This is a genomic window from Amycolatopsis lurida (assembly GCF_900105055.1).
GTDB lineage: Bacteria > Actinomycetota > Actinomycetes > Mycobacteriales > Pseudonocardiaceae > Amycolatopsis > Amycolatopsis lurida.
On record NZ_FNTA01000002.1, the window covers coordinates 230,687 to 346,029 of the forward strand.

The 115,343-nt window shown below is 69.1% G+C and carries 75 protein-coding genes, 4 tRNA genes and 4 pseudogenes (2 of these 83 running past the window's edge); 51 read left to right on the forward strand and 32 right to left on the reverse strand.

What is annotated here, in order from left to right:
• The 7 genes from BLW75_RS01325 to BLW75_RS01355 form a co-directional block, all read left to right on the forward strand.
• A protein-coding gene (locus tag BLW75_RS01325; protein ID WP_422108414.1) for a non-ribosomal peptide synthetase crosses the window boundary here: on the forward strand, positions 1–15,585 show its 3' portion. Its footprint begins 2,004 nt before the window's first position; the window shows 15,585 of its 17,589 coding nt (coding positions 2,005–17,589); the start codon falls outside the window, past its left edge; its stop codon occupies positions 15,583–15,585.
• Between the two features lie 10 nt (positions 15,586–15,595).
• Positions 15,596–30,430, forward strand: coding sequence for a non-ribosomal peptide synthetase (locus BLW75_RS01330; protein WP_034307906.1), 14,835 nt, complete (start codon positions 15,596–15,598; stop codon positions 30,428–30,430).
• Positions 30,427–31,662, forward strand: a complete 1,236-nt coding sequence (locus BLW75_RS01335; protein WP_034307904.1) for an MFS transporter — start codon at positions 30,427–30,429, stop codon at positions 31,660–31,662. Before BLW75_RS01330 ends, BLW75_RS01335 begins: the two co-directional genes overlap by 4 nt.
• A gap of 13 nt (positions 31,663–31,675) precedes the next feature.
• A complete protein-coding gene (locus BLW75_RS01340; RefSeq protein ID WP_034307901.1) occupies positions 31,676–31,873 on the forward strand; it encodes an MbtH family protein in 198 nt (65 codons plus the stop codon).
• 97 nt (positions 31,874–31,970) lie between these two features.
• On the forward strand, positions 31,971–32,894 hold the full coding sequence (locus tag BLW75_RS01345; RefSeq protein WP_034307898.1) for a 1-phosphofructokinase family hexose kinase: 924 nt from the start codon (positions 31,971–31,973) through the stop codon (positions 32,892–32,894).
• Positions 32,879–33,634 carry a 5'/3'-nucleotidase SurE gene (gene surE / locus BLW75_RS01350; RefSeq protein WP_241783395.1) on the forward strand — a complete coding sequence of 252 codons (756 nt, stop codon included), beginning with the start codon at positions 32,879–32,881 and terminating at the stop codon, positions 33,632–33,634. Before BLW75_RS01345 ends, surE begins: the two co-directional genes overlap by 16 nt.
• A gap of 81 nt (positions 33,635–33,715) precedes the next feature.
• Positions 33,716–33,961, forward strand: coding sequence for a helix-turn-helix domain-containing protein (locus BLW75_RS01355; RefSeq protein WP_091596483.1), 246 nt, complete (start codon positions 33,716–33,718; stop codon positions 33,959–33,961).
• A gap of 458 nt (positions 33,962–34,419) precedes the next feature.
• On the opposite strand, the gene BLW75_RS01365 is transcribed toward BLW75_RS01355, so the two are convergent.
• The 3 genes from BLW75_RS01365 to BLW75_RS01375 form a co-directional block, all read right to left on the reverse strand.
• On the reverse strand, positions 34,420–35,442 hold the full coding sequence (locus BLW75_RS01365; protein WP_034307896.1) for a glycosyltransferase: 1,023 nt from the start codon (positions 35,440–35,442) through the stop codon (positions 34,420–34,422).
• Entirely contained in the window at positions 35,439–36,020 is a 582-nt protein-coding gene (locus tag BLW75_RS01370) for a hypothetical protein (protein WP_034307894.1), read from the reverse strand. Before BLW75_RS01370 ends, BLW75_RS01365 begins: the two co-directional genes overlap by 4 nt.
• Before the next feature lie 757 nt (positions 36,021–36,777).
• On the reverse strand, positions 36,778–37,032 hold the full coding sequence (locus BLW75_RS01375; RefSeq protein WP_091596489.1) for a hypothetical protein: 255 nt from the start codon (positions 37,030–37,032) through the stop codon (positions 36,778–36,780).
• 243 nt (positions 37,033–37,275) lie between these two features.
• Here BLW75_RS01375 and BLW75_RS01380 point away from each other — a divergent pair, with 243 nt between their 5' ends.
• Positions 37,276–38,529: a hypothetical protein gene (locus tag BLW75_RS01380; protein ID WP_034307892.1), complete on the forward strand. Its 1,254-nt coding sequence runs from the start codon at positions 37,276–37,278 to the stop codon at positions 38,527–38,529.
• Positions 38,530–38,858: 329 nt separating this feature from the next.
• Here BLW75_RS01380 and BLW75_RS01385 read toward each other — a convergent pair whose 3' ends face one another.
• Positions 38,859–39,080 carry a hypothetical protein gene (locus BLW75_RS01385; protein WP_034307889.1) on the reverse strand — a complete coding sequence of 74 codons (222 nt, stop codon included), beginning with the start codon at positions 39,078–39,080 and terminating at the stop codon, positions 38,859–38,861.
• Between the two features lie 103 nt (positions 39,081–39,183).
• Between BLW75_RS01385 and BLW75_RS43325 the strand changes: the two are divergent.
• Positions 39,184–39,333, forward strand: a pseudogene (locus tag BLW75_RS43325) (epoxide hydrolase); the annotation flags it as partial.
• 39 nt (positions 39,334–39,372) lie between these two features.
• On the opposite strand, the gene BLW75_RS01390 reads toward BLW75_RS43325, so the two are convergent.
• Together BLW75_RS01390 and BLW75_RS01395 are read right to left on the reverse strand one after the other, a co-directional pair.
• A complete protein-coding gene (locus tag BLW75_RS01390; RefSeq protein WP_034307886.1) occupies positions 39,373–41,001 on the reverse strand; it encodes an amidohydrolase in 1,629 nt (542 codons plus the stop codon).
• Position 41,002: 1 nt separating this feature from the next.
• Positions 41,003–42,451 carry a purine-cytosine permease family protein gene (locus BLW75_RS01395; RefSeq protein ID WP_241783391.1) on the reverse strand — a complete coding sequence of 483 codons (1,449 nt, stop codon included), beginning with the start codon at positions 42,449–42,451 and terminating at the stop codon, positions 41,003–41,005.
• 194 nt (positions 42,452–42,645) lie between these two features.
• Here BLW75_RS01395 and BLW75_RS01400 point away from each other — a divergent pair, with 194 nt between their 5' ends.
• Both BLW75_RS01400 and BLW75_RS01405 read left to right on the forward strand, forming a co-directional pair.
• On the forward strand, positions 42,646–44,184 hold the full coding sequence (locus BLW75_RS01400; protein WP_091596495.1) for a PucR family transcriptional regulator: 1,539 nt from the start codon (positions 42,646–42,648) through the stop codon (positions 44,182–44,184).
• 86 nt (positions 44,185–44,270) lie between these two features.
• Entirely contained in the window at positions 44,271–45,566 is a 1,296-nt protein-coding gene (locus BLW75_RS01405; protein ID WP_034307884.1) for a flavin monoamine oxidase family protein, read from the forward strand.
• A gap of 25 nt (positions 45,567–45,591) precedes the next feature.
• Here the strand turns inward: BLW75_RS01405 and BLW75_RS42655 are convergent, their stop codons facing one another.
• The gene (locus BLW75_RS42655) at positions 45,592–45,762 is read right to left on the reverse strand and encodes a hypothetical protein (protein WP_158005367.1); all 171 of its coding nucleotides are present in this window, start codon (positions 45,760–45,762) and stop codon (positions 45,592–45,594) included.
• 116 nt (positions 45,763–45,878) lie between these two features.
• Here BLW75_RS42655 and BLW75_RS43330 point away from each other — a divergent pair, with 116 nt between their 5' ends.
• The 3 genes from BLW75_RS43330 (at position 45,879) to BLW75_RS01420 (ending at position 50,642) form a co-directional block, all read left to right on the forward strand.
• On the forward strand, positions 45,879–46,559 hold the full coding sequence (locus tag BLW75_RS43330) for an OB-fold nucleic acid binding domain-containing protein (protein ID WP_091596498.1): 681 nt from the start codon (positions 45,879–45,881) through the stop codon (positions 46,557–46,559).
• Positions 46,560–47,170: 611 nt separating this feature from the next.
• Positions 47,171–47,359: a hypothetical protein gene (locus tag BLW75_RS01415; RefSeq protein ID WP_034307882.1), complete on the forward strand. Its 189-nt coding sequence runs from the start codon at positions 47,171–47,173 to the stop codon at positions 47,357–47,359.
• Between the two features lie 412 nt (positions 47,360–47,771).
• Positions 47,772–50,642: an AfsR/SARP family transcriptional regulator gene (locus BLW75_RS01420; RefSeq protein ID WP_241783389.1), complete on the forward strand. Its 2,871-nt coding sequence runs from the start codon at positions 47,772–47,774 to the stop codon at positions 50,640–50,642.
• Between the two features lie 149 nt (positions 50,643–50,791).
• On the opposite strand, the gene BLW75_RS01425 is transcribed toward BLW75_RS01420, so the two are convergent.
• The 3 genes from BLW75_RS01425 to BLW75_RS01440 form a co-directional block, all read right to left on the reverse strand.
• Complete coding sequence (locus BLW75_RS01425; RefSeq protein WP_034307879.1) at positions 50,792–51,013, reverse strand: hypothetical protein; 222 nt, start codon at positions 51,011–51,013, stop codon at positions 50,792–50,794.
• Positions 51,014–51,558: 545 nt separating this feature from the next.
• A complete protein-coding gene (locus tag BLW75_RS01435) occupies positions 51,559–53,148 on the reverse strand; it encodes a serine/threonine-protein kinase (RefSeq protein WP_091596504.1) in 1,590 nt (529 codons plus the stop codon).
• The gene (locus BLW75_RS01440; protein WP_034307877.1) at positions 53,148–54,317 is read right to left on the reverse strand and encodes an FAD-dependent monooxygenase; all 1,170 of its coding nucleotides are present in this window, start codon (positions 54,315–54,317) and stop codon (positions 53,148–53,150) included. Before BLW75_RS01440 ends, BLW75_RS01435 begins: the two co-directional genes overlap by 1 nt.
• Before the next feature lie 198 nt (positions 54,318–54,515).
• On the opposite strand from BLW75_RS01440, the gene BLW75_RS43335 reads away from it, so the two are divergent.
• On the forward strand, positions 54,516–55,838 hold the full coding sequence (locus BLW75_RS43335; protein ID WP_241783387.1) for a barstar family protein: 1,323 nt from the start codon (positions 54,516–54,518) through the stop codon (positions 55,836–55,838).
• 557 nt (positions 55,839–56,395) lie between these two features.
• A complete protein-coding gene (locus tag BLW75_RS01450; RefSeq protein WP_244175771.1) occupies positions 56,396–56,770 on the forward strand; it encodes a hypothetical protein in 375 nt (124 codons plus the stop codon).
• A gap of 329 nt (positions 56,771–57,099) precedes the next feature.
• Here the strand turns inward: BLW75_RS01450 and BLW75_RS01455 are convergent, their stop codons facing one another.
• Positions 57,100–58,299: a GNAT family N-acetyltransferase gene (locus tag BLW75_RS01455; RefSeq protein ID WP_198935685.1), complete on the reverse strand. Its 1,200-nt coding sequence runs from the start codon at positions 58,297–58,299 to the stop codon at positions 57,100–57,102.
• A 126-nt stretch (positions 58,300–58,425) separates the two neighbouring features.
• Between BLW75_RS01455 and BLW75_RS01460 the strand changes: the two genes are divergently transcribed.
• Positions 58,426–59,091 (forward strand): hypothetical protein, encoded by a 666-nt coding sequence (locus BLW75_RS01460; protein WP_241783385.1) that lies wholly within the window; start codon positions 58,426–58,428, stop codon positions 59,089–59,091.
• Positions 59,092–59,202: 111 nt separating this feature from the next.
• On the opposite strand, the gene BLW75_RS01465 is transcribed toward BLW75_RS01460, so the two are convergent.
• Together BLW75_RS01465 and BLW75_RS01470 are read right to left on the reverse strand one after the other, a co-directional pair.
• Positions 59,203–60,015, reverse strand: coding sequence for a hypothetical protein (locus BLW75_RS01465; RefSeq protein ID WP_034307872.1), 813 nt, complete (start codon positions 60,013–60,015; stop codon positions 59,203–59,205).
• Positions 60,012–60,353: a hypothetical protein gene (locus BLW75_RS01470; protein WP_091596507.1), complete on the reverse strand. Its 342-nt coding sequence runs from the start codon at positions 60,351–60,353 to the stop codon at positions 60,012–60,014. The genes BLW75_RS01465 and BLW75_RS01470 overlap by 4 nt, the downstream gene beginning before the upstream one ends.
• A gap of 111 nt (positions 60,354–60,464) precedes the next feature.
• Here BLW75_RS01470 and BLW75_RS01475 point away from each other — a divergent pair, with 111 nt between their 5' ends.
• The 3 genes and pseudogenes from BLW75_RS01475 (at position 60,465) to BLW75_RS43890 (ending at position 67,130) form a co-directional block, all read left to right on the forward strand.
• A complete protein-coding gene (locus BLW75_RS01475; protein ID WP_034307868.1) occupies positions 60,465–66,125 on the forward strand; it encodes a CHAT domain-containing protein in 5,661 nt (1,886 codons plus the stop codon).
• A 59-nt stretch (positions 66,126–66,184) separates the two neighbouring features.
• A pseudogene (locus BLW75_RS43885) lies at positions 66,185–66,463 on the forward strand (carboxylesterase/lipase family protein); the annotation flags it as partial.
• Positions 66,464–66,593: 130 nt separating this feature from the next.
• Entirely contained in the window at positions 66,594–67,130 is a 537-nt protein-coding gene (locus BLW75_RS43890) for a carboxylesterase/lipase family protein (RefSeq protein ID WP_277814940.1), read from the forward strand.
• A 379-nt stretch (positions 67,131–67,509) separates the two neighbouring features.
• On the opposite strand, the gene BLW75_RS01485 is transcribed toward BLW75_RS43890, so the two are convergent.
• The 4 genes from BLW75_RS01485 to BLW75_RS01500 all read right to left on the reverse strand — a co-directional run bounded on the left by BLW75_RS01485 (position 67,510) and on the right by BLW75_RS01500 (position 71,549).
• A complete protein-coding gene (locus BLW75_RS01485) occupies positions 67,510–68,022 on the reverse strand; it encodes an FBP domain-containing protein (protein WP_034307866.1) in 513 nt (170 codons plus the stop codon).
• 860 nt (positions 68,023–68,882) lie between these two features.
• On the reverse strand, positions 68,883–69,179 hold the full coding sequence (locus tag BLW75_RS01490) for a YkvA family protein (RefSeq protein ID WP_034307862.1): 297 nt from the start codon (positions 69,177–69,179) through the stop codon (positions 68,883–68,885).
• Between the two features lie 19 nt (positions 69,180–69,198).
• Complete coding sequence (locus BLW75_RS01495) at positions 69,199–69,873, reverse strand: maleylpyruvate isomerase family mycothiol-dependent enzyme (protein ID WP_034307860.1); 675 nt, start codon at positions 69,871–69,873, stop codon at positions 69,199–69,201.
• A gap of 167 nt (positions 69,874–70,040) precedes the next feature.
• Complete coding sequence (locus tag BLW75_RS01500; protein ID WP_034308050.1) at positions 70,041–71,549, reverse strand: peptide deformylase; 1,509 nt, start codon at positions 71,547–71,549, stop codon at positions 70,041–70,043.
• Between the two features lie 439 nt (positions 71,550–71,988).
• Here BLW75_RS01500 and BLW75_RS01505 point away from each other — a divergent pair.
• The 3 genes and pseudogenes from BLW75_RS01505 to BLW75_RS01515 form a co-directional block, all read left to right on the forward strand.
• Positions 71,989–72,302, forward strand: a pseudogene (locus BLW75_RS01505) (histone-like nucleoid-structuring protein Lsr2); the annotation flags it as partial.
• 439 nt (positions 72,303–72,741) lie between these two features.
• Complete coding sequence (locus BLW75_RS01510; protein WP_034307857.1) at positions 72,742–73,566, forward strand: SAM-dependent methyltransferase; 825 nt, start codon at positions 72,742–72,744, stop codon at positions 73,564–73,566.
• A gap of 1,205 nt (positions 73,567–74,771) precedes the next feature.
• Positions 74,772–76,145, forward strand: a complete 1,374-nt coding sequence (locus BLW75_RS01515) for a pyridoxal phosphate-dependent decarboxylase family protein (RefSeq protein ID WP_034307855.1) — start codon at positions 74,772–74,774, stop codon at positions 76,143–76,145.
• A gap of 923 nt (positions 76,146–77,068) precedes the next feature.
• Here the strand turns inward: BLW75_RS01515 and BLW75_RS01520 are convergent.
• Positions 77,069–78,133 carry a DUF6348 family protein gene (locus tag BLW75_RS01520; RefSeq protein ID WP_034307853.1) on the reverse strand — a complete coding sequence of 355 codons (1,065 nt, stop codon included), beginning with the start codon at positions 78,131–78,133 and terminating at the stop codon, positions 77,069–77,071.
• A gap of 190 nt (positions 78,134–78,323) precedes the next feature.
• Positions 78,324–78,905, reverse strand: a complete 582-nt coding sequence (locus BLW75_RS01525; RefSeq protein WP_158005366.1) for an RICIN domain-containing protein — start codon at positions 78,903–78,905, stop codon at positions 78,324–78,326.
• 42 nt (positions 78,906–78,947) lie between these two features.
• On the opposite strand from BLW75_RS01525, the gene BLW75_RS01530 reads away from it, so the two are divergent.
• Positions 78,948–79,685, forward strand: coding sequence for an integrase (locus BLW75_RS01530; protein WP_241783383.1), 738 nt, complete (start codon positions 78,948–78,950; stop codon positions 79,683–79,685).
• A 149-nt stretch (positions 79,686–79,834) separates the two neighbouring features.
• On the opposite strand, the gene BLW75_RS01535 is transcribed toward BLW75_RS01530, so the two are convergent.
• From BLW75_RS01535 to BLW75_RS01550, 4 genes are all read right to left on the reverse strand, one after another.
• Positions 79,835–79,909 (reverse strand) — tRNA-Val (locus BLW75_RS01535).
• Position 79,910: 1 nt separating this feature from the next.
• A tRNA-Cys gene (locus tag BLW75_RS01540) sits at positions 79,911–79,981 on the reverse strand.
• Positions 79,982–80,006: 25 nt separating this feature from the next.
• A tRNA-Gly gene (locus tag BLW75_RS01545) sits at positions 80,007–80,079 on the reverse strand.
• Positions 80,080–80,216: 137 nt separating this feature from the next.
• Positions 80,217–80,642, reverse strand: a complete 426-nt coding sequence (locus BLW75_RS01550) for an SsgA family sporulation/cell division regulator (RefSeq protein ID WP_005159130.1) — start codon at positions 80,640–80,642, stop codon at positions 80,217–80,219.
• Between the two features lie 400 nt (positions 80,643–81,042).
• Here BLW75_RS01550 and BLW75_RS01555 point away from each other — a divergent pair.
• The 5 genes from BLW75_RS01555 to BLW75_RS01575 all read left to right on the forward strand — a co-directional run bounded on the left by BLW75_RS01555 (position 81,043) and on the right by BLW75_RS01575 (position 86,988).
• Positions 81,043–81,114, forward strand: a tRNA-Val gene (locus BLW75_RS01555).
• 892 nt (positions 81,115–82,006) lie between these two features.
• Positions 82,007–83,533, forward strand: coding sequence for a sugar transferase (locus BLW75_RS01560; protein ID WP_034307848.1), 1,527 nt, complete (start codon positions 82,007–82,009; stop codon positions 83,531–83,533).
• 108 nt (positions 83,534–83,641) lie between these two features.
• Positions 83,642–84,256: a malonic semialdehyde reductase gene (locus BLW75_RS01565; protein WP_034307845.1), complete on the forward strand. Its 615-nt coding sequence runs from the start codon at positions 83,642–83,644 to the stop codon at positions 84,254–84,256.
• Positions 84,257–84,436: 180 nt separating this feature from the next.
• Positions 84,437–86,455 (forward strand): threonine--tRNA ligase, encoded by a 2,019-nt coding sequence (gene thrS / locus BLW75_RS01570; RefSeq protein ID WP_034307843.1) that lies wholly within the window; start codon positions 84,437–84,439, stop codon positions 86,453–86,455.
• Entirely contained in the window at positions 86,452–86,988 is a 537-nt protein-coding gene (locus BLW75_RS01575) for an HIT family protein (protein WP_034307839.1), read from the forward strand. Before thrS ends, BLW75_RS01575 begins: the two co-directional genes overlap by 4 nt.
• A gap of 87 nt (positions 86,989–87,075) precedes the next feature.
• Here BLW75_RS01575 and BLW75_RS01580 read toward each other — a convergent pair whose 3' ends face one another.
• Positions 87,076–87,618 carry a YceI family protein gene (locus BLW75_RS01580; protein ID WP_034307837.1) on the reverse strand — a complete coding sequence of 181 codons (543 nt, stop codon included), beginning with the start codon at positions 87,616–87,618 and terminating at the stop codon, positions 87,076–87,078.
• A gap of 118 nt (positions 87,619–87,736) precedes the next feature.
• Here BLW75_RS01580 and BLW75_RS01585 point away from each other — a divergent pair, with 118 nt between their 5' ends.
• The 6 genes from BLW75_RS01585 to BLW75_RS01610 all read left to right on the forward strand — a co-directional run bounded on the left by BLW75_RS01585 (position 87,737) and on the right by BLW75_RS01610 (position 92,070).
• Positions 87,737–88,279 (forward strand): MarR family winged helix-turn-helix transcriptional regulator, encoded by a 543-nt coding sequence (locus BLW75_RS01585; protein ID WP_034308048.1) that lies wholly within the window; start codon positions 87,737–87,739, stop codon positions 88,277–88,279.
• Between the two features lie 102 nt (positions 88,280–88,381).
• The gene (pgsA, locus tag BLW75_RS01590) at positions 88,382–89,023 is read left to right on the forward strand and encodes a phosphatidylinositol phosphate synthase (RefSeq protein WP_034307833.1); all 642 of its coding nucleotides are present in this window, start codon (positions 88,382–88,384) and stop codon (positions 89,021–89,023) included.
• Positions 89,020–89,937, forward strand: a complete 918-nt coding sequence (locus BLW75_RS01595; RefSeq protein ID WP_034307832.1) for a phosphatidylinositol mannoside acyltransferase — start codon at positions 89,020–89,022, stop codon at positions 89,935–89,937. Before pgsA ends, BLW75_RS01595 begins: the two co-directional genes overlap by 4 nt.
• A gap of 22 nt (positions 89,938–89,959) precedes the next feature.
• The gene (locus tag BLW75_RS01600; protein ID WP_034308046.1) at positions 89,960–91,105 is read left to right on the forward strand and encodes a glycosyltransferase family 4 protein; all 1,146 of its coding nucleotides are present in this window, start codon (positions 89,960–89,962) and stop codon (positions 91,103–91,105) included.
• Entirely contained in the window at positions 91,102–91,584 is a 483-nt protein-coding gene (locus BLW75_RS01605; protein ID WP_034307830.1) for a hypothetical protein, read from the forward strand. The genes BLW75_RS01600 and BLW75_RS01605 overlap by 4 nt, the downstream gene beginning before the upstream one ends.
• 12 nt (positions 91,585–91,596) lie before the next feature.
• Positions 91,597–92,070: an XdhC family protein gene (locus BLW75_RS01610; protein WP_034307827.1), complete on the forward strand. Its 474-nt coding sequence runs from the start codon at positions 91,597–91,599 to the stop codon at positions 92,068–92,070.
• Here the strand turns inward: BLW75_RS01610 and BLW75_RS01615 are convergent.
• Positions 92,067–94,175, reverse strand: coding sequence for an elongation factor G-like protein EF-G2 (locus BLW75_RS01615; RefSeq protein ID WP_034307825.1), 2,109 nt, complete (start codon positions 94,173–94,175; stop codon positions 92,067–92,069). The genes BLW75_RS01610 and BLW75_RS01615 overlap by 4 nt on opposite strands.
• Positions 94,176–94,338: 163 nt before the next feature.
• Between BLW75_RS01615 and BLW75_RS01620 the strand changes: the two genes are divergently transcribed.
• Together BLW75_RS01620 and BLW75_RS01625 are read left to right on the forward strand one after the other, a co-directional pair.
• Positions 94,339–95,745: an FAD-binding oxidoreductase gene (locus tag BLW75_RS01620; RefSeq protein ID WP_034307823.1), complete on the forward strand. Its 1,407-nt coding sequence runs from the start codon at positions 94,339–94,341 to the stop codon at positions 95,743–95,745.
• Between the two features lie 68 nt (positions 95,746–95,813).
• A pseudogene (locus BLW75_RS01625) lies at positions 95,814–96,383 on the forward strand (transposase).
• 218 nt (positions 96,384–96,601) lie between these two features.
• On the opposite strand, the gene BLW75_RS43895 reads toward BLW75_RS01625, so the two are convergent.
• A complete protein-coding gene (locus BLW75_RS43895) occupies positions 96,602–97,549 on the reverse strand; it encodes a cold-shock protein (RefSeq protein ID WP_034307820.1) in 948 nt (315 codons plus the stop codon).
• Between the two features lie 327 nt (positions 97,550–97,876).
• On the opposite strand from BLW75_RS43895, the gene pdxS reads away from it, so the two are divergent.
• Positions 97,877–98,791, forward strand: coding sequence for a pyridoxal 5'-phosphate synthase lyase subunit PdxS (gene pdxS / locus BLW75_RS01635; protein WP_034307818.1), 915 nt, complete (start codon positions 97,877–97,879; stop codon positions 98,789–98,791).
• A gap of 63 nt (positions 98,792–98,854) precedes the next feature.
• Here the strand turns inward: pdxS and BLW75_RS01640 are convergent, their stop codons facing one another.
• On the reverse strand, positions 98,855–99,280 hold the full coding sequence (locus tag BLW75_RS01640) for a PaaI family thioesterase (protein WP_034307815.1): 426 nt from the start codon (positions 99,278–99,280) through the stop codon (positions 98,855–98,857).
• Positions 99,280–100,488, reverse strand: a complete 1,209-nt coding sequence (locus BLW75_RS01645) for a 3,4-dihydroxy-2-butanone-4-phosphate synthase (RefSeq protein WP_034307813.1) — start codon at positions 100,486–100,488, stop codon at positions 99,280–99,282. Before BLW75_RS01645 ends, BLW75_RS01640 begins: the two co-directional genes overlap by 1 nt.
• Positions 100,489–101,182: 694 nt before the next feature.
• Between BLW75_RS01645 and BLW75_RS01650 the strand changes: the two genes are divergently transcribed.
• Positions 101,183–101,599 (forward strand): DUF6892 domain-containing protein, encoded by a 417-nt coding sequence (locus tag BLW75_RS01650; protein ID WP_034307811.1) that lies wholly within the window; start codon positions 101,183–101,185, stop codon positions 101,597–101,599.
• Positions 101,600–101,728: 129 nt separating this feature from the next.
• On the opposite strand, the gene BLW75_RS01655 is transcribed toward BLW75_RS01650, so the two are convergent.
• Positions 101,729–102,796, reverse strand: a complete 1,068-nt coding sequence (locus BLW75_RS01655) for a DmpA family aminopeptidase (RefSeq protein WP_034307808.1) — start codon at positions 102,794–102,796, stop codon at positions 101,729–101,731.
• The gene (locus BLW75_RS01660; protein WP_034307805.1) at positions 102,793–103,404 is read right to left on the reverse strand and encodes a TetR/AcrR family transcriptional regulator; all 612 of its coding nucleotides are present in this window, start codon (positions 103,402–103,404) and stop codon (positions 102,793–102,795) included. The genes BLW75_RS01655 and BLW75_RS01660 overlap by 4 nt, the downstream gene beginning before the upstream one ends.
• Before the next feature lie 142 nt (positions 103,405–103,546).
• Between BLW75_RS01660 and BLW75_RS01665 the strand changes: the two genes are divergently transcribed.
• Complete coding sequence (locus BLW75_RS01665) at positions 103,547–104,923, forward strand: APC family permease (protein ID WP_034307803.1); 1,377 nt, start codon at positions 103,547–103,549, stop codon at positions 104,921–104,923.
• Here BLW75_RS01665 and BLW75_RS01670 read toward each other — a convergent pair whose 3' ends face one another.
• Positions 104,924–105,490, reverse strand: a complete 567-nt coding sequence (locus tag BLW75_RS01670) for a helix-turn-helix domain-containing protein (protein ID WP_034308044.1) — start codon at positions 105,488–105,490, stop codon at positions 104,924–104,926.
• A gap of 68 nt (positions 105,491–105,558) precedes the next feature.
• Between BLW75_RS01670 and BLW75_RS01675 the strand changes: the two genes are divergently transcribed.
• The 5 genes from BLW75_RS01675 (at position 105,559) to BLW75_RS01695 (ending at position 108,842) form a co-directional block, all read left to right on the forward strand.
• Positions 105,559–106,272: an AzlC family ABC transporter permease gene (locus tag BLW75_RS01675; protein WP_034307801.1), complete on the forward strand. Its 714-nt coding sequence runs from the start codon at positions 105,559–105,561 to the stop codon at positions 106,270–106,272.
• Positions 106,272–106,592, forward strand: a complete 321-nt coding sequence (locus BLW75_RS01680; RefSeq protein ID WP_034307799.1) for an AzlD domain-containing protein — start codon at positions 106,272–106,274, stop codon at positions 106,590–106,592. Before BLW75_RS01675 ends, BLW75_RS01680 begins: the two co-directional genes overlap by 1 nt.
• A gap of 54 nt (positions 106,593–106,646) precedes the next feature.
• Entirely contained in the window at positions 106,647–107,276 is a 630-nt protein-coding gene (pdxT, locus tag BLW75_RS01685; protein WP_034307796.1) for a pyridoxal 5'-phosphate synthase glutaminase subunit PdxT, read from the forward strand.
• Between the two features lie 50 nt (positions 107,277–107,326).
• Positions 107,327–108,076 (forward strand): YebC/PmpR family DNA-binding transcriptional regulator, encoded by a 750-nt coding sequence (locus tag BLW75_RS01690; RefSeq protein WP_016334762.1) that lies wholly within the window; start codon positions 107,327–107,329, stop codon positions 108,074–108,076.
• A gap of 235 nt (positions 108,077–108,311) precedes the next feature.
• Positions 108,312–108,842 carry a DUF4262 domain-containing protein gene (locus BLW75_RS01695; protein WP_034307792.1) on the forward strand — a complete coding sequence of 177 codons (531 nt, stop codon included), beginning with the start codon at positions 108,312–108,314 and terminating at the stop codon, positions 108,840–108,842.
• A gap of 364 nt (positions 108,843–109,206) precedes the next feature.
• Here BLW75_RS01695 and BLW75_RS01700 read toward each other — a convergent pair whose 3' ends face one another.
• Positions 109,207–109,653 carry a cupin domain-containing protein gene (locus BLW75_RS01700; protein WP_034307790.1) on the reverse strand — a complete coding sequence of 149 codons (447 nt, stop codon included), beginning with the start codon at positions 109,651–109,653 and terminating at the stop codon, positions 109,207–109,209.
• A gap of 75 nt (positions 109,654–109,728) precedes the next feature.
• On the opposite strand from BLW75_RS01700, the gene ruvC reads away from it, so the two are divergent.
• The 6 genes from ruvC to secF all read left to right on the forward strand — a co-directional run.
• Positions 109,729–110,313 carry a crossover junction endodeoxyribonuclease RuvC gene (ruvC, locus tag BLW75_RS01705; RefSeq protein ID WP_034307787.1) on the forward strand — a complete coding sequence of 195 codons (585 nt, stop codon included), beginning with the start codon at positions 109,729–109,731 and terminating at the stop codon, positions 110,311–110,313.
• Positions 110,310–110,909: a Holliday junction branch migration protein RuvA gene (gene ruvA, locus BLW75_RS01710; protein ID WP_034307784.1), complete on the forward strand. Its 600-nt coding sequence runs from the start codon at positions 110,310–110,312 to the stop codon at positions 110,907–110,909. The genes ruvC and ruvA overlap by 4 nt, the downstream gene beginning before the upstream one ends.
• An 8-nt stretch (positions 110,910–110,917) precedes the next feature.
• Positions 110,918–112,000 (forward strand): Holliday junction branch migration DNA helicase RuvB, encoded by a 1,083-nt coding sequence (gene ruvB / locus BLW75_RS01715; protein ID WP_034307782.1) that lies wholly within the window; start codon positions 110,918–110,920, stop codon positions 111,998–112,000.
• A 145-nt stretch (positions 112,001–112,145) separates the two neighbouring features.
• Positions 112,146–112,553, forward strand: a complete 408-nt coding sequence (yajC, locus tag BLW75_RS01720; RefSeq protein WP_034307779.1) for a preprotein translocase subunit YajC — start codon at positions 112,146–112,148, stop codon at positions 112,551–112,553.
• A gap of 205 nt (positions 112,554–112,758) precedes the next feature.
• The gene (secD, locus tag BLW75_RS01725) at positions 112,759–114,465 is read left to right on the forward strand and encodes a protein translocase subunit SecD (protein ID WP_034307777.1); all 1,707 of its coding nucleotides are present in this window, start codon (positions 112,759–112,761) and stop codon (positions 114,463–114,465) included.
• A gap of 56 nt (positions 114,466–114,521) precedes the next feature.
• A protein-coding gene (gene secF, locus BLW75_RS01730) for a protein translocase subunit SecF (protein ID WP_241783413.1) crosses the window boundary here: on the forward strand, positions 114,522–115,343 show its 5' portion. The gene runs 321 nt beyond the window's last position; 822 of the gene's 1,143 nt are visible here — the first part of the coding sequence; it begins with the start codon at positions 114,522–114,524; its stop codon lies beyond the right edge, outside the window.

Consider the following 115,343-nt stretch of genomic DNA (forward strand, 5'->3'; position numbering starts at 1 on the left):
GATTCCCAGCGCATCGCCGACACGGCCGAGATACCGCTGCGCGTCGAGGAAACCGTCGCGGACGACGCGACGTTGGCGGCGGAAGTGAGCGTGCCGTTCGACCTGCGCACCGGCCCGCTGACGAGAGCCACGCTCTATCGTCAGGCGCCGGAGGAGCACCTGCTCGTCCTGTGCCAGCACCACATCGTCACCGACGGCCGGTCGATCGGCATCCTGACCGGCGAGCTTCTGGACTTCTACGCCGGTGCGACCCCGCCGCCGCTGGAGTCGGGCTACCGCGATTACACGCACTGGCGTCGTCAGACCGGCGACGACGCCCAGCTCGGCTACTGGCGTGAAGCGCTCGAAGGACTCGAACCGCTCGCTTTCCCGACCGATCGCCCGAGACCGGCCCAGCGCGGTACGGCGGGTGCGGTACACCGTCACGATCTGCCCGCGGACCTGGTCCGCGGCCTCACCGCCGTGGGACGTCCGCACGGGGCGACGTTGTTCATGACCCTCACCGCGGCCGTGCAAGTCCTCCTGTCGGCTTACGGAGGTCAGCGCGACATCGCCGTGGGCACCGCGGTCGCCGGACGGGACCGGCCCGAGTGGGAGCCGCTGACGGGGTTCTTCGTGAACACCCTCGTGCTGCGCTCCCGGATCGATCGCACGCGGCCGTTCCCGGAGTTCCTGGCCGGGTTCCGGGAGACGGTGCTGGAGGCGTTCGCGCACGCCGACGCCCCCTTCGACCGCGTCGTCGAAGCGGTACAGCCGGAGCGGGATCCGTCGCGGACTCCGCTGGTGCAGGCGGTGGTCGTCCTGCAGAGCCCGCTGGTCCGCCCGCGTGAGGTCGCCGGCCTGCGGGTCTCGGAGTTCGACCTGCCCCGGCCGTCGGCCCGGTTCGACCTGGTCGTCGAGTTCTGGCCGACGGAAGACGGCCTGCGGGTCACCGTCGAGTACGCCACCGCGCTCTTCGACGGCGCGACGATCGAGCGGCTGACCGAGAGCCTGGAAGCCCTCCTCGCCGGGATCGCCGCCGAACCCGGCCGCCTGGTCGGCGAGCTTCCGCTGCTCACTGAGGCCGACCGCCGGCTCCTGCCGTCGCCGGATCCCGCGCCGTCGATGACCATCACGCGCCTGTTCGACCATCATGCCGGGCAGCATCCGGATGCCCCCGCGGTGCTCTTCGGTGAGGCGCGCCTCGGCTACGGCCAACTGCGTGACGAGGCCGACCGGCTGGCGGGACGGCTGATCGAGCTCGGCGTGCGCCCGGAGGACCGGGTGGGCGTGCTGATGGACCGCTCAGCCGACCTCGTGGTGGCATTGCTGGCGATCCTCAAGGCCGGCGCCGCCTATTTGCCGCTCGACCTGCGTGCTCCGGCCGATCGCCTGCGCCTGCTGCTCGACGGCACATCGCTGCTGCTCACCGACGAGACTTGGCACGAAACCGCCGCCACCGTCCACAAAGGACGGATACTGACGCTGCCCGCCACCGGGGACGTGGCCACGGTCACGGTCGAACCGGCGAATCTGGCCTATGTCGAATACACCTCCGGCTCCACCGGTGTACCGAAGGGCGTGTCGGTCCGGCACACCGACGTGGTCGCGCTGGCCACCGACCCCCGCTTCACCGGTGGCGCGCACGAGCGCGTGCTGCTGCACTCTCCGCTGGCGTTCGACGCCTCCACCTACGAGCTGTGGGTCCCGCTCCTGAACGGTGGCACCGTGGTCGTCGCGCCGCCGGGGGACGTCGACGCGGAGGTCGTCCGTGAGCTGACCGCGCGGCACGGTGTCACCGCCCTCTGGCTCACCGCTGGTCTCTTCCGGCTTTTCGCCGGTGACGCGCCCGAGTGCTTCCGCGGCCTGCGGGAGATCTGGACCGGTGGCGACGTCGTGCCACCCGAAGCCGTGCGCCGCGTGCTGGAGAGTTGTCCCGGCGTCACGGTCGTCGACGGCTACGGACCGACCGAGACCACCACGTTCGCGACCTCCTTCCGCATGACTTCCGCGGAGACGGTGCCCGAGACCATCCCGATCGGGACCCCGCTGACGGGAATGGGTGTCTACGTGCTCGACGACGGACTGCGGCCGGTCCCGCGCGGCGCGCTCGGCGAGATCTGTGTCGCGGGCCCAGGGCTCGCCCGCGGGTATGCCGACCGCCCGGGTGCGACGGCGGATCGGTTCGTCGCCTGCCCGTACGGCGCCCCTGGCGAACGCATGTACCGCACCGGCGACCGCGGCCGGTGGCGGGCCGACGGGACCCTCGAGTTCGCCGGCCGGGCCGACGACCAGCTCAAGGTCCGGGGCTTCCGGGTCGAACCCGGCGAGGTGGAACGTGCCCTCACCGCCCGGCCCGAGGTCGCGGAAGCGGTGGTGACGGCGCGTACCGGATCCGGTCGCAAGCACCTGGTCGCCTACGTGGTGGCCGCGGACGGCTCCACAGTGGACACTGAGGTGCTGCGCGAATCCCTCGGCCGGAGCCTGCCGGACTATCTCGTGCCGTCGGCGTTCGTCGTCCTCGACGCGCTTCCCCTCAACCCGAACGGGAAGGTCGACCGGCGCGTACTGCCGGAGCCGAGCTTCGAGCCCGCCGCGAGCGGGGGCACGGCGCCGCGGACCGAGCGGGAAGCGGTGCTCGCGGGGATCTGGGCGGACGTACTCGGTCTCGACCGGGTCGGTGTCGAGGACAACTTCTTCGCCCTCGGCGGCGACTCGATCCTCGGCATCCAGGTCAGCGCGCAGGCCAGGAAGGCGGGGCTGGCGATCACGACGGCGGATTTGTTCCGGCATCAGACCGTCGCCGCGCTCGCCCCGGCCTCGACCGAAGTCTCCACGGTCGAGGACCGCGGTCCCGTCTCCGGGGACGTCGTGGCGACCCCGATTCAACGCTGGTTCTTCGACACGATCCCCGAGCCCGCCCGGTTCGATCAGGCCATCGCGGTCGAACTGGCGCACGGCACCGACGAGGCCGCGCTCGCCGCCGCCATCGACGCGGTGATCGAGCACCACGACGCGTTGCGGACGACCTTCACCCGTGACGGAGACCAGTGGCGGCTGCGCATCACCGCGGTCGAGGACGGGCATTCGCTGCTGCGCTGGAGCTTGTCCGGCCCTCCGGGGCGGCGCGTACTGCACCTGTCCGCGCACCATCTCGCCGTCGACGGCGTGTCCTGGCGGATCCTGCTCGACGACCTCGACCAGGCCTATCGGAAGGCTGATTTCGGGCCGAGGACGACCTCGTTCCAGGACTGGGCGGCACGCCTCGCGGATCATGCCGCAGCGGGCGGATTCGACGACGAACTGGAGCACTGGCGTTCGATCCCCGAGGTCACGCCGATCCCGGTCGACGGGATCGGTGCGAACACGGTGGACCGAGCCCGCGCGGTGACGGTCCGGCTGACCGCCGACGAGACGCGGTCATTGCTGCGGCACGTCCCCGAGGCCTACCGGACGCAGGTCAACGACCTCCTGCTCACCGCGCTCGGCCGGACGTTGCGGGACTGGACCGGCCGGGTCCCGGTGATCGATTTGGAGGGCCACGGCCGGGAGGACCTGTTCGACGGCGTGGATCTGTCGCGCACGGTGGGCTGGTTCACCAGCCTGTTCCCGGTGGCGCTGGACGTCCCGGACGAATGGGGCACGGCGATCAAAACCGTGAAGGAGCGGCTGCGGTCGGTCCCGCGACGCGGCATCGGCTATGGCGCGCTGCGGTATCTCTCCGGGACGGCGCCGAGCATCGATCCCCAGATCAGCTTCAACTACCTCGGGCAGTTCGAGCTCACCGGGGAGCTCTACACCGGCTCGCCCGGCGAACTGTCCCTGGTCGCCGACCCCGGCGGCGTCCGTCCTCATCTGCTCGACGTGGTCGGCCAGGTCACCGGCGACACGCTGGAGTTCACCTGGCATTACGCGGAAGGCGTGCACGAAGAGGCGACCGTGACCCGGTTGGCCGACGGCATGCTGGAGAACCTGCGCGGACTCCTCGGGCACTGCGCCGAACCCGGCGCGGGTGGGCGGACGCCGTCGGACTTCCCGCTGGCGGGCCTCGACCAGTCCACTGTGGACGAGCTGGTCGGCGACGGCCGGGACGTGGAGGACGTGTACCCGCTGACGCCGATGCAGGCCGGCATGGTGTTCCACAGCCTGGCCCAGCCGGGCGATCGCAACTACTTCGAACAGATCACCTTCACCGTCGACGACGTTCCCGACCCGCGGGCACTCGTCGCGGCCTGGCGGCGGGTGGTGGCCCGGACCCCGGTCCTGCGCAGCCGGATCGTCTGGGAAGGGGTACCACGTCCGCTGCAGGTCGTGCGGCGTTCGGCGGAGATCCCGGTGAGCTGCCCGGACTGGTCCACAGTGGACGCCGAGGAAGCACTGCGGCTCCGGTTGGCCGAAGACCTCGCCGAAGGGCTCGATCTGGCCCGTGCCCCGCTGACGCGGCTGGTCGTCGCCAAGGAGTCGGCGACCTCGGTGCGGGTGATCTGGACGTTCCATCACGTACTACTGGACGGCTGGAGCGTCTTCGGCGTCCTGTCCGACGTCCTCGCCGTGCTGCGCGGTGAAGAACCGCCGGTGCGGCGTCCGTTCCGCGACTACGCCGAGTGGCTCGCCGCACAGGACGACGAGGCCGCCGAAGCCCACTGGCGGGCCGAACTCGACGGAGTGACGCCGACACCGCTTCCCGGCGTTCACGGCGCCCGGGCACACGCCGCCAGCTCGTCCGCCCGGGTACCGGTGGACTTCGACGACGCCACGACCGCCCGGATCACCTCGTTCGCGCGGCGGCACCACCTGACGCTCAACACGATCGTCCAGGGCGCCTGGGCGGCGTTGCTGTCCCGCTACAGCGGCGAAGCCGAGGTGTGTTTCGGCGCGACGGTGTCGGGCAGGCCGATCGAGTTGCCGGGAGCGGACGACATCCAGGGCCTGTTCATCGACACCCTGCCGGTGCGGGTCAGACTCGACTCCGGGCGCGGCCTCGTCGACTGGCTTCGGGAACTACAGGCGGCGCAGGCGGAATCCCGCCGGTTCGGCCATGTCGGCTTGCCGCGGTTGCAGTCCTGGAGCGACACCGGCGGCAGCCTGTTCGACAGCATCATCGTCTTCGAGAACTATCCGGTGGCGGACGTCGCGGGAGTGCGGGACGTCCGCGCGGCCGAACGCACCAACTACCCGCTCGGCGTCGTCGCGTATCCGGGCCGCCGGATGTCGCTGATGCTGACCCACGACCCCGACCTGATCGGACCGGAGCTCGCCCGGCAGCTCGCCGGGCACCTCGAAACGCTGATCCGTGGCTTCGTGGACACACCGTACGAGCCCGTGAGCCGGGTGCCGATGCTGTCGGGCCCGGAGATCCGGCACCTGCTTCGCGACCGCGACGCCACCGCCCGGCCGATCCCGGAAGGGACGGTGCCCGAGCTGTTCGAGGCCCGCGCACGCCGGAATCCCGGCGCCGTCGCGCTGGTGACCGATGCGGAGACCGTCACCTACGGCGAACTCGACGTCCGGGCGAACCGGCTGGCGAACCGGCTGCGCGAGCTCGGCGTCCGCGCCGAAAACCGGGTCGCGCTCCTGATGGACCGTTCGCCCGCCCTCGTCGTGGCCGAGCTCGCGATCCTCAAGGCAGGCGGGGCCTATCTGCCGTTGGATCTGCGCGCGCCTGCCGAGCGGTTGCGGCTGCTGCTGAGCGAAGCCGAAGCGGACGTCCTCGTCACCGATCAGGCCTGGCTGTCCACCGCCGAAGAGATCCACGACGGCGTGATCGTCACGGACACGGGTGACGCCCCGGAGACACCCCCTGGGGTGACGACCGACCCCGAACAACTCGCCTATGTCATCTACACCTCGGGCTCGACCGGTAAGCCGAAGGGGGTCGCCGCCCGGCATCGCGACGTCCTCGCTCTGGCGGCCGACCGGCGCTTCGCGGCCCACGACCGGGTGCTGCTGCACTCACCACAGGCCTTCGACGCGTCCACGTACGAGTTGTGGGTGCCGTTGCTGAACGGCGGAACGGTCGTCCTGGCGCCGCCGGGGGAGCTCGACGTCCACACGCTCGGCCGCGTCATCACCACGCACGCCGTGACGGGAGTCTTCATGACGACCGGCCTGTTCCGGCTCGTCGCGCAGGAGGCCCCGCAGATGTTCGCCGGCGTGCGGGAAGTCTGGACGGGCGGCGACGCCGTTCCCGCCGTCGCGCTGCGCAGGGTCCGGGCCGCGTGCCCGCGGACACTGGTCGCCGACGTCTACGGTCCCACCGAGACCACGACCTTCGCCACCGTGCATCCGCTGCCGGACGAGGTGCCCGACGTCGTGCCGATCGGGGCACCTCTGGCCAACACCCGCGGCTATGTCCTCGACGACGGCCTGAACCTGGCACCGGCAGGGGCACCCGGCGAGCTGCATATCGCCGGGGCCGGGCTCGCGCGTGGCTACCTCGGACGGCCGGGGCTGACCGCGGACCGCTTCGTCGCGGATCCGTTCGGACCGCCGGGGGAGCGGATGTACCGCACCGGCGACGTCGTGCGCTGGAACGACGAGGAGGCACTGGAATTCGTCGGCCGGGTGGACGAGCAGGTCAAGATCCGCGGCTTCCGCGTCGAACCGAGCGAGATCGAGGCCGCGCTGGGCGAACACCCCGGCGTCGAGCAGGCGGCCGTACTGGCCCGCGCGGACGGCGGGGTGAAACGGCTGGTCGCCTACATCGTCGGCGAGACCGAAGGGCTCGGGGAATTCCTGGGGCGGACCCTGCCGGACTACATGGTCCCGGCCGCGTTCGTCCGGTTGGCCGAATTCCCGGTCAACGTCAACGGGAAGCTCGACCGCACCGCGCTGCCCGCGCCGGATTTCGGGGCCCGTGACCACGTCGTGCCCCGCACCGAGCGCGAGCTCGTGCTCGCCGGGATCTGGGCCGAGGTGCTGGGTGTCGAACGGGTCGGCGCGACGGATGACTTCTTCGAACTGGGCGGCGACTCGATCCTCAGCATCCAGGTGGTGTCCAAGGCCCGGCGCGCCGGGCTGGAACTGCTGCCCGGCGACCTGTTCGCCCATCGGACCCCGGCGGCGCTCGCCGCCGCGGCGCGCACCGCCACCGAGGCCGTCCACCGCGGTCCGGTCAGCGGCGAGGTGCCATTCACCCCGATCCAGCGGTGGTTCTTCGCGACCCAGACCGCCGATCCGGAGCATTTCCACCAGTTCGTCCCTTTAGGACCTGAGCGGATCGATCGCGCCGCGGCGCGCAAGACCGTGGACGCGCTGCTGGAGCACCACGACGCGCTGCGAATGCGATTCACCCACGACGACGGCTGGAAGCAGGAGAACGGTCCTGTCGGGGCCGGGACACCGCTGATCCGCCTCGACATCTCCGAGCGCGGCGTCACCCTCGCCGTGCACCACCTCGTCGTCGACGGCGTTTCGTGGCGGGTGCTCGCCGAGGACTTCGACCGCGGTTACGCCCAGGCGCTGCGAGGCGAGGCGATCGACCTCGGGCCGCGCACCACCTCCTTCCGGGAGTGGGCGATCAGGCTCGCCGAACACACCGCCGACGGCGGATTCGACGACGAACTGCCGTACTGGCGAGGGATTCCCGAGAACACCTCGATCCCGGTCGACGGCGAGGGCGAGGCCACGGTCGCCTCGATGCGTGAGGTCACCGTGCGGCTTCCCGAAGCGGAAACCGAGGCGCTGCTGAGGGAAGTGCCCGCCGTCTATCGCACGCAGGTCAACGACGTGCTGCTGACCGCGCTGGGCCGGGTGCTGCGGGACTGGACGGGTAAGGTGCCGGTCGTCGACCTGGAAGGACACGGCCGCGAGGACCTGTTCGACGACGTCGACCTGTCCCGCACGGTGGGCTGGTTCACCAGCGTCTTCCCGGTCGCGCTGGACGTCCCCGAAGACTGGGGTACGGCCCTGAAATCGGTGAAAGAGCAGCTCCGGGCCGTGCCCCGGCGCGGGATCGGGTACGGCGCCCTGCGTCACCTCGCCGGGACCGCGCCGTCGATCGACCCGGCGGTGAGCTTCAACTACCTCGGCCGCTTCACCTCGGGCAGGCTGGAATCCGACGAGAGCGAGCTTTCGGCACGGGCGCATCTGCTCGACGTGGTCGGCCGCGTCGAGTCCGGCGAGCTCGAACTGACCTGGTACTACACCGAGGGTGTCCATCGTGAGTCCACAGTGGACATGCTCGCCGGTGCGATGCTGGCTGCCCTCCGGAAGATCATCGCGCACTGTGCGGCGCCGGAGGCCGGTGGGCGGACCCCGTCCGACTTCCCGCTGCTCGCGCTCGATCAAGCCACAGTGGACACCCTCGCCGGCGACGGCAGGGCGATCGAGGACCTCTACCCGCTCACGCCGATGCAGGCGGGGATGGTGTTCCACTCGCTGTCGCAGCGGGAAGAACGACTCTATTTCCAGCAGGTCGGGTTCGTCGTCGAAGGTGTCGAGGACGTCGACGCGCTCGCCGAGGCCTGGCAGCGCGTCGTCGACCGCACCCCCGTGCTGCGCACGAAGATCACCTGGGAAGGCGTGCCGGAACCGGTGCAGGTGGTGCGTCGGCACGTGGCCGTCCCGGTCACCCGGCTCGACTGGCGTGCCCACACGCCCGCGGGACAGGAGCGGTTCTGGCAGGAGGTGCTGTCCGCGGACCGTGCCGAAGGGCTGGACCTGGACGGTGAAGCCCTGCTGCGGCTGACCCTGGCGCGGCTTTCGGACACGGAAGTCCGGGTGCTGTGGACGTTCCACCATGTCCTGCTCGACGGCTGGAGCGTCTTCGGAGTGCTGTCCGACGTGTTCACCGCCTATTCCGGGGGCGAACCGCCCGAGCGGCCGCCGTTCCGGGACTACGTCGCGTGGCTGGGCCGTCAGGACGACACCGAGGCGGAACGCCACTGGCGCCGCGAGCTCGGTGACTTCACCGCGTCCGCCCGGCTCACGGCGCGGGACCACACGAGCCGGTCGGCCGAGTGGCTGCGGGTCCGGGTCGAGAGCTCCGCGCGGCTCGGGGAAGCCACGCGCAAGGCGGGCCTCACGATGAACACCGTCCTGCAGGGCGCGTGGGCGCTGGTGCTGTCCCGGCTGACCGGGGAACGCGACGTCTGTTTCGGCACCACCGTGTCCGGTCGCCCGGTCGACCTGACCGGCGCCGACGACATCACCGGGATCTTCATCAACACGCTCCCGGTACGCGTCACCACCGACCGGTCGCCGGTCGCGCGATGGCTGGCGGCGTTGCAGGACCGGCAAGTGGAGTCCCGCAGGTACGGGCATCTGCCACTGACGAAGCTGCAGGCGTGGAGCGGGGCCGGCGGCAGCCTCTTCGACAGCATCGTCGTCTTCGAGAACTACCCGATCGACTCGGCGACGCGTGCCGGACTGCGGTTGCGTGACGTCGACGCCGCCGAAACGACGAACTACCCGATCAGTGTCGTCGCGTCGCCGGGAGAACGGCTGAGCCTCGATGTCGGCTACGACCCCGATCTGTTCGACGCCGCGACGGCCGAGCGGATCACGGACCAGCTCGTCGGCGTACTCGACGCCTTCGCCGAAGACCTGAACCGTCCGCTCGACGGCATCGACCTGCTCACCGACGCCGAACGGCTCCAGATACTCGGTGACTGGAACGACACCGCGTATCCGCTGCCGGAAGGAAGTCTCGCCGAGCTCTTCGGACGGCAGGTCGCGCACGCTCCCGGCGCGGTCGCCCTCGACGGCGACGGCGTCCGCCTGACGTACGCGGAACTGGACGAGCGCGCGGACCGGCTCGCTCGGCGTCTCGTGTCGCTCGGCGCCGGTCCGGAAACCGTGGTCGGCGTGCTCATGGACCGTTCCCCGGAGTTGGTCGTCGCCGAACTCGCCGTGATCAAGGCAGGGGCGGCGTATCTCCCGCTGGACACGAGGGCGCCCGCACCACGGTTGACGACCCTGCTGGACGGCGTGCCGATCCTCGTCACCGATCGGGCCCGTGCCGAGTCGGTGGTCCACAATGGACAGATTGTCGTTCCCGACGGCCGGACGGCGGACGTGGCGCTGCCCGAGGCGGCGCCGGACAACCTCGCGTACGTGATGTACACGTCCGGTTCGACGGGCAGGCCGAAGGGTGTGGCCGTACGCCAGCGTGACGTCGTCGCCCTCGCCGCCGACCGTCGCTTCGCCGCGCACGAGCGGGTGCTGCTGCACGCTTCGCCCGCCTTCGACGCCTCCACTTACGAGCTGTGGGTTCCGCTGCTCAACGGCGGCACCGTCGTCGTGGCGCCCCCGGGCGACCTCGACGTGGACACCCTCCGGCGGATCATCGCCGAGTACGAGGTCCACGGGGCTTTCTTCACCGCCGGGCTGTTCCGGCTGCTCGCGCAGGAGGCTCCGGAGACCTTCCGCGGGATGCGCGAGGTGTGGGCGGGCGGCGACGTCGTCCCGGCCGCCGCGGTCCGGCGGGTGCGGGAGGCGTGCCCGGGCACGGTCGTCGTCGACGGCTACGGTCCGACCGAGACGACGACCTTCGCCACCTCGCATCCGATCCCGGCCGAAGTCCCCGGTGCCGTCCCGATCGGGAAACCGCTCGACAACATGCGGACCTACGTCCTCGACGCCGAGCTGCGGCTCGTACCGCAGGGCGTGCCCGGCGAGCTGTACATCACCGGGGCCGGACTCGCTCGCGGGTACTTCGGTGATCCGGCGCTGACCGCCGACCGGTTCGTGCCCGACCCGTTCGGCCCGCCGGGAGAGCGGATGTACCGCACCGGGGACCTCGTTCGCTGGACCCCGCGCGGGGAACTGGAGTACACCGGGCGCGCCGACGAGCAGGTCAAGGTCCGCGGTTTCCGGATCGAACCGGCGGAGATCGAGGCCGCGCTGACCGCGCATCCGGGCGTCGGCCAGGCCGCGGTGCTGACCAGGGAGGATCACGGCGTCAAACGGCTCGTCGCCTACCACACCGGCGACGCGGACGGCCTCGCCGAATTCCTCGGCCGCTCCCTCCCCGACTACATGGTGCCCGCCGCGTTCGTCCGGCTCGACCGCTTCCCGTTGAACGCCAACGGGAAGATCGACCGTCGCGCCCTGCCCGCGCCGGACTTCGGCGGCAAGACGGCCAGGACCGAGCCCGCGACCGAGGCCGAACGCGCGCTCGCCGCGATCTGGTCCGACGTGCTCGGCGTCGCGGACGTCGGCGCCGAGGCCAACTTCTTCGAACTGGGCGGCGACTCGATCCTCAGCATCCAGGTCGTGTCGCGTGCCCGCCGCGCCGGGCTGAGCCTGCTGCCCCACGACGTCTTCCGGCATCCGACCCTCGCCGCGCTGGCCGCGCACGCCGGTGGCGACGCCGGGCCGCGCGCCGAACAGGGGCCGGTGACCGGGGCGGCGCCCCTCACCCCGATCCAGCACTGGTACTTCGACACCCTGCCGGACCGGTTCGACCAGCGAGTGGTGCTGGAATTCGCCGAGGACGTCGACGAAGCCGCGCTGCGCCGCGCGCTGGAAGCCGTGTGGGCGCACCACGACGGGCTGCGGCTGCGGTTCGGACGCGACGGCGTCCAGCACGGCGAACCGGTGTGGCAGGCGGACCTCCTCACCGACGAGATCGTCTTCGACCTCGGACGCGGTCCCTTGCTGGCGGCGGTGCTCGACGGGCGGCGGCTGACCCTGGCCGCGCACCACTTGGTCGTCGACGGCGTCTCGTGGCGAATCCTGCTGGAGGATCTGGAAACCGCCTACCGCGGGGGCGAACTCGGGCCGAAGACCACGTCGTACCTGGAGTGGGCCAGGCGGTTGGCCGAGCATGCCGGGTCCGGCGGATTCGACGACGAACTGGCGTACTGGCGCGGGATCCCGGCGCCGACGCCGGACGCCGGACCGGCCACGGTCGCCGACACGGGCGAGGTGACGGTCCGGCTCACCGCCGAGGAGACCCGGGCACTTCTCCAGGACGTTCCCGAGGTCTACCGCACGCAGGTCAACGACGTGCTGCTCGCCGCGCTGGGCCGTGTCCTCCGGGACTGGACCGGGCGGATCCCGGTGATCGACCTGGAGGGTCACGGGCGCGAGGACCTGTTCGACGACGTCGACCTCTCTCGCACCGTCGGCTGGTTCACCAGCATGTTCCCCGTGGCACTCGACGTCCCGGACGGCTGGGGCGCCGCCCTCAAAGTGGTGAAGGAACAGCTCCGCGCGGTGCCGCGGCGGGGGATCGGGTACGGCGCCCTGCGCTACCTCACCGGCACCGCGCCGGTCATCGATCCCGAGGTCGGCTTCAACTACCTCGGCCGGTTCGGCGACGCGGAGGCGGGCGCGTTCCGGACCGGCGCCCTCGGCGCCGACGTCGACCCGGCCGCTCCCGCCGGCCACACGCTCGACATCGTCGGCCACGTCTTGGCCGGGACCCTGGAGCTGAGCTGGACGTATGTCACGACCCGGCACGATCGCGGCGTCGTCGAAGAGCTGGCGGAGCGGATGCTGGCCGCCCTGCGCGAGATCATCGCGCACTGCGGGTCACCGGAGGCCGGCGGCCGCACGCCGTCGGACTTCCCGCTCGCCGCCCTCGATCAGTCCACAGTGGACACTTTGGTCGGCGACGGCCGGACGGTCGAGGACGTCTACCCGGTGACGCCCATGCAGGGCGGGATGCTGTTCCACGGCCTTTCCCAGACCGAGCAAGGCATGTACGTCGAGCAGGCGACGTTCGTCCTCGAAGGTGTCACCGACCTCGACCGGCTCGCCGCGGCATGGCAGCGGGTCGTGGACCGGACACCGGTCCTGCGGACGGCGTTCGTCTGGGCCGGGGTCGAGGAGCCACTGCAGGTGGTGCACCGGGAGGTGCGGCTGCCGATCCGAGTGCTCGACGGGACCGGTCACGATCTCCGGCAGCTCCTCGCGGAGGACCGCGAACAAGGGCTCGACCTCGGCGAGGCACCGCTGATGCGTGTGGCCCTCGTGCGGTCGTCGGCGACCGAAGTCCAGGTGCTGTGGACGTTCCACCACGCGCTGCTCGACGGTTGGAGCGTCTTCCACGTCCTCTCCGACGTCTGTGGCGCCTACGCCGGGCAGACCCTGCCCGCCAGGCCACCGTTCCGGGACTACCTCGCCTGGCTGGGCGACCTCGACCGGACCGACGCCGAACGCTTCTGGCGTCGTACCCTCTCGGGGATCGACGGTCCGACGCCCGTTCCCGGCGACTGGGCACTCGCGGCCGGGCACATCGCCTGTTCGTCCGAGTGGCTGCCCGTACGCCTGGACGAGGCGGCGACGAGCGGGCTCGACGAGTTCGTCAAACGCCACGGCCTCACGCACAACGCGGTCCTCCAAGGGGCATGGGCCCTGCTGCTGTCGGCTTACAGCGGCCAGGACGACGTCGTGTTCGGCTCCACCGTCTCCGGCCGCCCGCCCGAGATGACCGGCGTGGACGCGATCACCGGCATCTTCATCAACACGCTGCCGGTCAGGATCGGGATCGACCGTGGTGCCCGCGTCGCCGACTGGCTCGCGGATCTTCAGGCGAGCCAGGCCGAGGCACGCCGCCACGGACATCTTCCGCTCGCAATGGTCCAAGGCTGGGCGGAGCTGCCCGGGGGAGTGAACCTCTGCGAGAGCCTGGTGGTGTTCGAGAACTATCCGATCACCAGTGCCGAAGCCGGCCACGGCCTGACCGTGCGAGACCTGTCGGCCCGCGAGACGACGAACTTCCCGCTGACGGTCGTCGCGTCGCCTGGTCGTGAGCTGAACGTCGACCTGGGTTACGACCCGGCCTTGTTCGACGCCGAAACGGTGAGCCGGCTGGCCGGTCACCTGCTCACGCTGCTCCGGGAACTGACGGTGGACGGCGCTCGGGCGATCACCGACGTGTCGATGCTGACCCCGACGGAGGAACTGCTCCTGGCGGAATGGACGGAAACCGGTACGGCGGCCCCCGCCCGGTCGCTGCCGGAACTCTTCGCCGAGCAGGTCCGCGCCCGGCCCGACGTGGTCGCGGCCGTCCTCGACGGCGAGCCGGTCACCTATGCCGAGCTGAACCGGCGGGCGAACCGGCTGGCCAACCGCCTGATCGGGCTCGGCCTGCGCCCCGAGGAACCGGTCGGCCTCGTCACGAGCAGGGCGGGCACCGTCGTGGCGGAACTGGCCGTGGTCAAGGCGGGCGGCGCGTATCTGCCGGTCGACACGCGCGCCCCGGCGGAACGGCGGCAGACGCTGCTCGACGGTGTGCGGTTCGTCGTGTCCGACATGGAGTATCCGAACGCCATCCGGCTGTCCTCGGTGGACGACGAGCCGGACGGCGACCCCGTCGTGGTCGTCGATCCCGACCAGCTGGCGTACGTCATGTACACCTCCGGGTCCACCGGCACGCCGAAGGGCGTCGCGGTGCGGCACCGCGACGTCGCCGCCTTGGCCGCGGACAGCCGGTTCCGCGGCGGGGCGCACGAACGGGTGCTGCTGCATTCCCCGGCGGCCTTCGACGCGACCACCTACGAACTGTGGGTACCGCTGCTCACCGGCGGCCGCGTCGTCACGGCCCCGGACGGCGACCTCGACGCGCACCGCCTGCGGGCCTTGATCCGCGAGCACGGCCTGACCGGGATGTGGGTCACGGCGGGTCTGTTCCGGGTGCTGGCGCAGGAAAGCCCGGACTGCTTCACCGGACTGCGGGAGGTGTGGACCGGCGGCGACGTCGTGCCCACCGAGGCGGTGCGGCGCGTGCTGGGTGCCTGCCAGGGCCTGCGCGTCGTCGACGGCTACGGCCCGACCGAGACGACCACCTTCGCCACCGCCCATCCGATGGACGAGATGGTTCCGGACCGGGTGCCCATCGGCACACCGCTGGACGGCATGGTCGCCCGCGTACTGGATCCGGACCTGCGCCCGGTACCGCCGGGAGTGCCGGGCGAGCTGTACCTCGCCGGTGCGGGACTCGCCCGTGGCTATCGCGACCAGCCCGGTCTGACCGCCGACCGGTTCCTCGCGGCCCCGGGCGGACAGCGGATGTATCGCACCGGCGACGTGGTCCGCTGGACCGGAGTGGGCACCCTCGAATTCCTCGGGCGGGCGGACGACCAGGTGAAGCTGCGCGGGTTCCGGGTCGAGCCCGGTGAGGCCGAAGCCGTGCTGGCCCGGCATCCCGCCGTGGCGCAGGCCGCGGTCGTCGTCCGCGAAGACCAGCCCGGCCTGAAGCAACTCGTCGCCTACGTCGTGTCGGAAGCCGGGCAGGACACTCTGCGGGACTTCTTGGCCGAACGGCTGCCGGAGTACCTGGTGCCGTCGGCGTTCGTCGCGCTGGACCGGATCCCGGTCAGTGCCAACGGAAAGCTCGATCGCAAGGCATTGCCCGCACCGGCCGAGCGGGAGAGCGGGTACGTCGAGCCGGAAACCGAAACCGAACTGGCGCTGGCCGGGATCTGGGCCGAAGTGCTCGGCGTGGAGCGGATCGGCGTCGAGGACAACTTCTTCGCCCTCGGCGGGGATTCGCTGCGGAGCCTGCACATCGCGGCCAAGGCGGGCGCCTTGTTCGCGGTCCGGCTCACCCCGGCCGACGTCCTGACCGCGCGCACCGTCGCGGGGCTGGCCGGAACGGTCGAAGAACTCATCTTGGGCGAGCTCGAAAGCCTCGCCTCCGAAACGGAAGCGTGAGGACGCCACCATGACCTCGTCCCGACAGGACCGCATCGCGGCACTGCCCGCCCACCTGCGGGAGGTGCTGCGCGCGCGGATGGCGGGAACGGCCGGACCCGCGCCGGAGATCCCGGCCGCCGCCGACCGTTCCCGCCCGATCCCGCTCTCGGCCGCCCAGCGGCGGCTCTGGTTCCTCAGCAGGCTGCGGCCGGACGACCCGGAGTACAACAGCGCGTTCGCCCTGCGCCTGACCGGACCACTAGACCGTGTCGCACTGGCCACCGCGCTGCGGTCGCTGGTCGCTCGCCACGAGCCCTTGCGCACCACCTTCGAGGAGATCGACGGCGAGGGCTTCCAGATCGTCCGGGAGCCCCACGAGGTCGCGTTGCCCGTCGTGGACGTCAGTCCCGGCGAGCTCGACGACGTCCTGCGCGCCGAGTACACCCGGCCGTTCGATCTGAACCGCGGGCCACTGCTGCGCGCCGTGCTGCTGCGGCTCACCGACACCGAGAACGTGCTGCTGGTGTGCGTGCACCACATCGCCACCGACGGCGCGTCGATGGGCGTGCTGACCGAGGAACTCGGCCTGCTCTACCGCGACGGCGAACGCGCCCGGTTGCCCGCGCAGCCGGTGCAGTACGCGGACTTCGCCGTATGGCAACGAAACCGGCCGCTCCGGGGAGCGGGTCTCGACTACTGGAAGTCGCACCTCGACGGCGTCGTCCCGCTGGAGCTGCCCACCGACCGGCCCCGGCCGCCCGTCCGGAGCACCGACGGTGCGACACGGGAGTTCACCGTGCCCGCGGAGGTCGCCGGCCGCCTCGCGGAGCTGGCGCGCTCGTCGGAGACGACGCTGTTCACGGTGCTCGTCGGCGCGTGCCAAGCGCTGTTCGCCCGTTACACCGGTCAGGAGGACATCGCGCTCGGCACGGTCGTGCGGGGCCGTGAGCGGCCGGAACTCGAACGGGTCGTCGGCTTCTTCGTCAACACCGTCGTCCTGCGCTCGGCCGTCGACCGGTCGGTGTCCTTCACCGAGCACCTGGCTCACGCCCGCCAGACCGTGCTGGACGCCTTCGCCCACGACGACGTGCCGTTCGACGCGGTCGTGGACGCCGTGCGGGCGGGCCGCGACCCCGGCCGGAACCCGTTGTTCGACGTCATGGTGCTGCTGCACTCCGCTTCCGGTGACGGTCCCGAGTTCCCCGGCCTGGCCGTGGAACCGGCGGACGTCGCGCGGGACGCGGCGAACTTCGACCTCTCGATCGAGTTCGAGGAATCCGGCGGCAGGCTGGCCGGGCTCGTCGAATACAGCACCGAACTGTTCGACGCCACCACGATCGACGGCCTGATCGGGCACCTGCTGCGGCTGCTGGCCGGAATCGCCGCCGACCCCGGGCGCCGGATCGCCGACCTGCCGCTGATCGGCGACGCCGAAGAACGCCGCCTGCTGTCTTGGGGGAGCAACGGGCTGGAGGTCCCGGCGACGACCATCGTCGACCTTCTGGACCACCAGGCGAAGACCCGGCCGGACGAGACGGCGCTCGTCTGCGGCGACACCAGACTGACCTTCGCCGAACTCGTCGCCCGCGCCGACGGCCTCGCCGCGGAACTGGCCGCGCGCGGCGCCGGCCCGGACCGGGTGGTCGCGGTGGTGCTGCCGCGTTCGGCCGACGCGATCGTCGCGTTGTTCGCCGTGCTCAAAGCGGGTGCCGTGCACCAGTCGGTCGACCCCGGCCTGCCACCCGAGCGGATCCGGACGCTGCTGGCCGACACCCGGCCGGTCGTGGTCCTCGACGACACCTTCGCGATCACCACCGACCGGCCACGACCGGCTCCGCCGCGGCCGTCGGACGCGGCCTACGTCATCCACACCTCGGGTTCGACGGGCACGCCGAAGGGTGTCGTCGTCGGTCACGCGGCCTTGGTCAACCTGCTCGCCAACCATCGCGCCGTGTTCGGCCGCGACCGGATGCGTGTCGCGCTGACCGCGACGCTCTCGTTCGACACGTCGTGGGAAGGCCCCCTCCTGCTGGCGGACGGCCACGAACTGCACGTCATCACCGAAGAGACCCGGCTCGATCCGGACGGGCTGACCCGCTACGTGCGGGACGAGCACGTCGACTTCCTTGACGTCACACCGTCCTACCTACGGCAGCTGCTGCCCGCCGGGCTGCTCGACGGAGAGCGCCGGCCGAAGTTCCTCATGGTCGGCGGTGAGGCTCTCGACGGTGACCTCTGGCGTGAACTCGCCGCTTCCGGAACGGAGGCGCACAACTACTACGGGCCCACCGAGTCCACTGTGGACGCCACGTGCGCGCCGGTGACCGGTGACCGGCCGGTGATCGGCAGGCCGCTCGGCAACGTGACCGCCTACGTCCTGGACGAGGGGTCGCGGCTCGTACCCGCCGGGGTTCCCGGTGAACTCTGCCTCGCCGGCGCCCAGCTCGCCCGTGGCTACCTCGGCCGCCCGGGGCTGACCGCGGACCGCTTCACCGCCGACCCGTTCGGCCCGCCCGGCGCCCGGCTCTACCGCACCGGCGACCGTGCCCGCTGGACCGCCGACGGGCGGCTGGACCATCTCGGCCGCCTCGACGAGCAGCTCAAGGTGCGCGGTTTCCGGATCGAGCCCGGCGAGGTCGAGGCGGTACTGCGCGCCCAGCCGTCGATCACGGACGCCGCCGTGGACGCGCGGGACGGCAAGCTGGTCGCCTACGTCGTCGGAGACGCCGACCTTGCCCAGCTTCGGACCGCGTTGCACCGCGTCCTTCCCGGCCATCTCGTCCCGTCGGCGTTCGTCGGCCTGGACCGGCTGCCTCAGACCAGGCACGGGAAACTGGACCGGCGGGCCCTGCCCGACCCCGGCCACGCCGCCTCGACGCCGTACGTCGCTCCCCGGAACGACCGTGAGCGGCTGGTGACCGCCATCTGGTCCGACGTCCTCGGTGTCGAACGCGTCGGTGTCGACGACGACTTCTTCGAACTCGGCGGCGATTCCCTCCTTGGCATCCGCGTACTCGCGCGGCTTCGGGACACGCTCGGCGCCGAGGTGCCCGCGCGGCTCGTCTTCACCGCGCCCACTCCGGCGCGCCTCGCCCTGCGGTTGCCCGAGAGCACCGCACCGCAGGCGGCGATTCCGGTGCTGCCCAGGGACGGTGGCCGGTTCGAGGCGCCGCTTTCCTTCGCGCAGCAGCGGTTGTGGTTCCTCGACGAATTCGAACCTGGCAGCGCCGAATACGTGTCGCCGACGGCCTTGAGGCTGCGCGGTGAGCTGGACACGGGCGCGCTGAACCGCGCACTGACCACGCTGGTAGCCCGGCACGAATCCCTCCGGACGACCTTCGCGACCGTCGATGGCCGCGGCGTCCAGGTGATCCATCCGCCCTACGCCGTCGACGTGCCCGTCACCGAAGGCGACTTGGACAGCGCCCTCGCCGCCGCGACCGGCGCCGTCGACCTGCACAGCGGGCCGTCGCTGCGGGTCGCGCTGACCCGGCTCGCGCCCGGCGACCACGTGCTCACGGTCGTGCTGCACCACATCGTCACCGACGGCTGGTCCTCCGGCGTGCTGCTGGCCGAGCTGGCCACGTGCTACAGCGCGTTCCGTCGCGATGAGGAACCCGCTCTTCCGCCGCTGCCGGCGCAGTACGCGGACTACGCCGTCTGGCAACGGGAACGGCTGCGAGGCACGGATTTCGACGCCCAGCTCAGCTACTGGCGCAACCGCCTCGACGGCGTGCCCGCGCTCGACCTGCCCACCGACCGGCCCCGTCCGGCCGTGCGCACCAAGAACGGTGCCCTGCACGAATTCAGTGTGCCCGCCGGGACCACGGCGCGGCTCAAGGAGCTGTCCAGGCACCAGGGCGGCACCCTCTTCATGACCCTGCTCGCCGCGAGCAAACTGCTGTTCGCCCGCTGGTCCGGGCAGGACGACATCGCCGTCGGCACCGTCGTCTCCGGTCGTGAGCGGACCGATCTCGAAGGCATGATCGGGTTCTTCGTCAACACCCTCGTCCTGCGGTCCACAGTGGACTTGAAGCTCGGGTTCGACGCCTTCCTCGACGACGTGCGGGACACCGTCCTGGACGCGTTCGCGCATCAGGACGTGCCTTTCGACCGGGTCGTCGACGACCTGCAGCCCGAGCGCGACACCAGCCGCACCCCGCTGTGTCAAGTGCTGGTGGTGCTGCACAACACCCCGGACACCCGGCCGTCGATGGCGGGCTTGGCCGTCGAAGAGCTGGCGCCGCCCGTGGTGACCGCCGGTTTCGACCTCACGATCCACTTCCAGGAGACCGGCGGCCGGCTCGACGCGCTCGTCAACTACAACACCGATCTGTTCGACCCCGCCACGATCGAACGGCTGACCGGCTGGCTTCGCCGCCTGCTCGACGGTATCGCGACGGCCCCGGAACTGCCGCTCGGACGGCAGCCCTGGATCAGCCAGGCCGAACGCGACCGGGTGCTGCTCGAGTGGAACGGCAAGGCGGACGCGGAACCTTCGCCCGTACTGCACGAACTGTTCGCCGAGCGCGCGGCGCGCACTCCGGACGCCGTCGCGGTGACGAGCGGAAGCACGGAGCTGACCTATGCCGAACTGGACCGGCGCGCCAACCGCCTCGCCCATCGGCTGATCGAAGAGGGGGCGGGGCCGGAGCGGCTGGTGGCGCTTCGGCTGCCGCGGTCGGCGGACCTCGTCGTCGCGGTGCTCGCCGTGCTGAAGACGGGCGCCGCGTACGTGCCGATCGACCCGGCGTATCCGGCGGCGCGGATCGAGTCGACGCTGGCCGACGCGCGTCCGGTGACCGTGGTCGACTCCGTCGAGGCCGACGGCCGCCCGGACACCGCTCCGCGGGTGCGGGTCGAGCCGGACAACACCGCCTACGTCATCTACACCTCCGGCTCCACCGGTGTGCCCAAGGGCGTGCTGATCCCGCACGCCAACGTCACCCGCCTGTTCTCCTCGACCGCCGACTGGTTCGGCTTCGACGAGAACGACGTCTGGACGCTCTTCCACTCCTACGCCTTCGATTTCTCGGTCTGGGAACTATGGGGCGCGCTGCTGCACGGCGGCAGGCTCGTGGTCGTCCCGCAGGACGCGGTCCGCGAACCGGAGGACTTCGTGGCGCTGCTCGCCGAACAGCGGGTGACGGTCCTGAACCAGACCCCGTCGGCGTTCTACCGGCTGAGCACGCTGCCGGCTCCGGAGCTCGGCCTGCGATACGTGATCTTCGGTGGCGAAGCGCTGGACCCGGCACGGCTGACGGAGTGGTATCGGCGGCATCCGGACGGGCCGCGGCTGGTGAACATGTACGGCATCACCGAGACCACGGTGCACGTCACGTACCGGGCGCTGGAAGCGGACGGGACGGCCACCGTCGGGACCCCGATCCCGGATCTGCGGACCTACGTGCTCGACGCCGATCTCGCTCCCGTCCCGCCCGGGGTGACCGGTGAGCTCTACGTCGCCGGGGCGGGCCTGGCTCGCGGCTATCTCGATCGTCCCGGCCTCACCGCGTCGAGGTTCGTCGCGGACCCCTTCGGCGGATCCGGCACGCGGATGTACCGCACGGGCGATCTGCTGCGGTGGACCGGCGGCGGTGAGCTGGACTATCGCGGCCGGGCCGATCACCAGGTGAAGATCCGCGGTTTCCGCATCGAACCCGGCGAGATCGAAGCGGCGCTCGTCGCGCATCCCGACGTCGAGGCGGCCGCCGTCGTCGCCCACGGGGCCGGTGACGCGCGGAGGCTCGTCGCGTACCTGACCGGACCCGTGCCGGGGACGACGGCGCTGCGGGAGTTCCTCGGCCGCTCCCTGCCCGCGCACCTGGTACCCGCGGTGTTCGTCCCGCTGGAGCGGTTGCCCCTCAACGCCAACGGGAAGCTCGACACCCGGGCGCTGCCGGAGCCCGGCGCCCGGACCGAGAACCGTTACGTGGCCCCGCGCACCGACGTCGAGACCGTACTGGCCGGGGTGTGGTCAGAAGTGCTCGGCGTCGACCGGGTCGGCGTCGAGGACAACTTCTTCGGTCTCGGGGGAGATTCGATCCTCAGCATCCAGGTCGTGGCGGCGGCCCGGCAGGCGGGGTTGACGCTGTCGTCGAAGGATCTGTTCCGCAACCAGACCATCGCCGAACTCGCGCATGTCGTCCGTACCGAAGCACCGATGGAGCAGGCCGAGGTGGACGACGCCGGACCGGCGCCGCTCGGCCCGATCCAGTCCTGGCTGTTCGAGCGGCTGGACGAGCCGTGGCGGCTGACCATGTCCGTGCACGTCGTGCTGTCCTCTGTGGACATGGCGAAACTGATCTCCGCGCTGAACCGGGTCGGCGAGCACCACGACGCGCTGCGCATGCGTTTCTCCCGCTCGGCCGGGGGGTGGGTGCAGGAATCTGCTCCGTTCGGCGCCGACGACCTGCTGAGGCAGGTGGATCTGTCCGAAGTGGACGATGTATCCGCCGCCATGCACACCGAGGCGGTGCGGGCGCAGACGTCGCTCGACGTGACCGCCGGGCCGCTGTGGCGTGCGGTGCTGTTCACCTTCCGGGACCGGGCTCCGCAGCTGTTCCTGACCGCCCACCATCTCGTCATGGACGGGGTGTCGTGGCGGATCCTGCTGTCCGACCTCGAACGCGCGTATCGGGGAGAAACCCTGGCGCCGGTGCGAACATCGTTCACGTATTGGGCTCGTTCGCTGCGCGAATACGTGAATATGGGACGACTCGACAAGGAAATCGGGTACTGGGAAACTGCGTTTCGCGGAGCTCGGACGGATCTTCCGGTAGACCGTCCGGGGCGCAACACCGTGAAGTCGGAGCGCGGTGTCTCGGTGTCACTTGGCCGGGCCGAGACCACCGCGCTCCTTCGCGACGTACCCGGCGCGTACCGCACGGAGGTCAACGACGTGCTGGTCAGCGCGCTCGGCCGGGCGCTGGCCCCCTGGACGGGCCGGTCCCGGGTCGTGATCGCCATGGAAGGCCACGGTCGCGAAGAGATCGCCGGGCCGCTGGACCTTTCGCGCACGATCGGCTGGTTCACCGCGCAGTACCCGCTCTCGCTCGCCGTGCCCGAAGGAGATTGGGGCGACGTCCTCAAATCCGTGAAGGAGCAACTACGCGCGGTTCCGGCGAAAGGCGCGGGATTCGGGGCTTTGCGCTACTCGAGCGGCGACGAAACGCCGGGTTCCGCTTTACGAGCGGCCCCCGAACCGCGGATTTCCTTCAATTACCACGGCCGCTGGGACATGGGGAGCCCGGCAGGCGGATGGATCCGAGGCAGAGGGGAAACCCTCGGACACGACAGCGATCCGGAAAGCGTCCGTCCGTATCTGCTCGACGTCGTCGGTGTCGTCGAAGCCGGCGAATTGCATCTCACCTGGCAGTATTCCGACGAGGTGCACGACGAAGCCACCGTGCGCGGGGTAGCCGAGGCCATGCTCGGCGCGTTGCGCGGGATCATCGCGCATTGTGCCGAAAGTGGTGGGCGCACGCCGTCAGACTTCCCGCTGGCACGGCTCTCGCAGGCGGACGTCGACCGCTTCGCCGGCGACGGCCGCGATGTCGAGGACATTTACCCGCTCACGCCGTTGCAGACGGGCATGCTGTTCCACAGCCTGGTCGACACCGGATCGACGGCCTATTTCGACCAGTTCCGGCTTCGGTTGGCAGGTGTGAGCCGGCCGGACGCGCTGGCCGAGGCCTGGCAGCGCGTGGTCGACCGCACGCCGATCCTGCGCAGCAGTACCGCTTGGGACGGCATCGAGGAGCCGGTCCAGCGGGTCCATCGCGAGGTCGTGGTCCCGGTGCGGCACCACGACTGGCGCGCACTCACCCCGGACGAGCAGGACCGGGAACTGGAGGAACTGCTCGCCGACGACGTGGCGGCGGGGATGGATCTGGCCGCGCCACCGTTGATGCGGCTGGCGATCGCCCGGCTCGCCGAGGACGAGGTGCAGCTGGTGTGGACCTCGCATCACGTCCTGCTCGACGGCTGGAGTACGGCCCAGGTCTTCGGTGAAGTGTGCGAGCAGTACGCGGCCATCGTGGAAGGCCGCCCCGCACGGCTGGTCCCGCGACGCCCGTTCCGCGACTATCTTGCCTGGCTCGCCGCGCAGGACCGTGCCGAGGCGGAGGCGCACTGGCGCGTCGTCCTGGACGGGTTCACCACCCCGACCCCGCTGCCTTTCGATCGGCGGCCGGCGGAAGCGCACCGGGCGGAGTCCGCGGAGGCGGTCCTGGTCGAGCTTTCCCCGGAGGAGTCGGCGAAACTGCACCAGACGGCGAAATCCGCCGCGCTCACGGTCAACACGATCGTGCAGGGCGCGTGGGCGTTGCTGCTCGCGCGCTACAGCGGGGAAACCGACGTCCTGTTCGGCACGACCGTGTCCGGCCGCCCGGAGGGGATGCCGGGTGTCGAGTCGATGATCGGCATGTTCATCAACACGGTCCCGGCGCGCGTGCGGGTCCGTGGCGGGGACCTCGCGCTCGACTGGCTGCGGGAAACCCAGGCGGCGCAGGCCGATGCGCGCCGCTACGACTTCCTCGCCCTGTCCGAACTGCAGGCGTTCACGGCCGTTCCCGCCGGTACGGCGCTGTTCGACAGCGTGGTGGTGTTCGAGAACTACCCGATCGAGGACAGCGGCCAGGCCGACGTGCGCGTGCTCGACGTCGAATCGCTCGACACGACCACCTTCCCGCTGAATCTCACCGCTTACCTGCACGACAAGCTCGGGCTCGAACTCTCCTACGACCCGCGGCTGTTCGACGCGGACACTGTTCGCCGTCTCGCGGATCAGCTCGCCGGTTTCGTCCGTGCCATCGCCGCGGACCCGCGGTGCCGCCTTGACGCGCTTTCGCCGTTGTCGCCGTCCGAACGGCGCGAGCTGCTGTCAGCGGGCAGAGGTCCGCTGATCGACGTGCCGTCCGGCACGGTGCTGGACGCCTTCGAGGCGACGGTTTCCCGGGTGCCGCACGAGACCGCGCTGGTCTTCCGTGACACCGTGCTGGACTTCGCCGAGGTCGACGCCCGCGCCGCACGGCTGGCGGGACACCTGGCCGCCCGGGGCGCGGGTCCGGAGACGGTGGTGGCCGTCGTGCTTCCCCGTTCGGCCGAAGCCGTCATCGCGATCCTCGCGATCTTCAAGGCGGGCGCGACCTACTTGCCGATCGACGCCGGCCTTCCGGAGGACCGGAAACGGTTCCTGCTTCAGGACGCGCGACCGGTCGTCGTGCTGGACGGGACGGACCCGGGTCCCGCGACCTCGGCCGCGACCAGGGCGAGCGCGGACACCGCGGCGTACGTCATCTACACCTCCGGGTCGACGGGGACGCCGAAGGGTGTCGTCATCGACCACCGCGGCTTGACGAACTTGCTCGCCGCGCACCGCCGCGTCTTCCTCACCGAGGAGCGCCGCAGGGTGGCGCTCACCGCGTCGTCCTCGTTCGACACGTCCTGGGAAGCGCTTCTCGCCATGGTCGACGGGCACGAGCTGCACGTGCTCGACGACGACACCCGGCTCGACCCGCACGCCGCTGTCGGCTACGTCCGCGACCACCGGATCGACCTGATGGACCTGACCCCGACGTATCTCCAGCAGCTGCTGGAGGCCGGATTGCTGAGTGGAGAGCACCGGCCCGGCACGGTCCTCGTCGGCGGTGAGGCGACCGGCGAGCGGCTGTGGCGCGAGCTGGTCGCGTCCGGTGTCACCTCGTACAACTACTACGGCCCCACCGAAGTGACGGTCGACTCCGTCCATACCCCGGTCGGGGGAGACCGGCCACTGATCGGCCGCCCGCTGCCCAACCTGAGGGCTTACGTCCTGGACGCCACCGGGACACCGGTCCCGGCCGGCATACCGGGGGAGTTGTTCCTCGCCGGTGTCCAGCTCGCCCGCGGTTATCTCGGCCGCCCTGGGCTGACCGCGGACCGCTTCGTCGCCGATCCGTTCGGCCCGCCAGGCACCCGGATGTACCGCACGGGCGACCGGGTGCGCTGGACCACCGACGGACGGCTCGACTACCTCGGCCGTGTGGACGACCAGGTCAAGATCCGGGGGTTCCGGGTCGAACCCGGCGAGGTGGAGGCCGTGCTGCGGCAGCATCCGGCGGTCACCGACACCACGGTCGCCGCCCGCGACGGGCGCCTCGTCGCGTACGTCGTCGGCGACACCCGAGGACTGCGGGACTGGCTGCGGGACCGCCTGCCCGATCACCTTGTCCCGTCGGCGTTCGTCGCGCTCGACGCCCTTCCCCTGACCCGTAACGGCAAGGTCGACAAGCGAGCGCTGCCGGCGCCCGATCGCGACGCCGCGGCCGAGTACGTGGCGCCGCGGACCGAGACCGAACGCCGTGTCGCCGCCGTCTGGGCGGAGGTCTTGAAACTCGACCGGATCGGTGTGACGGACAACTTCTTCGAACTCGGCGGGGACTCGATCCTCAGCATGCGGATCACGTCGCGGGTGCGAACGGAACTGGGCGCCGACGTCTCGCCCCGCGCGTTGTTCACCGCACCGACCCTCGGCCGGTTCGCCGGGGCACTGCCGGACCGGCGGGCCGGAACGCGCCCGATCCCGGTCGTGGCCCGCGACGGTGCCTTGCCGTTGTCCTTCGCCCAGCAGCGATTATGGTTCCTCGACGAGTTCGAGCCCGGTGGCGCCGAATACCTGTCGCCCACGGCGTTGCTGCTCCGCGGGGAACTCGACGTCGCGGTCCTCAAGCAGGCCCTGGATCTCCTGGTGGCGCGCCACGAGTCGCTGCGCACGACGTTCGACGCGATCGACGGCCGCGGCGTCCAGGTCGTGCACGAGCCGTCCGGCGTCGACCTCCAGGTCGAGGAGTTCGACGAAGACGTGCTGGCACGGGAAGCGTCGCGCCCGTTCGACCTGCGCACCGGACCGCTCCTGCGGGCACGGCTCTTCCGGCGGACGTCCGAAGAGCACGTCCTGCTGCTGGCGCTGCACCACATCGTCACCGACGGCTGGTCGGCGGGTGTGCTGGCCGCCGAGCTCGACGAGGTCTACACCGCCCTCGTCCGCGGCGAGGACCCTGAGCTGCCCGAGCTTCCCGTGCAGTACGCGGACTTCGCGTCCTGGCAACGGGAACTCCTCGACGGGCCCGAACTCGCCGGCCAGCTGGACCACTGGCGGGAGCGTCTCGCCGGACTGGAACCCCTCGAGCTGCCCACCGACCGGCCCCGCCCTGCGGTGCGCACGACGGAGGGCGAATGGATGGGGTTCGAGCTTCCCGCCGACGTCGTCACGAAGCTCCGGGAGCTGGCCACCGCCCAGGACGGCACTCTGTTCATGACCTTGGTGGCCGCCTGCCAGGTCCTGCTGGCCGGGTGGGCGGGCCAGCGGGACGTCGCCGTCGGCACGGTGACCGCCGGGCGGGAACGCGCCGAACTGCAACGCCTCGTCGGGTTCTTCGTCAACACCCTGACCCTGCGGTCCACTGTGGACGGCAGCCGTTCGTTCCGTGACTTCCTGACCCAGGTGCGGTCCGTGGTGCTCGACGCCTTCGACCACCAGGACATCCCGTTCGAGCGCGTGGTGGACGCCGTGCAACCGGTCCGCGACCCGAGCCGTACCCCACTGTTCCAGGCCATGGTGGTCCTGCAGAACACCGGTGACCGGCCCGGGTCCGGCACGCTCGTCGCGGGGGAGGTCGCACTGCCCGCGGTGTCGGCCCCCTTCGACCTCCTCGTGCAGTTCGAGCAGGACGGCGACACGGTGCACGGGGCGATCAACTACAACATCGGACTGTTCGACGCGGAGACCATCGACCGGCTGATCGCGCGGCTGCGGGCGCTCCTGACCACGCTCGCCGCCGAGCCGGATCGGCCGATGGTGGCTCTGCCGTCATTGCCGCGGAGTGAACTCGACCGATTGCGAACCTGGAACGACACCGCGCGCGAGATTCCGGCCGCCTCCCTCGCCGAACTCGTCGAAGCACAGACCCGCCGGACCCCCTCCGCGTCCGCGCTGGTGTCCGACGCCGGTTCGCTGACCTTCGCCGAGCTGAACGCGCGGGCGAACCGGCTGGCTCGGTCGCTCGCCGAGCGGGGCGCCGGGCCCGAGCGGATCGTGGCCGTCCGGCTGCCGCGATCGGTGGGGCTCGTGGTCACCGAACTGGCCGTCGCCAAGACCGGCGCCGCGTTCCTGCCCGTGGATCCCGGCTATCCGGCCGAACGGATCGAGTTCATGCTGCGGGACGCCGACCCCGTGCTGGTGGTGGACGGCGAACTCGACGCGGCCGGATACGACGACACCGACCTCGGTGTCCGGGTCGACCCGGCACAGCCCGCGTACGTGATCTACACGTCCGGCTCGACCGGGCGGCCCAAGGGGGTCGTCGTCACCCATGCCGGGCTCGCGTCGTTCTCGGCCGCCGAGATCGAGCATTGCGAGGTGCGGCCGGGTGATCGTGTGCTCGCCTTCAGTTCGCCCAGCTTCGACGCCTCGATCCTGGAACTGTGCCTGTCCCTGCCCGCCGGCGCCGCGCTCGTCGTCCCGCCCGAGGGGCCGCTGCTCGGCACCCACCTCGCCGACGTCCTGCGACGGCGCCGGGTCACCCACGCGCTGATCCCGCCGATCGCGCTGGCCACCGTGCCCGAGGTGGAGCTGCCCGATCTCCGCACGGTGATCGTCGGCGGGGACACCTGTCCGGCGGCGCTGGTGGACCGGTGGGCGCCCGGAAGGCGGATGATCAACGCGTACGGGCCCACGGAGTCCACTGTGGTCACTTCGTGGAGCGAACCGCTGGCCCCGGGCGGCCCACCGCCGATCGGTACCCCGATCCCGAACACCGAGGTCCACGTCCTGGACACCGCGCTGCGGCCGGTGCCGATCGGGACCACCGGCGAGCTGTTCGTCTCCGGCGCCGGGCTGGCCCGCGGCTATCTGCACCGTCCTGGACTGACCGCGGACCGGTTCGTGGCGAATCCCTTCGGTGACCGGGGAAGCCGGATGTACCGGACCGGTGATCTGGTCCGCTGGACGGCCCGGGGCGTGCTGGAGTTCGTGGGCCGAGCGGACGAGCAGGTCAAGGTCCGCGGTTTCCGGGTGGAACTCGGCGAGATCGAGACGGCGTTGCGCCGTCATCCCGAGGTGCGGGACGCGGTGGTGGTCGCTCGTGAGATCGGTGGCCACAAACGGCTTGTCGCCTACGTCGTCGGCGAGGTGGCGGAGCCGCGGGTCTTCCTCGGCGAGACGTTGCCCGACTACCTCGTGCCGTCGATCTTCGTACCCGTGGACGCGATCCCGATCACGGCCAACGGCAAGGTCGACCGCGCGGCGCTCCCGGCTCCGGACCCGTCCTCGGTGCGGGGCGCGGGCCATGTGGAGCCACGCACCGAGATGGAAGCGGTGCTCGCGGATCTGTGGGCCGAAGTCCTCGGCCTGGGCCGGGTCGGTGCCACGGACAACTTCTTCGATCTCGGCGGCGACTCGATCCTCAGCATCCAGGTCGTCCACCGGGCCCGGCAGGCCGGGCTGGCGATGCGGTCGAAGGACCTGTTCACCCACCAGACGGTCGGCGAGCTGGCGACGGTGGTGAAACCGGTGGACACCGCCGACGCGGACCGTGAGGCCGTCGTCGGTGACGTTCCGCTGACCCCGATCCAGCGATGGTTCTTCGCCTCCGAACCGGCCAACCCGGCGCATTTCAACCAGTCGGTGCTCGTCGAACTCGCCGGGCCGGTGGACGAGGAGTCGCTGCGGCTCGCGCTCGACGCAGTCATCACCCAGCACGACGCGCTGCGTCTGCGCTTCGAGCGGACCGAGGCGGGATGGACGCAGTACAACGAACCGCCGGAGCCGAGGCCGGTGCTGAAGAAGGTGCCCGCGGCCGACTTGGCGGACGAGGCCGAAGACGCGCAGGCCGGTTTCGACCTGGCACGGCCGCCGCATCTGCGCGCGGTGCTGACGGAACCGGACGGCGCGGAGAATCCCCGGCTGCTGCTCGCCGCGCACCACCTGGTCGTCGACGCGGTGTCGTGGGGCATCCTGCTCGAAGACCTCGAACGCGCGTACCGGCAGATCGAAGCCGGCGAGAAAACCGACCTCGGCACCAAGACGACGTCCTTCCGCGAGTGGGCGCACCGGCTGCGCGAGTTCGTCGAAGCCGGCGGACTGGACGGTGAACACGGGCATTGGTCGCGTGAGCTTCCTGGTCGCACGATTCCGCGCGACCGCACCGGAGTTCCGCCCGCGCCACCGGAGTCGGTGAGCGTGGAGGTCGGCGAGCGGGACACCGACGCCCTGCTGCACTTGGCCCCCGGCGCCTACCGGACCCGGATCAACGACGTCCTGCTGACCGCGCTGGCCAGGGCGCTCACCCGCTGGACGGGCGAATCCGCCGTCGCGGTCGATCTGGAGGGCCACGGCCGCGAGGAGATCCTCGACGGCGTCGACCTGTCCCGCACCGTCGGATGGTTCACCACGTTGTTCCCCGTCGGGCTCATGGTCGACGACTCGGCGGGCTGGCGGCGACTCGTCAAGGCGACCCGGAAGCAGTTGCGTGCCTTGCCCGGCAACGGTTTCGGCTACGGCGCCCTGCGGTATTTCCGGTTCCCGGAACTCGGTGGCACGGCTCCGGAGGTCGCGTTCAACTACCTGGGCCAAGGCGACCACGCGGGCGAGGGGAGCGGTTTCTACCGGCGGGCGCACGCACCACTCGGGCGCGAACAGGACCCCGGGAACCGCCCGCCGCACGTGCTCGAAGTGGTCGGCGGGGTACGGGACGGTCGTCTGGAGTTCTCCTGGTACTACCAGCCACACCTGAACACACGGGCCACGGTGGCGGCCGTCGCCGCGGACTTCGCCGACGTCTTGCGCGCCATCGCGTCCGACTGCCGTGGTGACGAGACGTGAGCGGGCTGCGGAACAATCGCGACTACCGTCTCCTGTGGACCGGGCAGGTCGTCTCCGAGGCCGGGTTCAGCACCACCATGATCGCCTTTCCGCTGGTGGTGCTGGCGATCACCGGCTCCGGTGTCCAATCCGGACTCGTGGTCGGCGCGGTGGCGATCGCCCAGCTGGTCGCCGGGCTGCCCGCCGGCGCGCTCGCGGACCGCTGGTCCCGCAAGCGGATCATGCTCGGTTGCGAGGCCGCGCAGGCGATCGCGGCCGCCGCGCTCGTGCTCACGCTGTGGTGGGACACGGCCGGAGTCGGTCTCCTGGTCGTCGTCGCGGTGGTGATGGGGGTCTGCCGCGCCTTGTTCGAGCCGGCGGAGGAGGCGAGCCTGCCGCTGCTGGTCCCGGCCGACCAGGTCCCGTCGGCGGTCTCGCTGAACGCCGCGCGAACGAGCGCCGGGCAGCTGTCGGGTACCGCGCTCGGCGGGTTCCTGTTCTCCTTCGGCCGGTTCGTGCCGTTCGTTTTCGACGTCGTGACCCACCTCTTCGCCTTCGTTTCGCTGCTTTTCGTCCGCCTCCCGGTCCGCCGGACCACCGCTTCCCGGCCGCCCGCGCATCTGGGCAGGGAGATCGCGGAAGGACTGAAGTGGGTGTGGCGGCAACCTCGGCTGCGCGTCACGACGTTCTGCGTGATCGGTCTCAACCTGTTCTTCTCGGCCTACTACCTGGTGATCATCGTGCTCGCCGACGGCCGGGGCATGCCCTCCGGGGAGATCGGTGTCATGGCCGCGATGCTCGGCGGCGGCGGGGTACTCGGTGCGCTGGCCGCGCCCGTCCTGTACCGCAGATTCAGCCCGTATCTGTTGATCGCCGGCGTGTTCTGGGCCTTGACCGTCCTGACACCGCTCGCGATCTTCGTGCACAGCGGATACCTCATGGGCCTGCTGTTCGCGGGAATCGCCTTCCTGCCGCCCGCCGCCAACACGGCCATCAGCACCTACCAGTTGCTCACCACACCCGACGAGTTGCGTGGCCGTCTCGGCGGCGTGCTGGGTGTGACCGGTGGCCTGGCCGCCGCGCTCGGCCCCGCGCTGGGCGGCTGGCTGGTCGAGCTCCTGCCCGGCTCCACCGCGGTTCTGGCGTGCGCGGGCGCCATCGCGGTCGTCACGCTGCTCACCACCTTCAACCGCACGCTGCGCGGGCTTTCCGTCACGTCCGAACCATCCGAAGTGGAAACCACCGCAAGTTAGGGAGAGAGAACCGATGGACGACGACACCACGTTCCAGGTCCTGATCAACGACGAAGAGCAGTACTCGCTTTGGCCCGCGGACAAGGAGATCCCCGAGGGCTGGCGTCCCGATGGCAAGACGGGCACCCGCCAGGAGTGCATGGACCACGTGGACCAGGTCTGGACGGACATGCGCCCCCGAAGCCTGAGGGAGCGCATGGCGGCCGAATGACCGGTCGCGGTGCCCGGGGCGGTGACCGCACCGGGCACCGCACCGGCACTCCGCGGAGTCACGAGTGGAATCCGGCGAAATGGGTAAATAGACCGGTATGACTGAGGGTCGAGTGGCGGTGTTCGCACCGTCTCCGCAGCTGACGGTGACGGTGGAGGAACTGGACGGGGCGCCGGACGTCCACGTGCACGCGGGCGGACAGGGGGTATGGCAGTCGCGGATGATCGACGCCCTCGGCGGGCAGGCGGTGTTGTGCTGCGCGCTCGGCGGGGAGACGGGACGGGTGTTGCGGCATCTGATAGGCGTGACTGCCGAGGTTCGTGAAGTCGCTGCCCGCAACGGCGCCTACGTGCACGATCGGCGTGACGGCCGTCGCGACGAGGTGGTGAGGATGCCCGCCGACGCGTTGACCCGGCACGAACTCGACGATCTGTACGAGCTGACCCTGGTTCAGGCGTTGCGCGCGGACGTGGCGATCCTCAGCGGGCCGGACGAGGACGACGTGCCCGTGCCACATTCGGTGTACGAGCGACTCGCCCGCGATCTGGGCGGCCACGGCACTCCGGTCGTGGTGGACCTGTCCGGGGAGCGGCTCGCCTGTGCGCTCGCGGGTGAGCCGGCGGTGATCAAGGTCAGCCACGAGGAGATGGTCGAGGACGGGCTGGCCAAATCGGATTCGCTGACCGATCTCGCGGACGGTTGCCGAGAGCTGGCGTCGGGCAACGCGCGGGCCGTCGTCGTGTCCCGCGCGGCCGAGGAGACGCTCGCCTACCTCGAAGGACGGCTGGTCCTGGTCGAGTCACCCGACCTGACCCCGGTCGACACCCGCGGCGGCGGAGACTCGATGACCGCGGGGCTCGCGGTCGGCCTGGCACAAGGCCGGTCTCTGGAGGACGCGGTGAAGCTGGGGGCCGCGGCGGGCGCGATCAATGTGACCCGGCACGGTCTCGGTTCGGGGAGCGATGAGGCCGTGCGTGAACTCACCGGGCGAGTACGGTTGAAGCCGTGGGAGGCGTCCTGATGCGCGCCCTGATCACCAACGACGACGGTATCGACTCGCCGGGCCTGGCGGCGCTGGCCCGCGGCGCGGCGGACCACGGCTGGAACGTGGTGGTAGCCGCGCCCGCGGCGGAGGCCAGCGGAACCAGTGCGGGCCTGACCGGCGCCGGCGGCGAAGGCCGCGTCGCGGTCGAACGGCGGGAATTGCCCGGCCTGCCCGATATCCCGGTGTTCGCCGTCTCCGCGCACCCCGGGCTGATCGCCTTGGCGGCCGCGCAGGGATCGTTCGGCGATCCACCGGAAATCGTCCTGTCCGGAGTGAACCACGGGGCGAACGTCGGACGCGCGATCCTGCATTCGGGCACGGTCGGCGCGGCACTGACCGCCTCGATCAACGGCGCCAGGGCTCTCGCGGTGTCTCTCGACGTGGGATTGGATCCCGGCCCGCGACCCCACTGGGACACCGCCGTCTCGGTCGCCGCGACGTTGTTCGACAAGCTCGCGGGACTGCCCGCCGGCACCGTCTTGAACCTCAACGTGCCCGATCGTGCCGAGACAGGACCGGTGAAGCGCACCGGGCTGGCCGAATTCGGTGCGGTGCGCAGTCACGTTCAGAACGGCGAGGACGGCGCGTTCACCCTCACCGCCGTCACGGGCGAGGGAGAACTGCTGCCGGGCAGCGACGCCCATCTGCTCAGTCAGGGCCATGCGACGGTGACCCCGCTGAATTCGGTCAGCGAAGACAGCACCTTGGACTGGTGATCGCGCACATGCCTTGGGGGTGGTCCAGCGTCCGTCACCCATGTCGATCCCGATGATCGCCGTTTCCGGGCGCCGCGTCGGCTGGCCAAAGCGACCAGGACCCCGCTCGACCAACCCGCGCAGGAGCATCGTTTCGGCCTCACCCCCCGCGAACTGGAAGTGCTCGGCCTGCTCGCTGACGGCCGCACGAACCGGGAGATCGCCGGTGGTCTGTTCATCGCGGTGAAGACCGCGGGCGCACATGTGTCCAGCATTCTCGGCAAGCTCGGCGTCACCGGCCGGGTCCAGGCCGCCACCACCGCGCACCGCCTCGGCCTGCTCAAGTGACCTACGCCTCGATCCATGGTCACCTTCGGGTTGGCACGCCGGCTCGACTCAGGTTTATGTTGTGCGCCAGGTGCACGAACTCCTATCCGCTCGTTGCCAGGCCGTTGGAAGTGTTCACTGAGGCTTTGGGCGAGTCCAGATCTGAGTGACGCGTTCGGCGAGGATGCGTGAACGCTCCTCGATGTCGTCGTCGGTCCAGCCGAGCTGGTGGTCGAGGAGATTCTTGTTGAGCATCAGGATGCTGTGCTGCCTGATGCCATCCCGTTTGCCTGGTGTTGCCCCGTCTCCGGTCCATGGGTTGTTCGACAGAGAGGGGTTCAGTCGGCTTGTTCGATGCTCACTGCCCAGGTGCCGTGACGCTACGGGCTTCTGAGCCGGCCTCGGAATATGTGCCCTTCACCGGTATCCGCATTCGCTAACGGGTCTGGTCGCGCAGTTCGGGTCGTGCCGGTCAAAACTCAACGGTGCGCGTTCGCTAGATCGTCGAGTACCGACGCCGCACGCGCGGCGCCGTCACCGGGTGACCATCGGCTCCACTCGGTGCCGCCGTGGATCTTCGCTCGCTCCAGCACGCGTGGCCATTGTTCCGGCTCGGGCCAGTCTGGCCTGACGACGGCAATGCCGGCTTGGTGAAGCATCGCAGCGGTGGCATGCTGCTCGTTGTGTGGTCGTTCCTGGGGGATCACTACGGCAGGCCGCCGGGCTGCGGCTACCTCGGCAAGCGCGTTCTGACCGGCGTGGGTGACGACAACGTCGGTGGCGCTCAACCTGGACCAGACGTCGTCCACCCAGCCGTGCCAGGTCAAGTTGGGGAGATCCGCCGCGCCGGAGGCGGGGGGCCCGAGAACATCCCAATGCCATTCGGGGGTGGCCGCCGCCGCAGCACCCACGTCCTGTGCTCTGATGTCCAGCCCACCTGAGCCCCACAGGGCGAGGACTCGTCGGCCGGGTTCGGGCGTGGCCGGGGGCCGGCCGTCATATCGCGAGAGGGCGCCTAAATGAACGGTTTTGTCAAGCCATCGCCGAGGCCACGTCGATGCCGCGAAATGGGGCCATGGCGCCAGCAGCCGCTCGGCGAGATCATAAGCGAGCCGGTGCGGCCGGTCGTCGCGGTCACCTGGCTGCGCGATGACGACGACGGGAATCCCGTGCAGGCGCGCAAAAACCGACACTTCGACTGATACGTCGACGACCATGACCCGGATCTCGCCCTTGGCGAGCTCCTTCCCGATGAGTCCCATCCGGTCACGCAGCCCCGTGTGAGCGGATGGGACCCAGTGCAGCGTTCCGCCTGCGGTGATATCGGTAGCCGCGGAGTCGATGGCGTCGGCGTCGTCGGGAAGCTGGATCCATCGGCCGGTCCACCCATTTGGCGCCGGCTTGGTGGAAAAGCCGATGACCGGAGTCTTCGCCTCGGCGGCGATCGCGGCGGCCCGATGGATGTGGCCGGCACCAAGATGATGTGCGTAGTAGCCGATCATTCGCCCGGAACTGCCGTCTTGGTCGACTCCTCGGCCAACAGTTTCCGCGGGGACGATTCGCGCCACAACAGGAACAGGGCGACAGTGCCCAAGCTTATGAGAGTGGAAATCACGCCGGCGATGATCAGGAGGGTGTGTTCTCGGATCAGGGACCAGCCGACGACCAAGGCCACGAGTGAGCTACCCATGAACACTGATCGGACACCCCAGTACCCGAGCATGCCGAACCGGAGCGGATTCCTCCGGACGAACCCTTCCCAGCCCAATGCCCCGCCCCCGCGGTGTGGTTCGAAGTCTTGCGAAAGGTACAGGGCGCACCGGCTGATCGCATGTGCGTGATTGAGCCAAGTAATGCCGAGGATGAGCGCCGGCACCGGGTAGACGAAAGCCAAGCCGGAACTTCGTGTCTGGACGGCCACACCGAGCACGGCGCCTACGGTCACCACGGCAAGCGAAACAAGCTGTGACTGGAGCTCGATGAGTTTGATGATTTCCGAGCGTAGGCCCACATATTCTGCCACGACCAGCGCGTCGTGACGGGGAGCGTCGGCGTCCGGATCCCTGTCTGCATCTGTCACTCGATCACCCTAGCCCAGCTGTTCCGAGCGCCCTTTCCAGGGAAAGCGCATGGGTGGTGAGCCTGGCTGCGTCTAAAGGAACTTCTGTCGAGTGCTCGGTCCGACAGCCGACCAGGACAAGGGCTGGCAATTCTGCGCCGCGGAGTACCAAAACCTTCGTCGATCAGGCAGTCGTGGAGTTCGATCGCAACGGTGCTGGTGATGTTCGCCAGATCGAGCCGACCAGCGATGCGGACTCCGCGCACTCGTAGCCTGTGAGGATCGGGGTCAGGCGCTAACCGTTCCCGGAGAACTTTCCTCACCACCGACGCCCGCACGGTTCGTGACGCGCCCCAGGCGTGCGTCGCAGCCTCATCGATGGCCTGATCACCGGCCAGGTCAAGCACTAGCTCCCGCCCGACGTGATCGACTAGCTCACGTTCGACCGGTTTCAGCACATCGTGTTCGTCATCCAAAGAAGCCACGGCCGTAAGGTCGTTGGTTCAGCATCAGCGTTACTTTGCCCCGGACGTGCTGGTGACGGGCTCGAGTAATCGTTAGGCGTAGGTCCCGCCACGGCTCCGGTGCCGTGAATCTGCGTTCAGCCATGTGCCCAACACGAAGAGTGTCGACCGACGCCAGCGTCGTCGACGGTATCGCGCTCCTGGTGGTTGTGGTCGCTGCTGGTTGCCCATTGCATAGCGGCCCAGGTGCTTCCTCGAGCCGTACCGGTCCCGGCCGATCGCGGGCCGAAGGATCGCGATGGTGTTGCCGAAGATCACGGCATATCCCCGCGGTGGAGCCGGTACCGATCGACCGCCCGTGTCCAGGCCGGCGGCATCGTCGCGGCTGGGCTGGCGAACGCCACGGATTCCCCGCCCACGGTCGTCGAGGTCGGGCCCGCTTGGACGGTGAGCAGGTAGCGCACTTCGCCGATGACCGCCTCCGAAATGTCCTCCGGAATGGCGTCGTACCCGCGGGTGTAGACGACACGGACTGCGTCCAGTTCGTCCGGCCATCCGGGCTCGCGCAATGGTGGTCCAAGAGGACTCGAACGCGGAGCGGCATGGTTTTTCCGGCCGTTCTTCGGCAGTCAAGTGTTCCTTTGAAAGTGACCCGTCCGGGTGGCGTTTGCCCGACAGGGCAGCCGATGGTGCCCATTGTGACGCCCCGGCAGATCGGCGAGCCCCGAACAGTGTGACGGTATTGTGCTGTTCTGCGGGAACGTGCGTGAAGTTCGATCTCCGGCAATTCACGTTGGCGAGGTGTCGCATTCATGAATGAGCGCGAAGTCGACAGGCAACGACTCGGGTCGTCCGGTCCGGCCCGCGACCGGAGCACTCGTCCCCGGGCCACGGAAGACAAGCTCCCGCCCGGTGTGCTGCCGGGCGTGGCGAACTTGGCGAACCTGCAACGCCTCGCCGGGAACAAAGCCGTCACCGCTTATCTCGGGGCGAAGAAGCCCGGGCTCACCGTCCAGCGCGACGTCAACAAGCGAGGTACCTTCGCAGGCTGGGGCGGGACGAACGACAGCAGCGTGATGGTCAACGCCAACGCGTCCGTCGACGTCGCCGACGGGAACCGCTCGGTCAGTCATCCGGCCTGGTTCCTCAGCAACGCCACGGAGACGGTCGAAGTCGATCCCGGAGCGACGGGAACCGTGCTGCTCCGGCTGCCCTGGTATTGGCACCACCACGGCATCGTCCAGGAACCCGGCCGGCTCTACGGCACGAACGAACGGCACATCCACGCCGGTGGTGGTCCCATCGACTATTGGGTTTCGGCGCCCTTCACGGTGACACCGGAAGGCCGAGTGGCCTTCGTCAACACCACTCCCGGCGGCACGATCGGTGCCGCCGGGTACCTCGAAGGGGTTCCGACCATCACTTCACGAGACGGCGAGAATTCCGGCACTCTGACGGTCAGCGTCGTCTTCCGGGCGCTCCAGTCCACCACCACGACGGACACCGGAACGAGGACGACGACCACCACGCTCACCGGATCGGGGACCGGAGCCGCCTCCCCGGGCGGAGTGGGGGGATCAGTGACCACGGGCGGCAGCTACGCGGTGAGCGAGGCCAATTCGCACGCGGTCGGAATGACGGTGAGCGGCACCACCTCGGTCACATGCAGCTTCGCGGTCAACCTCCGGGTGCGGATCCCGCCGAAGATCACGAAGATGAAGACCATCTTCTATTCCGCCGAGGGCAGGTTCAGGTCCGGAAACGACGGCATTCTGGGGGTGAACGAGTGGTGGGCGTCCCTCCCGGCGCCGGTGCGTGAATTGATCGTTTCCGGGCGGAAACCGGTGCGGATCACCGGCCGGGCGAGCCAGACCGGTAGCCCGGAGCGGAACGAGCGGGTAATCGCCGGCCGCATCGACGACGTCACCAGGCGCCTGCACAACGTCGCGGGCCGGATGGAAGTCGTGCCCGACAGCGAGTTCACCGTGCCCAACGAGCGGTCGGTCGTGATCAGGGTCGAGTACACCGCCGCCGAGGCGCGGGCCGGGGGAGCGGGATCCCCGTGATCCTCGCCGTCTGAAGCGTCCGAGAACTCTGGCGGGCCGGGAAGCCGATTCCTTCCCGGTTGCCGAGGTCTCCCTGTCGATGGTGCGGCCCTGCGAAACGGCCGCTCCGAAGGAACCGACCGACAAGGAGAACCGATCGCCGTGATGCCCCTGAAGGCATCGTCCGGCGCAACGGCGTCTGGCACGACTCCGCTTCCTCGAACGCCGCGGTCCTGTCAACTAGCCACGGGATCCGCGCGCACAGGTCCGGCACGTGCTGAATCAACTTATTACGTCCCACACCAAAACCTCGGTGAAGACTGTGGGTTGGAGATCTGGGTGCGGGTCTGTCAAACCCAGGCGGCGTCCGCGGCACCGACGATGACGCCTCCGCCGGTGCCGAGCACCGCCGCGGCCCCGATTCCCAGGCCGCGCATGGTGAGGTGCCGACCGAGCAGGGTGCCGACGATACTGCAGGCAGCGGATCCGGTGACGTTGATGACGCAGACTTGACGGGCGGATTGCCGTGCGCGATCGAACCCGCGGTGGCGGTTCTGTCGAGCGGCTTCCACCAACCGACGTTCCCTTCAGGCGTGACAGTCGAGAAGCTGTGTCTTTGGCGAGTCCGCTCGCTCCGTCGTCAACTCTGCCGCGCCACGTTTCGCCTTGCTCTCGATAACCCGCCCCTCGCGGCGGGAGGCCGAACTGCGGTTAACCGGCCTGCGCTGGTTCGAGGAACTGCCGCGAGGCGGCCACTTCGCCGCCCTGGAACAGCCGGACTCGTTGATCGAGCAAGTGCGCGGATTCTTCCGCCTCTCCCGCTGACCGGCCGTCGCATCTCCCGGAAACAGCCTGGCACGCGGATCAGGACAGCGTTCCGACACGCTCCTCACCCGCGACCACGGTCAACCGGACCTTCGTCCGCAACAACGAGTCTGCGCTTTCGGCGAACGGATCATGGTCCAGCACCACGAAGTCCGCCGCCAGCCCCGGTGTCAGGCGCCCGGTCAATCCCTCCCACCGACACGAGTACGCGGCGTCTCGTGTGCCGTGCGCGAGCGCGTCGGCCAAGGGCAGGGCGTACTCGGGGATGTTGGGCGGCAGCCCGGGGTCGGCCGCCGATCGCCGGGTGGTGGCGATGAACATGTTCGGCAGCGGCGGGTGGGGTGCGGTCGGTGCGTCGGAGCCGAACGCGAGCACCGCGCCGGCGGCGGTCAGCTCCGGCCACGGATACCCGCGCCGGACCCGGTCGTCGCCGAGCATCGCCCGCCAGTTGTCCTGGATCGCCGGGTCTGCGTGCACCGGCTGCATGGACGCGACCACACCGAGCCGGGCGAGTCGCCGTACGTTCTCCTCGGTCACCACCTCGACGTGCTCGAGGCGGTGCCGCCGGTCGCGCGGCCCGTTGACCTCGATCGCGTGCTCCAGTGCGGAAAGTGCGATGTCCGATGCCTCGTCGCCGATCGCGTGCAGCGCCACCTGCAACCCGGCCGCGTCCGCGGCCGCCACGACAGGAGAAAGCGCGGCCAGGTCCCAGATCGGCTCGGGGTGGCTGCCTTCGGCGAACGGGGCCTTCATCGCGGCCGTGCAGCTGTCGATCACGCCGTCCACCAGCAGCTTGATGCCGGTGACCCGCAGCCACGGCCCGGACAGCCGCCCGGCCAGTTCCGCCGCCTGCCGGACCTGCCGCAGGTCGTCCTCGGTGCGGCCGGTCCGTTCGATCAGCCAGTGCCCTGCCACTCTGAGCGGCAACCGGCCGCCGCTGCGGGCCAGTGCCCGCTCCAGCGCGTCCAGATCGTCCTGCCCCAGCCCCATGTCCACCGCGCCGGTCACCCCGTCGGACAGGTACCGCTCGAACGCCGAGGCCAGTGCGGCGTCACGCTCGTCGTCGCTGCGCGCCGCGTCGAGGAAACGCCGCGCCAGTTGCAACGAGGCCGCCTCGTACAGCATGCCGTCCGGCTCGCCCGCCTCGTCGTGGCCGATCCGGCCGCCGATCGGATCGGGGGTGTCCGCGGTGATCCCGAGCTCCCGCAGCGCGGCGCTGTTGACCCACGTCGAGTGCAGGTCGTTGGCGACGAGGTAGACCGGCCGGTCCGGCACGGCGGCGTCGAGCAGGCCCCGTTCCGGGCCGCGTCCGTCCAGCGCGCCGAACAGCCAGCTTCGGCCAAGGACGCGCGGCGCATCGAGGTCGGCGTCCGCTGCCTCCCGGACCTTGGACTGGATCTCGGCGACGTCGGCGGCGTCGAACAGGTCGACCTGCCGCAGTGCCTCGCCCATCCCCAGCAGGTGGGTGTGCGCGTCCACGAAACCGGGCAGCACGAACGCCCCGCCCAGGTCCACCAGCCGCGCGCCGTCTGCCATCCCGTCCGCCGTCGCGGTGTCGCCGACGAACTCGATCGACTCCCCTCTCACGATCATGGACTCCGCCCACGCGGGCTCGTCGGCGGTGAAGATCCGGCCGCCCCGGTAGTGGACGCGTTCCGGCTTGCTCATGTCACTCCTTGGGTGAAGGGTCGAACGACGAACGCATCGCGATGACGTAGATCAGCGCCGGGACGATCAGCCCCACCGGCAGCGACAGGTCGATCCCGCCTGCCAGCTCGGCAAGGAACCCGATGTGCACACCGGGCACGGCCAGGCACTCGACGGCGAGCGCGGCGCCCACCACCAGCGCGGCGAAACCAGCCCAGTTGACCCCGCCCCGGTACCAGAATGGACCGCCCCGGCGAAGGTCGCCGAGCGCGTGGCCGTCGTACCGGTTGCGCCGCAGCAGCACGTCGGCGACGTAGATGGCCATGATCGGAGCCAGCACCGCCACCATCATCTGCAGCATCCGGCTGACCGTGTCCAGGAAGTTCGAGACCAGCAGCGCGTACATGGTCAGCAGGATGCTGACCGTGCCGTAGAACAGCACGCTGCGCGACCGGCGGATCCGCATCCCGATCGCCTGGAGCGCCAGCCCCGAGCTGTAGATGATCAGCGCGTTGTTGGCGATCGCGCCCAGGATCATGGCGATCAGGAAGACCGGGGAGAACCAGCCCGGCAGCACGCCGGTGAGTGCGGTCTGCGGATCGCTCATGTCCAGCGCTGTGGCGGCTATCGCGCCCAGCGCGGTGCACAGCACGCTCGGCAGGTACGCGCCCGCCGCCGTCCAGCCGACGATGGCCGACGGCTTGGTGGTGCGCGGCAGATAGCGGGCGAAGTCGGCGCTGGTGCTGTAGGACAGCGGGGCGGAGGAGACCATGGCCAGCCCGGCGGCCAGCGCCGCCACCAGGTCGAGCCCCTGGAGCTCCTGCGGTGGCCGGTGACTCCAGTCGGCGTCGCCGAGCACGAAGAACGCCAGTACCGCGAACACCGCCGCGAGCACCACGGCCAGCGGCAGGTACAGCTTGATGATCGTGGCGTGCCCGTAGACGCTGATCACCAGTGTCACCGCCGCCACGCCGACGATGACCAGCGCCTTGCCCATCGTGTCGAGTTCCAGGCCGAACCTGGTGCACAGGCTGAACGCCGTCACCGACGCCGCCGAGAGGCTCAGCGCCACGTAGCACACGGAGATCAGCGACCCGTTGAACGTGACCAGCACCCGGTTGCCGCGAACGCCGTAGATGGCACGGGTGATGACCGAACTCGGCGTGCCGGCGGCCGGGCCGCTGACCGAGATCAGCCCGACCAGCAGCCAGAACAGGTTGCCGACCAGGATCATGCCGAGCGCCTGCCACAGGCTCAGGCCCAGCACCACGAGCGCGCCGCCGACCACGAGGCTGAGGTAGCTGACGTTCGGCGCGGCCCACACGCCGAACAGATCGCGCGCCCGGCCGTGCCGCTCCTCGTCGCCGATGACGTCGATACCGTGCGTCTCGATACGGGTGGCCTGGGCGGAGGCGGGTTCGGGTGCGGCGGGCGGTTCGGGCACCGCCCGGCTTTCGGGGTCTTGGATCACGGCGGGGGCCTCCAGCGGTGTCCGCTACGTATTGGTGAACCCGCGTCCGCGATCGACGTCGGCAGGGCGTGCCCTGCCACCGCCCACAGGCTCTGAGATGTGGGTCACGGGGTGTGGGGACGGTAGGGCGGGCCGCCCGGCCGCGTCGATGGACGCGGGGTTGAACTTTTCGCGTGGCTGTGGACACTGCGTCCATGCCGCTGACTGTCGCCGACCTGCTCGCTCTGCGCGATCTCCGCCTGACCCTGATCGCTGGGGAGGGCGGCCGCGACAGGGTGATCGAAGCCGCGCACGTCTCGGAGCTGGCCCGCCCCGGCGAGTGGCTGCACGGCGGGGAACTGCTGATGACGGCCGGTGTGGTGCTGCCGACGGACCGTCGGTCCTGCCGGGGATTCGTGGGGGACGTCGTCGAGGGCGGCGCGGCGGCGCTCGCGTTCGGCGTCGGCCACGGCCAGCCGCACCGGGAGCCGCCCCGTGAGCTGGTGGCCGCCGCCGAGGCCGCCGGGCTGCCGCTGCTCGTGGTGCCGGACGAGGTGCCGTTCATCGCGGTCACCAAGGCGGTGTTCGCCGCGCTGGCCGCCGAGGACCGGCGCGCACTGGAGCACACCGTCGACGTGCAACGCAGACTGACCGTCGCCGCGACCTCGGGCGGTGGCCTGAACGCGATCCTCAAGGTGTGGCTGCACGCGACCGGTCGCGCCGCCGTGGTGACCGACTTGCTCGGCCGCGAACTGGTCGCCGTCGGCGAGTCCGCGCCCGCCCTGCTCGCCGCCGGGCGCACCGTGCTGGACGAGGTCGGCGGCCGCGGGCTGCTGGGCAGCGCGTCGGTCGCGGTGAACGGGCTGACCGTGGCCGTGCGGCCGATCGGCGCCCGGCGGCTGCGCGGGCACGTGCTGCTTGCCCGGCCGCCCCAACCGCAGCCGGGCACGTTGGACGCCGCGCTGGTGTCGCTGCTGACGCTGGAGCTGGAACGCAGGCACCTTGCCGACGAACCGCGACGGCGAGCCGGTGCGGAGGCGCTGGCCCGGCTGCTGGACGGGCTGCCCGACGACAAGGCCGAGTCCCTGCTGGACACGTTCAGGCTGGCCTCGCCCTCGGTGCGGGGCCTGGCGGTGGTGGCCGGGGTGGGGGAAGCGGACGACCTGGCCGCCGATCTCGCGCTCGTGCTGCCAGGTGGTCTCGTGCGATGGTCCGAGGACACCGTGGAAGCGCTGGTCGTGGACGAAGTGGACGTGATCGCGCTGCTCGACCGGTTCGCTCCGCAGCGCCCGGCGGGCGTCGGCGCGGCACTGCGGCCGGGTTCGGCGGCCGTCTCGCTGCGGCAGGCGCGGGCACTGCTGGCCACCAGCGCGCGCCTTGGCCGTCCCGCCGAGGCCGGGGAACACAGCCCCAGCAGACTGCTGCTCACCCTGGGGCCGCCGGAGCTGCTGGCGTCGTTCGCCGACACCGTGCTGGCGCCGGTCGACGCCGCCGATCAGCGGGGGCAGCTGCTGGCCACGTTGCGGGCGTGGCTGGACGCCAACTCCGCCTGGGACGTCACGGCGCAGCGCCTCGGCGTGCACCGGCACACCGTGCGCAACCGCATCGACCGGATCGAGCAGCTCACGGGCCGGACACTGACGACCGCGTCCGCGCGCTACGAGTTGTGGCTCGCGCTGGAGGCCCGGGACGCGCTCGCCTACGTCGAGACCGGTCGTGTGGGTGCACCGGATTCGTCACCGCGTCCACATTGATCGGCCGAATTGGACTTCGCGTCCATCGACCGGTGCGGGGCGTCGCACGTACGTTGCCGTGCACGCTGACAGAAGGCAGGTGTTCGATGGTTTCTCCGGAAGTCGATGTCGTCATCGTGGGCGCGGGATTCGCCGGGCTGACGGCCGCACGCGATCTCGGCGCGGCAGGGCGGACAGTGCGTGTGCTGGAAGCGCGCGACCGGATCGGCGGCCGCACCTGGTACCGGACCGACCTGTTCGACGGGGTCGGACTGGAGATGGGCGGCACGTGGATCGTCCCCGAGCAGACCTTCGTCACCGAGGAGGTCGACCGCTACGGGATCGCGGTCAGCGACAGCGAACTACCCGCCCGGATGACCTGGTCCGACCGGGGCCGCGTGCTGGAGTCGCTGCTGCCGGTGCCGCCCGCCGAACTGGAGGACCTGGAACTCGCGGTCCGCGCCCTGATCGCCGCCGGCGCGCGGCTCGACGTGGACCGCCCGTTGGCCGGACAGGGTCTGGCCGACCTCGACGTGCCGATCCGCCAGTGGGCCGACGAAGCCGGTTTGAAGGGCAACGCTCGGGAACTGCTGATCTCCTGGTTCTGCGGATGCGGCAACGCCTCGGCCGACACCGGCTCCGCACTGGACGTCCTGCGCTGGCTCGCCGCCATGGGCAACTCCGTCTGGGGCATGGTCCGGGCCAGCGTGCTCGGCCGGACCTTCGACGACGGCACCGCCTCGCTCGCCACGGCGCTGGCGGAAGACAGCCGTGCGGACATCCTGCTGAGCACGCCGGTGCGGTGGGTTCGCCAGGAGGCGGACCACGTCGTCGTCGGACACGACGGCGGAGAAGTCACGGCGCGGCGAGTGCTGGTCACCGTTCCCCTCGGCGTGCAGCGGCATATCGAGTTCACGCCCGCGCTGTCCCCGGCGAAGCTGGCCATCTCCACCGAGAACCATGCCGGGCAGGGGCAGAAGATTTGGGCGCTGGCCCGCAACGTGCCGGACGACCTGAGCGGATACGGCTGGGGTACCAGGTTCGACTACGTAGGCGCGATGTACACGGTGCCCGATGGTGTGGTGCTGGTGTGCTTCGCGCCCGAGCACGACCGGGTGGACGGGCACGACGTGGCGGACGTGCAGCGGGCGGTGCGCGAGTTCGCGCCCGAGGCCGAGGTCGTCGCCGCGACCACGTACGAGTGGGTGGACGACGAGTGGTCGCGTGGCACCTGGACGACGTTCCGGGCCGGGCAGATCTCCCGTTACGAACGGGATCTCGCCGTGCCGGAGGGCTTGGTGCACTTCGCCGGGGCCCACACCGCCCAGCGGTGGCCGGGTTTCATCGACGGTGCGATCGACAGCGGTCGCCGCGCCGCCGCCGAGCTGCTGGCGGTGCTGTGAGGACCCGGCAGGGCCCGTCGACGCCCTACGCGAACAGGAAACGGTCAACCTGAGAAGCGATGATCGCGTGCCGATAGGCGAACGTCGCCGGCACGTTCTGCTCAACAGAGGATCGATCAGTAGCCGGAAGTTTCACGCGGCCGACGTGCCAGGTGCGTCCTCCCAGGACGGCGAGGCCGAGGATCCCGAGCCGCACCGTTTGTTGCTGTCGGCGAGGACTCCCAGAAGGAGAGTGCTATTGAGAGGTAAGGCGAACGTGACGCCCTAGAGCTGGCGACGGAGCGAGCGGACTAGCCGAAGACACAGCTCTCGGTGGTAGCGCTCGAGACCCGCTGGGTCGGGTCGCTGGTCGCCCTCACCCCGAGTGAGCGAACGAAGCTGGGGGAGTGGTTCCCGCACCTGCAGCGGGGTCCGGTAGGCGCGCGGCAAGGACATCTGTCGTTCGCGTTGCTGGTCTACGCCTCCGCCTACGTCAAGTGCTACTACCCGGCGGCGTTCGCCGGACTCGCCTCCGCCAGCCGCGACACCCACCTGCCCGGCATCGCCTCCGGCCTCGATGCCCCCGCCCTCCCTGGCATGACCGCCCTCGAGATCACCACCACCGACCTGCGGGCCACCGGCATCTCCCCGGATGAGCACCCCATGCAGTACCTGCGCGAATACCTCGACGGCCGCGGCGCGCTCACCGCTGCCGCCGTCACCGGCGCGGGTAACGGCGCCACGGTCTGGGTCACCGGAGCCGTCACCCACCTACAACGCCCAGCCACCGCCGGCGGCATCACCTTCCTAAACCTCGAAGACGAAACCGGCATGCTCAACATCGTCGTGACACAACGTCTCTGGAATCGGGAACACAAGGTCGTGCGCAATTCACCCGCGCTGCTTGTCCACGGCGTCATCCAATCCCACCACGGCGTCACCAGCCTCGCGGCTGACCACTTCGAATCACTGGACCTGCGCGGACTCGCCACAACATCGCGTGACTTCCGGTGACGGCGTACAGGATCCCTTAGGGCATGTAGGGTCTCACGAATGATGTCATGATCTCATCAATCGTGTCGTATGATGTCATTTACGACATTCTCGTGAGGTTTCGTGCGGAGAGTTCGGGTTCGTTCTCAGTGGAGTTTTCGGAGTCTCACCGGTCACGTGAATCGTCCCATCAAGGGTGTCGAATCTCATCCGCCACCGCAGGTTGTCGACTGTCGACACACGCGATTCGCGCTATGCCTCAGCGCACTTGTCGCAGTACTGGTTAGAGTAGACACGCGGAGTCGTGCTTTCCGGCGCGTCAACAGAGATGCTGGCGATCAGGCGGCGGTTCAGCTTTGAGATGTAGCCCTAATGTGGCCAGGCAACTCGCCTTCGACGAGGAAGCATCATTCCTCACTAACGCCATCAGGATGTCTACCAGTCCTCGAGGCAAGCGCTGACCGCGTATCCCTCCTTGATTCCGTCGCGATCGACCTCGATCGCGACGGAATCCAACCGTTGCCGTTGGGTACTCCGCACGCGGTGTAGCGGCCACCCAGCACAAGCGGAAAACAGGCGTAATCCACGCCTTTGCACACCCTGGCGACGTGTTACCCGTCGAGCGTCAACGAATGTCGACCCTGCCGTACACCAACCACTCACCCGGCCCGCAGGTGAATCCGCTGAAGTCGCCCCACGTATTGGCAGGTCCGGTGAACTTCACGCGGCCGTACCTGGGAATTGATCGGGTACCGTCGGTGCATTCCCCCTCGGCCGAGTACGAAGTACCCCAGATCCAGGATCTGCACCTGACCTTGTAGCTGTTCGAGCTCCACAGCTCTCCGCATACCGGTGCGGCGGAGACAGCAGCCGTGGTACGGGTAGGTGCGGCGACCGCCGGTTGCGTAGCAGACAGCACGGTGATCAGCGTGGTCACGGCCGTAGCGATGGTCATGCGTGTCTTCATTGCGCTCCGTTCTTCGAAGAGTTTCTTAAGGCCGTTACCGGCGCTCTGCCCTCGTTACCGAGGGGATGCCACGGCCGGTCCCAGCTGGAACATGGATCGACCAGGACAGATCCGTCTTGACAGGAGCCTCAGCCTGCAGATCCGGACGTGGTGAAACAGTGGACTCCTGAGTCATCGTGGCTTCACCGCGTTGTGGCAATCGTCTGATCAGCGGTCGTAAGGCGATGTGCGGGCGGAGTAGGAAGGGGCCTGGGGAGGTGGGCATCGTGGGGACAGAGCTGCGTGTGCTCGGGCAGGTCGAGCTGCGGGTTGATGGCCGGGTGGTGGAGGTCGGTCACGCGCGCCAGCGCTGTGTGTTGGCGGTTCTGCTGGTGGAGGCGAACCGGGTCGTCACGATGGAGCAGCTGCTGGACCGTGTGTGGGCGGATCGGTTGCCCTATAAGGCCCGCGCGGTGGCGAGCAATTACGTGTCGCGGCTACGACGGGTGCTGGCGGGTGAGGTCGCGGTCGTGCGGCGGGGTGGCGGGTACGTGCTGGAGGTGGACCCGGAAGCGGTGGACCTGCTCCGATTCCGTCACCTCGTACAGCAGGCCCGCGGCGCAGACGACGCGCGGGCGCTGGCGCTATTGGAGGAGGCAACAGGGCTGTGGCGAGGCGAGCCGTTTGCCGGGTTGGACACCCCGTGGCTGGCTGCTGTGCGCGCCGGTCTCGAGCGGGAACGCGTCGCCGCCCGGCTCGACCGCGTCGACGTCGCGTTGCGTTGCGGCCGGCATACCGAGGTGCTGCCCGAACTGTTCGCGCTGGCGGAACAGGAAGACACGGACGAACGCGTCGCCGCCCAATTCATATTGGCCCTGCACCGCGCCGGGCGCACCACCGACGCGCTGGCCCACTACCGGCAACTGCGTGCCCGGCTGATCGAGCAACTGGGCACCGAGCCCGGCACCGCACTACAGGTGTTGCATCAGCGCATCCTCGACACCGATCCCGCCCTCGCCCCACCCTCGACGGCGATCACGCGCGCAACAGCCCCGAAGGCGGAGCAGCCGACGCCCCGACAGTTGCCCGTGCCACCACGGGGGTTCACCGGCCGCGGCACCGAATTGGCCCGCTTGGACCACGCGCTGACCGCCGAACCGGAGGAGGACCCGATACCGTCGGGGACCAATTCGGGGACACCAGCCGCCGCCACGGTCATGATCTCGGCGATCGGCGGGGCGGGTGGTATCGGCAAGACTTGGCTGGCCCTGGCGTGGGCGCACGAGCGCATCGAGCGGTTCCCCGACGGGCAGCTATTCGTGGATCTGCACGGGTTCAGCCCCAGTGAAGAGCCGATGGCGTCAGCGGTGGCGGTGCGCGGATTCCTCGACGCTCTCGGGGTCGACCCCGGCCGGATCCCGACCAACACGGACGCACAAGCCGCGCTGTACCGCAGCCTGGTCGCGGGCCGGCGGATGCTGATCGTCCTGGACAACGCCGCCACCGCCAACCAAGTCGTCCCCCTGCTGCCCGGTAGCCCGTCCTGCACCGTGCTGGTCACCAGCCGGACTAGGCTCGCTTCCCTCATCGACCGGCACGGCACCCGGCACTTCACCCTGGGTGTGCTCACCCATGACGAGGCGCGCGCCCTGCTCGCCGCACGTCTCGGCGCAAACCGTGTCGCCGCCGAACCCGGCGCCATAGACGACCTGATCGACCTGTGCGAGGGCTACCCACTGGCCCTGTCGATCACCGCCCGCGACGCCGCCACCCGCCCGGCCATCCCGCTGGCCGAGGTGGCCGCCGAACTGCGCGAGCTCGGCCTCGAGATGCTCGACCACGAGACCGACCCCGCGGCCAGCCTGCCCGCAGTTCTGTCCTGGTCCCTGCACCGGCTCACCGACGAGCACCGCACGGTGTTCACACTGCTGGGCGTATCCCCCGGCCCTGACATCACCCTGCCCGCGGTCGTCGCCCTCACCGGCCTGCCGTCTGTCCGTGCACGCAAAGCGTTGTCGGCGTTGGAAGAGGCATCCCTACTCGAACGGCAGCCGCGCGGCCGGTACGCGATGCACGACCTGGTCCGTGCCTACGCCACCACCACCGCCCACGACCTGCCCGACAACATGCGGGAGATGGCATTGGTGCGAGTGCTGGACTTCTACCTGCACACCGCTTCCGCCGCCGGCCGTCTCCTGGAACCCTTCCGTGCACTCGTGCAGCCCGACCCGCCCGCGCCTGGCGTGCACCCGCACCCGCTGTCAGACGCCGCGGCCGCGTTGGCGTGGCTGGAGGCCGAGTACGCCACCCAGCTGGCCACCCAGCGCACCGCCGCCGCTCTGGATCGCCACCACGTCGTCTGGCACCTCGCCTGGGCGCTGGACACCTTCCTCTACCGGCGTGGGCACCGGCGCGACGCACTCACCGTGTGGCGAGCCGCGGTGGACGCCGCCGCACACCTGCCCGACCCCGCCATCCGCAGCCGGGCCCACCGGGGTCTCGGCTCCGCCTGTGCTCTGCTGGGCCTGCACGAGGAGGCCACCGGGCATCTGGACAGGGCCCTCGAACTGGCGATGCGCCACCACGACCCCACCGAACAGGCACACACCCACCGGGCGCTCGCGATCTCCTGGGAACTGCGGGGGGATGACCGGCGGGCCTTGGACCACGCCCGGCACGCCCTCGACCTCTACCGAGCCCTTGGCCAGCCGGTGCAGGAAGCCGACGCACTCAACGGGGTGGGCTGGTGCGCCGCGCGCCTGGGCGACTTCGACACCGCCCGCGACCACTGCCACGCCGCACTCACCTTGAATCGCCACCACGACCTCGAGGGCGAGGCGGCCGCCCTGGACAGTCTCGGCTTCATCGCTCACCGCACCGGCGACCACCAGCAGGCCCTCGATCACTATCACCAGGTCCTCATCTTGTTCCGCACCCTCGGCCACACCTACGAGGTCGCTAGCACCCTCGACCGCGTGGGCCACCCTCACACGGCCCTCGGACAGCACGAGCGGGCCAGCCAGGTATGGCTGGAGGCGCTGGAGCTGTACCAGGAGCAAGGCCGCGACGATGACGCCGCGCGTGTAAAACGGCAACTCGACGACCTTGGTCCGGCACTGGAGTCGATCAGGCCGTCGGGCCTGGACGAGACGACGTAGCGGGCGGGAAGTTCGGCATGCCGCGCCTCAGGCTTCAGCTTGAGCGTGCGCTCCCCACGGGCCACCAGTACAAGACGAACAACCCTGCTCCGCCGGCCGCGTAGGCGAGCTGGTCGACGCGGCGCGGGATGGAGCCAGGCGTGGTGGGCTCAGCCGCCGAGCCGCTCGAGTTCAACGAGACCCTGGAGCGGGTTTCCGACCGGACCGGTGCTGTCGGCTGCCAGGCCGGCATCGGGCCGGGTGGCGGAACTCTGTGTCGAGACCGCACTGAACACCGGCAACCAGGCGTTCCATTGGGCGAGCAAGTTGTCGATCGTCATGAAGCAGGTGTGCCCGCCGGTGCGCAGGATGATGATCCCCGCCGCGTACACCCGGCCGTTGGTGTCGTGGGTGAAGACAGGGCCGCCGCTGTCGCCCGGCTGGCCGGAGAAGTTCGCGCAGGCGAGCCAGGTGTTGCGGTCTTGGATCCAGCCCGTAATAGTGCCGTACTTGCGGCCGCTGGTCCGCCCCTCGAATGCGATGGCGTTGCCTGGCGTGGTGACCTGGTCAAATATTATTGATCTTGGCCAATAGTGGCAAATATGCCGTTGGATTAAGATTGATCATCGCTGGGCCATCTGACTGGGCCTTGGCGACTCGCCGATCGTCGTCGCGCCTTCACGTGTTGGTGTGGTGCGCCAAGGTCGTGGAACTCGTCGAGCGCTGCAGCCGCACCGGTCGAAGACGCGGTGGCACAAACGAACCAGCAGCGTCCGCTCATGCCGATGAGCGGATGTGCGGATGTGAGGAACTTGTTCACGTATCCGTCACAACCTGGTTGTTCTTTATGTCGGTGACTTGCGGAGTGTGCTGCGTAGTGCGCGGCGGGCGACCGGGCCGAGGTCGTTGATCACTTCGACGAGAACTGCCAGGCGTTCTAGGGCGTCCAGGGCGGAGTGCGCGCCGGCGGGTTCGATGCCGCGGGCTCGCGAACCGCCTCCGGGCGTGCGCACAGATAGGGGCGGGCGAGAATCAGGGCAGTCAGGGCGAGACCGATCCCGACGAAGACCGGTGCCAGATGGCCGAGGTCGGTGTATCGGATCGTGCCGTGTACGAGGACCGCGGGGAGGAATCCCGCGGTCGCGGCCAGGGCCAGGGACCACCAGACCCAGGACTCACCCCGGCGCCATCCCCACGCGCTCAGCAGGGTGATCGCGGTGGCGGCGGCCATCAGCGCCCCGCCGAAGCCGGCCCGGTCGTGCGCGATGAACGACAGCAGTCGCGGGTTGGCTGAGCGCAACGCGTCCGGCCCGGCCTGGAGGAATTCCAGGTCGCTGGGTACGAACACCTCGGCCAAGCCGACCGTCGACACGACCGCGCCTCCGATGAACAGTCCGATCCCGGTGCATACCAACAGAAGTTGCCCCACCAGTGCCCTGCGCCACTGGCGTTGCGGTCCCTCCGATCGTATTTTCCACTGTGGTCGAGCCGGGCGGCGTCGGGTGGCGGCCAGGAACATCGGGAAGAGCACGACGGTGACCGCGGTGTGCAGCGGCTCCACGAACCCGAAACCCAGGAAGTAGAGCAACGTGGGAAACCCGATCCACCCGGAGGCGAGGTAGGCCTCGCGGGCCCAGGGCCATCCCCGCCGGATGCCGCCGATCGAGATGCCGACGTAGAGCACGCCGATCGCCACCATCGTCCCGGCCATGGTGATCCGGTCGTGTTGCAGGAAATGCACCAGGTGGTGGTTGATCGCGTGCAGCCGATCCACCCCCATGCCCAGGAACTCGCGGTCGTACCACAGCAGCACCGGTCCGAGGGTGATCGCGGCGGCACCCAGGCCGGCACCGATCATGCCCAGGCCGACCATCAGCCCCCACCACCACGCCGGCCACCGCCGAGGATCCCAGCCGACGTCGCGCACCGAGGGGGCCGGATGGGTGGGTGTCGCTGCCTCGGTCACCCGGGCGAACCAGCCCGGGCCAGCCTGCACCAGCACCGCGCGTGTCGCCAGCACCGCAGTGGCCGGCTCGATCAGCGCTTGGGCGGCCCGCGCCACTGAAGGGGATGACACGTGAACCATGTTCGGGTCGTGCTCGGTCCTGACCGCGTCGACGTGCCGCGCCAACGCGGTCACCACGTCCGCCGCATCCGGCCCGGTAGCGTGCACCACCATCGGGACACGCCGGCCCGCGGCGGCCGCGCGCACCACTGGGACGTCGGCAAGACCGACCGGTGCCACCTCGATCAGCCCGGCCCCCAGTGGGGGCAACGCGCGTACCGCGTCCCGGGCCGTGCTGGGCGGCACCACCGCGCCGAGCCGGTTGCGCACCGGGACGCCGGCGACCGAGCCGGCCAGGTGCGGCGGCGGGTGGCGGTGTCCGAACCCTCGGGCGATCAGCCGACCGCCGCCGGGCAACGATCCGATCGCGGCCAGGGTCCGCAGTGCGGCCCGCTGCGATCGGCGTGTTCCCAGCAGTGCGGCCGCGATCCCGCGCAGCGGTTGATAAGTCCAGTCGGGCATCAGAGCCCCGCCCCGGCCGTCGGTATGGGCGGCGTCCAGCCGAGAATGGGCGCCATGGCGCGCAGGGTCGCGGCGGCTGGGGCCACCCTGGTGGCCAGATCGCGGGCTATCACCGCCGGTGACCAGGACCATTGGGCGACGGTCCCGAGCCGGGCGGATCGGCGGACGATCGCCTGAGTCCGTGGTCGGCGCAAGCTGTCATAGTGAGCCAGTGCTGCCCCGATGTTCGGGGTCGCGTCTAGGCAGTCGGCGAGCGTGACCGCGTCCTCCAAAGCCTGGCAGGCGCCCTGCCCGAGGATCGGATCCATCGCGTGCGCCGCGTCCCCCACCAGTGCGATCTTGCCGCGCACGTAGGTCGACAGCGGCGGCAGGTCGTACACGTCATGACGGAGCACACTGTCTTCGGGCACCGCCGCCAGCAGCGCCGGGATCGGATCGGGCCAGTCACCGAACCGTCGCCGCACCGCGGCGTGTTCACCATCGATGCTGGCGCCGTCAGCGGGCACAGTGGCGGCCCCGAAACAGTAGAACCGCCCGCCCGGCAGCGTGGTGTAACCGATTCGTTCGCCGCGCCCCCAGATCACGGCGCCTTCGGTCCGAAGCTCGGCGAGCGGCTCCGTGATCATGCGCCAAGCCGTGTAGCCGGCATAGCGGGGCCCTTTCGCACTCGGCCACCACTGCCGTCGCAGTTCGCTACGCACGCCGTCCGCGCCAACTGCCAGATCCGCTCGCAGGATCCCGCCCCGGTGCTCGACCACCACGGCCTCACCATCCGGGCGCACGGTGTGCACCTCGCTGCCTGGCCGCAACGACTCCGCCGGCAACTCCTCGACCAGCGCCCGCACCAGGTCCGCCCGGCGCACCACCAGGAGCGGCTGGCCGTGACGCCGCGCGATCTCGGCGTTGTCCATCCTGGACAGCCAGCGCCCCGTGCGATCACGTACACCGCCCGCCGTTTCCACCGAACCGAGCGCACGCACCCGTTCCGCCAAGCCGAGCGCTGCGAGTGCGCTCATCGCGTTCGGCCACAGCGAAAGACCCGCACCGACCTCGGTGAACTCGCCGGCCCGTTCCAGCACCGAGACCCGCCAACCGCGCCGATGCAGAGCCACTGCCGCGGCCAGGCCGCCGATCCCACCGCCCACCACGACCACGATGCGCTCAGCCATTGACCCTCTCTCCTTTTGAGCGACTGCTCAACAGAGGGGAGGATAGGCGGGTTTGAGCGACTGCTCAACCAGTTTGAGGCACATCACCCACCGCTCCAACACCCGAAACGCCGGACGGCACGCCAAGGAAGCGTGCACTTCTGCCGCAAGGCGGCCGAAAGTAGGCCAAGCGCACGCTCATGCCGATGAGCGGACGTGATGGCAGCGCGAGCCAACGACTCCATCACGGCGATCGGGCCCGCCGCGGCCACTCCTGCAGATAGTGTCGTAGGGGTGGTGGTCAACCCCAACGCCGGTCTTCGACCGGAGCAGCAGCGGTGGACATGGGAGCATCCGGCTGGCCCGCGCTGGCTGCTCTGTGGTGACATCGGTTTCGATGACTCCTATGACGACGTCCCGCTGGCGCTGTGCGCGGAGATCGAAGGACTGTTCGTCGACCTTCCGCCCCGGTCGAGGGAGCAGTTCACGTTCGTCGGGTGCGCCCCGGTCGGCGTGCTCGCCGATCTCCTTGACCGGCTGGCCGCTGAAGCACTTGGTACCGAGCGAGCCTGGCTGGGCAACGTCTCTTTGACAGCGCCTACGCCCCCGTCGTGGGGGGAAGATCTGTGCGATGTCGTCGTGCTCGCGCAGCGGCCGAACGCCACGACGCCGGAAACAGTCGACATCGACCTCGACGGATTCGTGTATGTCAACGACCGCACGGATGCAGTGGCACGACCCGGCGGCGTCGACGAGTTCGTTGTCCAGGGCTGGGACGGGACGCCCTACGGCGTCTGCGAGGACGTCACAGGCGTCTTCCGCGAACAGGCCGCGGCACCGGTACCACAGGTCAGACTCCTCGGTTGCCGACCGGAACCCCCATTGCTGGCCGCGCTCGACGCATTGGGCCAGTCGCCCAAGGCCAGCCGGCGCCGCCGCTGGCTCCGCGGCGACGTCCACATGGTCGCCATCGATGGTTCTGCCGGCCGCGTGATCGACGCGGTGGTGTCGGGAACGGTCAGCGCGGCCGCCCCGTCGCGGCTCGGTGCCGGACTCCTGGACGTGAGCATCGACGTGGTCTCAGGAGAACCACTGCCGGCTGGGGTCCTCGACATCCTGGACCAGCGGCGCGCTGGGCGGCCGTCCCGACGGAACCTGTGGGCTGCCTACAGCCGGGAACTCCGGCACCAATGGGCCAAGGTAGCGCTCGGTCACCACTCCAGTGCGCCGGACCCGCCATCCGGCACCACCTACGACCTCGACGGCCGGTTCGTGACGGATATCGAAGGGTTTTACTGCGCGATCGGCGAGGCGATCAACGGCCCCGGCGGGTACTTCGGCTGGAACCTCGATGCCCTGGACGACTGCCTCAGCGGCGGCTTCGGCGCGCTGCCCCCGTTTCGACTGGTGTGGCACGACTCGGCTGTCGCCCGAGCACACCTCGTTGCCGGCTACGACCGGCATCGGCTGCGTCCGGCGACCACTCTGGAGGATCTCCTGACCATTCTCGCCGAGCACGGGATCGAGGTCGACCTGCGCTGAGCCGTGCGTCGACCACTGCCAGGTCGTCTCGGTCCAATCCGACGAAGACCTTTTCGCACGCGGGTCCTTCGCCGGGACGAGATCCATGCTGCGCGAACATCCGCTCATGCCGCGATGAGCACTTCGGGCAGGCGGCCGAACCAACCCACGCAGCCCGGTCGCCGCAGCCGGTCTCAAATTCGAAGACAATTTCCCTGAGATCTTGGCCTTAGGCGCAGCTAGCCACACCCGTGTGTAAGGGTGTCACGCGGATGTCGTGTCCGGCCGGACAGTCTTCGTGAGCCTTGCCATCCCCGGAGGCCATGCTGACTGGCGGCGTCGCCGTCTGGGCAGGCTTGCGCTGGTTCGACGTGGCTCAGCGTTCTGGGAAGGGCGGGGACAGATCGTTCCGCCTGGTAAGGGTGCGTCGGTTCGAAAGTAAGCGATAAGGTTCGTTGGCGGGATCATTTCAACGTGGTTGAGGTGGAAGTATGATCGGCGGTAGTTCTTATGGGAGCCGTCCGGAATACCTTCCGGACTTCATGAACGACCCCCGTGACGGTGACGGCCGGCAGGTGATGAAGCTGGATTTCGCGGAGAACCGCGCGCTGGCGGCAGCGACGCTGGGCAGGTTTCCGGCTGCTACCGGCGACGTGATCGACTTCGGGGCCACTCCGTTCGAAGACCGCCACTGGTGGGACGACGAGGAGCACTGGACCAGGATGGCGGCGGAGCTGTTCTCCTCGTATGCAGAACGGAGTGAGCGGATCGCCGTCATCTGGGGCAACTACCTGATGCCGACCGTGACCATGCCTCTGGATGTCGCGGTGCGACATACGCGGGACATCCTGGACGCCGGGCCGCACTTCTGGATCCACCCGCTTGGCGGGTCGGTGCTCATCGAATGCCTGATGGATGGCCAAGTGACGGTCGTGAAGATCCCGTCAAGCTGAGTGCTGGTCTCCACCGCTGTTCCCGGGCAGACGGCCAAGCGGCAAATACGGTCCGAGCGCCTACACGCGCTGATCGGTGAGCTTCCTACGACCCCTGCCAGTCAGACGTCGATACAATCCTGTCTGCAGCGAGACGTCCGCTCATGCCGCTGACCGCGCTGTCGCGAGGCGCGCATGTGCCGATGTGCGTGTGTTTTCGATGTCGTCGGGCTTCATCCCGAGGGTGAGAGTGGGATGCCTCAGGAGCGGATCGCAGGTTCAGTCCACCGACCGCAACGCTCCCCACGTCAGCTGCTCAACCGCCGGCACCCCACTTCCGTCCCTCAGTACTAGCGCCAGCGCATCATGTAGGTAGGTCCGTTAGCGTCGTGGCGCGCATCGCGTTCGTCGAAACGCCAGTGCGCGAATATCGTTCGTGCACTGGCGGGCGGCGTGGTACGGCGAGCCTCCAGCAGCGATTCGAGCTCAGTGAGGCGCGCAGGTTTCTGATCCCCCGCATCCCACGCTTTCACGTAGAGACGCCAGGCTTCCTGTTCGAGGGCGAGACTCTCGTCGTCGATCGGCCAGACGGAGAACTCATCGCCGTCCTCGAACAAACTGTTCAGCCTGACGAAGTAGTGGGAAACGCCGGAGATGTCGGCGACACCGGTTTGCGGGCCGTCGTAGCGATCGTTTTCCACGTGGACGTGTTCGAAGCCGAGGGAGACCAGCTGCTCCCGCGTGGTGTAGCCGCGGTCTTCCAACGGGACAATCGGGACGGGGTACTCAGTGAACCAGCCATCGGCACGGAAACCGAGCTTGCGGTACACCGGCTCGCTCTCGGCGGACGCTCGGGTCGCCACGATGTCGTATCCGGCGGCGCGAGCACTGTCCACCGCGGCCAACGTTATGGCGCCGCCGAATCCCCGGCGCCGGAAGGCGGCCAGCGTGGAGATGTTGTAGATACCGGCGACCTCGGCGTGCAGGAACAGCTCGCCTGCGCTCACCGGCTCGCCATGGTGGTAACCGATCAGATAGTGCCCCGGGCAGTCCTCGGCGAGGGCGGACGGGACCACACGATCGTAGAATTCGACAACGGTGACGGCAGGTGGATTCCAGCCGGCGGCCAGGATTCGGGCGTAGTCGGCGAGTTCCTCGGGGGTGCGGACCCGGCGGATCTCCAAATCCGGGTGCAGGCCTGGGACGGGGATGTCCGCGGTGTGGGACCACATCGCGGCTTCCCTTTGCCCGGCCGTCAGTTTGACGGAGCCGAACGGCACGTCCGCGGAGTTCGGACCGGCCCGCCACGAGAAGGCGCGGCCGGTCAAACGCAGCTTGAACGCCGTGAGGGAGAGACGGTTCTTCACCTCATCCGGCGCGAAACAAGCGTTCGCGACGATGTTGAAGGTACCGGCATCGCCTTCGATACCGCTGTCGGCGATCATCAGATCGTCGGTTTCCGTAACGGTCATCCCGTCGGTACGGCGATGCAGATGACAGGCATGTTCGGCGAGGTTCGCCTCGATGCGCTCCGTGAGCCCGGCGTACATGGGCTCACCGTACGGTCGTGATCGGCCCCTGACCACACAATTTGCCGCCGGAACTCCGCAGTGACGTGCCATGCTGTCGGACCTTCGTACGTCCGCTCATGACGCGAGTCGCGTCCTGTCGTGCCGATGATCGGCTACCTTGCGGTGGTGGATATCCAGGTGCTGGAGGGTGCGCTGGTCGAGGTGCCGACAGCGACAGGAATGGACCGCCGCGCGTTCGGGGAGTTCGTCGGCCCGCAGGGTGAGCTGGCGTCGTACGCGTCCGGCTGGACGACGGGGTCGGACCCGCATGTCGCTCATCTGTCGGTCGGGATCGGCGCGGGCAACCCTGGCGGCGGAACCTTCCACGCCGTCGTCTTCGAACACGAGGACGGGCATGCGTTCTCGCTGACCGACGACCCGTTCGAGCGGGTGCCGGAGGGTGGCCCGGACCTGACCGCGGACGAGGCGCGTGCCCATGAGGACCTGCCGTTCATCTGGTGGGTCGCCGACCAGATCATGCAGCGCGATCGGCGGGCTTGGTGGATGCGGCACTGGCTTCTGCGCACCACCTGTATCCGGACCCGTGAGATCTTCGAGCGAAGCGAGCCGATTCTGCTTGTCCAGCACGATGCCGAGGACGGCAGGTGGCAGCTCATCGGCGCTTCCGACGCGGACGGCGGCACCGGCAAGATCGGGCATCTGCACCACGCCATCGACGAAGACCAAAGCCTGATCGACACCCTCGACCTGCCACCCGGCGGCAGCGCGACACGGGCAGGCGCCGAAAGTCCCTGGAACCGTCGCCTCTAGAGTCGCAACGCACTCTCATACCGCAAGACTCGCGCCACCCGCCGCCCCGTATCCGTCCAATATGGACATTCGCGCAGGCCGTGGGCCTCTGGCTGGAACCGTTCGGGGTGGTCAGTCGCCCTTGGCCAGCCGGTCGTTGATCCGGCGGGCAAGCTCGCCGGTGAAGCCCGCGGCCGGCACAGTGTGGCCGAGAGCGGTGACGATCGTGTCGAGATGGGTGTCCACCGTGCCTTCGATCAACGTGGTGAGTGTCGCGGTGGTGGATCGGGCCCGGCTCCACCCCACCGCGACGGTGCCGATTCCGGCCAGCGCCGCGGGATACCAATAGATCCCGAGTCCGAGGTACAGCACGCCCCAGCCGACGAGCCTGGTGGCCGACCTGAACTGGGATTCGGCCGCCTGCACTGGAGTGCGGACCGTTTCCGGGACCAGTAACCACAGGCGCGGCCACACCAAGCCCAGATCGAGTCCGTGGTACTGCCCGGCGATCCGGGCGTTCAGCAGCCGGAACCGCTCGCCGATCCAGGCCGGATGCCGTGGACGGTAGGCGGAGACCGGGTCCACCCCCGCCTTGGCCGCCGCTCGATCGAAGAGCCTGCCGCGTAAGGCCACCAGCCCCCGCGCGAGCCAGGCGGCAGGCCCGCGCCACGGTCTGGTCCAGACCGCCTCGGCCAGGCTGCCGACCGCCTGCGCGGCCATGGCGGTCGCCGTGGCACCGACCAGCAGGAAGACAGCCGCCGCGACCGGCAGGCGTGGTGCCTCCCGCACGATCCACCCGGTCACCGAGACGAGGTCGAACGCCGAGCGGTGTCCCAGCCGGGCCGCGCACACCGCCGCGGCGATGAACAGCGCCCCCGGCAGCACGAGGGTCGCGACCCATCGTTCGGCGAGTTTGCCGCTCAGTGACGATAAGAAGGGGTTCACGGCGTCGCGCCCGTCGGCAGCATCGGCTCGTTGTCGAACAAGGCGCAGACAGGCGGGTGCCCGTTGTCGTCTCGATGGTCGTGGCGCATGCACACCTTGCGCGGGCAGCTGTACTCGCCGCGTCCGGTCCGTGGCGGACGAGGGCTCCGCGTGCCGGGATATACGGGCATGCGGTCGGGAGTGCCCGCGCTCCTGGTCGGCTCCGCCGACTCGGCATCGAGCAGGTCGAACTGTCGGCACGCGTCCAACGCCGAGCCACCCGCGCGCACGCGGGAGGCGGCGCGTTCCAGCCGGTCGGTCCACCGGCCGGCGACGGCGGCCTGGCGCAGATCCGACATGGCTGTGCACCACAGAACGAGCGCTTGTCCCTCGTCGAATGCCGCCACCTCGCCCCTCCCTTGTGCCATCCTGAATCGTCTACCGCACCGTAGTGGGTGGCGAGGGGAGGAGTGGGCATCTCGCTCTTGGAACGCATCCTCCGTTGCCTGGAAACAAGCGAATCCGACGAGGTCACCACACCCGAGGCCGTAGCGGACGCCGCTCGTTTGGTCCTGCCCGCCATCGGTACCGATTTGCCTCCCGAGCTGCTTCGGCAACTCGGAATGCTGCACTGGCTGCGGCATTGCGCCCTGCCGCCGGGCGGTATCGGGCCTGATATCCAGGTCTGCGCGGAGCTGTTCGCTCCGCTCGCCGAATCCTTCCCGGGTGTGGTGCCACCACCGGTGCTCGGCTGGCTTCGGGAAAACCACTATGCGGGACTCACGCCCGCGCAACTCGGACCGTTCTACGCGTCGGTGATCACCGACGCCGCTTTGGCGGCCGCGGACCCCGTCCTGACAGACCTGGGGATAGCCGCATGTCGAGCCGCCGTCGACGCCGGCGGTGAGGTCGACCGTCCGGCGCACCTGTTCAACCTGATGACGCTGGCGAACCAGCGCTTCGAATGGACGGCCGCCGAGGCGGATCTGGACGACGCCGTCGCAGCGGGCCGCGCGGCATTCGAATCGGCCGAGCACCCGATCGCCCCGGCGGTCCGGTTTCCCCTCGGGCTTGCGCTGCTTACCCGGTTCGGCATCCGAGGGCGGGAACGGGACCTCACCGACAGCACGGTGCACCTGCGCGAAGTGGCGTCGTCCCTGCCGCTCGGTGACCCGGACCGCGTCGCTTGCCTGTCGCAGCTCGCCTTGGCCTTGGAGACCCATTGCAATATCGGCGGTCCGCTCGCCGTGGTCGAGGAGTACGTCGAGGTGACCCGGGAAGTCCTCGCAAGCTGCGCTCCGGACGACCCGGCATTCGGTGAAGCGCTCCTGTTGCGAGGCAGCGCCCTGCGCGTCAGGTTCGTCCGTACGGGCGATGCCGCCGATATCGCGGAAAGTGTCCGGTACCTGCGGGAGGCGCTGGGGAACCTCCCCGAGGGCAGCGAGTCGCATGTCCCCGCGCTGCTCAACCTCGCAAGCTCGCTCCAGACCCGGTTCTCGTACGCCTCGGCGTTCACCACACCTGATGGTCCCGACGAGGCCGACCTGGCCGAAGCCGTCACCCTGGCCAGGAAGGCCGACGCGGCCGTTGGTGAAAACCACCCGCTGAGGTGGGCGGTCGAGGCCACGCTGGCGACCGTGCTCCGAGCCGAAGGCACGGACCCTGCCGAGGTGACACGGGCGGCAAGAGCGGCCTTGGCGGCTCTGCCCGCGGACAGCCCGCTTCGGGGGACCGCGCTGCTGTCCCTCGGTGAGGCACTTCGCCGCCAGTACCGGGCATCCGGTGGTCAGGCGGTCCTCCGGGAAGCCGTGGACGTCCTTCGTGAGGCGAAGACGGCCGGCGCAGGCGGTCCGCTCGGTCGGACGCCGATGCTCACGGCCCTGTCGATGGTCCTGTACGAGGCGGTCAAACTGGCGGACACCGACGGCGAGATCGATGACGGTGAGCTCGACGAAGCCATCGAGACAACGAGAGCGGCCGCGCAGGACATCCCCGATGACACGGTGATCCGCGGCCAGCAGCTCTGGCAGCTGGCGGAACTGCTGCGGTGGCGTTTCCTGCGCACAGGCCAGGCCGCGAACCTCGACGAACGGATCGAGACGCTGCGGGCGACGGTGCAGCTTGCCCCCGACGCCCCCGCGTTGACGCAGTGTTTGTCCGCGCTCGTGGACGCACTCAGCCTCCGGTATAGCCGCAATCCGGACCCCGCCGACCTCGACGAGTCCGTCGCCGCGTTGTGCCGGATCGTCGAGTCCCTGCCCACGGACGACCCCCGGCTGCCCGACCTGCAGGCGGACACCGCGTTGGCGCACCTGCAACGCTTCGACGCCAGGGGCGAGCCTGCCGACAGGGAGACGGCGACCCGGCTGATCCGCTCGGCGCTCGCCGCTACCGGCGACTCGAGCCGCTATCGGATACTCGGCGTTCTTGCCGCGATCCTCAGCTCGACAGCCACCTCCGAGCGCGACCCCGAGAAGCTGACCGAAGCCATAGAAGCCTGCCACGCGGCGACGCCACCCGGCGCGGTTCCGAAGGTGGCGGTGACCCTCACCCTGGGCAACGCGCTCATATCCCGCTACGAGAACACCGGTGCCGAAGCGGACCTGGAGGCGGCGGCCACGACCTTGCGGTCCGCTTTGGCGCACGCGACCGAGATGAACCGGGTCATGCTCGTGAACAATCTCATCCAGGTGCTCCGCATCCGCTTTTTTCGCCACGGCGACAGAAGCGCCCTAGCCGAGGCGATCGACAGGGGGAAGGCAGCCCTGCGGGAAAGCCCCGACGCGTTGCTGCTGGCGGGTAATGTCGCGGCCGCACAGACCGATCGGTACGAATGGGCCCGCGACTCCGCCGATCTCACCGAGGCCGTCGACGCGCTGCGGTCGGTGCTCGGCCGGGCCCGGCCGGACAGCCCGGATCTGCCGACGTTCCGGTTCTATCTCGGCCATGCCCTCCGGGCTCGTTTCCAGGCCACGGCCTCGATCGCGGATCTGGACGAGGCGATCGCGATGTTGCGGCCAGGCCTCGCTTCGGTCAGATCGCGCGACCAGAAGGTCCAATTCGGCCTGATGCTGGGAATCGCGCTGTCGCTTCACGGGCAGTGGTCGAACGACCAGGTCGCGCTCGCCGAGGCGAGCGAATTACTGCGGGTCGCGGTTGACGGGCTACCAGTGGCGAGCCCAAGCCGGAACACGGCCGGGATCTTCCTGGCGAGCACGCTGCGCCTGTGTTTTCTCAACTCCGGACAAGACATTCTGCTCGCCGAAGCGATCGAGATCGGCAGGGATGTCCTCGCCCGCACCCAGGACGAGGAGGCCAACCGGGTATACGCCCTGATCACGCTGGGCACCCTGCTGGCCCTGCGGTTCGAGCGGACCGGCGACGTCGGGGTGCTGACCGAGTCGATCGAGGTGCTGCGCCGCGGGGTGGCCGCCGCGGGCACGAACAACGCGATAACGGCGAACGCGTTGTCCGAGCTGGCGCACGCACTGCGTGGCCGGTACAGCATCCTGGCGGAGACCGCCGATCTGAACGAGGCCATCGAGGCCGCGGAGCGCGCCACGACCCTGCCGGGCACGACACCGGCCGAACGGAGTGCCCAGTTCACCGCACTGGCCGTCGGCCTGCTGACCAGATCGCTGGCCACCGGCGATCTCGACGACCTCGACGCCGCCGTCGACCTGGGGCGCGAGGCCGCCCGCGCGCCCAACTGGCACGTCGCCTCGGCGGTCAACCTGATGACGTTGGGGCTGGCACTGTGGTCCCGGTTCGATCGGACCGGAACGGTCTCCGACCTCAACGCCGCCATCGACGCGTTGTTCGAGGCGGCGGAGGACGCCCATCCCGGGCACATCATGCGGCCCATCATGCTGACCAACCTGTCCAACGCGCTACGCACGCGGGCGGGTCTGCTCGGCTCTGTCGCCGACCTCGACGCCGCCGTGGACGCCGGGCGATCGGCCGTCGCGGCCGCGCCGGCGGACCACCCGGCGGTGTCGATGTGCCTGATGAACCTCGGGACCGCGCTGCACCTCCGGTACCTGGAAAAGCAGGACACCGCGGACCTCGACGCCGCGGTCGCGGCCTTGAACGAGGCGGTGGACCGCAGCGCGCCCCGGAGCCCGAACCGGAGAGAGATCCTGATCAACCTGGCGGGGCTGCTGCGCACCCGCCGTGACCGGCGTCCGAGCCGGGACGCACTGGACCGGGCCGTCGCACTCGTCCGGGAGGCGATCGCGATCACCGACGTCACGCACTCGATGTACCCGCTGTGCGTCCTCAGCCTCTCGACCGTGCTGCACACCCGGTACGACCGCGGTGGGGACGACGCGGACGCGGCCGAATCGATCGAATCGGCCAGACGGGCGATAGACAGCATGACCGCCGGTGACCCGCGAGTCGCGGTGGCCTGGGTGACGCTGGGAAGGCTGCACGAGCGCAGGCGCGACGTCGACGCTGCGGTCGCCGCCTACCGAACGGCGGTCGAATCTCCCGCTGCCGCACCGACGTATCGGGCGGCCGCGGCCAGATTGTGGGCCGAGACGGCCGTCCGGCATCGTGATTGGTCCTCCGCGACGGAGGCGTTCGGCGTCGCTGTCGCGCTGCTGCCCCATGTGGCCTGGCACGGCATCGAACGCGACGCGCGCGAGCGCAGGCTGACGATGTGGGAAGGCCTGGCGAGGGTGGCCGCCGCCGCGGCACTGGAGGCCGGTGACCCCGGCCGGGCTGTGGAACTGCTCGAGCAGGGCCGCTCCGTGTTGTGGTCGCAGGCACTGCAGACCAGGGACGACCTGTCGATGCTGCGGGAACGTGACCTCGCGTTGCACGATCGCCTGCGCGCCGTGGCGGCGAAGCTGGCGGCCACGACCGCGCCCGACATACCGGAGGCCGCCGCCACGACCGATCCGTGGAGCGACCCGAGCCAGCGTATGCAGTCCGACCGGATCAAGCTGGCCGAGGACTGGGACCGGTTGCTTGCCGAAGCACGCGCCTTGCCCGGACTGGAATACCTCCTGCGGATCCCGCCGCTGGCCACCCTCCGCGAGGGCCTGCCCGACGGTCCCGTCGTCCTGCTCAACGTCGACGAAGCCCGATGTGACGCCTTGATCATGCACGGGGACCGCGACGTCGACCACGTCCCGCTTCCTGATCTGTCGTACGTGGAGGCCGGACGACAGGCAGAGGGATACCTGCGGGCGTCGAAGCTGCTGGAAAACCCCGGCGACCTCGCCACCACCGGCGCCAAACAAACGGTGCACGCGACCCTGGAATGGTTGTGGGACACTGTCGCCGAGCCGGTGCTGACCCGGCTGGGCTACACCGGGCACGATGAGCCGTTGCCACGACTGTGGTGGTGCCCGACCGGATCGCTGACCCTGCTCCCGCTGCACGCCGCCGGTTACCACGACCCGGCCGACACTCCCGCCGGGCGCACGGTGATCGACCGCGTGGTGTCGTCCTACACACCGACACTGCGCGCGCTGGCGAAGGCGAACACCGCGAGCGCGGTCAAGCCCGCCGACCGACGGATCCTCGTGGTCAGCATGCCGGAGACCCCGCCGGTTCCCGGCAGCCCGGCCATGTGCCCCCTGCCCGGCGCCCGGGCGGAAGCCGAGTTCGTGTCTCGTGCGCCCTCCTTCAACGGCACGGTCCGTGTCGCCGACACCGCCACCCACGCCGCGATAACCGCCGACCTGCGCACCCACGCCTACGCACATTTCGCCTGCCACGGCGGGCAAAACCTGCGGCAACCGTCAACCGGCAGCCTCTACCTGTGGGACAAACCACTGAGCGTGCTCGAGGTAGCCGAACTGGATCTCGAGCACGCCGAACTCGCCTACCTGTCGGCCTGCAGCACGGCGATCGGCGGCACGGATCTGCCCGACGAGGCCATCCATCTCGCCGCGGCGCTCCAGCTCGCGGGTTACCGGCAGGTGATCGCGACCCTGTGGACCATCACGGACCGGACCGCGGCCGAGGTGGCCGAGGCGATGTACACCGGACTGCTCGGACCTTCGGGTCTGCGTCTCGACGACACCGCCCATCTGCTCCATCGCACCGTGCGCGCCTTGCGCGACTCGGCCCCCCGCAACCCGGCCATCTGGGCCCCATACGTCCACTTCGGACCGTGAAGCACGGGTGCACGCCTCGGCCCTCTGGCGGCGACCCCGGCCGGGCCACCGTGGGCGGGGTGTCCGCCGGAGCGGGCTCGGTCGCCGCCCTGCTGACGATGAAGTCTGCGCGCGGCCTGTTCCGGCGGGCCATCGCCCATTCAGTGCCGGGGCTGCACAGCACCCCCGCGCTGGCACGGCAAGTTACCGCCGCGTTCGCGGACCGGCTCGGCGCGGCGCCCCCCACCGCCGAGGCCCTGCGCGACATCGACCCATGGCACCTGGCCGCCGAGCTCACCTCCTTCAACGCCGGCCTCCACTCGCACCGGGAGAGCTGGGGACGCCTCACGGAGACCGGCACCGCGCTGGGCCCCGTCGTCGACGGCGAGGTCCTCTCGAAAACGCCCTGGCCCGCGCTGACCGGCGCGCGCGAGCGGGACCGAACTGCTCGTCGGCCACGCCCGCGACGAATTCCGGTACTTCAGCGTCATGAGCGGACGGTACGGCACCTTCACCGAGGAGGACGCCCACGCGGCCCTGGAACTGCACGCCCCGCGGCCGGACGGCACGCGGGCCTACCGAGCCGCATTCCCGGAGGAGCTGGTGGAGACGGTGTACTCCGACGCCCTCTTCCGCATGCCGTCACAGAAGCTGGCCGAGGCGAACGCCGCGGCAGGCGGCACCTCGTACCTGTTCGAACTGTGCTGGGTCGCCCCGGCCCTCGGCGGCGTCCTGGGCGCCTGCCACAGCCTCGACCTACCCCTGGCGTTCGGCACGCTGGACAGCCCGGTTGGCACCCAGCTCATCGGCGAGGAGCCCACTCCCGAAGCCGTCGCGCTCTCCCGCGAACTCCAGGAGGCATGGGTCCGCTTCGTCACCACCGGCGACGCGGGCTGGTCCGCCCACCGGCCCGGCGGGCACCTCACCCGCGTGCTGGACACCGAGTCGAGGACTTTGCCCTACCCCGAACAGGTATCCCGCCAGATCTGGGAAGGCCACTTCCCCGCCCCGTTCGATCTCCCGTAATCGTCCGGGTGGCTCCTACGACGGTGACGCTGCCCCGACCCCGGTAGCGGTGGAACCGTGGTAATCGATATGCGAACCCGCAGGCCACCGGACTTGCCGCCGGACCGGGAAGCCGAGGCTGTGGCGGCTGGCCGTCGCGGCACGCGACGATCGAGGTCGTCTGCCCGGACCGCGATCAGTCCTATATCGACAGTGTCGAAATCGTTGCGTCGCAAGCGCGTCGGAGATTCACATTTCGATGCCACCCCTGAGCAGGCGGTGCTTGTGCGAGCCACGAAGCGCCAAGTCGGCACAATCGGCGAGCAATCGGGGCGAGACTCAGCGCCCGGTACCAGCACGCCTGCGAGTCGGTACCGGTACCGGACGCTGATCAAAGGCCTTACAGCGTGGTCGGCTCAACCTCGGCTACCGATCGAATGAACGCGATCATGCGCGAACGCAGACCCTCACTGCGCTCCTTGATGGCGTCCTCGACCGACGAGTCGATGGATTGGCGCACCGGCTTGCTGCGAATAATCGCCATGCAATCGAGATCAGTGCACAAGTGAAGCCCGCGGGCGCTGAGCCGTCGACGCTTGTCCCGGGACGAGCGTTGAGCGGTGAAGAGCGAAACCTCGTTGAACCGGCGACTGGACCGGCACAGGTCGCACATCATCGCGCGCGACGCGAGAAACGCGTGATTCGGGGCTTGGCGCAGAAGCACGCCGAAAGCCTGATCATCGGTCGCGGTGACAAGATAAGCCCGTTTCGGGGCGCGCAGATCTCGCCATCCGAGGTAGTCGATCTCGTGCCACGACACGTCGTCGAACCAGGCCGGTAGCCGAACCCTCTTCTCAGCTGGTTCCAGGTTCACGATCGCACCGCGCACCTCGTCTCGGGTTATGGGACGCATGGCGTTCTCCTCGCAAGATCGCACCAGAGGTGCAGGAGTATTGGTAGAGGTCAATGGCCCCGAGCGCATCGGCTTTCGATGACGAAGCCCCCTCGGGACGGGCGCAGGAGACCGTCACGGCGCCGACATACCGAAACACGACATTTTCGGGAAACGGGTTATCGACCACCGTGCGGCCTCGACACGGGCCGTCATAAGTCCGCGACTCGACACGCCGGCACCACTCGACACGGGCGCAAGAGTGACAGCACTCCAGATAACAAGAAATGCGCTCGCGAACGATTCAGCGGCATGCGTTCACACGAACGCGCATAAACGCCGAGAGCTGTACACGTCGGCCAAGAATTGGCACACGTGGAAAGTCCCTATCAGGACATGCGGCTTCTCGATCCGGTGAGATGAACAGAACCGAACGATAACCGAATCTCATGTCTCTGTACGGATCACCGCCCCAAGCGACTCACACGATCGTGACGCGACTTGACGGCTGTCCGGGACATAATTCACCACTTTCCACCTGAGTCTCGTACACCACGTCGCCCGACATAGAGCCATGTTCGCAATTGCCTGACGCGACCGCACCAGACCGACCCGGCTCATACGAGGAGACTTCTGGCAGTGTACCGCAGCAGTCAATATCGACGTACAACCTCCGCGCTCGTGGAAATTTGCGCGGAACCGCCACCTTCGCGACATGCGGCGTCTCTCCACCACGACTCGAAGACGAACTCGCCGACCGGCAACGACCGGGTCGTCTGCAGTCAGTGGCAGCCTCACTCAGGCGCATCAACCCCGCCGTCATTGGTCACGGCCCCGAGAGTGCCGCCGACGAGTGGGTTCTGGTCGAGCACAGCGGCAATTCACTCCGCCCGGCGGTCGTCGCGCGCCTTCCTCGTAAGCGACCTGCTGACGTAGACCAGTCCGCCGGCCAGGACCACGATGTCGTCGAAGTACACCGGGTCAGGCAACAAGTCGAACGGGAACACCGTGTAGGCCAGGGAAACCCAGTAGGCGACCTTGGTCGGCACCGGCGTGCCCGGCTGATGGACCTGACGATGCTTCCGCACCAGTTTGACCACAAGGAACAGCGCGACCAAGACGAGGACGATGACCACCACCACGGCCACGACGCCGAGTGTCGTCCACAGAGACTCCATGTGATCCTCTCTCATCAGGTCACGCCGAGGCGGAGGCCGAAAGGCGGGCGGCGAAATCGACGGCGCCGTCGCCGGACAGGCGAGGGAGAGCGGCCAGGCGGCCGGCGCAGACCAGCAGCAGCGCGCTCATCGGGCCGTGGACCTCCGGACCCGCGCCGGTGGACCAGGAGATGTCGGTGGCGGTCAGCCGGAACCCGGCCACCTTGCGCGCCGCCGGAAGGGGAGGCGGCCAGCGCATGGACAGCACCCGGTCTGCGGCGACGGCCGCCGCGTCCGGCGGCATCTCGTGGCGGAGGCCCAGGGGGATGGCGATGTCCTGGGCGTGGATGAGGATGTCGGCGAGCGTTTCCAGGTAGGTGACGCCGAGGGTGTGCCGCCGCGAGCCGGCCGTCGCGCGGATCTCGGCGGTGATCCGGGCGGGCGGCAGTTCCGCGGCGCGCCGGCGGGCCGCGTCCTGAATGGTCCGGTCCATGCTGCCGCGCCAGTGGGCCATCGTCGCGATCAGGTCGCGGAGGCCGAGCTGCTGCAACGTCAAGTGCGCGGCGACGTCGCGAACGGTCCAGCCGTCGCACAGCGACGGCCGGCGCCACTGGTCGTCGGACAGGTCGTCGAGCAGGTCTGCCAGGCTGGTCCGCTGGGTGGCGATGACCCGCCAGATCGCGTCGCGGTCCGGCGCCGGTCGCTTGCGGGTCATATCGGGACCTCCTCGGTGCGGGGGCGGACGACACTCGTCACGAGCGCCGCGACAGCGGTGGGGACTGTCCGGTCGCGAGGGCTGGGCAGCGTGGCCCTCGGTCGCGCGTGTGGTTCGCCAGGTGGGACGGCGCCGGCCATGGGGGCCTCGTTTCGGGTAGCGGCGGGTCAGTACTTCCAGGTGATGCCGGTGCCGCGGTATTGCTCGACGGGGATTGGTGCGATTCCGTTTCGCATGTGGTCGGTGTAGAGGGTGCCGTGGAGGTGGTCGATTTCGTGGGCGGCCAGCCGCGCGACACCGCGCTCGAACACGGTGATCTTCGTCTGTCCGTCGATGGTGGTGTGCTCGACATGGATCACGTGCGAGCGCGGGACTTGGCCGCGGACGTCGAAGAAGGACAGGCAGCCCTCGTATTGTTCGTCGGTGTCGCCGCCGCTTTCGATGATGGTGGGGTTGAACAGGGTGATCGCTTCGCCGTCCGGGGTGCGGACGATGGCGGCGGCACGGTCAATGCCGATCTGCGGGGCTGCGATGCCCATGCCTTTGCCGAAGGTGTGGGCTTGGGCGACTCGTTCGCGGGCGGAGTTCAGTGCGGTCACCACGCGGCGGGCGTCCTCGGCCTCAGATGGGAGGTCGAAGCTGCGGGCGACGCGGCGTAGCGCGGGGTCGCTGTCCTGGACGATGCCGAGCGATGCCATGACTTCGCTCGGTCTCGGAGCCGGGCCGTCGGTTTGTGCGGCGCGGCCGCGGAAATCCCATTCGAGCCGGTAGCGGGCGTGCAGTGGTGGGTCTTCGCAGGACCAGGGGAAGATGTGCCGGTCGCCGGTGTCGTCGCGGCCGATCGCCGTGGCGAAGGGCATCGCCTGTGCGGTCATCGAGGTGTGCAGGCCCCAGACTGAGGCGGCGAGTCCGGCGGGGAAGTCCAGGCACACCGACAGGGTGCGGGTGGGCAGCCGCACGGCGCGTTGGAACCAGTTGCCCCAGTGTTCTTCACTGACGGTGTACTCGTACTCGATCCAGCAGGATTCCCCGGGATACAGGGGAAAGTGTCCGTGCGTGCCGGAGAAGAGCAGCCACACTTCTTTGAAGGCGTCCCGGTCGTGGTGGGCGGTCCAGTCCATCGGGTTCGCGCGGCCGCGGCCGTGCCAGGCGTGCAGGTCGATCTCGTCCCAAGTCAGCGGGTTTTCGGAGTAGAGCTGGTTGGAGCGTTCCGGGTCGCCGGGGTAGCGGTCGACGGAGATGCGGATCAGGTAGCGGGTGATCGGCTCGGTGCCGTGGTTGACCAGGTGGCGGCGTTGAGTGAGGCGGTAGACGCCGTTCTCGTAGCGCAAGGTCTCGTCGTCGTGGTCGACCACCAGGCTCCCGGTCCCTGCCGTGGCGTCGGTGATGGGTGGCACCGCGGGGTGGGTCCGGACGGGGCGGTGAGCCTCGTAGGCGCGGAAGGCGGCGAGCAGGGCGCCGCCGGCGCGGAGTGCGGCCTCGGCGTGCCTGGCGAAGGCTTCCGACGGCCGTTCCGTGCCGGAGAGCACCTTGGAGACGTAGGACCGGTCGTAGCCCATGGCCTTGGCCAGCGCGGCGCGGGAGAACCCGCGGACGTCGCGCCAGCGTTCGAGCTCGATGGCGAACACGTTCACTTCGGCATCCGGGTTGCTGCCGTTGGTCGTGCCCGTCGTCATCGTCGCTTCCGCCATTCGGGACCGTGAGTGTGCGTGAACCCACCGTGAGTCGCTGCTTAGCCTAGAGGCACACCGTCGGGGCGGGGTGTCCTTCCTGCGGGGGCACGACGAAAGGGGATGCGATGACGGGCGTCGGGGAGCGAGCGAGGGTGGTGATCCGCCTCTATGGCGGGGACGGATGGCGTCACGCTTATCGCGCCATCGATTGGGCAGGTGAGGGCTACTACCAGGTCCATCCAGTGTGTAACCAGGTGTTCGGGTACCGCCTCACCCACGTGGTGGGCATGGTCGGGTCGAGCAGCTTCCCTGGCCTCGGCAATTCGTTAGCTGCTGTGCTGAACGCACAGAGACGCCGGTCCGAGGGTGTTGCTGGCGATATTGTTTCGCGAAGTGTCGGGTTCCCAGCGTTGCTTCGACCGTACTTTCCGTCCTTCGATAAGCGGACGAGACAGTCGAGTTCGGCCTCGATGGCGTGACGTATCAGATCGATTTGTCCGCGGACAACGCGGAGAGCCTTCGGGACGTCCTGGATCAGTACGTCGAACACGGTCGCCGGGCAAGGGACGTAAACGCAGGGTGGCCCCGGCTGCTGCGGCTGTAGCTGCTTTGTCGCCGGTGTCCAAGGCCCCGACGTCGGCCGATCGTGAGCAGAACCAAGCCATCCGTGCCTGGGGCCGCAAGAACGGGTTCTCGGTGTCGGATCGTGGTCGGATCCCGTCCGAGGTCGTTGAGGCGTTTCACAAGAAGAAGTAGCGCAGCGCGTCGGTCAGCAGACCTTGATGGGGGACTTGACTCCCATCAAGGGCTGCGGCCGTCACGTAGGACGCTGGGTGTCTGGTGTGGACACCGGCCGCTCGGCGTGATCACACTTCGGTCTGCTGGTCGTGCCTGGACGAAACCTTGGCGTTGACCGAACCCTCCGAGCAATCGCTGGCGAGTTCTACCGCGGACCAGACGCGGCATTCGTATCGTGCGTTTCGACCGCGAACCAGATACCGCTGCGAGACTTTGCGGGTCGGAGTCGGCCCATCAGGTGGCAGCGGAGTTCGCGGCCGAACTGAGCTAGGTCGGCGCGGGCGGCCCCACGCGCACGTGACCCGTCGTCACAGCGACGATTCGGACATCGGGCCCTGCGCCTGACCGGGTAGTGTATGCATCTTCCGCGAGAAGGCTCTTGGGGGACACGATGAGCATGGATCACGCCGCACGGGTGGCCGCGTCGGTGGACAAGGTCTCGGTGGGGCGGGTGTATGACTATCTGCTCGGCGGGACGCACAACTATGCCGTCGATCAGGCTTTCGCGGAGCAGCAGCTCGCGGTGTTGCCGGAGATCCGGGACTTCGCCCGCGCGAACCGGGCGTTCCTGGGCCGCGCGGTGCGGTTCATGGTCGCGCAGGGGATCCGGCAGTTCGTGGACATCGGCTCCGGCCTGCCGACGCAGGGCAACGTGCACGAGGTCGCCGACGAGGTGGCACCAGGTGAATGCCGGGTGGTCTACATCGACAACGAGCCGATCGCCCAGGCACACGCGCAGATCCTGCTCGAGGAGACCGCGGACCCGAACCGGCACGCCGCGCTGGACGCCGACTTCTTCGACCGGCGCCAGCTGTGGGACCGCGTGCTCGACACCGGCCTGATCGACCGGACCCAGCCGATCGGGCTGCTGCTCGTCGCCTTACTGCATTTCATGCCCGACGAACAGAACCCGCACGCCGCGCTCGGCTTCCACCGCACGATGCTTCCCCCGGGCAGCTTCCTGGCGGTCTCCCATATCCACGTCGCGCCCGAGGACGTCGAGACACAGAACGCGGGCAAGAAGGTGGCGCAGGAGTACGGGCGCCGGACCAACCACACGGCGATCATGCGCTCGCGGGAACAGATCGGCGAGTTCTTCGGGGACCTGGAGCTGGTCGAGCCCGGTCTGGTGTGGCTGCCCCAATGGCGCCCCGATGCCCCGAACCCGGTCAAGGATGCAGCGCGATCGCGCGGTCTGGCCGGAGTAGCCCGCACCCACTGAAAACTCGTTCTCGGCCCGGTCTGGGCCAGCTCAGGTTCAACCCTCTGCGCCGCAGCGGGGTGGTCTTGAGCAGGGCAGGCCGCGCGGCGTCGACGGCGTCATAGTCAGGATATGCCGCGGCGAGGACTGCCTCGGTGAGCGGCTTCAGCCCGATCGACATCCGACGCGCGTTCACGCCCGGCGCGTCGTCGAGCGGACACAGCCGGCGCCATCGTGCTCGTCACCGGACGGCAGTCGCTCGGTCTGCCAGGAGAGCAGGTAGTCCCGGTATTTCCGCTGCCTGTGCCTAGGGAGGGCACCGCACTCGGCAGTCTCGCCGGAGACGAACTCGAACGAGCGTCGACCACACGCTCTCCGCGCGGAAGGAGGTTGTCGACAGGGTCTTGGGGGAGGGACGACGTGGGGTGCGGTCCGGTGCTCGACAGTGACAGCCACGTCCAGGTTCTGCCTCTTCCAGAGGCCGGTCGACTGGATCCGTGGGGCATGTCTGTCGATTGAGGATGCTCGTGGTGTTCGGGCTGTACTGCCCGGCGTATACGCGCTGGTCGCCCGTGTACGCCAGATGATCACCGGACACTGTGGTTCAAGGTTCTTCATGCTCCGCCCCACGCAACTGAACCGTGTGCGACGGCGACGCTGAGGTAATTCTGTCCGCCGAAATCCACGACTTCGGTAGCGACGCTCCGCCCTCGTTTCGCGCACAGCGTGGACCCCCGGTGCTCAAGGCGTCCGGAAGACCGCTATTGAGCGGCCGACTACGAGGACGGTGCTCCGGGGCGCCGGGTGTCTGTCTCGGTGTCGGTGGACGCCGGTGACTCGAGGTCAGCTTCGGATGTCAACTCGCTCAGCAACTTGTCATATATCGGTGTCGGTATGGCCGTACTGCTGGCCATCGTCTCTCCGTTTCGCTTGTCGCACCTCGTTCCCAGTGGCGCGTAGTAGCCCAGGAGAGTAGGACGTGGCTGACCCGGTCTCCCAATTCGGTGCCCCCAGATGGGGGGACACGCGGATGATGTATCACCCGGTCGAAAGACGCGGATGAGCTCAGCGTCGGCGGATTGTGGCCAGATCGCGTGATCGCGGTGACCTCGAGGTCAGCCGGTCCTTCATCGGCTGCTCCGGCCTGCTGGTTCCCATCCACCGCGCCATTCAGGTCTGTGAGAGCCTGACAACGAGGTGGCCGTTGCAGTGTGGGAAGGACGTTCATGCACGAGGAGCACTCTCTCTTCACGCGGGCCGCGGAGCTGGCTGCCGAGTATGTGGCCGGTCTTGGTGACCGGCCTGTCGCGCAGCTTGTCGACCTCGCGGTCTTACGGCAGGCCTTCGGCGAAGAACTTCCCCGGGAGCCCAGCCCTCCGGAAGCCGTCATCGAGGAACTCGCCCGCATCGCCGAGGAAGGGCTCGTGGCCACGGCGGGTCCGCGGTTCTTCGGGTTGGTCATCGGCGGGGCCTTGAGGTCCGCGGTCGCGGCGGACTTCCTGGCAGCGGGATGGGACCAGAACAGCTTCAATCCCGCTCTGTCACCGGCAGCGGCCGCCGCGGAGGACGTCGCCGGCAGGTGGCTCAGGGATCTCCTGGGCATTCCGGCCACCGCGTCGACTGGATTCGTCACCGGGGGCCAGGCGGCCAACACGGTCGGGCTGGCGGTGGCTCGTCACCACGTCCTCGCTCAAGCCGGGTGGGATGTCGAACGGGACGGTCTGGCTGGGGCGCCCGCGCTCCGGGTTGTCGCAAGCGCCGAGCGGCACGCGACCATCGACCGCTCGCTGAGGTTGCTGGGTATCGGAACCCGGGCTATCGAGGTGGTGGCCGCAGGTCCGCAGGGCGCGATCGACGTCGAAGATCTGGCCAGGGTGCTGGCCGCGGGCGAGGGTGGCCCCACGATCGTCTGCCTGCAGGCGGGGAACGTGAACACCGGTGCCTGCGACGACCTGCGCGCCGCCTGCACACTCGCGAAGGGTCACGGTGCCTGGGTCCACATCGACGGTGCCTTCGGACTCTGGGCCGGCGCCAACCCCGCGACAGCGGCGCTGGTCGACGGCCTGGAGCTGGCCGACTCCTGGGCGTGCGACGGACATAAGTGGCTGAACGTCCCCTACGACTCCGGGTTCGCGTTCTGTGCTCACCCGGCGCTGCACGCCGAGACCATCGCCTACCGCGCTCCCTACCTTGCCGGCTCTGCCGAGCTCTCCCGAATGGGCGACCTCACGCTCGAGGCATCGCGTCGCGCACGTGTGTTCGCGGTGTGGGCGGCCTTGCGGGAGTTGGGGCGCGACGGTGTGGCAGACCTCGTCGACCGATGCTGCAGGCTTGCGCGGCTGTTCGCCACCATCCTCGCCGAAGGTGGTGCCGAGATCGCCAACGACGTCGTCCTGAACCAGGTGCTCGTCGGGTTCGGCGACGATGACCGCACCGACGCGATCATCGACGCGGTCCAACGAGACGGCACCTGCTGGCTGGGCGGCACCACCTGGCGCGGTAGTCGTTACCTGCGAATCTCGGTCTCCAACTGGTCGACCACCGAGTCCGACGTCGAGCGCTCGGCCGCGGCGATCCTCCGGGCGGCAGCGGCGCACTGATCGGCTTTCGGCTCGACACCGACCGGCAATCAGAACTCGACGCCACAGCCGTGTGGGCTGAGGCGTCGAGGTGGCCCGGGGCGAGGAGTTGATCGCTGACGCGAGCGGTCTGGAACGTGAAGATGACGGGCTTGTTCGCAGCGTGCGAAGCACGATTCGCGAACCGTGTCCTCCGTGCGCAGCCGGATCCCGTGGGGTACTCAGTCGTCGATTCGGGGCAACGTCGCGAACGACGTGGGACCCCCTGGGCCTTGTACCGGCTCCGTCCGAAATACCGGGGCCCGCTGTTGCCCGACGACCATCGAGGGGACAGAGCCGGTTCCCGACACTAGGATCGTCACCTGTGACCGTCGATCTATCGTTAGTGGTCGGCGACGCGGCCAGAGCGTTGTACCACCCGGGCATGCGGGCACGGACCGAGCACGCGCTTCGGAAGTTCGCGCCCCTGCTCGGCGACAACCCACGAGCTATGAAGCTCTTCGTCAACACCTACAGCGTCTTTCGGGCGATCAGGACACTGGAAGGGAATACCGTGGAGCTCGATGTCTTGGCGCTGTGGTGCATCGTCAGAGTTCGGTGCCGAGCCTGTTCGACCACCTTCAGACGATCCCAGAGGCCGTCACGGGAATACTCGAACCAGCACTGGCAGCTGATCACTTCCCAGAACCACTGTGCGAAACGGCGACATCTGCCGCAGTTCGAGAGGTCGTATCGTCCGACCTGGGAGGGCCATTGTTCCCACAACGGATCAAACAGTGCTGTGGAATCATCGACACAGACTGACCGAGCTGGAAACGCCGCACATTGCACGACGCCGTCCTCTACTATTTGCTGGACTCAGCATTAGTACTCTGGAGGGACGTGGCGTGGCCCAGCAAGGCCCCGGCCCCGCCGGTATCCTCACGACCAACCCGTCCGGCGCACTAGGAGTCGAGGGGCACAAGCAGTCCGAACACCCGCGTCGCGACCCGTCCTTCGGCGAGCAGCGCCGGGTGTGCTGCCACCACAGCCTCACCGCCGGACCACGGTCGGCTGTCCAAGAGGACTTCGCTGTTCAGCAGCACACCGTCGTTGTGCGCGACGAACAACCGGAGCCCGTGCACCTTCCGGCTGAGCTCTTCCGCGCGCAACGCTTCCAGCACCCGGTCGAGCAGCGGCTCGACGGACGGCACGGTCTCGGAGAACATGGTGATCTGCGCGCCCAGCACCAGCTCGAACGCCCCAGCCGGATGCTCGTACCGCTCGCGCTGGACCTGATCGGCCGCGGCACTGGGCAGCAGCAACCCCTCGATGAGGGGATGCAACGCGCCGCGGCTGAACATGTTCACCGCGCGGCCGATCGCCTCGCGCCACGTGGGGCCGTGCCCGGCGAAGCTCTCGACGAGCCACGGCTCGGCCAGCGCGGGATGTGACACGGCGAAGTCGATCTGAGCCATCACCACGCCTTCCGGAGCGGGGTGCACGACGAGGTTCGTGTCGACACGAGCGTCCTCGCCCAGTGGGATGCCGTGCTCGCGGAGGAAAGCCTCGAAGATTGCTTGCGGTGAAGGCACACCGCCGTCGCCCTCGGCGGCCGGTTCCAGGTCCTTGAACAGCACAGGTTCGGCGAGTTCCAGGTCCGCGAGCTGCGATCCGGAGTTCAGCGCCTCGTTGATCACGGCGAACGTGCTGCTGCGGAACGCGATCCGCTCGAATTCCGCACGGCTCGCGTACTGCGCGCGATCGAACGCCGCCACGAACACCGGCTCCTGCGCAAGGAGAACCTGCCCTCGGGAGTCGCGCACAGCTTCCGGATACGTGACGTCCGGCAGCAGCCGCCGGACGTAGGCCATCGGCAGGAAGACCAGCAGCCGCTCGGCCAGCCACGGCTCGACTCCCGCGCCGGTCAGCCGTTCCCAGAAAACATCGTCGCTCGGCGGTTCTTCGCCCGCGCAGAACGCGGCGATCCCGACTTCGAGCGCGCCATCGAGCCCCCATGATGCGATCACCGCGGAAGTCTAGAGGAACAGCAACGGTCGTCACGCGGAACCCGTACCGGCTGGAGCAGCATCGTGACGTGCCTGATCAGCCCCAGCCGGGAACGTGGCTGGGGCTGCTGTTCGGCATCGGCACGGGAGGCGGGTGTTGGCTACACAGTCGTGGAGCCAACACCCTAGTGGGGTTAAGGGGTGGTGTTGATCAGGATGCTGGCCCAGCGTTGGTTAGGTTGCCGAGGTCGGCCCACTGTGCTGTAGGCGTGGCGTTGGCGGTGCCGTTACCGAGAGCTTCGGCGATCTTGGCGGAGTAGACGCTGCGGAGGGCGAGTGTGCCGTTGGCGACGGTGGTGAATTCCCAGTGCTGGTTAACGCCACTGTGGCAGGTGTATTGGGTGATCGGGGTTCCGTTGTTGTAGTTGGGTGCAAGGTCGAGGCATTTGCCGGAGTTCTGGTTCTTGAGGTTGTATTTGTTGTCGCCGAGCGGGGTGAGTTTCCAGACCTGTTTGGCGCCGGCAACGCAGTCCCAGAGCTCGGTGCCTGCGCCGTCGCGTAGTGCGTCCTGGCCGACGCCGGCGACCTGGATGCACCGTCCACCGTTGGCGTTCTTGAGTTCGATCGAACCGGGTGTCATGGTGACGGTCTTGTAATCGATGGTGCTGCCGCTCTCGTTGCTCCAGTCGATCCGCCCGTTCTGGAAGAAGTTGCGGCGTCCCTTGGGTAGGAGGAGTTCGTCGGCGGTGGGGTAGCCGAGGGAGTCCCATTTGCTGCGGATGTTGCCGTACACGGAACAAGCCGGGACCGTCATCAGAGAAGGGAGGTATCCGTCGTGGCCTACGCTCAACCAACCGACGGTGATCCGCCGGGCTGGCGTGCTCGGTTTAAACGTCCTGATAGGACGTGGGGGAGCAGGTCGGGTTTCAACACCGAGAAGGCGGCTGAAGCCTGGGGTCAGCAGCGGCACGAGTACGACAGCGAAGCGCGGGCGATCCAGAACCGTGAGCCGCTCAAGGAGATCGGTGGACGTCTGTTCAAGGGTGGCCGCCGGGTCGACACCACGCGGCTCGCTGATCTCGGGCCGCGACCGACTCACCCGGTGACACCGCGGCGACAGGGCGGTCGGGCGAAGAAGGGCCGGACCAAGACCCGGGCGGGAACCCGAAGCGTTGAGCTGCCGCCGAGCATCGCGGTCTTTTATGAGGAGCTGATGGACAGCCACAGCTTCCCGTTCGTGCTCTGCAGTGCCGAAGGTGCGCCGTTGCGGCGGTCGAACTTCCGTGACCGGTACTGGCGCCCGGTCTGGGACGGCAGCGATGCGGAGCACACGCGGTCGGTGGAAGTGGTGCAGCCGATCCTGCCCGACCTTCACCTTCCACGAGGTGCGGCCCAGTCACAGCACTTGGCTCGCCGACAACGGTATCCCCGAAGTCGCCCGCAGAGCACGTTTGGGTCAAAAGATGAAAGGCATCGCGAGGTCTACGACCATGTGACTCCGCTGATGCGCCGTCAGATTCTGCAAGCGCTGGAGACCCGGTGGATCGGGTTCGCTGGTCGCGCTCACCCCTAGTGAGCGGGCGAAACTAGGGGAGCGATTCCCGCACCTGCACACCACTTTCCGTGACGTGCAGCTGGAGACGGCCCCGAGGCTGCCCCCATTGAACGACTGAAGCCCCGCCCCTCCGAGGAGGAGCAGGGCTTCTGACCTGCGAAAACAGATGGTGCGCGATACTGGGATTGAACCAGTGACCTCTTCCGTGTCAGGGAAGCGCTCTCCCGCTGAGCTAATCGCGCGAGGTGGAGACGGGATTCGAACCCGTGTACACGGCTTTGCAGGCCGTTGCCTCGCCTCTCGGCCACTCCACCGTGTCAGGCCCGAGAGGGCCTTCCGAGCGGATGACGGGATTCGAACCCGCGACCCTCACCTTGGCAAGGTGATGCGCTACCAGCTGCGCTACATCCGCACATCCTCGGTTCGGATGGGAGGTCAGAACCTCGCGGTTCTGTCTCTCACCCCGTCGCCGTGGTGTGTGTGAACACTATCCGATCCCGAAAACGGCCCTGCAACCGGGGGTGCCACTTGCTGTTCGCAAGCCCGTAATCAGGCCAGATCGTTGGGGATCAGGTGGGTCAGGGCATCGTCGACGTCGACCCAGAGGTGCTCGTTGCCGGGGAGCACGACGTCGTACGTCCGGTCGAGGAAGTCGGCCAGCTCCTGAGCGGACGCCTCGAACATGGCGTGCCCGGACGGCGAGTTCAGTTCGATGAGGACGGACTCGGGGTCTTCGACGGAGGGGCGGATGCGTACGTCGCCGTCGCCCGCGTCGGCCAGGAGGCCGTCCGCGAGGAGGTCGCGCGCGTAGACCCACTCGACCCAGCCGGCGCGGCCGGTACGGAAGGCGGCCACGACCGCGTAGGGGTCGCGTGTGTCGTATCGCAGTTCCACCTTGACCGGAACCGCGGGGGTCCGCGGCGCCAGGAGGTCGAACACCGCCGTCGAGCGGAGCGTCACGTGATCGTTGCGCATCGTCCTACCCTTCGTCTCCTTCCCGGCCCGGTCGAACCGAGTGGCGATGATGTGACGTATCGGCCGGCCGATCGGAACGCGGTTTTGCCGCAGATCACCCGGACGGGGTCATCGGACCCCGGGTTCATCCTCCGTCACCCCATCATCACCCGCGCGACGCGCAGCCCTACATGCGCCCTGCAGGCAGTCCACATGTACATACTGCGCGGTTTAGTCGTCACGCGATAGCACCGTCGCACGAATGTCGAAACGCGTCGCGGGCGCCCCCCGGCCGGGAAAGCCCCGGCTAGCTCGTGGTTGTTCGCTCCGTATTTGCTGGTGAGCGGAGTGTGGTCGGGTGGAACCACCCGTTTGCAGGCCCCCTAAAGTCGTGGGGTAGAGTCTGCCGGACACCGCGAGCGGGCGATTAGCTCAGCGGGAGAGCGCTTCGTTCACACCGAAGAGGTCACTGGTTCGATCCCAGTATCGCCCACCGGATGAAGGCCCTGGACCGATGGTCCGGGGCCTTGATTCATTCTCGGGCCGTGTCCGCCGTGAGCTGTCCGGGGGCATTCGATCCCCAGGTCGGACGCGGGTTATGTGGGGGCGGTACTTCTGCCGTGCCGGGCGGCACCGGCGGCGCGGCCGAATTTCCCGGTGTGGCCGCGGGTCGTGGGGCCGTCACGGTTCGAAGATCCACGAAGCCCATCGTTCCGGCCGGAGTGGACACTCGTCGGGCATCCCGCGTCACGTCACGAAAATGTCGTATGACTCGACGATCGAGACTTCTTTGTGATCCTCGGCACGGAACGACCGCCGAAAGGTTCAGACCACGGGAAAGGTGATGCGGGTCATGGGAGGCCGGCTCGCCCTCCGTCTCCGGTGGCGGCGCTCGTCGTGATGCTGACGTGATGTGACGAAACGCCACTCCGGTGACCGATTGACAAGGTAGGTCGGCTTGCGGTGAGCGCGCCAGGGCGGCGGTCGTCCTCCGAGTGCGTGAAATCCACAGTGGACCGGCCGTCGATCGACTTGCGGGAACCGTCCACTGTGGAGTTTTGGGGGCCGTTCGGCCGATCGGGGAGGCGATGCTCCGAGTGGCCGCGAAGCAAGGGAATTCATGACTACTTTGAGTAGTTGTTCGGCGGATACGGTCTATTACGCATCGTCATCATGTTGTTATCAACACGGCATTCATTTGCCGGATGCTCGCCCAGGGTGTGGCTGGAAATCCTTGTAACGATGGCCGGAGAGTGGCCGATACCTTGGCGTGTGTCGCCCCATCGGCCGCTGAGAATGCGTGAGAATCGATCACTCTTCGAAATCACTCTCATTTACTCAGCGTGTCGATCCGGCGTTCGGGAATCCCCACTCCGGGAGGTCTGATGGAAGAGTCGGTGCGGCCGTCGTCCACCGTCAACGGGACGCCGCAGCACATCGACCTTCAGTCGATCCCGCTTCCCCCGCAACGGGGTACGGGCAGCGCCGCCGCGGTCGGCACGACTTCGGCGCGGCCGCCTTACGCGGCTTGGGAATCGCGCTACCGCGCATGGGTCATCGGTAGTGACGTTTTCACCGCTTTCGCGCTCATCGTGATGAGCGCCTTCTTGATCGATCGATCCGATCCGCACGACATGCACGCGCTCGGTACCGCCGCGGCCTTCCTGTTCGGACTGTCGGTCTGCCGAGCCTGGAGCCCGCGTGTGCTGGGAGAGGGGGCGGAGGAGTACCGGACGCTGGGGCGTGGCCTGGTGACCACCGCCGTCCTTGTCGCGTTGGGCGGTCTGCTCTTCGGTGCGCTCGCCGTGCAGCCGTGGGTGTTCATCGTCGTCCCGATGATCTCCGTCTTCATGTTCCTGCAGCGGTACGCGCTGAGACAGGTGCTGCACCGGCGCAGGCGGCTCGGTGAATGCCTGCTGCCGGTGCTCGCGGCGGGAAGTCCCGACACGGTCGCCGACCTCATCGCGCGTACCAAGGCCGATCCGCATGTCGGGTGGCGCGTGGAAGCCGTCTGCACGTATTCCGGTGCCGGTGCGGAACGGGGGAGCGGTGAGGTGGAAGGCGTCCCGATCGTCGGGAAGCTCGACGATCTCGCGGGCCACGTCCGCCGCGGCGGCTACCGGGTGGTCGCCGTGACCGCCGATCAGCACTGGAATCCGAAACGGCTGCAGCGGCTCGCCTGGGACCTCGAAGGCACTTCGGCCGAGATGGTGGTCGCGCCGATGCTGATGGAGGTCGCCGGTCCCAGGTTGAACGTCTCCGGCGTGCTCGGCATGCCCCTGCTTCGGGTCACCGCGCCGATGTTCACCGGCGGCCGCCGTCTGGTGAAGGAGGCGCTCGACCGGTTCGGTTCCGCCCTGCTCCTCACCCTCGTTTCCCCCTTGCTGCTGGCGGTCGCGGTCGCGATCAAGCTCGACGACCGCGGCCCGGTGATCTACCGGCAGCGTCGCGTCGGCCGCGACGGTCACGCCTTCACGATGCTGAAGTTCCGCACGATGGTCACGAACGCCGACAAGCTCAAGCAGGACCTCCAGGCGGACAACGAAGGCGCGGGCCCGTTGTTCAAGATGCGCAAGGACCCGAGGATCACTCGGGTCGGCGGCCTCCTTCGCCGGTACTCCCTCGACGAGTTGCCGCAGCTGTTCAACGTCGTGAGCGGGCGGATGTCGCTCGTCGGCCCCCGGCCGCCGCTGCCCGAGGAGACCGCGAAGTACGCCCCCGACGCGCGCCGCCGTCTCCTGGTCAAGCCGGGGCTGACCGGGCTGTGGCAGGTCAGCGGCCGCAGCGACCTCAGCTGGGCCGAGAGCATCCGCCTCGACCTGCGTTACGTCGAGGACTGGTCGCTCGCCCTCGACCTGGTGATCCTCTGGAAGACCTTCCGCGCCGTGGTGCAGGGACGAGGCGCCTACTGACGCTTTCCTGTGACCGGACCCACACCCAGAGATAGTTGAGCGAGAAATAGTTCAGCGCTCAACTAGGTTGGGACGGGTACAGGACGCGTACGGAAGGAAGATCCACCCATGACCACCAGCGTTGAGCCGACCGAAGCCTTGAACCTCCCGCAGGACGTTCAGGACCTGTTGTTCCGCGAGGCCCGTACCGCGAACAGCTTCAGCGACGAGCCGGTGACCGACGAGCAGATCCGTGCGATCTACGAGCTGGTCAAATGGGCCCCGACGTCGATGAACAACCAGCCGCTGCGCGCGCTGGTGATCCGCACCGAAGAGGGCAAGAAGCGGCTCGCCCCGCTGATGTCCGAGGGCAACCGCGCCAAGACCGAGGCCGCGCCCGTGACCGTCGTGCTAGCCGCCGACACCGAGTTCCACGAGCACCTGCCGCGCACGTTCCCGCACTTCCCGGGCGCCAAGGACCTGTTCGCCGACGAGGCGGGCCGGGTCGAGACCGCCAAGCTCAACGCCCTGCTGCAGGTCGGCTACTTCATCATCGGTGTCCGCGCCGCCGGGCTGGCCGCCGGCCCGATGACCGGCTTCGACGCCGAGGGCATCGACAAGGAGTTCTTCGCGGACAAGCCGTGGAAGTCCCTCGTCGTGATCAACGTCGGCAAGCCGGGCGACAACCCCTGGTTCGACCGCCTGCCGCGGCTGGACTTCGACGAGGTCGTCGAGACCGTCTGACCTCGTTCCGCGGTACGCGAAGGCCTTCTTCCGATGGGAAGGAGGCCTTCGTGCTGTTAGGGGTAATGCGCGTGAGCCGTGCGACGGGTGACGACTAACATCACACGAAACATCCGCTTGCATCGCGAGGAGTCCATCGTGTCCCAGCCGTCGTCAGTAGCAGCCGCAGCCGCCCCTCGCGTGGTGGTACCGGCCGGCACTACGGCGGGCACCGCGGTCCGCGAAGCAGGGCTGCCGACCAAGGGGTCGGACACGATCGTCGTCGTGCGCGACGCCGAGGGGAACCTCCGCGACCTTTCCTGGGCCCCGGAGTCCGAGGTCGAGGTCGAAGCCGTCGCGGCGAACACCGAAGACGGACGCAGCGTCATCCGCCACTCGGCCGCCCACGTGCTCGCCCAAGCCGTGCAGCAGCAGTTCCCGCAGGCCAAGCTCGGCATCGGGCCGCCGGTCAAGGACGGCTTCTACTACGACTTCGCCGTCGACACCCCGTTCACCCCGGAAGACCTGCAGGCGCTCGAAAAGCGCATGAAGCAGATCGTCAAGGGCGCGCAGCAGTTCTCCCGCCGCGTCTTCGACTCGGTCGACGAGGCGAAGAAGGAACTGGCCGACGAGCCGTTCAAGCTGGAGCTCGTGGACATCAAGTCCGATGTGGACACCTCCGAGGTGATGGAGGTCGGCGGCGGCGAGCTGACCATCTACGACAACCTCGACCCGCGCACCAAGGAACGTGTGTGGAGCGACCTCTGCCGTGGCCCGCACGTGCCGACCACCAAGTTCATTCCGGCGTTCAAGCTCACCCGCGTCGCCGCCGCGTACTGGCGCGGTGACGACAAGAACCCGCAGCTGCAGCGGATCTACGGCACCGCTTGGGAATCCGCCGAGGCGCAGGACGTCTACCTGGAGCGCCTGGCCGAGGCCGAGCGGCGTGACCACCGCAAGCTCGGGGTCGAGCTGGACCTGTTCTCCTTCCCCGATGAGATCGGCTCGGGGCTTCCGGTGTTCCACCCCAAGGGCGGGATCATCCGGCAGGAGATGGAGAACTACTCGCGCCAGCGGCACGTCGAGGCCGGGTACGACTTCGTCTACTCGCCGCACATCACCAAGGGCGCGCTGTTCGAGACCTCCGGTCACCTCGACTGGTACCGCGACGGCATGTACCCGGCGATGCACCTCGACGCCGAGCACAACGAGGACGGTTCGGTCCGCAAACCCGGCCAGGACTACTACCTCAAGCCGATGAACTGCCCGTTCCACGACCTGATCTTCCGTTCGCGCGGGCGTTCCTACCGGGAACTGCCGCTGCGGATGTTCGAGTTCGGCTCCGTGTACCGCTACGAGAAGTCCGGCGTGATCCACGGCCTGACCCGCGTGCGCGGCATGACGCAGGACGACGCGCACATCTTCTGCACCCTCGAGCAGGTGCCCGGTGAGCTGAAGTCCCTTTTGGACTTCGTGCTGAACCTGTTGCGCGACTACGGTCTCGACGACTTCTACCTCGAACTGTCCACTCGGAACGACGAGAAGTACATCGGTTCCGAAGAGGTCTGGGCCGAGGCGACCGAGGTGCTGCGCACCGCCGCCGTGGACTCCGGGCTGGAACTGGTGCCGGATCCGGGTGGCGCCGCGTTCTACGGGCCGAAGATCTCCGTGCAGGCGAAGGACGCGCTGGGCCGCACCTGGCAGATGTCGACCATCCAGCTGGACTTCATGCTGCCCGAGAAGTTCGAGCTGGAGTACACCGCGGGCGACGGCAGCCGTCAGCGCCCGGTGATGATCCACCGCGCGCTGTTCGGTTCGATCGAGCGGTTCTTCGGCGTGCTGACCGAGCACTACGCGGGCGCGTTCCCGGCGTGGCTTTCGCCCGTCCAGGTGGTCGGCATCCCGATCACCGAGGACCAGGTCGAGCACCTGCGCGGGGTCGAGAAGGCGCTGCGGGCCAAGGGGATCCGGGTCGACGTCGACGCGAGCGACGACCGGATGCAGAAGAAGATCCGCACTCACACCACGCAGAAGGTGCCCTTCATGCTCCTGGCGGGCGCGAAAGACGTCGAGGCGGGCGCGGTGTCGTTCCGGTTCCGCGACGGCGGCCAGATCAACGGTGTCCCGGTGGCCGACGCGGTCGAGGCGATCGCCGGCTGGGTCCAGCGCCGCGAGAACGCTTCGCCGACCGTGGCGGGCTTGGAGGCGGTACTCCGGTGACGGGCCCCGATGGCCCTGAAGTCGTCGGACAGGACGGTGTGGGGGTCCCGGACGCGTTGCAGCGCCTGTGGACCCCGCACCGGCTCGCCTACGTGCAAGGGTCGAAGAAGCCCGACGAGGACTGCCCGTTCTGCCATCTTCCCGGCAAGAGCGACGAGGACGCGCTGATCATCGCGCGCGGGAAGACCGTGTACGTGGTGCTGAACCTGTACCCGTACAACCCCGGTCACCTGATGGCCGTGCCGTACCGCCATGTCGCGGACTACACGGATCTGACGGCGGAAGAGACCGTCGAGGTGGCGGAGTTCACCCAGCACGCGATGCGGGTGATCCGGGAGGTTTCGTCGGCGCACGGGTTCAACATCGGGATGAACCAGGGCGTGATCGCCGGCGCGGGGATCGCCGCGCACCTGCATCAGCACGTGGTGCCGAGGTGGGGCGGCGACGCGAACTTCATGCCGGTGATCGGGCATACGAAGGTGCTGCCGCAATTGCTGGGGGAGACCCGGCAGTTGCTGGCGGACGCCTGGTAATTCTCGGACAGACGGGAAGTACATGAAGGCCCCCTTCCTTGCGCCAGGCGCAAGGAAGGGGGCCTTCATGTACTTCGAGCGACCGGCTCAGGCGTTGAGAGCGGCCTGAAGCTCGATGTCGATCTTGACCTTCTCGGACAGGAAGGCGTTGCCCTCCGGGCCGATGCCGAAGTCGCGGCGGTTCACGGTCGCGGTGGCCGAGACGCCGAGGGTGGTGGCGTTGTCGTTGGCCGGGTTGGTGCCGATGCCGTTGAACTCGGCCTCGAGCGAGACCGGGACGGTCTTGCCGCGCCAGGTGAGCTCACCGTCGATGACGTAGTCGCCGCCGTCCTCGCGGATACCGGTCGAGCGGAAGGTGATGACCGGGTGCTCGTCGACGTGGAAGAAGTCCTCGGACTTGAGGTGCGTGTCGCGCCCGTCGACGCCGCTGGCGACCGACGAGGCGTCGATCTCGACGGTGACCGACGAGTCGAGAATGTTGTCGGCGGTGACGACCTCACCGGTGAAGGCGGTGAAGTTGCCCCGGGACTTCGCCAGGCCGAGGTGCTTCACGGTGTAGGCGATGTCGGAGTGGGCGGTGTCGATCGTCCACTTGCCTGCGACGTAGCCCGGGATCTCGGTGGTGGTCATGAGAGTCGATCTCCAAAAAGTCTGAGTGCGGTCCTGGTGAACCCTCGTCTGGTTGAGCGCTCAACCATGACTGTAGCGCAATTTGGTTGAGCGTTCAACCAGGGGTAGAATGGGCGGCATGTCCGAACCCCGATGGCTCTCCGACGAGGAGCAAAAAGTCTGGCGCGACTTCTCCGCGGCCACGCGAATGCTGCAAGCGCACCTGGAGGGCCAGCTTCAGCACGAGGCGGGCATGCCCCATACGTACTACGAAGTGCTCGTCGCCCTGTCCGAAGCGCCGGACAGGCGGCTGAGGATGAGCGAACTGGCCGACGCGCGCAAAGCGTCGCGCAGCAGGCTCTCCCACGCGGTCGCGAGGCTCGAGGCGAACGGCTGGGTGCGCCGTGAGTCGTGCCCCACCGACAAACGCGGCTCCTGGGCGGTGCTGACCCCCGAGGGTTTCGCGGCGCTGGAGGAGGCCGCGCCCGGGCACGTCGAGGCCGTCCGCGAGAGCCTCTTCGACCCGCTGACCCCCCAACAGGTGAAGGCGCTCGGCGAGATCAGCGCCGCCGTCCTGGGGCGGCTGTCGCCGAAATGCGCCGCCGCCGAGGCGGAACTGGCGATGCGGGAAGAGACCCTCGCGGACCTCGAGGGCTCGGCCGAACTGGCCAAAGCGGACTGACCTGAACCCGGTCCAGGGGCGGGCGCGTCACTGCTGTCGGTGCGGGTGGATAGGCTTCGGGCGGCCACCCGACCCTGCTGCTTAGGTGCACCTGAAGAACCGATGCTCAACATTTTCGCGCGCGCCTCCGTTTCCCGCGTCACCGACCCGATGGGGAAGGTGCTCGTGCGCGCCGGGCTGACCCCGAACGCGATGACCGTCATCGGCACGGCCGGGGCGGTGCTGTGCGCGCTCGGGTTCTTTCCCAACGACATGCTGCTGTGGGGCACCTTCACCGTCTGGGGCTTCGCGATGCTGGACCTGCTCGACGGCGCGATGGCCCGCGCCCGCGGGTACGGCACGGCGTTCGGGGCCGTCCTCGACGCGACCTGTGACAGACTGGTCGACGGCGCGTTGTTCGCCGCGATCGCGTGGTGGTGCTTCGTCCACGACGACAACCGCCCGGCCGCGGCCGCCGCGCTGATCTGCCTGGTGCTCGCGCAGGTCATCTCGTACGTGAAGGCCCGCGCCGAGGCCTCCGGGCTGGAGGCCGACGGCGGCCTCGTCGAGCGGGCGGAACGCCTGATCATCGCCCTTGTGGGAACCGGACTGCACGGCCTGGGCGTTCCGTACACCGTGGACATCTCGCTCTGGCTCCTCGCGGTGCTTTCGGTGATCACCCTGCTGCAGCGGACAGCCGCGGTGGCCAAGGCGGCGAGGGCCGCCAAAGCGGCCGGGCCACCCCCCGCGGAGGGCGGAGCATGAGCGGGTTCTCCCAGCGGCTCAGTGACTTCGGCTACGCGGCGGGCTGGCGGCTCGCGCGCTGGTTGCCGGAGTCCGCCGGCGCGGTGACCTTCGGGCTGGGCGCCGACCTCGCCGTCCGGCGAGACGGAGGCGGCGTCCGCCAATTGCGGCGCAACCTCGCCAGGGTCGTACCGCAGGCCGATGGTGTCGAGCTCGACGAACTGACCCGCCGCGCGATGCGCTCCTACGCCCGCTACTGGCACGAGATGTTCCGGCTGCCCTCGATGGACCACAAGGAGGTCAGCCGCAAGGTCGCCCAGTCGATCACCGGCGTGGAGAACCTCGACGCCGCCCTCGCCGAGGGCAACGGCGCGGTGATGGCGCTGCCGCACAGCGGGAACTGGGACGCCGCCGGCGTCTGGCTCGCGGACTATCTCGGCGGTTTCACCACGGTCGCGGAGCGGCTGAAACCCGAATCGCTGTACCAGCGGTTCGTGTCCTACCGGGAATCGCTCGGTTTCGAGATCGTCCCGCTGACCGGCGACAGCTCCGCGATGCGCGTGCTGCTCAAACGGCTGCGGGAGAACAAGGCGATCTGCCTGGTGGGGGACAGGGACCTGACGAATTCCGGCGTGCCGGTGAAATTCTTCGGCGAGCAGACCCGGATGCCGGGCGGGCCCGCCCGCCTGGCCGCCACCACCGGCGCCGCGCTGATCCCGGCGGGGTGCTGGTTCACCGAGGACGGCTGGCAGATCAGGCTGCATCCGCGGATCCGGGTGACGAACCGGTCCGAGGTGCCGGCGGCCACGCAGGCGCTGGCGGACATCTTCGCCGGGGACATCGCCGCGCATCCGGCGGACTGGCACATGATGCAGAAGTTCTGGCTCTCCGACTTCGAAGCCGGGGAACAGGCCGCCCTCGGCGAAGCGAGCTGAGCCGATGGCGCAGGCGCGGATCATGAAGATCGGGATCGTCTGCCCGTACTCGTTCGACGTACCGGGCGGCGTGCAGGGACACGTCATAGATCTCGCGAAGGCGTTGCTGGCACGCGGGCATCAGGTCTCCGTCCTCGCTCCGGCGGACGAGGATTCCGACGTCCCGGATTTCGTCGTCCCCGCGGGGAAGGCGCTCGGCATCCCGTACAACGGCTCAGTCGCGCGGTTGCAGTTCGGCCCGGTGTCCTACGCGCGGGTCCGGCGGTGGATCCGCGACGGCGACTTCGACGTCCTGCACCTGCACGAGCCGGCCGCGCCGAGTCTTTCCCTCTTGGCGCTGAAGGTCGCGGACGGGCCGATCGTGGCGACCTTCCACACCGCGACGACGCGTTCGCGCACGCTGGCGGCGTTCCAGCCGGTGCTCCGCCCGCTGCTGGAGAAGATCACCGCGCGGATCGCGGTTTCGGCGCTGGCCCGCCGGGTCCAGGTCGAACACGCCGGTGGCGACGCGGTGGAGGTGCCCAACGGCGTCGACGTCGACTTCTTCTCCCGCGCGCTCCCGCTGGACGGCTACCCGCGCGCGGGCGGCACGGTCGGCTTCGTCGGGCGGTACACCGAGCCCCGCAAGGGGATGGGAGTGCTGCTGGAGGCGTTGCGGATGCTGTTGCCGGCGTTCGAGGAACTGCGGCTGCTGGTCGTCGGCCGTGGTGACGCCGATCAGCTCCGCCGCGAGGCCGGGCCGGAGCTGGCACCGCATATCGATCTGCTCGGCCAGGTCGACGACGAGACGAAGGCGCGGGCGTTGCGGAGCGTCGACGTCTACTGCGCGCCGAACACGGGCGGCGAGAGTTTCGGGATGATCCTCACCGAGGCGATGGCGGCGGGCACGCCGGTGCTGGCGAGCGGGCTGGACTCGTTCCGCCGGGTGCTCGACGACGGCAAGGCCGGGATGCTGACCGAAACCGGCGACGCCGCCGCGCTGGCCGACGGTCTCCGCGAACTGCTCGGGGACCCGGCCCGGCGGGTGTCGCTGGCGGCGGCCGCCGGGGAGCGCGTCGCGATGTTCGACTGGTCCGTGGTCACCACGCAGGTGCTCCGGGTGTACGAGACCGCGATCGCCGCCGATCCCCGGCGCGTCGGCGCGGGTGAACGCGAGTTCAGCCGATGACGACCTGGGTCTGGATCGGCGGTCTCGTGGCCGCGATCGTGGTACTGGGCGGGCTTTTCCTGCTCGCGACGGCGAACAGGCTGGACCGGCTGCACATCCGCACGGACGCGGGCTGGGCGGCGCTGGACGCGGCCCTCGCGCGGCGAGCCGTCGTCGCCAGGGCGGCCGCCGCGATTCTGGGCGACGAGGAGCTGCGCGCATTGGCCGAGCGTGCCGAGCGGGCGCCGAGGCCGGATCGCGAAGCCGAGGAAAGCGAACTGACGCTGCGGCTGGCGCGCGTCGACCGGGCGGCTCTGCCGACGCCGCTGGCCGAAGAGCTGACCGACGCCGAGCACCGCGTCGTCATCGCGCGGCGCGTGCACAACGACGCCGTCCGGGACACCTTGCACCTGAGGCGGCGGCGGAAGGTCCGGTACTTCGGCCTCGCGGGGACCGCCCGGCTTCCGGAATACTTCGAGATCGCCGAACCCGATCTGTAGGAGGACGATTCCATGAGCGAGCGGCTGCTGGTGGCGGTGTTCGCGACGCCCGTCGCGTCGTTCCTCCTGCGCTACGGCAAGGACCTCGGCTACAAGGTGGTGTTGTTCGAGCCGGACGGTGCACGGGTGACCGACGTCGAGGACGGCTTGGACGCCCTCACGACGGTGCCGGATCTCGGCCCGGACGCCGACGTCGTCGTCACCGATCACGACCGGCCCGAACTCGGCGAGGTCCTCAAGGCCGTGCTGGACCGCCCGACCAGGTGGGTCGGGGTACTCGGCAATCCGCGCCACGCCGGCCCGCATGTGGCCGCGCTCAAGGCCTTGGACGTTCCCGACACCGAGATCGCCAGGGTCCATCGCCCGGTCGGGCTGAACATCGGCTCACGCACGCCGCCCGAGATCGCCGTCGCCACCCTGGCCGGTCTGCTGGCGGACCGGAACGGGCGGCCGGGCGGTTTCGACTTTCCGCCACCCGGCGTTTAGTTCGCCACCGCTCCTTCCGGCATCGGCTCGAACCGGGCGTGCCTGCGGGTGAACGTCGCCGTGCCCGAGGTCAGCGACCGCAGGTCGATGGCGTAGCGCAGGAGCTCTGCAGCGGGGACCTCGGCGCGGATGACCGTGCGGCCGCCTTCACCCGATTCGGTACCGAGCACGCGGCCACGCCGGGACGAGAGATCACCCAGCACGGTGCCCAGATGCTCGTCCGGGAGCCGCACCGCCACCTCTTCGAGCGGTTCGAGCAGCGCGATCTTGCCCGCCGCGGCGGCCTCCTTCAGCGCCAGCGCGCCCGCCGTCTGGAAGGCGGCGTCCGACGAGTCGACGCTATGCGCCTTGCCGTCGACGAGGGTCACGCGGATGTCGATCAGCGGATGGCCGTCGACGATCCCTCGCTGAGCCTGGGCCCGGACTCCTTTTTCGACGCTCGGGATGAACTGGTGCGGCACCGAACCGCCGACGACCTTGTCCACGAACTCGAAACCCGACCCCCTCGGCAGTGGCTGGACCTCGATGTCGCAGACGGCGAACTGGCCGTGCCCGCCGGACTGCTTGACATGCCGGCCGTGCCCGCGGCCCGGACCGGCGAAGGTCGACCGCAGGCTGATGCGGACGGGCTCGGTGTCCACGTCGGCGCCTCCCGCGCGCAACCGCGACAGCACGACGTCGGCGTGGGCCTCGCCCATGCACCACAGCACGAGCTGGTTGGTCTCGGCGTTGCGGTCCAGCCGGAGCGTCGGATCGCCCGCGACGAGCCGGGAAAGGTTGCGCGCCAAGGTGTCCTCGTCGCTGCGCGTCTTCGCGACCACGGCGACCGGCAGCAGCGGTTCCGGCATCGCCCACGGCTTCATGATCAGCGGGTCGTCCGGTGAGGAAACGGTGTCGCCCGTTTCCGCAGAGCCGACCTTGGTGAGCGCGCAGAGGTCGCCCGCGACGCAGTACGGGACTTCCCGCAGATTCGCCCCGAGCGGCGAGTACAGATGCGCGACCCGCTCGTCGGCGTCGTGATCCTCGTGCCCCCGTTCGGCGAGCCCGTGCCCCGAGACGTGCACCGGGCGTTCGGGGCGAAGCGTCCCGGAGAACACCCGCACCAGGGACACCCTGCCGACGTAGGAGTCGACAGCGGTCCGGACGACCTCGGCCGCCAGCGGGCCGTCGGGATCGGCCCGGAGCCCTGCGTGTGGTTCGCCGGTGGGGGAGGTGACCTCCGGAGGGACGTGCTCCAGCGGTGAGGGGAAGGCGCGCACCATCCCGTCGAGGACTTCGGCGAGCCCCACCCCGGTCGTCGCGCATACGGGGATCACCGGATGGAAGGAGCCGCGGGCGACGGCGGTTTCGAGGTCGGCGATCAGCGTGTCCTCGGCGATCTCCTCACCGGCGAGGTACCGCTCCATCAGGGACTCGTCCTCGCTCTCGGCGATGACCCCTTCGATCAGTTCGTTGCGGGCCTCGGTCATCCGAGCGAGATCGGCCTCGTCCGGCTCGCCGACCTGGGGTGGGAAACCGTTCGAATAGTCGAAGTAGCGGCGCGTGATGAGCCCGACGAGCCCGTCACGTGCGGGCAGGTACAGCGGGAGGACTCCGGCCCCGAAGGCCTCCTGACAGGCCGCGATCTCGCCTTCGGGGTCGGCGCGGTGATGGTCGAGCCGGGAGACGACCACCGCCCTCGGCATGCCGACGGCGGCGCATTCCTCCCAGACCGCGGTCGTGGCCGCGTCGACGCCTTCCGCTGCGCAGACCACGAACAGCGCGGCGTCGGCGGCGCGAAGACCGGCGCGCAGTTCGCCGACGAAATCGGCGTATCCGGGGGTGTCGATGAGGTTGATCTTGTAGCCCTGGTGCAGCACCGGCGCGACCGAGAGGCCGACCGACCGCTGCTGCCGGACCGCCGCGGGGTCGTGGTCGCACACCGTGGTGCCCTCGACGACCGAGCCCGCCCGGGTCACCGTGCCGGACGCGGCGAGCAGCGCTTCGGCGAGTGTCGTCTTCCCTGATCCCGACGGGCCGACCAGGACGACGTTGCGGACCTTCGCCGGGTCGTCCACAGCGACGGCGGCCCCGGAGTCTCCGTTCTTGCTCTGTTTGTCGGCCATGCCGGTCTCCTCACCACACGATGCCGCGTACAGGTGTGTCCTCGATCACACACCCGCGACGGGCGTCGCGGCAAGGCGACCGGCGAGGGAACCCCCGAATGTCGAAGCGCCGTTATGCTCGATGGCGGACACCCGGAGGCGGATCCGACGGTGGGGATGAGCGGTGGAGCTCGACAGGCGAACCGTGTTGTGGCTGGCGGGGGCGGTCCCGGTGATGGCGGCGTTGCCCGCGGGCGGTGGTCCGTGGGAACGCTTGCGCGCCCGGTTGACGGGGGAGCTGTTCCAGCCCGGCGACCCGGGGTACGACGAAAAGAGGCTCGGGTTCTTCAGCCTCTACGACCATCGGCTGCCCGCCGGTGTCGCGGTCTGCGCGAACGAGGACGACGTACGGCACTGTGTCGATTTCGCGGCCAGGCAGCGGATTCCGATCGCGGCCCGCTCAGGCGGGCACAGTTACGCCGGCCATTCCCTTGTGGACAAAGGGCTGGTCGTCGACCTGTCCCGGCTGAACGCGGTCGACATCCTGCCCGGCGGCCGGGCGGCGATCGGAGCGGGTGCCCGGCTCGGCCAGGTGTACGAGGCCTTGGCGGCGGCGGGCCGCGCGCTGCCCGCCGGCAGTTGTCCCCAGGTCGGTATCGCCGGGCTGACCCTCGGCGGCGGGATCGGCGTCTTGGCCCGCAAGTATGGGCTGACCTGCGACAATGTGGAATCTGTCCGTTTCGTCGGCGCGGATGGGACGGCGCGGCTGGTGTCGGAGGAGACCGCGCCAGACCTGCTGTGGGCGTTGCGCGGCGGGGGTGGCGGCAACTTCGGCATCGTCACGTCGTTCACCTTCCGCACGGCGGCGGCCAGGACGCTGACGAACTTCACCCTGGTCTTCCCGCCCGCCGTGGTGCCCGCGCTGGTCGCGGCTTGGCAGGAGTGGCAGCCCGCGATGCCGGATGAACTGTGGTCCGGGATGGGCCTCGGTGCGACGGCCGCGAACTGTGGTGGCTGCTTCGTGGGCTCCGCCGCGCAGGTGAACCCGTTGCTGGACGAGCTGATCCGCCGCGTCGGCACTGAGCCGACCGAACGCGAGGTGACTGAGCAGGGACACCTGGCCACGATGCGCGCCTTCGCCAGAGAAGCCGCCTTCCCTGCCGCGGTCGCGCAGCGTGGGGACTATGTGGCCACTTCGAGGATGCTGACGCATCCGGTGCGCGACCCTGGTGCGCTCGCGACGTTGCTGAGCAGCGATCCCCATCTGTATTCGATCGTGGACGCATACGGCGGCGCGATCGCGCGGGTTCCGTCGAACGAGTCGTGCTTCCCGCATCGGTCCGCGCTGGGCAGTGTCCAGATCATCCGGGGACTGGAGGGCGGCGAGGCGTACGCGCGCCAGGTGATCGGCCGGGTCCGGGACGAACTCAGCCGCGAATACGGGCAGGCCGGGTACGTCAACTACATCGACCCGGAGATGCCCGAGTGGGCGAAGGCGTACTACGGCGATAGCCTTCCGCGCCTCCGCCGGGTGGCGCGGAAATACGACCCGGATGGCCTCTTCGCCTTCACCCAAGGCCTGGCCCGCTAGACGGTCTCAAAACTCAAGGGTGTGTCACTGCGTAACCTGCCGGTCCTGGTCGTCGATCGTGGGCAGTCGTGGCGAAGACGACGCAGCAGCGGCGGGTCGAAGACCGGCTCTGGGAGCTGATCGAACCCCTGATCCCGTCCCGGCCAGCGCCGCGCGGTCCGGGTGGGCGGCCCCGGCTCGATGACCGTGCCGCGCTGGAGGGGATCTTGTTCGTGCTCGACACCGGCTGCCGCCGGCGAGACCTACCCGAGCAGCTCGGATGCGGTTCCGGGCACACCGAGCATGCTGTTCGAGCCGCTGCTGGACACGAACCCGACCGTGCGCGGCCACCACGGCCGGGCGGGCCGGCCACGATGCCGACCGGACAAGCTGCACGTCGACAAGGGCTACGACTACCGCCGCTACCTGACCCGCCGCGGTATCAAGGTCCGTATCGCCCGGCGCGGGATTGAGGGCAAGTCCGCCTCGGCCGGGTCCGCTGGGTCGTCGAACGCACCATCTCCTGGCTGCTGCGGTTCAAGCGCCTCGGGCTGCGCTACGACCGGGCCGGACGCACCACGCCGGCGCTACTCACGCTGGCCTGCACCGTGATCAACGTGCGCCGACTCATAAAGATCGAGCTCTGCGACCAGGTCTAATGCATCCATTCACTCGTTTGGGTACATCGGTAGCTCTGTGACCGTGGGGGTGACTCGTGAGCTTCGGAGCGCGGAGCAGGTCCTCGGGTCGGCACAGGCCCCCGTCGCCACGAGGGAGATCGATCTCCTGGAGGAGGCCGCGTTGCTGACGGCATCATCGACGGGGATGAACGAGCAGTCTCGTCGGGACGTGATCAGCCATCGGTGGGGCCGCCTCTTCAGAGGCGTTCGATGCGGTCGGCCTGCGGGCCCCGGTCGCTCTGACGCACCGCGTACCGGACCCGGTCACCCTTCTGCAGCGGCTCCGACCCCATGATCACGGACGCGTGGGCGAAGAGATCGTCGCCGCCTGCGTCCGGGGTGATGAAGCCGAAGCCGCGGTCGGCGTCGTAGCGCGCGACGACGCCCTCGCCGCCTCGTACGGGCACGTCCCGCGCCGCCGGCCCTGCGGCCGCGGCAGGTGCCGATCGCTGCGGCGCCGTCTGGGGCTCGGCGCCCCGGACCAGGTGCACGTCGCGGGCCTGCGGGCCCTTGTCCCCACTAGCCACCTCGTAGGCGACGCGGTCGCCCTCCGCGAGCCACGTCAGCCCCTCGGCCAGGGCCCGGGCGTGAACGAAGACGTCCCCGGCGCCGGAGTCGGGGTTGATGAAGCCGAAGCCCTTGTCCTCGTCGTACCAGGCCACTGTGCCGTCGGCACCGTCCGCGATACCGGCCGCAGCGGGTGAGCCGGCCCCTGCTCCCAGCGGGATCACGTGCCCGGCCTGCGGGCCGCGCTCGCCTTCGACGATCAGGAAGGCCACCCGCTGCCCCTCGGTGACCACGCCGCCGGTCACGATGGCGGAGCTGTGCACGAAGATGTCGGCGCCGCCGCCGTCCGGCGACGCGAAGCCGTACCCCTTGCCCGGCTCGTACCAGTTGACGGTGCCGAGCAGGCCCACGGCGCTGCCGGTGGCCACATCGGCGGTGACGCGAACGCGCAGCGCCTGGGGCCCGCGGTCGTTCTCGCCGACCTCGAACACGACGGCCTGACCCTCGCGGAGCACTTTCGCGCCGTCGTCCCCGACGATCTCGGAGGCGTGCACGAACACGTCCGGCGAGCCGTCCTCGGGGGCGAGGAAGCCGAAACCCCGTTCGACGTCGAACCAACGGACGGTCCCTTGCGGCATAAAAGGCTCCAGGTCGAGAGGGCGGGCACTGGCCCCCAGTCTCCCTGACAGACCTCCGGTCCGTCGGGCCGGGCCCACAGACGGGCGGTGCGGAGCCAGGGGCGGGCCGTTGGTTCACCTAGCGACACGCCGAGTTTTGAGACCAGGTCTTAGTCCTTTGGATGCGGTCCTTGCACGCGCGACTACCGCCTTCGGAGGACCAAATGCGGGCCAGATCACCTAGTGGACTGCTGAAATCGCCGCGAACTGGCCTGCTTCAGAGGTCCAAAAGCGGCCTACGCTCGGAGGTGTCACCCCCACTTCGTGCGCTTTCCGAAAGGTCCAGCAGTGTCTGACGACTCCACGAACACGGCCACCACCTCGCTCACCGGCACCGCCCGGGTCAAGCGCGGGATGGCGGAGATGCTCAAGGGCGGTGTGATCATGGACGTGGTCACCGCCGAACAGGCGAAGATCGCCGAGGACGCCGGCGCCGTCGCCGTGATGGCGCTCGAGCGGGTTCCCGCGGACATCCGCGCCCAGGGCGGCGTCGCCCGGATGAGCGACCCGGACCTGATCGACGGCATCATCGAGGCCGTTTCGATCCCCGTCATGGCGAAGGCCCGCATCGGCCACTTCGTCGAGGCGCAGCTGCTGCAGTCGCTCGGCGTCGACTACATCGACGAGTCCGAGGTGCTGACCCCGGCCGACTACGAGAACCACATCGACAAGTGGGCCTTCACCGTGCCCTTCGTCTGTGGTGCGACCAACCTCGGCGAAGCGCTGCGTCGTATCAACGAGGGCGCGGCGATGATTCGTTCCAAGGGCGAGGCCGGCACCGGCGACGTCTCGAACGCGACCACGCACATGCGCAAGATCCGTGCGGAGCTGCGCCGGCTTTCCTCACTGCCCGAGGACGAGCTTTACGTTGCGGCGAAGGAACTTCAGGCTCCGTACGACCTCGTCAAAGAGGTCGCGGAGAAGGGCAAGCTCCCCGTCGTGCTGTTCACCGCCGGCGGTATCGCGACCCCGGCCGACGCCGCGATGATGATGCAGCTCGGTGCCGAAGGCGTGTTCGTCGGCTCCGGCATCTTCAAGTCAGGCAACCCGGCGCAGCGCGCCGAGGCGATCGTCAAGGCCACCACGTTCTACGACGACCCGGACGTCATCGCGAAGGTTTCGCGCGGTCTCGGTGAAGCCATGGTCGGGATCAACGTCGACGACGTGCCCGAGCCGCACCGCCTGTCCGAGCGCGGCTGGTAACACTTCGGCTCCTGTACGGGACGGCCCGGTGCTCCTCGATGAGCCCGGGCCGTCCCGCGTGTATCAGGAGGTGGGGCCGTTCCTGGTCAGCACGCTTCCTTGTGCCGCGGCACTGAGCGTCGTGGTCCCGTCCTGGCTGATCACGGAGAGATCGCAGCGGCACGTGGCTTGCCGTCGGCCGCTGTGCAGGACCCGCGCTTCCGCCACGAGCCGGATTCCTTGTGCCGGGCGCAGATAGTTGATGCTGAAGCCGCCAGTGAGGACATCCGGGCCCAGTGTGGTCCCGGCCGCGAAGGTGATGGCGTTGTCCGCGGCGTAGGCGAGGACGCCGCCGTGGAGATATCCGTTCTGCTGCAACAGCTCTTCGCGGATGTCGAGTTCCAGCGTCGCGGCACCGTCACCGAACGAGGCCACCCGGGCCCCGAGCAGAACGCTGAACGGTTGCGAGGCGAGGCCCTTTTGGGCGTCTTCGAGGGTCAATGCGGTCATCAGAGCCACGCTTTCAAGTCGGCCAAATCCACCATGGGCATTCCCCAGCGCAGCGCCGCGACTTCGAGGTCGGCGCTGCCTGCCATCGTGCCGTCGGGGTTCATCACTTCACAGCACACCCCGACCGGAGCGAGGCCGGCGGCGGTGCACAACGCGACTGTCGCCTCCGTGTGCCCGGACCGCTCGGCGAGCAGACCCGGCCGTGCGGCGAGCGGGAACACATGTCCAGGGCGCAGGAAGTCCTCGGCGGTCGCGTCCGGATCGGCCAGCTTCCGCACGGTGGCCGCGCGTTCGGCAGCGGATACGCCGGTGCCCGTTCCCGCGGCCAGGTCGACCGGTATCGACCACGCCGTCCCCTGCCGGTCGCCTTCGCCGGGCATCTGCGCGATCTCAAGGCGCCGCAGCACTTCCGGCGCGCACGGCACCGCCGGAAAGCCGCAGACCTTGGTCAGCAGGAAGGTGAACGACTCCGGGCGGAGCCGCGCGCCGGCGAAGATCACGTCGCCCTCGCCCTCGGTCTCCGGATCCCACACGACGACACCGCCACCGGCGGCGAGCTGGCGCAACACCTTCTCCACACCGGCGCGTCCGTCGACGTGACCGGCCCACGGCAGCTGAGGCAAAGCCTTGCCCACCGCCGAAGGTGGCGCCTTCTCGACCAACCGGCCGACCAGGTCGAGTTCCAGGTTCACCCGGTCTCCGGCCTTCAGACCGCCGAGCGTGGTGACAGAGCGGGTCATCGGGAGCAGTACGACCGAGATCCGGTCGCGCAGCACTTCGGCGATGGTCACGCTGACACCGTCAAGAGCGATCGGGGACTTCGCGAGCAGCCGGTCCAGCAAACGCTCCGGCGGCCGGAGCCAGACCCGGCGGGAGCCGCCTTCGTCGTCGATCCGGATCACTTTGCCGACGGCGTCGACGTAACCTTGGACCAGGTGGCCGTCCAGCGGATCGCCCACCTGAAGCGGCGTCTCGACGTTGACGGCGTCCCCGGCCGCGAGCGTGTCGAACGTCGACCTGCGACGGGTTTCCGCGGAGAGCACCGCCTCCAAGGCATCATCGACCGGCCGTACGGTGAGCCGTACGCCGTTGACGCACGCCGATCCGCCATCGCGGACTCGGCCCGCGCTCTTCGGCGCCCGCACACGCAGCACGTCGCCCTTGATCTGTTCGACGGCACCCAGCTCGCCGATTCTCCCGGTGAACATGAATCATCACCCCATTTGACGCCGTACCCCAGGAAGTCCGGCGACGGCCGGACGAAGGGGACGCGGGGTGTCACCGCCTGGTCCCGGAATCGCACCGGGTCGTTCCACCCCCTCGGCGGAACCGGCCGACTGTACGGCCGCACCGTGGAATCGCACCACGAGTCGATCATAGCCGGAGTCATGGCCGGTTTTCGCAGCCGATGAGACCGAATTCGTCAGTGCCGGGGCCACTTGGCCGGAGGTCCCGTCGGGGACGGGGGAGGCGAGTGGGCCGGGAAACTCCCTCGGCGGGCCGATCGGTGCCAAAGGCAGCCGAGTGCCGTCGTCGGGATCAAGGGCCGTCGAGTTCGGTGGCAGGCTGTTCGGTGCCTTGGGGTAAGTAGGCCAAGGACCACCGGTGTACCCGGCGGCGCCGGGTCGGTGAAGGTCTTGCCGGAACCCCGGGCGGGGCGCGGCCCGATGGAGTCGGCCTCGTGTGCCCGACTGGTTGTAGCCCATGATGGCCTGCGCCTTGGGGACGATCGCGTTCGGCATGCCGTCCTGTTCAGGGTCTGGAACCGGCCGGTTGACCAGCGCGTCCTCGGACATCGGCTTCAGGTCGCTGAGCGTCCGGTCCGGGTTCTTCAGACCGGCCGCCACCCGGGGATCCGGCGATTTCGGACCATGCGGACGTGCCTGCTTATAAGGTCCGGTCATGAGCCAGACGATCCCTTTCACCGACCTCAACTTCAAGCTCGCGGTCATCCAAGAGCTGATGTACAACCAGGAACTCCTGCCGAAGTTCGACCTGGGGCAGTACGCCGCCGAGAAGGGCTTCACCTACGACGGCGGCAGCGTCGAGGCTGTCCCCGAGGCCTTGGCCTACTTCGAGGCGCTCGAGGTCCCCGCCGAGTTCGCGGAGAAGATCACCGAGATCGAGATGGACGGCGGCAACGAGATCTACCTCCAGATCGCACCGAACTGGGACGGCGAGGACTCCCTGTTCAACGTCGACGAGTTCGCCGACGTCGCGCATTTTCCCCATCTGAAGTCGATGACCTTGCTCTACACGGGCAACGACGATGCGCTGGAGTCGCTGCGTGCTCGCGGCATCGAGGCGGACTGGCTCTGACGCGCCGCCAGCGGAGCTGAGCGGATGAACGACGTTGATGCGGCGAAGCTCGCCCGGGCTGGGAGATCGTCGGCGACGAGATCTGCGCCTCGCGGGTCGGACTCGACACGCGCAGGCGTTGATCGGGAGCTAGACCGCGCGCCAGCGGGCCGTCGGCAACGCGGGGACCCGGTGGCCGCGGTGACCGGTCATCTCCTCGTTCGCGAACAGGGCGTTGAGCACCGCTTCTTCGGTCGCCTGCACCACGGCCTCGAAGAACGGGTCGAGCCTGCCCCACGGGACGAACCGGAGGCTTTCGTACTCGGCCTCTTCGGTCCGGGGGAACCGGCTGGTGAGCGCTCCCGGGTTCGCCGTGCTGAAGGCGAGGAAGAGGTCGCCGGAGAAGTGGGAGCCGGCGGTGCCGGTGCGGGCGAGACCGAGCGGGACGCGGCGGGCGAGGGACGTGCACTGGCCGGGCAACAGAGGAGCATCGGTACCCACGATCACGATCACCGATCCCGCGCCGGACGGCGCCGCCCAGTCCTCTTCCATCGGGTTGTCGGCGGCGAGTTCCGCTCCGACGTGCTCACCCGCGACGGTGAGTTCGCGGCGTGAGCCGAAGTTGGCCTGTACCAACGTTCCCACGGTGTACTCGTCGTCCCCGTAGGACACGACGCGGGAGGCCGTGCCGGTGCCGCCCTTGAAGCCGTAACAGGTCATCCCGGTTCCGCCGCCGACAGAGCCTTCGCTGACCGGGCCTGTTCGCGCGGCGTCGATCGCGGCGATGGCGTGTCCACTGTGGATCGTCGCTGCGGTGCTGTCGTTCAGGTAGCCGTCCCAGGTCTCGGCGACCACCGGCAGCAGCCATTCGGCGGCCACGTCGGGCCGTTCGCGCACCACCCAGTCGATCGTGCCGCGATGGCACGCGCCGACGGCGTGCGTGGAGGTGATCAGCACCGGCAGGGTCAGCGAACCGGTCTCGGCCAGCCACGCGGTACCGGTCATCTCGCCGTTGCCATTGAGGGCGTACGTCCCGGCCGCGCACGGCACGGCGAAATCCTTTCGCCCGCGCGGCAGGACGGCGGTGACGCCGGTGCGCACCGATTCGCCTTCGACGAGGGTCGTGAAACCGATCTCGACGCCGGGGACGTCGGTGAGCGCGTTGTGCTCGCCGGTCCGGCCGGGCAGCGGGACACCCAGGTCGCGGGCGCGGGTCATGGACGGTCCTCCAAGGGATTCGAGGTGGCTGTGCGGGCGTAGGAAAGCAACATCGCTTCGGCGGTGGCGGTTTCCAGCGTCGGCACGGCCTGCGTGAGGTGCAGGCCGTAGCCGTCCTCCAGCGCGACGAGGTTCCGCGCGATCGACACCGCGTCCGCGGTCAACGTGAACTCGCCGGTGGCGGCGCCCGCTTCGAGGATGCCAGTGTAGATCCGGACCTGTTGCTCGTAGAGCGTGATGTGCCGGGCGGCGTACACGGGATCGCGGCGGGCGATCGTGCCCAGTTCGTAGAGCAGTACGCAGAGTTCGTCGTCAGGGCCGGTGGGCAGGCCGCTGCGGATCATCGCGAGCAGGCGGCCGGACGGGGTCGTCTTCGCGCCCGCGGCCAGCTCCCGCGCCGAACAGAACCGCGCCACCGCCTCGCGCTGCACCTCTTGGAGCAGGTCGGTGAGGGTGGGGAAGTAGTACAGGACCGAACCCGGCGACAGGCCCGCGCCCTCGGCGACGTCCCTCAGCCGCAGGTTCAGCACGCCGCGTTCGAGGACGGCCCGTCTGGCCACCTCGATCAGTTCGATACGTCGCTCCGCCGCCTTGCTGGGTCTCGCCATGCGCCCATTCTTCGAATCTTGTTCGAAAAACGCAAGGGCTGCGCGCGATCAGCCCTTGACGTCACACGACTGAAGGCCTTTGATGCGTGCTCAACGGTTTTTCGAAGGAGATTCAAGGAACCCACCTTGTAGGAGGTCGGCCGTGTCCACTCCCGCCCTGCGCCGCGGTCTGCGCACCCTCGGCACGCTGCTCATCACGCTCTCCGCGATCAGCCCCGCCTCGTCGGTCTTCATCATCGCGCCGGGGGTGATCTCCGGGGCCGGGACGGGCGCCTTCTACAGCTTCGTGGCGGCCGCGGTCGTCGGTGTGTTCATGGCCTTCGTCTACGCCGAACTGGCGTCGGCGTTCCCGCTGGCGGGCGGCGAGTACGCGATCGTCACCCGCACTCTCGGCCGCTTGCCCGGCTTCGCCGTGCTGGGGCTGATGATCATCACGCAGGTGCTCATCGTCGCGGTGATCGCGCTCGGCGTCGGCACCTACCTCGGCGTGCTCCTGCCCGGCGTGCCCGGTTCGGTCATCGCCGCCGTGACCTGCGTGGTCGCGGCCGTCGTCGGCATCTTCGACATCAAGCTCAACGCCTGGGTCACCGGGATCTTCCTGGCGATCGAGATCCTCGCGCTCATCGTGGTCAGCGCCCTCGGACTGCTGAACCCGGCGCGGTCGTTCACCGATCTGCTGGCGCATCCGGTCGCCTCGGACGGCGGCCCGGCCACGGTCGGCGCCATCGCGATCGCCACCTCGGTCGCGATCTTCGCCTACAACGGCTACGGCTCGGCCGTCTACTTCGGCGAGGAGACGCAGGACGCGTCACGGGGGATCGCCAGGGCGATCCTGCTCGCGCTGGGCATCACCGTGCTCGCCGAACTGGTCCCGGTGACCGCGGTCCTGCTCGGGGCGCCAGATCTGAACGCGTTGTTCGCCTCGGAGAACATGCTGTCCTACTTCATCGATTCGCGCGGCGGCGGAACCCTCGACACGGTGCTCGGGCTGGCCGTCGCGCTCGCGATCATCAACGCGGTGCTGGCGATCGTGCTGATCAGCTCGCGGATGCTGTTCAGCAGCGGCCGCGACCGCGCGTGGCCCCGGCCGGTCAACCGGGCGCTGGCCGCGGTGCACCCGAAGTTCGGGACGCCGTGGGTGGCCACGGTCGGCACCGGCCTGGTGGCCGCGCTGCTCTGTTTCGTCGACCCGAAACTGCTGCTGGTGGTGACCAGCACGTCGATCGTGGCGGTCTACGCGGCGCTCTGTCTCGGCGCGATCGTCGGAAGGCGCACCGGTGCCACCGCGCACGCCAAGTACCGGATGCCGTGGTTCCCGGTCGCACCGGTGCTGGCCCTGGCGGTCCTGATGTTCGTGGTCTATCAGAACCTGCTCGACCCGGCGGTGGGGCGGCCGAGCCTGATCGTCACGGCCTGTGTCGCGCTGCTGTCGATCGCGTACTACGTCCTGGTGCTGCGAAGGAAGGGTGGCTGGAAGCTCGCCGACGTCACCGAGGAGAAGGCCGACGAGCCTGCTTGATCAGGTGTACTCGGCGATCTCCACGCCGTACGTGCCCGGTTCGAGCGCTTCGAAGATGTGCGGCACGTCGCCGGGATAGCAGATGTAGTCACCGGGCAGGAGTTCGACCGGCTCGTCCAGCGGGCCCACCTTGGCGCGTCCCGCGCTGAGGACGATGTGCTCGACGATGCCGCTCATATGCGGATCCGAGAGCCGCGGTTTCCCGGGCTCGGCGCGGATCAGGTACACGTCGCGCCGGGCGCCGGGCGGGCACGAACTGAGCAGCGTGCAGGCGTAGTCGGCGTGTTCGGCGAACACCGTCGGCCCGCTGCCCGAGCGGATGACCTGCACGCGGGGGCGTTCGGGTTCGACCACCCGGGAGAAGGGGACGTCGAGCGCGACGCACAACGCCCAGATCGTCTCGACGCTCGGATTCCCGGTCCCGGACTCCAGCTGCGAGAGCGTGGATTTCGCGATGCCGGCGCGTTTGGCGACCTCGGTGAGAGACAGCCCGGTGCGGGCACGTTCCCGGCGCAGGGACATGGCGATGACGTCCAGGGGTGCGCCGTCGGACGCGGTCGGGGACATGCGTTCGCTCCATCGGTCGTTGCGTTCGCCTTGACGAACACGGCTGCGTTCGTTCATTGTATGACGCTATGCGTTCGATATGGCGAACAACCACTCGTGTCCTGGGGCGCGATCTTCTCCGTGACATCGGGCTGGTCTGCCTCGCCGACACCATTGTCGGCATCTCCTACGGCGCCATCGCGGTGGGCTCCGGCTTCCCGATCTGGGCGCCGATGCTGCTTTCCGTGCTGGTCTTCGCCGGTGCCTCGCAGTTCATGTTCGTCGGCATCATCGCCGCCGGCGGCAGCCCGGTCGCGGCCGTCGCGGCGGGGTTGCTCGCCAACGCGCGGCATCTGCCCTTCGGTTTCGCGATCGGCGACATCCTGGGGAGGCGGTGGTCGTCGAGGATCGTCGGCAGCCACCTGATGATCGACGAATCGGTCGCGTTCGCCCTGGCCCAGCGCGACGAAGAGCGGCGCAAGGCGGCGTACTGGGTGTGTGGGATCGGGCTGTTCGTCTGCTGGAACGTCGGCGTTCTCGCCGGTGCTTACGCCGGGACGGCGATCAGTGACACCGACGCTTTCGGCCTCGACGCGGCCTTCCCGGCGGTCTTGCTCGCACTGGTCCTGCCGTCACTTCGCGACCGCGCCGCCCGGCTGCCGGTGCTCGTCGGTGTGGCCGTCGCGCTGTCCACCACGCCGTTCCTGCCGGCGGGGCTGCCGGTGCTGCTCGCGCTGGTCGGCGTGCTCGCCGGAGTGGCCGCGAAGGAACCCGCCGACCGTGAACCCGAGGGAGTGCACTGATGGACCCGCTGGACTTGATCATCGCCGGCGGCGTGCTCGCGGCCGGGACCTTCGCCTTCCGGTTCGCCGGGCCGGTCCTGAAGGCGCGGTTCACCGTGTCGCCCAAGGCCGAGAGACTGATGGCGCGTTCGGCCGTCGTCCTGCTGGCCGCGCTGGTCGCGGTCGCCGCGCTCACCGAGGGACACGAGTTCGCCGGATACGCCAGGCCCGCGGGAGTCCTGGTCGGTGGCGTGCTCGCCTGGCGCAAGGCGCCGTTCGCGCTGGTCGTCGTGGCGGCCGCCGCGACCGCCGCCCTGCTGCGGCTGGCCGGGGTCCCCTGACCTGGCCGTTCCCCGAAGCACCTAAGCTAGGGGGAAGGTCTTTCGGGAGGTCGGGTGGCGATCGCGACGGGGGCACGGCCGGTGGTCGGCGTGCTCGCACTGCAGGGCGACGTGCGGGAGCATGCCGCGATGGTGGAACGCGCCGGTGCGCGTGCACTGCCGGTCCGCCGCGCGAGCGAACTGTCCGAAGTGGACGGTCTGGTGCTGCCGGGCGGCGAGTCGACCACCATGTCGAGGCTGCTGGAGACCTTCGAACTGCTGGACCCGCTGCGCGAGCGCATCGCGGACGGGATGCCCGCGTTCGGCTCCTGCGCCGGAATGATCCTGCTCGCCCGGCAGGCCCTCGACGGGCGGCCTGACCAGCGGCAACTCGGCGGGCTCGACGTCGTCGTCCGGCGCAACGCGTTCGGGCGGCAGGTGGACTCCTTCGAAGCCGACCTCGACTTCACCGGCATCGAAGGCGGCCCGGTGCACGCTGTGTTCATCCGCGCCCCGTGGGTCGAAAAGGCGGGCGACGGGGTGGAGATACTCGCCAGTGTCCCCGAAATGCCGGGCTCCGAGGACGCGGCCGCTAGGATCGTCGCGGTCCGGCAGGGGGCGGTACTCGCCACGTCGTTCCACCCCGAACTCACCGGGGACGAACGCGTGCACAGGCTGTTCGTCGACCTCGTGCGACAGGCTTAGCAAAACCGACACTGTGCTCAGCGGCGGGCACAGGAGTAGATGGAGGAGAGATGAGCGGCCACTCCAAGTGGGCCACCACGAAGCACAAGAAGGCCAACCTGGACGCGAAGCGCGGCAAGCTCTTCGCCCGGTTGATCAAGAACATCGAGGTGGCGGCCCGGACCGGCGGTGGCGACCCGGACGGCAACCCGACGCTCTACGACGCCATCCAGAAGGCCAAGAAGAACTCGGTCCCGCAGGACAACATCGAGCGCGCCCGCAAACGCGGCGCCGGTGAAGAGGCCGGTGGCGCCGACTGGCAGACCATCACCTACGAAGGCTACGGCCCGAACGGTGTGGCCGTGCTGATCGAATGCCTCACCGACAACAAGAACCGCGCCGCCATGGAGGTCCGGACCGCGCTCACCCGGAACAACGGCTCGCTCGCCGACCCGGGTTCGGTCGCCTACATGTTCAACCGCAAGGGCGTCGTGATCATGCCCAAGGGTGACGCGGGCGAGGACGACGTCCTCATGGCCGTGCTCGACGCGGGCGCCGAAGAGGTCAACGACCTCGACGAGAACTTCGAGATCGTCTCCGAGGCGACCGACCTCGTCCCGGTCCGGAAAGCCTTGCAGGAGGCCGGTTTCGAGTACGAGTCCGCGGATCTCACGTTCCTGCCGTCGGTCAGTGTCCCGCTGGACGTCGAAGGCGCGAAGAAGGTCTTCAAGCTCATCGACGCGCTCGAGGACTGCGATGATGTGCAGAACGTCTACGCGAACTTCGACGTGTCCGACGAGGTCATGGCCGAGGTCGGCTGACGGTTGCTCGCGACGACGTGCGGAACGTCTACGCACTGCGCCGGATTCCACGTGTCCGACGAGGTCATGGCCGAGGTCGGCTGACGGTTGCTCGCGACGACGTGCGGAAGGTCTACGCACTGCGCCGGATTCCACGTGTCCGACGAGGTCATGGCCGAGGTCGGCTGATCGATTTTCCCGCCATGCCGCGGAAAATCGGTCCCGGGGCTAGGTGCGGGCGCTCGCGTGGGGCACAATGTCGCGCGTGACGACCTCCGAAGCCGACGCCCTCACCGCCGAAGAATCCGAACTCATCCAGTGGATCGAGTCGCAGGCGCAGGCGAGAGGGAACGCCGTCATCGCGGTCGAAGGCGACGAAGAGGAAGCGAACTTCTGCTTCACCGCGTGCGCCTGGGCACTGCACAACGTCGCGGAAGCGGTCGTGATCGGACTGCCCGAGCACATGGGGCCGGTCCTGCTAGACGCGTACGTCGACCGCGCGGCCGCCGGCGAGATCTTCGAGGTCGGCAAGCGGTACGACGATTTCTTCGAGGGCGCGCCGGTGGTCTTCGAACGGGTCGCGAAGGGGCACTATCCCGAGTACTTCGGGAGCGCGTTCCTGATCTACCCGGACGGGGACTTCCCGGCGTTGCAGCTGATCGTCGCCACGCCGGACGGGCACTTCCCCTGGCATCCGGACGCTCCCGAGGGCTTCGCACGGTACCAGCCGGTGCTGACCGAATCCGGTGACCCGGAGAGCTGGACGCCGGGCGTCGACGGCCCCTGAGGCACCGCTGTTCGGATGTCGTAAGTACATGAAGGACCCCTTCACGGCGCTGGGCGCAGGGAAGGGGTCCTTCATGTACCAGGACACTTCTGCCTGAAGTCTGCAGTCCGTGAAGGCCTCCTTACCTACCCTGAAGGTTGTGAAGGAGGCCTTCACGGACTCGGGGATCGTCACCTCGGCCTCAACGGCACCACGCGCCACAACGGCTGCGCGTGAAGGCCCCCTTCCCTCGGGTCAGCCGGAGGAACTCGGCCTTCGCGCTTGTCCAAGTACATGAAGGACCCCTTCCTTGCGTCTAGCGCCGTGAAGGGGTCCTTCATGTACTTGGACGAACGCAGCCGCCGACCCCCGGGAGCCCCAGCGCTCACTCAAGCCAGAGCGCCAGGTCCGCAGCCGCGTCCGGCCACTCGGCGGCCAACGCGGCCGCGGACCGGAACTCCACGCAGTCGTCCGTATAGGGCGGCACCACCACGGTCCCGGCCAGGCTCCACTCGCCGGTGCTCACCGATGCCTGCCAAACCCCGGCGGGCACCACCACCTGCGGTCGCTGACCCGCCGCGACGTCCGGCCCCAGCACCGGCCGCGTGATCCGCCCGTCCGGGAACAACAGCAGCATCCGCACCGGCGCCCCGGCGTGGTGCGCGTAGATCTCCAGCCGATCCAACCGGTGCGGCGCCGAGGTTTCCGGCGGCACCAGCAGGTAATAGATCGCGGACGCGGTTTCATCGCGCCAGCTCTGCGCCCAGCGGCCACCCTCCACAGGCAGCGGCTGAAGACCCAGATGGGCGGTGAAGTCGTCGGGACTCGGCATGTCCTCATCCTGCCCGCCCCACGCTCCGGGTAGCCTCGGATCTCGAACTGATGTTCGCCGGAGCGGAGGAAACGCGTGCGGGTACTCGGGGTCGACCCCGGTCTGACCAGGTGCGGGCTCGGAGTGGTCGACGGCGGCACGGGCCGCACCGTCCGCGCCGTGGCCGTCGACGTCGTGCGGACCCCGCCGGACGCCGATCTTGCCGTACGCCTGCTGGGGATCTCCGACGCCGTCGAGCGCTGGCTGGATCGCTACAAGCCCGAGGCCGTCGCCGTGGAACGGGTTTTCGCGCAGCACAACGTCCGTACCGCGATGGGCACCGCGCAGGCGGGCGGCGTGGTCGCGCTCGCCGCGGCCAAACGGGGACTGCCGGTCGTGTTCCACACCCCGAGCGAGGTCAAGGCCGCCGTCACCGGGTCCGGCCGTGCCGACAAGGCACAGGTCACCGGTATGGTCATGCGGCTGCTCGGGCTCGAGGTCAAACCGCATCCGGCGGACGCCGCGGACGCGCTCGCGCTCGCCATCTGCCACCTGTGGCGCGAGCCGATGCGGGTCCGGCTCGCCGAAGCCGAGGCCAGGGCGGCCGAGATCGCCAAGAACCACAAGGCCAGGCTCGCCGCCGCGGCCAAACAAGCCAAAACGCAGGGAGCGGCTCGATGATCTCCTCGGTACGCGGTGAAATCCTCTCCATCGGTCTCGACCACGTCGTGATCGAGGTCGGGGGAGTGGGCTTCGCCGTGCAGGCCACCCCTGCCACCCTTGCGACGCTTCGCCGCGGCGAGGAGGCGATGCTGCACACCGCGCTCGTGGTCCGTGAGGATTCCTTGACGCTGTTCGGTTTCGCCGACGCCGACGCCCGCGAACTGTTCGGTCTGCTTCAGACGGTCTCCGGGATCGGCCCGCGGCTCGCGCTCGCGACACTCGCCGTCCTCGATCCCGACAAACTGCGCTCCGCGCTGGTCGAAGGCAACATCACCGTGCTCACGCAGGTGCCCGGCATCGGGCGCAAGGGCGCCGAGCGGCTCACGCTCGAACTCCGTGACAAGGTCACCGCGCTCGCGGGCCCGACCGACGGTTCCGCGGCGGTCGTGGCGCCCGGCGCGCTGCGGGGTGAGGTCGTCGAGGCGCTCGCGGGCCTCGGCTTCCCGGCCAAGCAGGCCGAACAGGCCGTCGACAAGGTGCTCGGCGAGGGCGATGGCCACACGACGTCGTCCGTGCTGCGCGCCGCGTTGGCCGCCCTCGGGCGTAAGCGGTAACCGGCCACATGGACTATGACGCAGTGACGGAATTCGAGACCGATGGCGACACTGAGACGCTCTCGGCGCTGCCGCAGACAGGCGAACGCGAGGTCGAGACCACGCTGCGCCCGCGCAAGCTGGACGAGTTCGTCGGCCAGCCGCGGGTGCGTGAGCAGCTCGAACTCGTGTTGGAAAGCGCGCGACGCCGGGGTGTCCCGCCGGATCACGTCCTGCTCTCCGGTCCGCCGGGGCTCGGCAAGACGAGTATGGCGATGATCGTCGCCGCCGAACTCAACGCCGCCATCCGCATCACCTCCGGGCCGGCGCTGGAACGCGCGGGCGACCTGGCCGCGATGCTGTCGAATCTGGCGCCCGGCGACGTCCTGTTCATCGACGAGATCCACCGCATCGCCCGCCCCGCCGAGGAGATGCTGTACCTCGCGATGGAGGACTTCCGTGTCGACGTCGTCGTCGGCAAGGGGCCCGGCGCCACCAGCATCCCGCTGGAGATCGCGCCGTTCACGCTGGTCGGCGCCACGACGAGATCCGGTTCGCTGACCGGCCCGCTGCGCGACCGGTTCGGTTTCACCGGCCAGATGGAGTTCTACAGCGACAGCGAACTCGAACTCGTCGCCCGCCGCGCCGCCACGATCCTCGACATCGACATCGACCGGGACGGCTGCGCGGAGATCGCCCGCCGGTCCCGCGGCACACCCCGGATCGCGAACCGGCTCCTGCGCCGGGTGCGCGACTACGCCGAGGTCCGCGCCGACGGCAAGGTCACGCGCAAGATCGCGCGGGCCGCGCTGGAGGTCTACGACGTCGACGAACTCGGCCTCGACCGGCTCGACCGTGCGGTGCTGACCGCACTGGTCCGCTCCTTCGGCGGCGGCCCGGTCGGTGTGTCCACGCTGGCCGTCGCGGTGGGGGAAGAACCGACCACCGTCGAGGAGGTGTGTGAGCCTTACCTGGTCCGCGCCGGTATGCTCGCCCGCACTCCTCGCGGCCGGGTCGCCACAGCGGCCGCGTGGGAACACCTCGGCCTGCCGGTCCCGGCCGGTGCCACGCGCGGCGAGCAGGGCGGACCGAACCTGTTCGACCAGGACTGACCGGACCGTTCACGCGGTCCGAGGCCCGTGGTGACGACGGGTGGTGGTGGAGTTTCCGCTGGCACCTGGCACACTCGGAGAGAGCACACCCCGCCAAACCGGACAAAACAGCGCACCGCGCGGCGTCCGCTCGAAATGGAGAATCATGAACCAGTTATTGCTGCCGCTGCTCCTGATGCTCGTTGTGGCGATTCCGCTCGTCATGGGCACCCGTAAGCAGAAGAAGGCGGCGGCAGCGCAGCAGGAGCTGCTCGCGAGCCTGGCTCCCGGTGACCGGGTGATGACCACCTCCGGTCTTTACGCGTCCGTCGCCGACGCTTCCGCCGACACCACGATCGACCTCGAGATCGCTCCGGGCGTCGTGACCACCTGGCTGCGCCAGGCCGTCCGCGAGAAGGTCGAGCCGGTCGTCGAGACCGACGAAGACGTCACCGACGCCACCGACACCGACGAGGTCGTCGAGGCGCCGGTCGTCGAGTCGAAGGACGACGAGCGCGTCGAGGAGAAGTCGGGCGCGCAGATCGCTCCTCCGCTGGAGCACGGCAAGAAGTAGCGCTTGTAAGGCCATCCCCGACACCAGACTTTCGTAGGTGCGGGGCCAACGCCGGGCTCACGCAGCACCGAGTAGTGTCTCGGTGCTGCGTGCGTGTCCGTCGTCATAGTCGTGCTCGTTCGCGGTACCGCCGGACTCCCGTCCAGTGAGTGAACAGCCAAGTCCATTGGGGAACACCCAGTCCGTCCGAGGAGACCGAAGCACAGTGGCCGCACCGGCCGGGCATCTCCGCCCGGGACGCTATCTCGCCTTCTTCGCCCTGATCGTGGTGGCGCTGTACGCCCTGGTGTTCTTCACCGGTAGCGGCAAGCCGACGCCGAAGCTCGGCATCGATCTGCAAGGCGGCACGAGGGTCACCCTGACCGCCCGAAACCCCGACGGCGGCGACCCTCCGCGAGAGTCCCTCGAACAGGCCCGCTCGATCATCGAGCGCCGGGTCAACGGTATCGGCGTCAGCGGCACCGAGGTCGTCCTCGACGGCAGCAACGTCGTCATCACCGTCCCCGGCGAGCAGGGCGACCAGGCCAAGAACCTGGGCAAGACCGCGAAGCTGGGCTTCCGGAAGGTCGTGACGTCGCAGCCGGTGACCCCGGTTCAGCAGCCGTCGACCCCGCCCGCTTCGGGCGCGCCGTCATCGGCACCGTCGGCGCCCCCGGCCTCGCCGGGCGCGAGCGCCCCGCCGAGCAGCCCGGCCAACGGTGGCGGTGGCGCCGCCGGCGCGCCGCAGCAGCAGCCGGGCGAGAATTCCGACGAGAAGACCAAGAGGGAGATCGAGGAGGCCCGGAACCTCCGGCAGAACCCCGATCTGCTGTCGACGGACCAGGCGAAGCAGGCTGCGGCGGCCGAAAAGGCCTTCGCCGCGCTCAACTGCGACCCCAAGATCGCGGACCCGCTGGTCGGCAACGACCTCACCGACAAGCCGCTGGTCGCCTGCGGTGACAAGAACACCATGAAGTACCTGCTGGAGCCGGAGTTCCTGCCCGGAACGGAAATCTCCGACGCCTCCTCGATCTACGACACCCAGAACTCCCAGTGGGTCGTCAACCTGAACTTCAAGGGTGAGGGTTCCCGGATCTGGGGCGACTTCACTTCGAAGAACGTCCAGAAGCAGGCCGCGTTCGTCCTCGACACGCAGGTTGTCTCCGCGCCGACCATCCAGGCGGCGATCCTCGGCGGCCAGACGCAGATCACCGGCCGGTTCAGCCAGACCGAGGCGAAGGACCTGGCGGATGTGCTGAAGTACGGTTCGCTGCCGCTGTCGTTCGAGTCCTCGGACGCGACGACGGTGTCCGCGACGCTGGGTCTCGCGTCGCTGCAGGCGGGCCTGATCGCCGGCGGTATCGGCCTGCTGGCCGTGTTCATCTACTGCATGTTCTACTACCGGCTGCTCGGCCTGCTGACGATCCTGTCGCTCGGCCTGTCGTTCGCGATCGTGTACGGGGTCCTGGTGCTTCTGGGGCGGTGGATCGGCTACACCCTCGACCTCGCGGGTGTGGCGGGCCTGATCATCGCGATCGGTATCACCGCGGACTCGTTCGTCATCTACTTCGAACGGCTGAAGGACGAAATCCGCGAGGGCAGGACGTTCCGGTCCGCGGTCCCGCGTGGCTGGTCCCGAGCCCAGCGCACGATTCTCGCGGCCGACGCGGTCAGCTTCCTCGCCGCGGCGATCCTCTACCTGCTGGCCGTCGGTGACGTGAAGGGCTTCGCGTTCACCCTCGGCATGTCGACGGTCCTCGACCTCGTGGTCGTCTACCTCGTCACGCATCCCCTGGTCGCGATGGTGTCCAGGTCCAAGTCGAAGTTCCTGTCCAACCCCAAGAACCTCGGCCTCGGTGCCGTGCAGGAAGTGGGTTCGGACCGCAAGGCCGCTCGCGCCGTTCCCGGCCGTACGAACGTGAAGGAGGCGTGACCGTGGTCGACGAGAAGAGCACCACCGAGAACAAGCACGAGAGCGTCTTCCGCCGCATGTACGTGGGCACCGGCGTGTTCGACGTCGTCGGGGTCCGCAAGCGCTGGTACCTCTTCTTCGGAGCGCTGGTGCTGGTGTGCATCGCCTCGATGGGGGTCAAGGGCTTCAACTTCGGCATCGACTTCGAAGGCGGCACCCAGATCCAGCTGCCCGCCAACGGCAAGAGCGGGCAGATCACCGAAGAGCGGGCCAAGGAGGTCTTCGCCGACGCCCTGGGCAAGCCCGCGGACGAGGCGCAGAAGGTCGGCTCCGGTGCCTCGTCGACCATCCAGCTCCGCTCGGACACCCTGGACGCGGCCGAGGTCGCCAAGGTGAAGCAGGCCCTGTTCCAGGAATTGGGCCCGATCGGGTCCAACGGGCAGCCGAGCGTCCAGGCGATCAGTGACAGCGCGGTGAGCGCGTCCTGGGGCGGTGAGATCTCCCGGCAGGCTCTGATCGCGCTCGGGGTGTTCCTGCTGGCGGTCACGTTGTTCCTGGCGTTGTACTTCGACCCGCGAATGGCGGCCGCGGCACTGGTCACCCTGCTGAACGACATCGTGGTGACGGCGGGCGTCTACTCGCTGATCGGCTTCGAGGTCACGCCGGCGACGGTGATCGGTCTGCTGACGATCCTCGGGTTCTCGCTGTACGACACGGTGGTGGTGTTCGACAAGGTCCGCGAGAACACGCGCGGCCTGCTCGGGCTCACCCGCCGGACCTTCGGCGAGGCGGCCAACCTGGCGTTGAACCAGACGCTGATGCGGTCGTTCAACACGTCGTTGATCGCCGCCCTGCCGATCCTCGGGCTGCTGGTGATCGGGTACCTCCTGCTCGGTTCC

Excerpts from the sequence above, each read along its gene's own strand:
- BLW75_RS01330 (WP_034307906.1), top strand. The coding sequence starts at position 15,596 with ATGACCTCGTCCCGACAGGACCGCATCGCGGCACTGCCCGCCCACCTG.
- BLW75_RS01340 (WP_034307901.1), top strand. The coding sequence starts at position 31,676 with ATGGACGACGACACCACGTTCCAGGTCCTGATCAACGACGAAGAGCAG.
- BLW75_RS01345 (WP_034307898.1), top strand. The coding sequence starts at position 31,971 with ATGACTGAGGGTCGAGTGGCGGTGTTCGCACCGTCTCCGCAGCTGACG.
- BLW75_RS01365 (WP_034307896.1), bottom strand. The coding sequence starts at position 35,442 with ATGATCGGCTACTACGCACATCATCTTGGTGCCGGCCACATCCATCGG.
- BLW75_RS01380 (WP_034307892.1), top strand. The coding sequence starts at position 37,276 with ATGAATGAGCGCGAAGTCGACAGGCAACGACTCGGGTCGTCCGGTCCG.
- BLW75_RS01390 (WP_034307886.1), bottom strand. The coding sequence starts at position 41,001 with ATGAGCAAGCCGGAACGCGTCCACTACCGGGGCGGCCGGATCTTCACC.
- BLW75_RS01400 (WP_091596495.1), top strand. The coding sequence starts at position 42,646 with ATGCCGCTGACTGTCGCCGACCTGCTCGCTCTGCGCGATCTCCGCCTG.
- BLW75_RS01405 (WP_034307884.1), top strand. The coding sequence starts at position 44,271 with ATGGTTTCTCCGGAAGTCGATGTCGTCATCGTGGGCGCGGGATTCGCC.
- BLW75_RS01415 (WP_034307882.1), top strand. The coding sequence starts at position 47,171 with ATGTCGACCCTGCCGTACACCAACCACTCACCCGGCCCGCAGGTGAAT.
- BLW75_RS01435 (WP_091596504.1), bottom strand. The coding sequence starts at position 53,148 with ATGCCCGACTGGACTTATCAACCGCTGCGCGGGATCGCGGCCGCACTG.
- BLW75_RS01440 (WP_034307877.1), bottom strand. The coding sequence starts at position 54,317 with ATGGCTGAGCGCATCGTGGTCGTGGTGGGCGGTGGGATCGGCGGCCTG.
- BLW75_RS43335 (WP_241783387.1), top strand. The coding sequence starts at position 54,516 with ATGGCAGCGCGAGCCAACGACTCCATCACGGCGATCGGGCCCGCCGCG.
- BLW75_RS01450 (WP_244175771.1), top strand. The coding sequence starts at position 56,396 with ATGAAGCTGGATTTCGCGGAGAACCGCGCGCTGGCGGCAGCGACGCTG.
- BLW75_RS01455 (WP_198935685.1), bottom strand. The coding sequence starts at position 58,299 with ATGTACGCCGGGCTCACGGAGCGCATCGAGGCGAACCTCGCCGAACAT.
- BLW75_RS01460 (WP_241783385.1), top strand. The coding sequence starts at position 58,426 with ATGATCGGCTACCTTGCGGTGGTGGATATCCAGGTGCTGGAGGGTGCG.
- BLW75_RS01470 (WP_091596507.1), bottom strand. The coding sequence starts at position 60,353 with ATGTCGGATCTGCGCCAGGCCGCCGTCGCCGGCCGGTGGACCGACCGG.
- BLW75_RS43890 (WP_277814940.1), top strand. The coding sequence starts at position 66,594 with ATGAGCGGACGGTACGGCACCTTCACCGAGGAGGACGCCCACGCGGCC.
- BLW75_RS01485 (WP_034307866.1), bottom strand. The coding sequence starts at position 68,022 with ATGCGTCCCATAACCCGAGACGAGGTGCGCGGTGCGATCGTGAACCTG.
- BLW75_RS01490 (WP_034307862.1), bottom strand. The coding sequence starts at position 69,179 with ATGGAGTCTCTGTGGACGACACTCGGCGTCGTGGCCGTGGTGGTGGTC.
- BLW75_RS01495 (WP_034307860.1), bottom strand. The coding sequence starts at position 69,873 with ATGACCCGCAAGCGACCGGCGCCGGACCGCGACGCGATCTGGCGGGTC.
- BLW75_RS01500 (WP_034308050.1), bottom strand. The coding sequence starts at position 71,549 with ATGACGACGGGCACGACCAACGGCAGCAACCCGGATGCCGAAGTGAAC.
- BLW75_RS01510 (WP_034307857.1), top strand. The coding sequence starts at position 72,742 with ATGGATCACGCCGCACGGGTGGCCGCGTCGGTGGACAAGGTCTCGGTG.
- BLW75_RS01515 (WP_034307855.1), top strand. The coding sequence starts at position 74,772 with ATGCACGAGGAGCACTCTCTCTTCACGCGGGCCGCGGAGCTGGCTGCC.
- BLW75_RS01550 (WP_005159130.1), bottom strand. The coding sequence starts at position 80,642 with ATGCGCAACGATCACGTGACGCTCCGCTCGACGGCGGTGTTCGACCTC.
- BLW75_RS01560 (WP_034307848.1), top strand. The coding sequence starts at position 82,007 with ATGGAAGAGTCGGTGCGGCCGTCGTCCACCGTCAACGGGACGCCGCAG.
- BLW75_RS01565 (WP_034307845.1), top strand. The coding sequence starts at position 83,642 with ATGACCACCAGCGTTGAGCCGACCGAAGCCTTGAACCTCCCGCAGGAC.
- BLW75_RS01580 (WP_034307837.1), bottom strand. The coding sequence starts at position 87,618 with ATGACCACCACCGAGATCCCGGGCTACGTCGCAGGCAAGTGGACGATC.
- BLW75_RS01585 (WP_034308048.1), top strand. The coding sequence starts at position 87,737 with ATGTCCGAACCCCGATGGCTCTCCGACGAGGAGCAAAAAGTCTGGCGC.
- pgsA (WP_034307833.1), top strand. The coding sequence starts at position 88,382 with ATGCTCAACATTTTCGCGCGCGCCTCCGTTTCCCGCGTCACCGACCCG.
- BLW75_RS01595 (WP_034307832.1), top strand. The coding sequence starts at position 89,020 with ATGAGCGGGTTCTCCCAGCGGCTCAGTGACTTCGGCTACGCGGCGGGC.
- BLW75_RS01600 (WP_034308046.1), top strand. The coding sequence starts at position 89,960 with ATGAAGATCGGGATCGTCTGCCCGTACTCGTTCGACGTACCGGGCGGC.
- BLW75_RS01605 (WP_034307830.1), top strand. The coding sequence starts at position 91,102 with ATGACGACCTGGGTCTGGATCGGCGGTCTCGTGGCCGCGATCGTGGTA.
- BLW75_RS01610 (WP_034307827.1), top strand. The coding sequence starts at position 91,597 with ATGAGCGAGCGGCTGCTGGTGGCGGTGTTCGCGACGCCCGTCGCGTCG.
- BLW75_RS01615 (WP_034307825.1), bottom strand. The coding sequence starts at position 94,175 with ATGGCCGACAAACAGAGCAAGAACGGAGACTCCGGGGCCGCCGTCGCT.
- BLW75_RS43895 (WP_034307820.1), bottom strand. The coding sequence starts at position 97,549 with ATGCCGCAAGGGACCGTCCGTTGGTTCGACGTCGAACGGGGTTTCGGC.
- BLW75_RS01640 (WP_034307815.1), bottom strand. The coding sequence starts at position 99,280 with ATGACCGCATTGACCCTCGAAGACGCCCAAAAGGGCCTCGCCTCGCAA.
- BLW75_RS01645 (WP_034307813.1), bottom strand. The coding sequence starts at position 100,488 with ATGTTCACCGGGAGAATCGGCGAGCTGGGTGCCGTCGAACAGATCAAG.
- BLW75_RS01650 (WP_034307811.1), top strand. The coding sequence starts at position 101,183 with ATGAGCCAGACGATCCCTTTCACCGACCTCAACTTCAAGCTCGCGGTC.
- BLW75_RS01655 (WP_034307808.1), bottom strand. The coding sequence starts at position 102,796 with ATGACCCGCGCCCGCGACCTGGGTGTCCCGCTGCCCGGCCGGACCGGC.
- BLW75_RS01660 (WP_034307805.1), bottom strand. The coding sequence starts at position 103,404 with ATGGCGAGACCCAGCAAGGCGGCGGAGCGACGTATCGAACTGATCGAG.
- BLW75_RS01670 (WP_034308044.1), bottom strand. The coding sequence starts at position 105,490 with ATGTCCCCGACCGCGTCCGACGGCGCACCCCTGGACGTCATCGCCATG.
- BLW75_RS01675 (WP_034307801.1), top strand. The coding sequence starts at position 105,559 with ATGCGTTCGATATGGCGAACAACCACTCGTGTCCTGGGGCGCGATCTT.
- BLW75_RS01680 (WP_034307799.1), top strand. The coding sequence starts at position 106,272 with ATGGACCCGCTGGACTTGATCATCGCCGGCGGCGTGCTCGCGGCCGGG.
- BLW75_RS01690 (WP_016334762.1), top strand. The coding sequence starts at position 107,327 with ATGAGCGGCCACTCCAAGTGGGCCACCACGAAGCACAAGAAGGCCAAC.
- BLW75_RS01695 (WP_034307792.1), top strand. The coding sequence starts at position 108,312 with ATGTCGCGCGTGACGACCTCCGAAGCCGACGCCCTCACCGCCGAAGAA.
- BLW75_RS01700 (WP_034307790.1), bottom strand. The coding sequence starts at position 109,653 with ATGCCGAGTCCCGACGACTTCACCGCCCATCTGGGTCTTCAGCCGCTG.
- ruvA (WP_034307784.1), top strand. The coding sequence starts at position 110,310 with ATGATCTCCTCGGTACGCGGTGAAATCCTCTCCATCGGTCTCGACCAC.
- ruvB (WP_034307782.1), top strand. The coding sequence starts at position 110,918 with ATGGACTATGACGCAGTGACGGAATTCGAGACCGATGGCGACACTGAG.
- yajC (WP_034307779.1), top strand. The coding sequence starts at position 112,146 with ATGAACCAGTTATTGCTGCCGCTGCTCCTGATGCTCGTTGTGGCGATT.